98 protein-coding genes, 2 tRNA genes and 1 riboswitch (1 of these 101 running past the window's edge) are annotated in these 115,343 nt (G+C 59.2%); of the genes, 62 read left to right on the top strand and 38 right to left on the bottom strand.

Features of this window, described 5'->3' with window-relative positions; all coding sequences use genetic code 11:
• Positions 1-416, bottom strand: the 5' end (the start) of a protein-coding gene (locus V6P94_RS01025) for a dermonecrotic toxin domain-containing protein (protein ID WP_338648893.1). Its footprint begins 1,816 nt before the window's first position; only the first 416 of its 2,232 coding nucleotides appear in the window; it begins with the start codon at positions 414-416; its stop codon lies off the left edge, out of view.
• 270 nt (positions 417-686) lie between these two features.
• On the opposite strand from V6P94_RS01025, the gene V6P94_RS01020 reads away from it, so the two are divergent.
• The 7 genes from V6P94_RS01020 to V6P94_RS00990 all read left to right on the top strand — a co-directional run bounded on the left by V6P94_RS01020 (position 687) and on the right by V6P94_RS00990 (position 8,704).
• Positions 687-2,444 (top strand): carbamoyltransferase, encoded by a 1,758-nt coding sequence (locus tag V6P94_RS01020; protein ID WP_133076683.1) that lies wholly within the window; start codon positions 687-689, stop codon positions 2,442-2,444.
• Positions 2,428-3,558 carry a glycosyltransferase gene (locus V6P94_RS01015; protein WP_338648892.1) on the top strand — a complete coding sequence of 377 codons (1,131 nt, stop codon included), beginning with the start codon at positions 2,428-2,430 and terminating at the stop codon, positions 3,556-3,558. The genes V6P94_RS01020 and V6P94_RS01015 overlap by 17 nt, the downstream gene beginning before the upstream one ends.
• A complete protein-coding gene (locus V6P94_RS01010; RefSeq protein WP_133076681.1) occupies positions 3,558-4,454 on the top strand; it encodes an antimicrobial resistance protein Mig-14 in 897 nt (298 codons plus the stop codon). The genes V6P94_RS01015 and V6P94_RS01010 overlap by 1 nt, the downstream gene beginning before the upstream one ends.
• A gap of 142 nt (positions 4,455-4,596) precedes the next feature.
• Entirely contained in the window at positions 4,597-6,039 is a 1,443-nt protein-coding gene (locus V6P94_RS01005) for a PIG-L family deacetylase (protein ID WP_338648890.1), read from the top strand.
• On the top strand, positions 6,036-7,187 hold the full coding sequence (locus tag V6P94_RS01000) for a glycosyltransferase (RefSeq protein WP_338648889.1): 1,152 nt from the start codon (positions 6,036-6,038) through the stop codon (positions 7,185-7,187). Before V6P94_RS01005 ends, V6P94_RS01000 begins: the two co-directional genes overlap by 4 nt.
• Positions 7,184-8,068 (top strand): glycosyltransferase, encoded by an 885-nt coding sequence (locus V6P94_RS00995; RefSeq protein WP_338648888.1) that lies wholly within the window; start codon positions 7,184-7,186, stop codon positions 8,066-8,068. Before V6P94_RS01000 ends, V6P94_RS00995 begins: the two co-directional genes overlap by 4 nt.
• Positions 8,069-8,083: 15 nt before the next feature.
• Positions 8,084-8,704, top strand: a complete 621-nt coding sequence (locus V6P94_RS00990; protein ID WP_133076677.1) for a CatB-related O-acetyltransferase — start codon at positions 8,084-8,086, stop codon at positions 8,702-8,704.
• A gap of 68 nt (positions 8,705-8,772) precedes the next feature.
• On the opposite strand, the gene V6P94_RS00985 is transcribed toward V6P94_RS00990, so the two are convergent.
• On the bottom strand, positions 8,773-10,647 hold the full coding sequence (locus V6P94_RS00985) for an O-antigen ligase family protein (RefSeq protein ID WP_338648887.1): 1,875 nt from the start codon (positions 10,645-10,647) through the stop codon (positions 8,773-8,775).
• Between the two features lie 157 nt (positions 10,648-10,804).
• On the opposite strand from V6P94_RS00985, the gene msbA reads away from it, so the two are divergent.
• The gene (gene msbA, locus V6P94_RS00980; RefSeq protein WP_133076675.1) at positions 10,805-12,613 is read left to right on the top strand and encodes a lipid A export permease/ATP-binding protein MsbA; all 1,809 of its coding nucleotides are present in this window, start codon (positions 10,805-10,807) and stop codon (positions 12,611-12,613) included.
• 151 nt (positions 12,614-12,764) lie between these two features.
• The gene (hldE, locus tag V6P94_RS00975; RefSeq protein ID WP_133076674.1) at positions 12,765-14,186 is read left to right on the top strand and encodes a bifunctional D-glycero-beta-D-manno-heptose-7-phosphate kinase/D-glycero-beta-D-manno-heptose 1-phosphate adenylyltransferase HldE; all 1,422 of its coding nucleotides are present in this window, start codon (positions 12,765-12,767) and stop codon (positions 14,184-14,186) included.
• Between the two features lie 120 nt (positions 14,187-14,306).
• Here hldE and V6P94_RS00970 read toward each other — a convergent pair whose 3' ends face one another.
• The 4 genes from V6P94_RS00970 to V6P94_RS00955 all read right to left on the bottom strand — a co-directional run bounded on the left by V6P94_RS00970 (position 14,307) and on the right by V6P94_RS00955 (position 17,814).
• Entirely contained in the window at positions 14,307-15,263 is a 957-nt protein-coding gene (locus tag V6P94_RS00970; RefSeq protein WP_219262147.1) for a metal ABC transporter ATPase, read from the bottom strand.
• Positions 15,264-15,304: 41 nt separating this feature from the next.
• A complete protein-coding gene (locus V6P94_RS00965; RefSeq protein ID WP_219262146.1) occupies positions 15,305-16,117 on the bottom strand; it encodes an aldo/keto reductase in 813 nt (270 codons plus the stop codon).
• On the bottom strand, positions 16,114-17,289 hold the full coding sequence (locus tag V6P94_RS00960; RefSeq protein WP_338648886.1) for an FAD-dependent oxidoreductase: 1,176 nt from the start codon (positions 17,287-17,289) through the stop codon (positions 16,114-16,116). The genes V6P94_RS00965 and V6P94_RS00960 overlap by 4 nt, the downstream gene beginning before the upstream one ends.
• Positions 17,290-17,481: 192 nt before the next feature.
• Positions 17,482-17,814, bottom strand: a complete 333-nt coding sequence (locus tag V6P94_RS00955; RefSeq protein WP_016783272.1) for a multidrug efflux SMR transporter — start codon at positions 17,812-17,814, stop codon at positions 17,482-17,484.
• 145 nt (positions 17,815-17,959) lie between these two features.
• On the opposite strand from V6P94_RS00955, the gene waaA reads away from it, so the two are divergent.
• Positions 17,960-19,237 (top strand): lipid IV(A) 3-deoxy-D-manno-octulosonic acid transferase, encoded by a 1,278-nt coding sequence (gene waaA, locus V6P94_RS00950; protein WP_338648885.1) that lies wholly within the window; start codon positions 17,960-17,962, stop codon positions 19,235-19,237.
• 2 nt (positions 19,238-19,239) lie between these two features.
• Here the strand turns inward: waaA and V6P94_RS00945 are convergent, their stop codons facing one another.
• A complete protein-coding gene (locus V6P94_RS00945; RefSeq protein ID WP_338648884.1) occupies positions 19,240-23,919 on the bottom strand; it encodes a dermonecrotic toxin domain-containing protein in 4,680 nt (1,559 codons plus the stop codon).
• A gap of 121 nt (positions 23,920-24,040) precedes the next feature.
• Positions 24,041-25,477, bottom strand: a complete 1,437-nt coding sequence (locus V6P94_RS00940) for a TolC family outer membrane protein (protein ID WP_133076668.1) — start codon at positions 25,475-25,477, stop codon at positions 24,041-24,043.
• 172 nt (positions 25,478-25,649) lie between these two features.
• A riboswitch (TPP riboswitch) is annotated at positions 25,650-25,755 on the top strand.
• Between the two features lie 154 nt (positions 25,756-25,909).
• Here V6P94_RS00940 and thiC point away from each other — a divergent pair.
• Both thiC and cytX read left to right on the top strand, forming a co-directional pair.
• A complete protein-coding gene (gene thiC, locus V6P94_RS00935) occupies positions 25,910-27,799 on the top strand; it encodes a phosphomethylpyrimidine synthase ThiC (protein WP_326397242.1) in 1,890 nt (629 codons plus the stop codon).
• Between the two features lie 141 nt (positions 27,800-27,940).
• The gene (cytX, locus tag V6P94_RS00930; protein ID WP_133076666.1) at positions 27,941-29,212 is read left to right on the top strand and encodes a putative hydroxymethylpyrimidine transporter CytX; all 1,272 of its coding nucleotides are present in this window, start codon (positions 27,941-27,943) and stop codon (positions 29,210-29,212) included.
• A gap of 44 nt (positions 29,213-29,256) precedes the next feature.
• Here cytX and V6P94_RS00925 read toward each other — a convergent pair whose 3' ends face one another.
• Positions 29,257-30,003 carry an RsiV family protein gene (locus V6P94_RS00925; protein WP_219262142.1) on the bottom strand — a complete coding sequence of 249 codons (747 nt, stop codon included), beginning with the start codon at positions 30,001-30,003 and terminating at the stop codon, positions 29,257-29,259.
• A gap of 220 nt (positions 30,004-30,223) precedes the next feature.
• Between V6P94_RS00925 and V6P94_RS00920 the strand changes: the two genes are divergently transcribed.
• The 9 genes from V6P94_RS00920 to V6P94_RS00880 all read left to right on the top strand — a co-directional run bounded on the left by V6P94_RS00920 (position 30,224) and on the right by V6P94_RS00880 (position 39,450).
• Positions 30,224-30,841, top strand: a complete 618-nt coding sequence (locus V6P94_RS00920; RefSeq protein ID WP_133076664.1) for an NUDIX domain-containing protein — start codon at positions 30,224-30,226, stop codon at positions 30,839-30,841.
• Positions 30,832-31,284 carry a DUF1249 domain-containing protein gene (locus V6P94_RS00915; protein ID WP_133076663.1) on the top strand — a complete coding sequence of 151 codons (453 nt, stop codon included), beginning with the start codon at positions 30,832-30,834 and terminating at the stop codon, positions 31,282-31,284. The genes V6P94_RS00920 and V6P94_RS00915 overlap by 10 nt, the downstream gene beginning before the upstream one ends.
• A 32-nt stretch (positions 31,285-31,316) precedes the next feature.
• Entirely contained in the window at positions 31,317-32,132 is an 816-nt protein-coding gene (gene cpdA / locus V6P94_RS00910) for a 3',5'-cyclic-AMP phosphodiesterase (protein ID WP_133076662.1), read from the top strand.
• A gap of 95 nt (positions 32,133-32,227) precedes the next feature.
• Positions 32,228-32,836, top strand: a complete 609-nt coding sequence (locus V6P94_RS00905; RefSeq protein ID WP_133076661.1) for a YqiA/YcfP family alpha/beta fold hydrolase — start codon at positions 32,228-32,230, stop codon at positions 32,834-32,836.
• A 52-nt stretch (positions 32,837-32,888) separates the two neighbouring features.
• On the top strand, positions 32,889-34,793 hold the full coding sequence (gene parE / locus V6P94_RS00900; RefSeq protein ID WP_133076660.1) for a DNA topoisomerase IV subunit B: 1,905 nt from the start codon (positions 32,889-32,891) through the stop codon (positions 34,791-34,793).
• The gene (locus V6P94_RS00895; protein ID WP_133076659.1) at positions 34,793-35,773 is read left to right on the top strand and encodes an esterase-like activity of phytase family protein; all 981 of its coding nucleotides are present in this window, start codon (positions 34,793-34,795) and stop codon (positions 35,771-35,773) included. The genes parE and V6P94_RS00895 overlap by 1 nt, the downstream gene beginning before the upstream one ends.
• Positions 35,770-36,291, top strand: a complete 522-nt coding sequence (locus V6P94_RS00890) for a TIGR02281 family clan AA aspartic protease (protein ID WP_133076658.1) — start codon at positions 35,770-35,772, stop codon at positions 36,289-36,291. Before V6P94_RS00895 ends, V6P94_RS00890 begins: the two co-directional genes overlap by 4 nt.
• 11 nt (positions 36,292-36,302) lie before the next feature.
• Positions 36,303-38,567, top strand: coding sequence for a DNA topoisomerase IV subunit A (gene parC / locus V6P94_RS00885; protein ID WP_133076657.1), 2,265 nt, complete (start codon positions 36,303-36,305; stop codon positions 38,565-38,567).
• Between the two features lie 178 nt (positions 38,568-38,745).
• Entirely contained in the window at positions 38,746-39,450 is a 705-nt protein-coding gene (locus tag V6P94_RS00880) for a membrane integrity-associated transporter subunit PqiC (RefSeq protein ID WP_219262140.1), read from the top strand.
• A 68-nt stretch (positions 39,451-39,518) separates the two neighbouring features.
• Here V6P94_RS00880 and V6P94_RS00875 read toward each other — a convergent pair whose 3' ends face one another.
• Positions 39,519-41,069 carry an AhpA/YtjB family protein gene (locus tag V6P94_RS00875; protein WP_133076655.1) on the bottom strand — a complete coding sequence of 517 codons (1,551 nt, stop codon included), beginning with the start codon at positions 41,067-41,069 and terminating at the stop codon, positions 39,519-39,521.
• 132 nt (positions 41,070-41,201) lie between these two features.
• Between V6P94_RS00875 and serB the strand changes: the two genes are divergently transcribed.
• Positions 41,202-42,416: a phosphoserine phosphatase SerB gene (gene serB / locus V6P94_RS00870; protein ID WP_133076654.1), complete on the top strand. Its 1,215-nt coding sequence runs from the start codon at positions 41,202-41,204 to the stop codon at positions 42,414-42,416.
• 116 nt (positions 42,417-42,532) lie between these two features.
• Here the strand turns inward: serB and asd are convergent, their stop codons facing one another.
• Genes asd through V6P94_RS00855 form a run of 3 tightly spaced genes read right to left on the bottom strand, consistent with a single transcriptional unit; the run spans position 42,533 to position 45,798 of the window.
• The gene (gene asd / locus V6P94_RS00865; RefSeq protein ID WP_133076653.1) at positions 42,533-43,384 is read right to left on the bottom strand and encodes an archaetidylserine decarboxylase; all 852 of its coding nucleotides are present in this window, start codon (positions 43,382-43,384) and stop codon (positions 42,533-42,535) included.
• A 9-nt stretch (positions 43,385-43,393) separates the two neighbouring features.
• Positions 43,394-44,221, bottom strand: coding sequence for a rhodanese-like domain-containing protein (locus V6P94_RS00860; protein ID WP_133076652.1), 828 nt, complete (start codon positions 44,219-44,221; stop codon positions 43,394-43,396).
• A gap of 38 nt (positions 44,222-44,259) precedes the next feature.
• Positions 44,260-45,798, bottom strand: a complete 1,539-nt coding sequence (locus tag V6P94_RS00855) for an HDOD domain-containing protein (RefSeq protein ID WP_338648880.1) — start codon at positions 45,796-45,798, stop codon at positions 44,260-44,262.
• A 152-nt stretch (positions 45,799-45,950) separates the two neighbouring features.
• Here V6P94_RS00855 and motA point away from each other — a divergent pair, with 152 nt between their 5' ends.
• Both motA and motB read left to right on the top strand, forming a co-directional pair.
• Entirely contained in the window at positions 45,951-46,802 is an 852-nt protein-coding gene (motA, locus tag V6P94_RS00850; RefSeq protein ID WP_338648879.1) for a flagellar motor stator protein MotA, read from the top strand.
• Between the two features lie 3 nt (positions 46,803-46,805).
• Complete coding sequence (gene motB, locus V6P94_RS00845) at positions 46,806-47,786, top strand: flagellar motor protein MotB (RefSeq protein WP_326427498.1); 981 nt, start codon at positions 46,806-46,808, stop codon at positions 47,784-47,786.
• A gap of 114 nt (positions 47,787-47,900) precedes the next feature.
• Here the strand turns inward: motB and rsgA are convergent, their stop codons facing one another.
• Positions 47,901-48,932, bottom strand: a complete 1,032-nt coding sequence (gene rsgA / locus V6P94_RS00840; protein ID WP_019826259.1) for a small ribosomal subunit biogenesis GTPase RsgA — start codon at positions 48,930-48,932, stop codon at positions 47,901-47,903.
• Between the two features lie 106 nt (positions 48,933-49,038).
• Between rsgA and orn the strand changes: the two genes are divergently transcribed.
• Positions 49,039-49,581, top strand: coding sequence for an oligoribonuclease (orn, locus tag V6P94_RS00835; RefSeq protein WP_133076648.1), 543 nt, complete (start codon positions 49,039-49,041; stop codon positions 49,579-49,581).
• 146 nt (positions 49,582-49,727) lie between these two features.
• A complete protein-coding gene (locus tag V6P94_RS00830; protein WP_338648878.1) occupies positions 49,728-50,339 on the top strand; it encodes a trimeric intracellular cation channel family protein in 612 nt (203 codons plus the stop codon).
• A gap of 16 nt (positions 50,340-50,355) precedes the next feature.
• On the opposite strand, the gene queG is transcribed toward V6P94_RS00830, so the two are convergent.
• Positions 50,356-51,423 (bottom strand): tRNA epoxyqueuosine(34) reductase QueG, encoded by a 1,068-nt coding sequence (gene queG / locus V6P94_RS00825; RefSeq protein WP_326397250.1) that lies wholly within the window; start codon positions 51,421-51,423, stop codon positions 50,356-50,358.
• 62 nt (positions 51,424-51,485) lie between these two features.
• Between queG and V6P94_RS00820 the strand changes: the two genes are divergently transcribed.
• The 12 genes from V6P94_RS00820 (at position 51,486) to V6P94_RS00765 (ending at position 65,957) form a co-directional block, all read left to right on the top strand.
• Positions 51,486-52,346, top strand: coding sequence for an NAD(P)H-hydrate dehydratase (locus tag V6P94_RS00820; protein ID WP_219262133.1), 861 nt, complete (start codon positions 51,486-51,488; stop codon positions 52,344-52,346).
• Positions 52,334-52,804 (top strand): tRNA (adenosine(37)-N6)-threonylcarbamoyltransferase complex ATPase subunit type 1 TsaE, encoded by a 471-nt coding sequence (tsaE, locus tag V6P94_RS00815; RefSeq protein WP_048360336.1) that lies wholly within the window; start codon positions 52,334-52,336, stop codon positions 52,802-52,804. The genes V6P94_RS00820 and tsaE overlap by 13 nt, the downstream gene beginning before the upstream one ends.
• A 2-nt stretch (positions 52,805-52,806) precedes the next feature.
• Positions 52,807-54,228 (top strand): N-acetylmuramoyl-L-alanine amidase, encoded by a 1,422-nt coding sequence (locus V6P94_RS00810; protein WP_219262197.1) that lies wholly within the window; start codon positions 52,807-52,809, stop codon positions 54,226-54,228.
• A complete protein-coding gene (gene mutL / locus V6P94_RS00805; RefSeq protein WP_405046728.1) occupies positions 54,228-56,141 on the top strand; it encodes a DNA mismatch repair endonuclease MutL in 1,914 nt (637 codons plus the stop codon). The genes V6P94_RS00810 and mutL overlap by 1 nt, the downstream gene beginning before the upstream one ends.
• Positions 56,141-57,121, top strand: a complete 981-nt coding sequence (gene miaA / locus V6P94_RS00800; RefSeq protein WP_133076643.1) for a tRNA (adenosine(37)-N6)-dimethylallyltransferase MiaA — start codon at positions 56,141-56,143, stop codon at positions 57,119-57,121. Before mutL ends, miaA begins: the two co-directional genes overlap by 1 nt.
• Before the next feature lie 90 nt (positions 57,122-57,211).
• The gene (hfq, locus tag V6P94_RS00795) at positions 57,212-57,472 is read left to right on the top strand and encodes an RNA chaperone Hfq (RefSeq protein WP_016783304.1); all 261 of its coding nucleotides are present in this window, start codon (positions 57,212-57,214) and stop codon (positions 57,470-57,472) included.
• Between the two features lie 13 nt (positions 57,473-57,485).
• Positions 57,486-58,787, top strand: coding sequence for a ribosome rescue GTPase HflX (gene hflX / locus V6P94_RS00790; protein ID WP_133076642.1), 1,302 nt, complete (start codon positions 57,486-57,488; stop codon positions 58,785-58,787).
• 96 nt (positions 58,788-58,883) lie between these two features.
• Positions 58,884-60,065 carry an FtsH protease activity modulator HflK gene (gene hflK / locus V6P94_RS00785; RefSeq protein ID WP_133076641.1) on the top strand — a complete coding sequence of 394 codons (1,182 nt, stop codon included), beginning with the start codon at positions 58,884-58,886 and terminating at the stop codon, positions 60,063-60,065.
• On the top strand, positions 60,065-60,940 hold the full coding sequence (gene hflC / locus V6P94_RS00780; protein ID WP_133076640.1) for a protease modulator HflC: 876 nt from the start codon (positions 60,065-60,067) through the stop codon (positions 60,938-60,940). Before hflK ends, hflC begins: the two co-directional genes overlap by 1 nt.
• A 416-nt stretch (positions 60,941-61,356) precedes the next feature.
• A complete protein-coding gene (locus tag V6P94_RS00775; RefSeq protein WP_133076639.1) occupies positions 61,357-62,544 on the top strand; it encodes an ATP phosphoribosyltransferase regulatory subunit in 1,188 nt (395 codons plus the stop codon).
• A gap of 54 nt (positions 62,545-62,598) precedes the next feature.
• Positions 62,599-63,888: an adenylosuccinate synthase gene (locus V6P94_RS00770; RefSeq protein WP_019826237.1), complete on the top strand. Its 1,290-nt coding sequence runs from the start codon at positions 62,599-62,601 to the stop codon at positions 63,886-63,888.
• Between the two features lie 134 nt (positions 63,889-64,022).
• Positions 64,023-65,957, top strand: coding sequence for a methyl-accepting chemotaxis protein (locus V6P94_RS00765; RefSeq protein ID WP_338648874.1), 1,935 nt, complete (start codon positions 64,023-64,025; stop codon positions 65,955-65,957).
• 124 nt (positions 65,958-66,081) lie between these two features.
• On the opposite strand, the gene V6P94_RS00760 is transcribed toward V6P94_RS00765, so the two are convergent.
• From V6P94_RS00760 to V6P94_RS00720, 9 genes are all read right to left on the bottom strand, one after another.
• A complete protein-coding gene (locus V6P94_RS00760) occupies positions 66,082-67,635 on the bottom strand; it encodes an iron ABC transporter permease (protein WP_219262130.1) in 1,554 nt (517 codons plus the stop codon).
• Positions 67,635-68,657 (bottom strand): iron ABC transporter substrate-binding protein, encoded by a 1,023-nt coding sequence (locus V6P94_RS00755; RefSeq protein WP_133076636.1) that lies wholly within the window; start codon positions 68,655-68,657, stop codon positions 67,635-67,637. The genes V6P94_RS00760 and V6P94_RS00755 overlap by 1 nt, the downstream gene beginning before the upstream one ends.
• A gap of 234 nt (positions 68,658-68,891) precedes the next feature.
• Positions 68,892-69,989: a cytochrome c peroxidase gene (locus V6P94_RS00750; protein ID WP_133076635.1), complete on the bottom strand. Its 1,098-nt coding sequence runs from the start codon at positions 69,987-69,989 to the stop codon at positions 68,892-68,894.
• Positions 69,986-70,135, bottom strand: coding sequence for a hypothetical protein (locus V6P94_RS00745; RefSeq protein ID WP_338648870.1), 150 nt, complete (start codon positions 70,133-70,135; stop codon positions 69,986-69,988). The genes V6P94_RS00750 and V6P94_RS00745 overlap by 4 nt, the downstream gene beginning before the upstream one ends.
• Positions 70,136-70,138: 3 nt before the next feature.
• Positions 70,139-72,769 carry a TonB-dependent receptor gene (locus V6P94_RS00740; RefSeq protein WP_338648869.1) on the bottom strand — a complete coding sequence of 877 codons (2,631 nt, stop codon included), beginning with the start codon at positions 72,767-72,769 and terminating at the stop codon, positions 70,139-70,141.
• Between the two features lie 154 nt (positions 72,770-72,923).
• Positions 72,924-73,886, bottom strand: coding sequence for a FecR domain-containing protein (locus V6P94_RS00735; protein WP_326397259.1), 963 nt, complete (start codon positions 73,884-73,886; stop codon positions 72,924-72,926).
• Positions 73,879-74,385 carry a sigma-70 family RNA polymerase sigma factor gene (locus V6P94_RS00730; RefSeq protein WP_133076633.1) on the bottom strand — a complete coding sequence of 169 codons (507 nt, stop codon included), beginning with the start codon at positions 74,383-74,385 and terminating at the stop codon, positions 73,879-73,881. The genes V6P94_RS00735 and V6P94_RS00730 overlap by 8 nt, the downstream gene beginning before the upstream one ends.
• 192 nt (positions 74,386-74,577) lie before the next feature.
• A tRNA-Leu gene (locus V6P94_RS00725) sits at positions 74,578-74,664 on the bottom strand.
• Between the two features lie 175 nt (positions 74,665-74,839).
• Positions 74,840-74,926: transfer RNA gene (locus tag V6P94_RS00720), tRNA-Leu, on the bottom strand.
• Positions 74,927-75,150: 224 nt separating this feature from the next.
• On the opposite strand from V6P94_RS00720, the gene rnr reads away from it, so the two are divergent.
• From rnr to V6P94_RS00680, 8 genes are all read left to right on the top strand, one after another.
• On the top strand, positions 75,151-77,814 hold the full coding sequence (rnr, locus tag V6P94_RS00715) for a ribonuclease R (RefSeq protein WP_133076632.1): 2,664 nt from the start codon (positions 75,151-75,153) through the stop codon (positions 77,812-77,814).
• On the top strand, positions 77,811-78,578 hold the full coding sequence (gene rlmB / locus V6P94_RS00710; RefSeq protein WP_133076631.1) for a 23S rRNA (guanosine(2251)-2'-O)-methyltransferase RlmB: 768 nt from the start codon (positions 77,811-77,813) through the stop codon (positions 78,576-78,578). The genes rnr and rlmB overlap by 4 nt, the downstream gene beginning before the upstream one ends.
• Before the next feature lie 306 nt (positions 78,579-78,884).
• Positions 78,885-79,310: a 30S ribosomal protein S6 gene (rpsF, locus tag V6P94_RS00705; RefSeq protein WP_003439045.1), complete on the top strand. Its 426-nt coding sequence runs from the start codon at positions 78,885-78,887 to the stop codon at positions 79,308-79,310.
• Positions 79,311-79,338: 28 nt separating this feature from the next.
• Entirely contained in the window at positions 79,339-79,569 is a 231-nt protein-coding gene (gene rpsR / locus V6P94_RS00700) for a 30S ribosomal protein S18 (protein ID WP_003171373.1), read from the top strand.
• A gap of 36 nt (positions 79,570-79,605) precedes the next feature.
• The gene (locus V6P94_RS00695; protein ID WP_133076630.1) at positions 79,606-80,502 is read left to right on the top strand and encodes a hypothetical protein; all 897 of its coding nucleotides are present in this window, start codon (positions 79,606-79,608) and stop codon (positions 80,500-80,502) included.
• A gap of 19 nt (positions 80,503-80,521) precedes the next feature.
• The gene (gene rplI, locus V6P94_RS00690; protein ID WP_003439047.1) at positions 80,522-80,968 is read left to right on the top strand and encodes a 50S ribosomal protein L9; all 447 of its coding nucleotides are present in this window, start codon (positions 80,522-80,524) and stop codon (positions 80,966-80,968) included.
• A 120-nt stretch (positions 80,969-81,088) separates the two neighbouring features.
• A complete protein-coding gene (gene dnaB, locus V6P94_RS00685; RefSeq protein ID WP_095035110.1) occupies positions 81,089-82,483 on the top strand; it encodes a replicative DNA helicase in 1,395 nt (464 codons plus the stop codon).
• Positions 82,484-82,709: 226 nt separating this feature from the next.
• On the top strand, positions 82,710-85,016 hold the full coding sequence (locus V6P94_RS00680) for a YgiQ family radical SAM protein (protein ID WP_133076628.1): 2,307 nt from the start codon (positions 82,710-82,712) through the stop codon (positions 85,014-85,016).
• A 335-nt stretch (positions 85,017-85,351) separates the two neighbouring features.
• Here V6P94_RS00680 and V6P94_RS00675 read toward each other — a convergent pair whose 3' ends face one another.
• On the bottom strand, positions 85,352-85,552 hold the full coding sequence (locus V6P94_RS00675) for a hypothetical protein (protein ID WP_133076627.1): 201 nt from the start codon (positions 85,550-85,552) through the stop codon (positions 85,352-85,354).
• Between the two features lie 406 nt (positions 85,553-85,958).
• Between V6P94_RS00675 and azu the strand changes: the two genes are divergently transcribed.
• On the top strand, positions 85,959-86,405 hold the full coding sequence (gene azu, locus V6P94_RS00670) for an azurin (RefSeq protein WP_016783322.1): 447 nt from the start codon (positions 85,959-85,961) through the stop codon (positions 86,403-86,405).
• A gap of 58 nt (positions 86,406-86,463) precedes the next feature.
• Here the strand turns inward: azu and V6P94_RS00665 are convergent, their stop codons facing one another.
• The 4 genes from V6P94_RS00665 to V6P94_RS00650 all read right to left on the bottom strand — a co-directional run bounded on the left by V6P94_RS00665 (position 86,464) and on the right by V6P94_RS00650 (position 90,860).
• Positions 86,464-87,486, bottom strand: coding sequence for a 2-oxoadipate dioxygenase/decarboxylase family protein (locus tag V6P94_RS00665; protein ID WP_133076626.1), 1,023 nt, complete (start codon positions 87,484-87,486; stop codon positions 86,464-86,466).
• A gap of 207 nt (positions 87,487-87,693) precedes the next feature.
• Complete coding sequence (gene nadE, locus V6P94_RS00660; protein ID WP_133076624.1) at positions 87,694-88,521, bottom strand: ammonia-dependent NAD(+) synthetase; 828 nt, start codon at positions 88,519-88,521, stop codon at positions 87,694-87,696.
• 3 nt (positions 88,522-88,524) lie between these two features.
• Positions 88,525-89,739 (bottom strand): nicotinate phosphoribosyltransferase, encoded by a 1,215-nt coding sequence (pncB, locus tag V6P94_RS00655; RefSeq protein WP_133076623.1) that lies wholly within the window; start codon positions 89,737-89,739, stop codon positions 88,525-88,527.
• Positions 89,740-89,963: 224 nt separating this feature from the next.
• The gene (locus tag V6P94_RS00650) at positions 89,964-90,860 is read right to left on the bottom strand and encodes a LysR family transcriptional regulator (RefSeq protein WP_133076622.1); all 897 of its coding nucleotides are present in this window, start codon (positions 90,858-90,860) and stop codon (positions 89,964-89,966) included.
• A gap of 155 nt (positions 90,861-91,015) precedes the next feature.
• Here V6P94_RS00650 and V6P94_RS00645 point away from each other — a divergent pair, with 155 nt between their 5' ends.
• The 10 genes from V6P94_RS00645 (at position 91,016) to V6P94_RS00600 (ending at position 101,942) form a co-directional block, all read left to right on the top strand.
• Positions 91,016-92,506: an aldehyde dehydrogenase family protein gene (locus tag V6P94_RS00645; RefSeq protein ID WP_326397262.1), complete on the top strand. Its 1,491-nt coding sequence runs from the start codon at positions 91,016-91,018 to the stop codon at positions 92,504-92,506.
• Positions 92,507-92,680: 174 nt separating this feature from the next.
• Positions 92,681-93,964, top strand: a complete 1,284-nt coding sequence (locus V6P94_RS00640) for an FAD-binding oxidoreductase (RefSeq protein WP_338648868.1) — start codon at positions 92,681-92,683, stop codon at positions 93,962-93,964.
• 362 nt (positions 93,965-94,326) lie between these two features.
• Positions 94,327-95,463, top strand: coding sequence for a branched-chain amino acid ABC transporter substrate-binding protein (locus V6P94_RS00635; protein WP_088378334.1), 1,137 nt, complete (start codon positions 94,327-94,329; stop codon positions 95,461-95,463).
• A 1-nt stretch (position 95,464) separates the two neighbouring features.
• Entirely contained in the window at positions 95,465-95,620 is a 156-nt protein-coding gene (locus tag V6P94_RS00630; protein ID WP_219262120.1) for a hypothetical protein, read from the top strand.
• A gap of 9 nt (positions 95,621-95,629) precedes the next feature.
• Positions 95,630-96,544, top strand: a complete 915-nt coding sequence (locus V6P94_RS00625; RefSeq protein ID WP_048360308.1) for an ABC transporter permease subunit — start codon at positions 95,630-95,632, stop codon at positions 96,542-96,544.
• A 2-nt stretch (positions 96,545-96,546) separates the two neighbouring features.
• Positions 96,547-97,830: a high-affinity branched-chain amino acid ABC transporter permease LivM gene (gene livM / locus V6P94_RS00620; RefSeq protein ID WP_133076619.1), complete on the top strand. Its 1,284-nt coding sequence runs from the start codon at positions 96,547-96,549 to the stop codon at positions 97,828-97,830.
• Positions 97,827-98,717 (top strand): ABC transporter ATP-binding protein, encoded by an 891-nt coding sequence (locus V6P94_RS00615; RefSeq protein WP_133076618.1) that lies wholly within the window; start codon positions 97,827-97,829, stop codon positions 98,715-98,717. The genes livM and V6P94_RS00615 overlap by 4 nt, the downstream gene beginning before the upstream one ends.
• Complete coding sequence (locus V6P94_RS00610; RefSeq protein WP_019826195.1) at positions 98,714-99,430, top strand: ABC transporter ATP-binding protein; 717 nt, start codon at positions 98,714-98,716, stop codon at positions 99,428-99,430. The genes V6P94_RS00615 and V6P94_RS00610 overlap by 4 nt, the downstream gene beginning before the upstream one ends.
• A 768-nt stretch (positions 99,431-100,198) precedes the next feature.
• Positions 100,199-100,963, top strand: a complete 765-nt coding sequence (locus tag V6P94_RS00605; protein ID WP_219262119.1) for an SDR family oxidoreductase — start codon at positions 100,199-100,201, stop codon at positions 100,961-100,963.
• Between the two features lie 73 nt (positions 100,964-101,036).
• On the top strand, positions 101,037-101,942 hold the full coding sequence (locus V6P94_RS00600; protein WP_326427486.1) for a cation diffusion facilitator family transporter: 906 nt from the start codon (positions 101,037-101,039) through the stop codon (positions 101,940-101,942).
• A 30-nt stretch (positions 101,943-101,972) separates the two neighbouring features.
• On the opposite strand, the gene V6P94_RS00595 is transcribed toward V6P94_RS00600, so the two are convergent.
• The 6 genes from V6P94_RS00595 to V6P94_RS00570 form a co-directional block, all read right to left on the bottom strand.
• Entirely contained in the window at positions 101,973-103,109 is a 1,137-nt protein-coding gene (locus tag V6P94_RS00595) for an AGE family epimerase/isomerase (RefSeq protein WP_219262117.1), read from the bottom strand.
• A gap of 142 nt (positions 103,110-103,251) precedes the next feature.
• A complete protein-coding gene (gene ureG, locus V6P94_RS00590; RefSeq protein ID WP_133078726.1) occupies positions 103,252-103,860 on the bottom strand; it encodes an urease accessory protein UreG in 609 nt (202 codons plus the stop codon).
• Between the two features lie 9 nt (positions 103,861-103,869).
• A complete protein-coding gene (locus V6P94_RS00585) occupies positions 103,870-104,544 on the bottom strand; it encodes an urease accessory UreF family protein (RefSeq protein ID WP_133078727.1) in 675 nt (224 codons plus the stop codon).
• The gene (gene ureE / locus V6P94_RS00580; protein WP_133078728.1) at positions 104,541-105,041 is read right to left on the bottom strand and encodes an urease accessory protein UreE; all 501 of its coding nucleotides are present in this window, start codon (positions 105,039-105,041) and stop codon (positions 104,541-104,543) included. The genes V6P94_RS00585 and ureE overlap by 4 nt, the downstream gene beginning before the upstream one ends.
• A 161-nt stretch (positions 105,042-105,202) precedes the next feature.
• Positions 105,203-105,835 (bottom strand): TetR family transcriptional regulator, encoded by a 633-nt coding sequence (locus V6P94_RS00575; protein ID WP_046809184.1) that lies wholly within the window; start codon positions 105,833-105,835, stop codon positions 105,203-105,205.
• 180 nt (positions 105,836-106,015) lie between these two features.
• Complete coding sequence (locus V6P94_RS00570; RefSeq protein WP_338648865.1) at positions 106,016-106,288, bottom strand: hypothetical protein; 273 nt, start codon at positions 106,286-106,288, stop codon at positions 106,016-106,018.
• 254 nt (positions 106,289-106,542) lie between these two features.
• On the opposite strand from V6P94_RS00570, the gene V6P94_RS00565 reads away from it, so the two are divergent.
• Positions 106,543-108,609, top strand: coding sequence for an AsmA family protein (locus tag V6P94_RS00565; RefSeq protein ID WP_338648864.1), 2,067 nt, complete (start codon positions 106,543-106,545; stop codon positions 108,607-108,609).
• 117 nt (positions 108,610-108,726) lie between these two features.
• On the opposite strand, the gene V6P94_RS00560 is transcribed toward V6P94_RS00565, so the two are convergent.
• Positions 108,727-109,602 (bottom strand): DMT family transporter, encoded by an 876-nt coding sequence (locus tag V6P94_RS00560; RefSeq protein WP_338648863.1) that lies wholly within the window; start codon positions 109,600-109,602, stop codon positions 108,727-108,729.
• Positions 109,603-109,762: 160 nt separating this feature from the next.
• On the opposite strand from V6P94_RS00560, the gene V6P94_RS00555 reads away from it, so the two are divergent.
• Positions 109,763-110,044, top strand: coding sequence for a PsiF family protein (locus V6P94_RS00555; RefSeq protein ID WP_133078732.1), 282 nt, complete (start codon positions 109,763-109,765; stop codon positions 110,042-110,044).
• 187 nt (positions 110,045-110,231) lie between these two features.
• A complete protein-coding gene (locus tag V6P94_RS00550; RefSeq protein WP_133078733.1) occupies positions 110,232-111,242 on the top strand; it encodes an AI-2E family transporter in 1,011 nt (336 codons plus the stop codon).
• A 48-nt stretch (positions 111,243-111,290) separates the two neighbouring features.
• Here V6P94_RS00550 and V6P94_RS00545 read toward each other — a convergent pair whose 3' ends face one another.
• The gene (locus V6P94_RS00545) at positions 111,291-112,556 is read right to left on the bottom strand and encodes an Hsp70 family protein (protein WP_133078734.1); all 1,266 of its coding nucleotides are present in this window, start codon (positions 112,554-112,556) and stop codon (positions 111,291-111,293) included.
• A gap of 302 nt (positions 112,557-112,858) precedes the next feature.
• Here V6P94_RS00545 and cbpA point away from each other — a divergent pair, with 302 nt between their 5' ends.
• Together cbpA and V6P94_RS00535 are read left to right on the top strand one after the other, a co-directional pair.
• A complete protein-coding gene (gene cbpA, locus V6P94_RS00540; RefSeq protein ID WP_133078735.1) occupies positions 112,859-113,770 on the top strand; it encodes a curved DNA-binding protein in 912 nt (303 codons plus the stop codon).
• A gap of 2 nt (positions 113,771-113,772) precedes the next feature.
• Positions 113,773-114,078 (top strand): chaperone modulator CbpM, encoded by a 306-nt coding sequence (locus V6P94_RS00535; protein WP_133078736.1) that lies wholly within the window; start codon positions 113,773-113,775, stop codon positions 114,076-114,078.
• Between the two features lie 110 nt (positions 114,079-114,188).
• Here V6P94_RS00535 and V6P94_RS00530 read toward each other — a convergent pair whose 3' ends face one another.
• Positions 114,189-115,322 carry an ATP-binding protein gene (locus V6P94_RS00530; protein WP_133078737.1) on the bottom strand — a complete coding sequence of 378 codons (1,134 nt, stop codon included), beginning with the start codon at positions 115,320-115,322 and terminating at the stop codon, positions 114,189-114,191.
• Positions 115,323-115,343 lie beyond the last annotated feature (21 nt).

The raw sequence follows: 115,343 nt of genomic DNA, 5'->3' as shown, positions 1-115,343 counted from the left end.
GTTTGCCAGTAGTCACGGTGAGCATCCCTCACACACAGCTCAAGGCTGTGGGTGGTGAACTCGAGGTATTTTTCGAGTTGTGGCACGGTAATCTCTGCGACCAGATCTTGCTCGGCCAGGGTGTAGGCATGGTTGTAAACGCGGGCTGTATTTTGCACAAAGGTCGGCATCTGCCCGGTGAGGTGGCACTGCTCGATCAGCATGCTCAGGGTTTGGCTGTCGATAACGGGTGACTGGCACGGCTCGGCTGCCCGCTCGTAATTGAGGTAGAGGTAGTCGGTGCAGGCCTCTACGGGCAGTTGTGGGAAAAACATCCTTAATCGATGGTCTAACGAGAGTGCGAGATCCGGGAAAGTGTCAGAAAACTTTGTCCATTCGGCTTCGCAGCCTTTGAAGTGTTCCAGATGGGTGGGCATGCTGATTTCCTGTTGAGTGAAGCGTGCGGGTCGCACGTGACGGTGTGATCACAGGAAATCCCAACGGCGGGTGGGGGTGGGCTTACATATGTCTGGAGTGCCGTGTCTTTTACGAGCAGACCTGGCGCGGCTGGGCGTGGCAAATCGCGCTGGGTCATTTGCGGTGTCTTTACGCTATAATCCCGCTCTTTAGCTGTTTCTCGCCTGGCGAGGGGCACATTATTTGTTCAGGCGCCCGCCGCCTGCCTGCATTCCAAAGAGGCTAATCCAGTGGCATTGACGATTCTTGGCCTGTCCGGCGCCCTCAGCCATGATCCCTCCGCAGCCCTCTATATCGACGGCAAGCTGGTAGCGGCGGCTGAAGAAGAACGCTTCGTGCGTGATAAGCATGCAAAGAACCGCATGCCCTACGAATCCGCAAAATTTTGCCTTGAGCAGGCGGGTATCAAACCTTCCGACGTTGATGTGGTAGCGATCCCGTTCGCCCCGATCAGCTTGTTCGGCAAGGCGCGCTGGCACTACGCCAAGCGCTATTGGTACGCCCCGGACCGCGCCCTTGACGCGATCCTGATGGGCAACCGTCGCTACAAGCGCTATCGCAACAAGATCGTGTTCTGCCTTGAGCAACTGGGTTTTGACCCGAAGAAAATCAAGATTGAACCGGTTGAGCATCACCTGGCCCACGCTTCCAGCGCTTACCACTGCTCGGGTTTCAAAGAAAAAACCGCGATCCTGGGTATCGACGGTAAGGGTGAGTACGCCACGACGTTCTTCGGCTACGGCGAAAACGGCAAGATCACCAAGATCAAGGAATTCTTCGATCCTGACTCCCTGGGCGGCCTGTACGGCGCGATCACCGAGTTCCTCGGTTTCGAGATGCTGGACGGTGAATTCAAGGTCATGGGCATGGCGCCGTACGGCGACGCCAGCAAATACGATTTCTCGCGTCTGGCCTCGTTTGAAAACGGCGAGCTGGTGATCAACACCGAATACGCCAACGTGATCGGCCTGCGTCGCTACAAAGAAAAAGGCAAGGGGTTCTACTTCTCGCCAAAACTGATCGAGTGGCTGGGGCCAAAGCGCGAAGGCGATATCGCCGACGAGCCGTACATCCACTACGCGGCCAGCATGCAGGCGCTGTTTGAAAAACTGTCGCTGCAAATGATCGACCACTACCTGGGTGACATCCTCAAGGAGACCGGCAAGATGGCCTTTGCGGGCGGCTGCGCGTTGAACGTGAAGCTGAACCAGAAGATCATTGCCCGTCCTGAAGTCAAGGAGCTGTTCGTGCAGCCTGCGTCCGGCGATGCCGGTACGGCGGTGGGTGCGGCAGCCTACGTGTCCCATGCTCGCGGCGTGCCGGTCGAGAAGATGGAACACGTCTACCTAGGCCCTGCGTACAGCAACGAAGATGTGATCGCGGCCTGTGCCCGTCACCCTGGCAAACCTGCGTATCGCAAGATCGAAGGCACTCCGGAGAAGATCGCCAAGATCATGGTCGACGGCAACCCGGTGGCCTGGTTCCAGGGCCGCATGGAGTTCGGTCCGCGTGCATTGGGCGGCCGTTCGATCATCGGTTGCCCGAGCAGCGAAGGCGTGGCTGACCGTATCAACGAACAGATCAAGTTCCGCGAGCGCTGGAGGCCTTTCTGCCCGTCGATGCTCGACACCGTTGGTCCGCAGATGATCAAGGTCGATCATCCGGCACCGTTCATGACCTTCACCTTTGAAGTGTCGGACGAGTGGAAAACCCGCGTGCCAGAGGTTGTCCATGAAGATGGCACCTCCCGTGCCCAGGTGCTCAAGCGCGAATACAACCCGCGTTACTACGACATGATGAAGGCGCTCGAAGTGCTGACCGGTAACGGTGTGTCGCTGAACACGTCGCTCAACCGTCGTGGCGAGCCGATGGTCTGCTCGCCGACGGACGCGCTGAACATGTTCTTCGGTTCCGATCTGCAGTACCTGATCATGGAAGATATTTTGGTAGTTAAAGACGGCGCCGAGACTTATGAATCGCTCGACTGAGCGTCATGTGCTGCAGTTCTGCCACGGCTATGACGGACCGTTTCTGGACTGCGCACGCCAGTACGCCAGCCTGTTTTCCGGCACCGGGTACAAGGTCACCACGGTCTTTCTGACCGGGGCGGCCGACCCTGAAGTGGCTGCAGGCTGTGGCTCTGATGAAGTGCTGTTCATGGAGTTCAGCTCCAGGGCCATCCGTGGCCTGAAGCTGGGCGCCATCGCCAGGCTGCGCAAGATCGCAACTTCGCGCCCTTTCAGTTTTTGCATTGCCCACCGCTTCAAGCCGATTTACATCGCCTTGTTGGCCACCGGTTTGCCGGTGATCGGTGTGCATCATGCCTTTGGCGACTATAAGCGGCGCAGCCGAAAACTGTTCGCCCACCTGTTTCGCAAGCGCCTGAGCCTGCTCGGTGTTTCGGATGCTGTGCGCGACGACATGCGCCAGTGCCTGCCCAAGTGGCCGACCGGTCGAATCAACACGCTTTATAACCGCATCGATATCGATACCGTTCAAGCCGATCAATTGTCAGGCACTCCGGCGCGTGAAGCGTTGGGGCTGTCGGTCGATGGTTTTATTGTCGGCAACGTCGGTCGCCTGCATCCGGACAAGGACCAGGCCACGCTGATTCGCGGTTTTGCCACGGCGTTGCCCAATCTGCCTGCTGACAGTCAGTTGGTGATCATGGGCAAGGGCCGTCTGGAGCAGGATCTCAAAGAGCTGGCCAATGAACTCGGGGTCGGCGAGCAGGTGCTGTTTTTGGGTCAGGTGCCCGATGCACGGCGCTATTTCCGGGCGTTTGATGTGTTTGCGCTGAGCTCCGATCACGAACCGTTCGGCATGGTGCTGCTTGAGGCCATGGCCGCAGGCGTGCCGTTGCTGGCCACCGCGTGTGGCGGTGCTAAAGAAGTGGTCGAGGGTGTGGGTATTCTGTTTCCACTGGGCGATGCCGAACATCTGGCCCAGGGCCTGCAGCACCTGGCGCGACTCGATGACGAGCAGCGCCTGGCCTGTGCCGAGCTGATGCTGGAACGCTTGCATGAGCGCTTCAGCGATGAAGCAGTGCGCGATACCTTCTGGCGCCTGGCGCAAGTCACCGACCTGACTGCGGAGTCCTGATGCTCAATCGATTTCAAGGCTGGCGCGAGCGCGGCTGGAGCGTTGTGGATGCTGACACCTATGCCGGTGCCTGGCAGCGTTTTGGCGGCAGCGTGGCGACCCATCCGCTGGTGGTTGAGCGCCTGGCGCAGTTGGCGGGTATCCCGGTGCGGTATCTGGCCTGGGAGCAAGGCGGTGAACTGCAGGCGGCGATCCCGACCTGGGGGCGCGACCTTGCCTTGTCCAAGGATGTGCTCAAGCGTCACGGTAAAAAAGGCCTGTTCGATCTGGGCAATGCCGAACTGATCCTGCCCGCCGCTGCGGATGCTCAAGCGCCGTTGCGTCACCGCGGGCGTTATCTGTCACAGCTCAATGAAGGCCGCTTCAGCACCTTGAAGCCTCAGGCCGAGCAGTTGGCGATGGCCCGCACGCCCGAAGAATTGTCGAAAAAGTTTCGCTACAACCAGCGCCGCGAATTGCGTTTGCTGGAGGAGGCCGGCGGCGTTGTGCGCCCGGTTTCGGAGTTTTCCAGCGTTGAGCTGGCGAGCATCTATTGCGATTTGTTCCTGCGGCGCTGGGGTTTTGTCGCCACCGGTGCCGAACGCATGGCCGAAGTGATCGAGCTGTTGCGTGAACTGTTGATCGGTTCGGTGATTTTCCTCAATGATGCGCCGATTGCGATTCAGCTGGTGTACCGAGCCGAGTCCCCGGAGTGGATCAGCGTGGAGTACGTCAATGGTGGCGTCGATCCTCAGACCCGCGAATTCAGCCCTGGCAGCGTGTTGAGCTTTATCAATACCCAGTCAGCCTGGGAGCAGGCCCGCAGCGTCGACAAACCTTTGCGCTTTTCGTTTGGCCGGGCTGACCGTGAGTACAAAGAGCGTTGGTGTAACCCGGTGCCCGTGTTCAAGGTCTGAAACATACGCATACAAACCTTGTGGTAGCGGGCTTGCCCGCGATGGTATCACTGCGTTTTTTTGACATGCCGTAGTGCCTGCATCGCGAGCAGGCTCGCTCCCGCGGGAGTTCAATCACAAGAGCCAAGTCATGAGCCAGCCCATGAGTCGCAAACAACAGCTCCTCAAGCGCCACCGGCGCAACAAGCGCATTAGCCTGCTGATAGGCCTGCTGGTGCTGATTGCCAGCGGTGTGCTGTTGGCCTGGTGGCTGGTCCCGGTGTTGGCGGTGCTGGGCTGGGTAGCCCACGAAGCCTGGTTTGCCGATCACTTGTTCTATTCGGCCCAGGACGATTACCGGTACAACTTTGCTGCCGACGCTGAGCAACCGGCGGTACGCCTTGAGGGCGACAAGCTGAGGGTTGATCAGCCGCTGATACTGGATGGCGATGAAACCCTGATTCTGGCGATCACGATCAAAAGTGGCTGGCTGGGGCGGTTTTTTGATCCGTATGTACAACTGTCGGGCAGCGACTCTGCGGACAGGCAAACCTTCGAGCGTGGGGTCAATGGCCTGCGCTATCTGAATATCAGCGGTTGCGGCTCGGCCCTGGTCGATGGCGCACTGCATGTGCGCGGTCGTTTTTGCCGTGTCATGGGTCAGCCGCAGCTGTGGGTTTTTCGCCAGCCCGATTACCGCGATCAGCGTGTGATGGTGATCGCTCCCCATGCCGATGACGCCGAGCTTGCGGCTTTCGGGCTATACAGTCAGGCCAGGGAAGGCTGGATTGTGACCCTGACCGCCGGTGAAATCGAAGCCGGGCATTATCAGCAGATGGGGCTGGAACGCGCCGACGCAGCCCGACTCAAAGGCCGCTTGCGCGCCTGGGACAGCATGGTCGTGCCGCGTTGGGCCGGTGTGCCTGAAGACCGTTGCGCGCAGTTGGGGTATTTTTGCCTGCAATTGCCCGCCATGCAGGCGGCCCCTGATCAACCCGTGGCTTCGCGAGAGGCTGACTTGAGCGACATTCGCGTGTTCCGCCAATTCAACCCGTTCCCGCTGCCCGGTGATCTGGACGGCGCCCCGACCTGGCATAACCTGCTGGCTGACTTGCGGGCGTTGATCCTTCGCGCTCGCCCTGAAGTGATCGTGCTGCCGCACCCGGCAATCGACCCTCATCCTGATCATATCTGTGCCCACGCTGCCGTGATTGAAGCCCTTGAGGGTCTTGAATGGCAGCCGTCCACCGTGCTCGGCTACGCCAACCACCTGCATGACAACGATCGTTGGCCGATGGGCAACAGCGGTGATGGCATTGCCTTGCCGCCGGTGTTCGATGCCTCGCTCAGCCTGCGACCGTGCAGCCTGGCGCTGACCCTTGAACAGCAGCGCGACAAGGCGATGGCGCTGGGCATGATGCATGACCTGCAACCCCGGGCCGCGCTCAAGCGCAGGGTGCGGCGGTCGATACAGCAGCTCTTGGCAGGTAGAAAGCCATCGCCTTATGGCGAAAATGAATTCTTCCGTAAAGCGGTTCGGCGTCACGAACTGTTTTGGATAGTGAAAGAACATGATGCAACCGGGTTTCATCAGGGAGACTTATGAAGCGTTCCAAGGTTTTGCAATTGCAGCCCGATTACAACGTCAAATCCCATGACTTTGCCGATCTCGCCGAGCAGATCGTGCGCGCGCTCCCCCGAGAGCGCTACGAAATCACGGCGGCCTTTTTGCGTGGGCGTCCGGCCCCGGGCGAGCCGGTGAGCAAGGCGGATCACTCGGTGTATTTCGAGTTCAGCGACAAGTCGCTCAAGGGCATGCGCCTGCGCGCCATGTGGGCGTTGTACAAGTTCTGCCGTAAAGAACAGTTTGATGTGGTGATCTGCAACCGCTTCAAGCCCGTGAACATGATGCTGCAGCTCAACCGCTGGCTGAAAATTCCGCTGTGTGTGGGCATTTCCCACGGATTTGGTGAATACGACCGCTTCTATCGTCGCAGCCAGGCCAAGCGCCTGATCGACAAGGCATGGCGTTTTGTAGGCGTGTCACCTGCGGTCAAACAGTACCTGCTCGACTGCAAGTGCGGTTTCACCGAGCAAAATACTTACGCGATTACCAATGCCATCGACATCGAGCAAGCCGAAGCCTTGCAGCTGCCACGCCAGCAGGCACGTGAACAGCTCGGCCTGGATCAGGATGCACGGATGATTGGTGCTCTGGGACGTTTGGTGCCGATCAAGGGCCATCGTTTCTTGCTGCAAGCCTTCGCCACCTTGAAAGACAAATACCCGACAGCGCAGTTGGCAATCATTGGCGCCGGGCGTGAAGAGTCGCGCCTGCGCGAACAGATCGAGCAGTTGGGCCTCACTGGCCGTGCGCACCTGCTGGGTTTCCAGGAGAATGCATTGCAGTACGTGCGCGCCTTCGATATCTGGACCATGCCTTCGCTGGCAGAAGGCCTGGGGTTGGCGCTGCTTGAAGGCATGAGCGGGCATTTGCCTGTGATCGCAACCAATGTGCCGGCCATGTTGCCGCTGATTGAAGGCGCTGGCGGCCTGGCCGTGAAGCCCAGTGATGTGGCGACACTCACCGCCGCGCTGGATGAGTACCTGGCCTTGTCGGATCAGGCGCTGCAGGCCAAGGGTGAACAGGCGTATCGCTACTTGCAGGAGCACCACGACATTGAAGTGTTCCGTCAGCAGTATCTGGATTTGATCGACTCTGGCTTGAGCCAGGCACGCAAGGAACACCCATGACAGATTCGCAACCCTTGGTAACGGTGATCATCGCCTCCTATAACCACGGGCCTTATATCGAGCAGAGCATTCAGAGTGTTCTGGATCAGACCTATCCCAATATTGAGTTGCTGGTGGTTGATGACGGTTCACCCGATGACAGCGTCGAGCGCATTGAGCGCTTGCAGGCGGTGCATGGTTTCGACTTTCGGGTACAGCAGAATCAGGGCCTGACCAACACCCTGAATGGCGCGATTGCCCGTGCCAAGGGCAGCCTGATTGTGCCGTTCGGCTCCGATGACATCATGATGCCGGACCGCATTGCGGTGCAGGTCGCGTACATGGATGGCAAGCCCGAAGTGGGTATTTGCGCGGGTAATATCGAGTTGATCGATGCCGACGGCAACCTGTTCCCGGAGAATCGCCAGCGCCGTGACGTACCGTTCAGGCGTCTGGATTTTGATGACATGTTCCTTGAGCGCAAGCCTTATCCGCCAGCGCCAACCCTGATGATCCGCCGCGAAGCGCTGGACAAGGTGGGGGGCTTTGATCCGGCCATTCGCCTTGAAGATCTGTACATCGAGCTGAAAATTACCCACGCCGGGTACTTTATCGACGGCCTGAACGTGGTGATGGCGCGCTATCGCAAGCACGCCACCAACTCGTACAAGAACCATCGCTTCATGAACGACAGTATTTTGCGCATCTATGCGCTCTTCAGTGACCATCCGTTGTATGACGAGGTGCGTTACAAGTTTCTCAACTCCATGTTCCTGAAAACGGCCAACCGCAATCGTGCCCTGGCCCGTGAGTTGTTGGCACAGATTCCGTTCAGGCACTGGACGGGTAAAACCTGGCGTGGCTTGGGGCGGTTGTATTTTTCACCGCTGGAAAAAGACTGAGACGGGGAGTGCACCATGGGCTGGATTGAACGTTTTCGGGAGAAGCGCGCCAAGCGTGCAATCCGTAAATTACCGAAAATCGAGCGGGGCGTTGCCCGTTTCAAACAGTGCTATCCCGACTACGAAATGGGTCGTGGCAGCTATGGTCTGCCCTTGGTGCATGACTGGAAAGAAGGCTCGACCCTGCGCATCGGGGCTTTTTGCTCGATTGCCGAAGGGGTGAATATATTTTTGGGCGGGCACCATCGCGCCGACTGGGTAACAACGTATCCCTTTCCGGCGATGCTCAAGGCGGCGCAGCACATTACCGATTACAACGGCACCCGTGGCGATGTGGTGGTGGGCAGTGATGTGTGGCTGTGCTCCAACAGCACCGTGCTGTCGGGTGTCAGCATTGGCCACGGCGCCATTGTGGCGGCCGGTGCGTTGGTGACGCGTGATGTTGAACCGTATGCAGTCGTGGGTGGCAACCCGGCGAAGTTCCTGCGCTGGAGGTTCCCTGAGGAGCAGCGCCTGGCCTTGTTGCAAACTGCCTGGTGGGAATGGCCGGATGCCGATATCGAGCAAGCGGTCGGCCAGTTGTGCAGTGACAATATTGAAGGCTTCTTGACCTTGGCCCGTCAGCGTCAGGCCTGAGCACGATCAGCAGACAACGGCTGATCGTGGCCGTGGTCGGGAGCGCCCGAGGGCGCTCCGCTGATGTGTCAGGTTGCAGCGTGTGCCGTGCCCAGCTGTTTGATTTGCTGGCTCAGGCTGTTGACGGCCACCGGGTCGGCCAGGCTGGCGTAGCCGTCGAGTAGCGCCTGCAGTTGTTCTTCGAACAACCAGCGGCGATCTTCGGGGTAACGCTGCATGTGGCGCAGGTTGCGCTGGCGCAAGGCGATCCTGAGCGCTGAAGGGTAGAGGTGCATGTCGGCGATATCGATCAGGGCGAATTCGCCATCGTCCATCAGCAGCACATTGCCCAAATGTAGCGAGCGGAAGTAAATGCCCTTGTCGTGCAGTACCGCCAGGAACTTGCCGAATCGCTCCACCAGTGCCTGGCGAACCGCGGGCGACCCCATCGATTGCATGACCTGACGCAGGGTTTGGCCCGGCAGCGGCTGATACAGCACAGCCGTACTGCCATCCTTCAGTTGATACAGGTCCAGGATTTTCGGTGCGGCAATCCCCATGCCCTGCAAGCGCTCGCTGTTGACGGCAAAACGTTCGGAGTACGGGTTGAAACTGCCGGATGTATAGCAGCGACGCCCGCGGAACAGCTTGAGGAAGTTGCCGTTTTCCAGGCGCAGGACTTTGGGGCCCAGACCATCTTCTTCAATCACCTGCGCATGGGTCTGAAGGGTGTCGAACGCCGCCTGGGAAAGGTTGCGCACAGGTCGGTCGCGCAAAGTCTTGAGGCGCTGGTTGATGCTCAGAGCAGCAATCAGGGCCAGGGGAATCCACAGCAGGTACCAGTGTTCTTTCGGCCTTGGCAGTATGCCGCCGCCTTCGGTCAGGCCGGCACCAATGCCGTACACCAGCCAGGCAGACGCCAGGATGAACAGCGGTTGCACGCGATGGCGCCAGCTGCTGTAAAGCCCCCAGACCTGCATGAACAGCCAGGGCGTGAAGCCCAGAATGCCGGTGTAATACAGCACGCCGAGGGCGAAGTTGTGTGGTTCGCTTACGATGTAGCCGCCGGTGCCCGGCAGTTCCAGGCCCAGAGTAGCTTCGTAACCATAACCGATCCACGGGCGTTGTTCTATCAGCGCAAGCACCATGTTCCACAGATCAAGTCGAAATGAACTGCCACGGCTTATGAGCATTTCCCAGAACAGCGCGACCACCACTGCCCCTCCCACAACCAGCATGCTCATCAGCGCCAGTGAGCGGCGGTTCCAGCAGATAAAGCTCAGCCACACCATGGCCATTACGACTGCCACCAGAGGGGTTCTGGAGCCGGTGGCCAGCAGTGCTGCGAACATGATGGTAAAGGCTGGGATCGCGATAAACAGGATCTGCGGCCGTTTGCAGGTCATGCCCAGGGTGAGCCAGTAAATGCAAAAGAAGCCGAACGCGTGAGAGCTCAGCAGCGGGTTGTCGAAGGCGCCCGCACCGATCATCCGGTATTCCGGGACGACAAGGCTGATGGGAATGAACATGTACAGGTTATAGACAGTCGCGACCAAGGCAATCACAGCAGCGGCGAAGAACACCGGTTGCAGGCTTTCACTGCGGTATCGGGTCAGCAGCGCGCAGCCCCAGAACAGCATCAGCAGGTGCAAGGCCGGCTTGAGCGAACCCACGAAGTCTTCTTCGCCGTTGGTCCACATCAGGCTGGCCATCGCCCAGGCGGCAAACAACATGAAGCCGAGGACTATCGGGTCACGCAGAATCTCTTTCAGCTCTTTGGGCCGCAAGATGATCGCGATAAGGGTCGGAATACTGAACAGGCCGTAATACAACTTGTGATGAAGACTGCGTCCTGGCAGAAAATAAAGGTCGGATAGAAGCAATAAAAGACCGGCAGGTAGTAGCCACAGGCAGATGAAATCAAACACCCGCTGCTTTGAATAATTTAAGTAACTGAATTGCATGCTGAAAGGTTCATTCCAGGTTTTGGACGGCCATACTAGCGTACTGGCCCTGAAGTGTCGTTTTTACTGCCCTGGGAGGCTGGGGTTCAAGCGGCAGTCAGTACACCAGAGAAGCTGTGATAAAGTCAGCATCCTTTTTGACTAACCGCCGCGTGATATGACCGAATCCAGCCCCAGCACAAGCGAATCGAGCTTGAAGATATATCTGCGCCTGCTCAGCTATGTCCGGCCTTATGTCGGCCTTTTCCTGCTGAGTATCCTCGGGTTTCTTATTTTCGCTTCGACCCAGCCAATGCTTGGTTACATCCTCAAGTATTTCGTCGATGGCCTGTCCAATCCGGATGCAGTGCTGTTCCCCACTGTTCCCTATTTGCGTGATCTGCGCCTGTTGCAGGTCGTGCCGATACTGATCGTATTGATCGCCGCCTGGCAGGGCCTGGGTTCCTTCCTGGGTAACTACTTCCTGGCCAAGGTGTCTCTGGGCCTGGTGCATGACTTGCGGGTTCAGCTGTTCAATAACCTGCTGGTACTGCCCAATCGCTACTTTGACAAGCACAACTCGGGCCACCTGATCTCCCGTATCACCTTCAACGTGACCATGGTCACCGGCGCTGCCACCGATGCGATCAAGGTCGTCATCCGTGAAGGCATGACCGTTGTGTTCCTGTTTGGCTCGTTGCTGTGGATGAACTGGCGCCTGACGCTGGTGATGGTTGCGATCCTGCCGCTGATTGCCGTCATGGTGAGCACGGCCAGCAAAAAATTCCGCAAGCAAAGCAAGAAGATCCAGGTAGCGATGGGTGACGTGACGCACGTCGCCTCGGAAACTATTCAGGGTTATCGCGTTGTACGCAGTTTTGGCGGTGAAGCCTACGAGCAGAAGCGCTTTCTGGAAGCCAGTCAGAGCAACACTGACAAGCAACTGCGCATGACCCGTACCGGGGCGATTTACACCCCGATGCTGCAACTGGTCATCTACGTGGCCATGGGCGTCCTGATGTTCCTGGTGCTTTACCTGCGCGGCGACTCTTCGGCGGGCGACATGATTGCCTACATCACCCTGGCCGGTTTGTTGCCCAAGCCGATTCGCCAGCTGTCTGAAGTCAGCTCGACGATCCAGAAGGGTGTGGCCGGTGCTGAAAGCATCTTTGAACAACTGGACGAGCAGCCTGAAGTAGACACCGGCACTGTTGAGCGCGACCACGTCAGCGGTCGCCTTGAAGTGCGTAACCTGAACTTCACCTACCCGGACACCGATCGTCAGGTGCTCAAGGACGTGACCTTCACGGCCGAACCAGGGCAGATGGTGGCGCTTGTGGGGCGTTCCGGTAGCGGCAAGTCGACACTGGCGAACCTGATTCCGCGTTTCTATCACCACACGTCGGGCGAAATTCTGCTCGATGGTGTTGATATCGAGGACTACCGCCTGCTTAACCTGCGCCGTCATATTGCCCAGGTGACTCAGCATGTGACCCTGTTCAGCGACACCGTGGCCAACAACATTGCCTATGGCGATTTGGCGGGTGCACCCCGTGCCGATATCGAAAAAGCGGCGCGTGATGCCTACGCGATGGACTTTATCGAGCAATTGCCACAAGGCCTGGACACTCAGGTCGGCGAGAACGGCGTGCTGCTTTCCGGCGGTCAGCGCCAGCGTCTGGCCATTGCCCGGGCGTTGCTCAAGAATGCGCCATTGTTGATTCTGGATGAAGCCACCTCGGCGCTGGATACCGAGTCTGAGCGCCATATCCAGGCAGCACTCGACCACGTGATGAAAGGCCGTACCACGCTGGTGATCGCTCACCGCCTGACGACCATCGAGAAAGCCGATCTGATCCTGGTCATGGATCAGGGTCAAATTGTCGAGCGCGGCACCCATGCCGAGCTGATGGCGCAAAACGGCTACTACGCGCGCCTTCACTCGATGGGCCTTGATGCGCCTCAAACCTCGGGCGATATCGCCTAGCAGGGTGTCGCCGCTGCCGGAGCCTTCGGTAGCGGCGACACAACGCGTTCGCTATGCCTGATTCTCATTCGCTGCGATTAATACCGTGAACGGACCTGCGTTCACCCTGTGTTAATATCGCGCCCCTGTTCATTTTGTATGTGGGATCTCCATGAAGTTGTCCATGCCGCGATTCGATCAAGCCCCTGTCTTGGTGGTAGGCGATGTCATGCTCGACCGTTATTGGCATGGCGGGACCTCACGGATTTCGCCTGAGGCGCCGGTGCCGGTGGTCAAGGTCGAGCAAATCGAAGACCGCCCGGGCGGCGCTGCCAACGTTGCACTCAACATTGCCGCACTGGGTGCGCCTGCCTCATTGGTCGGTGTGACCGGCGACGATGAAGCCGCCGACAGCCTGGCCAATCGGCTTGAAGGCGCCGGTGTTCGTGCATTGTTCCAGCGAATCGCGCACCAGCCGACCATCGTCAAGCTACGGGTCATGAGCCGTCACCAGCAACTGCTGCGTATCGACTTCGAAGAACCGTTCGCCACTGACGCCCTGGCGTTGGGCGCCGAAGTTGAAAACCTGCTCGAAGGCATCAAGGTGCTGGTGCTGTCCGACTACGGCAAAGGCGCCCTGAAAAACCATCAGGTGCTGATCCAGGCTGCGCGGGCCAAAGGTATTCCGGTTCTGGCTGACCCCAAGGGCAAGGACTTCTCTATCTACCGTGGTGCAAGCCTGATCACGCCCAATCTCAGCGAGTTCGAAGCCATCGTCGGTGGCTGCACCGATGAGGCTGACCTGGTGGCCAAAGGCGCCAGGCTGATGGCTGATCTGGATCTGGGGGCCTTGCTGGTGACCCGTGGCGAGCATGGCATGACCTTGTTGCGTCCGGGCTTTGCAGCCATGCACTTGCCCGCTCGGGCACGTGAAGTGTTTGACGTTACAGGTGCTGGCGATACCGTTATTTCGACCCTGGCCGCCGCCATTGCTGCCGGTGAAGAACTGCCCCACGCCGTGGCGCTGGCCAATCTGGCGGCCGGTATTGTTGTCGGCAAGCTGGGTACGGCAGCCATCAGTGCGCCGGAACTGCGCCGGGCGATTCAGCGCTCCGAAGGTTCTGAGCGTGGTGTTCTGAGCCTAGATCAGCTGTTACAGGCCATCGAAGATGCACGGGCGCATAACGAGAAAATCGTCTTCACCAATGGTTGCTTCGACATCCTCCATGCCGGTCATGTGACCTACCTGGAGCAAGCGCGGGCCCAGGGCGATCGCCTGATCGTTGCGGTCAACGATGACGCTTCAGTGAGTCGCCTCAAAGGCCCTGGTCGCCCGATCAATAGCGTTGACCGGCGTATGGCCGTATTGGCGGGTTTGGGCGCGGTGGACTGGGTGATCAGCTTCCCTGAAGCGACTCCAGAGAACCTGCTGGCCCAGGTCAAGCCGGATGTACTGGTCAAGGGCGGTGATTACGGGATCGATCAAGTGGTCGGTGCCGATATCGTGGCGGCTTATGGCGGTACGGTCAAAGTGCTGGGGCTGGTTGAAAACAGCTCGACCACGGCGATTGTCGAGAAGATTCGCGGTCAGTAACGATCAAGCGAATGCAATGTGGGAGCGGGCTTGCTCGCGATAAGATCGCCCCGGTTTTTCTGAAGACCGCCTCGACTGTATCGCGAGCAAGGCCACTCCCACACGTGCATTGCTCCGGGTTTAAACCTTCTTCACGACCTTTCTGAATATCTGCCGCGCCCTGCCGGTCAGGCGCTTGAGCCTGGACTCCGGTGTCGGCGGGCTCAAGCCTTGCTGCTTGACCCAATCCTTCCAGTGAATCCGCTCGTCGTGTACCACCCAACCGTCCTGAGGCGCAAAGCTCTCGGCCAGACGCACGCCCCGGGTACTGGCAGGGTGCAATTGGTCTTTGGTGAGGGTGTACAGCTCGGCGCAGGGCTGGCCATCGGTCAGCGGGATCAAGTACAGGTCCGGGTGCTTGCGGTCCAGGCGCGCGACCAGTTGATCACCTTCCAGTCGCTCGTCGACATGAAACAGGCTCAGGGACTTGGCTTCCTTGGGGACCTCCAGGCGCAGGTCGTAAATCAGTTGCAGTGACGCCGTCGGTAAATGCACGTAGGCCCGTGGTCGTTCCAGCAGGGGCTGGCTGCCACAGCGCACGGGCCGCGCAGCTCCAGACAGTGGCGTCAGGCGAAAGGGCAGGGCTTCACGGTAATGCAGGGCGGCTGCATAGGGGGCCGGTAGCCACGTTTCGTTGAAGCGCCCGCTGAGCCAGCCTTCGGGGGTTTCCAGCAAGCACTCTTCGGCAATTTCCTGGATCGCCGTATGCAGGGGCAGGTTGACCTCATGGGCTGGCACATAGCCTGAAATCAGCTTGAGCACCACATCGCCCCGATCCTGCCTGCGCTGGCGCACCAACACCCAGTAGTCGCGGCCTTGCCAATGCAAGGTCAAGCGCACCGATACCCCAAGGTTTGCCAGTTCCAGGGAAAAGCGCTCGCTGTTGGCCACTTTCACCGGTCGGCGTTTTTGCAGGGTTTGCGTGAAGTTCAGCGGCATGCCGACGCTTTGATAGCTCAGCCCCTCAGGTGTGGCTTCGACATACAACGGCAGGGTTTTGAAGTCGCTGGGGTTCTTGCGGATCAGCATGCGCGGCATCTTGGCTCCTTCTTGCGTCGGGGTCGGCCACATCGCCAGCTTCAGGTTTTACGCAGTACCTGCGCAACCGTCGCCACGTTATGGGCCAGGTGCAGCGGATTGATGGTGCCGACAATAGCACTGGCAACTCCGTGATGGCCAAATACCAGTTCGAAGCTGGCGCGTACCGGATCAACCCCCGGGCTCAAGCAAACATGCCCGCTGGCCAATGCTTTTTTAACCAGAATGGCTTTGCCGTGGGCCGCGGCGAATTCGATAACAGGCAGCTCGGCCTGCTCATTGAGGTTATAGGTGACCATCGCGCAATCGCCTGTTTCCAGGGCCTTGAGCCCGCCTTCAACGGTTTTGCCCGACAGGCCGAAGCCGCGAATCTTGCCTTCGCGTTTCAGTTCTGCAAGGGTCTCGTAGACCTCGCACTCATTGAGAATCGCAAGGTCATTGCCGTCAGAGTGCACCAGGACCAGATCGATGAAATCCGTTTCCAAACGTTGCAGGCTGCGCTCCACCGAGCGCCGAGTATGAGCTGCACTGAAATCATGGCTCGACTGGCCGTTGACGAACTCTTCGCCCACTTTGCTGACAATCACCCAGTCCTGGCGCTGGCCGCGCAAAAGCGGGCCCAGGCGTTCTTCACTGCGGCCGTAGGCGGGCGCGGTGTCGATCAGGTTGATGCCCAGGTCACGGCTGAGCTTGAGCAGCATTCGCGCTTCGTCATCCCCCGGTATCTGAAAACCGCTGGGGTACTTGACCCCCTGGTCGCGGCCCAGCTTCACGGTGCCAAGGCCCAGTGGCGAGACCAGCAGGCCGGTACGGCCCAGCGGTCGATGAAGTTCGTGCAGGGTTGGCTGGCTCATGGCAACAGTTGCTCCCAGGCGGTCTTGCCCAGAGGCGGGCGCGGTAGCGCAGGCAGGGCCGGGGCATTGCCCGGCTTGATACCGTCGTTTTCCAGTGCCTGGATCACGCGATCCGAGAAGTCAGGTGCCAGTGCCAGCTTGGTAGGCCAACCCACCAGCAGGCGGCCTTGATCCGCCAGGTAGGCGTTGTCCGGGCGCACCAGGCCCGACTGCGCAGGCTCGGCGCGGTTGACCCGCAACGTGGCCCATTGCGCCTGGCTCAGATCGACCCACGGCAGCAAATTGCCCAGCTCTTTTTTGGCAACGGCGATTTGCTCGGCAGGTTCGCGGGCAACACCATCGGCTTCGGCGATGTCTCCGCCCAGGTACCATACCCATTCACCATCAGCGGCCGGGTGGGTGGTGACGGTAATGCGCGGCTTGGGGCCACCGCCCAGGCAATGGGCGTAGAGCGGTTTGAGGCTAGGACCCTTGACCAGCACCATGTGCAACGGACGCAGTTGCTGGGCTGGAACACTGATACCGGCACTGGCCAGTAGCTCGGCATTGCCTGCACCTGCGCTCAATACAATGCGCTGGGCATGAATGTCGCGTCCGTCGACCCGCAGGCCGATCAGCTCGTTGTTTTCAAACAGGGGTTCAATGGTCTGGCCGGCCAGCAGGCCGTCGCCCGCCAACTCGGCCAGACGCTCAATCAGGCTGGGAACATCGACCACCAGCTCCGCCAGACGATAGACCTTGCCCTTGAAGCGCGGGTCTTGCAGGGCGGGGGGCAATTGGTCGCCTTTGACTTGATCGACCCGGCCCCGTACGGCCTTGCTGGCAAAAAAGCTGGTGAGGTTGCCCGCCAGCGTGCCGGGTGACCACAGGTAATGGGCTTCGGAGAGCAGGCGCACGCCGCTCAGATCCAGTTCGCCATCACCGGCCAGGGCTTCACGCCAGCGCCGGGGCATATCGGCGATGGCTTCAGAGGCGCCGGTCAGGGCGCCGTGCAGCGCGTACTTGGCGCCGCCATGAATGATGCCCTGAGATTTCACGCTCTGACCGCCGCCCAGGCTTTCACGTTCGACCACAATCGTGGAAAACCCCTGACGTCGCAGGCGGGCATTGAGCCAGAGGCCGGCAACACCAGCGCCGACAATCAGCACGTCGGTGGAAATAACAAATGGCATGAGCGACCTCAGCGTTTAAAGACAAAGACCGCAAGTATACAGTCTGATCTTCAACCTGCCTTGACCTGTAAATACTCTATGGCAGACGCAACTTGCCTGGGTAGTCGCTGACGAGGAACGAAGGCTGCGAGCTCTTGATCTGGAAGAGCTCGCAGCCTTCGTTCCTCGTCAGCGACTACAGGGTGGGCTGTTTCAGTGCCCCGCAGTTTTCGAGAACAACTGGATCACCACCACCCCCAACACAATCAGGCCCATGCCGAGCATGGCAGGCACATCGAGCTTTTGACCGTAGATAAACAGTGCCGCGATGCTCACCATCACGATGCCCATGCCTGCCCACACGGCGTAAGCCACGCCTACCGGGATGGTGCGAACCACCAGGGTCAACATCCAGAACGCAGTGGCGTAGCCGGCAATCACCAGAACCAGAGGCAATGGCGTGCTGAAGCCCTTGATCGCTTTCATGGAGACGGTTGCAATCACTTCGGCGCAAATGGCGATGGCCAGATAGTAGTAGGCGTTCATGGTGGAGTCCTGAGTGTGGTGCGGGGCAATTTAACAGCTAGCCATTCTAGTAGTTGTGAAAGTGTGTAGTGCGTTCTGGTTGCGACAGGGCAAGGGCTATTCGGTGCCATCATCGTGAATACTTTTTCAAGTAAACTCCGTGCCCATGAATAGAACTCTCTACACCTTGCTGTTTCATCTGGGGCTGCCGCTGGTGGCGATTCGTTTGTGGCTGCGGGCGCGCAAGGCGCCAGCCTATGCCCGGCGCATTGGCGAACGTTTTGCCTTGAACCTGCCGGTCCTGCAGCCGGGCGGGATATGGGTACATGCGGTGTCTGTAGGCGAGAGCATTGCCGCTGCGCCCATGATTCGCGAGCTGCTCAAGCGTTATCCACAGTTGCCGATCACCGTGACCTGCATGACGCCGACCGGGTCCGAGCGGATCCAGGCGCTGTTCGCAAACGAGCCGCGTATTCAGCATTGTTACCTGCCCTACGATTTGCCGTGGGCGGCAGCGCGCTTTCTGGATCGGGTCAAGCCCAGGCTTGGCGTGATCATGGAAACCGAGTTGTGGCCCAACCATATCCACCAGTGCGCCAAGCGCGGAATCCCGGTGGCGCTGGCCAATGCCCGGTTGTCTGCGCATTCGGCCAAAGGCTATGCGCGGTTTGCGGGCCTGACCCGGCCCATGCTCGAAGAAATGAGCCTGATCGCCGTGCAGACCGAGGCGGAGGCTGAGCGTTTTCGGCTCCTGGGCGCGCGCCCTGAATGCGTTGAGGTCACCGGCTCGATCAAATTCGACGTGAGTATTGATCCTCAACTACTGGTCAAAGCCCGAGCGTTGCGTGAGCAATGGCAGGCGCAAGAGCGTCCGGTGTGGATTGCTGCCAGCACCCACGAGGGCGAAGACGAGATCGTGTTGTCGGCCCATCGTCAATTGCTCGCCAGTTACCCCAATGGGCTGCTGATATTGGTGCCGCGTCATCCTGAACGTTTCAATTCGGTATTCCAATTGTGCCAGCGCGAAGGGTTTGCCACCGTGCGCCGCTCAAGCGGTGAGCCGGTTGCGGCTCAAACCCAGGTGCTGCTGGGCGACACCATGGGTGAATTGCTGTTTTTGTATGCCCTGGCAGACAGCGCCTTTGTCGGTGGCAGCCTGGTGCCCAACGGCGGGCATAACCTGCTGGAACCGGCGGCGCTGGCCAAGCCCGTGCTGAGCGGGCCGCACCTGTTCAACTTCCTCGAAATTGCCGCCAAGCTGCGCGAAGCGGCAGCCCTGGAAGAGGTCGAGGATGCGCAAGGTCTGGCCCTCGCCGTGCAGCGCCTGTTTGAGTTGCCGCAAGACGCACAGCGCATGGCTGAGGCAGGCCTCAAAGTCATGCAGCTCAATCAGGGCGCCTTGCAGCGATTGCTCGACGGCCTGGCGCGCTTGATGGCGCGCTAAGCCTATTGGCCCACTGGCAGAAACCAGCGTTCTGCCAGTGCCCGGCCGATCTGGCCACGGTGGACGTTGACAATGGCTTGTCCGCTTTTTGCATTGGCCAGCTGCGACCAATAGCTGAGCGTGCGTTGTGCCTTGGTCTTCAAATGAGCCACGGTGTAGTCCTGCTTCGGGGTGTCGGCCTCGGCATAGTGAAAGTGGGCATACCACAGCGCCTCACCCTTACGGTCGTTGATTGCATACTCCTGGATAAAGTCCCTGCGCTCGCCCGTTAACTGGATGCGCCTGCCAAGACCGGCAATCTGGACCAGTTCCTGATCAATCAGGTACTGCAGGTTGCCGTGGGTCGGTGGCAGTTCCAGGCTCAACTGAATGCGCATGGCCTTGCCTTCACTCACCATCTGCTGCGCCGCATTGCGCATCCTGTTGACCAGGGTTTGATCGTCCTGCAGGCGAGCGTCGTCAGGCTGAGCTTGCAAGGCGACGTGCATTTCGGTGGCCAGTTTGTCGAGTTTTTGGGCCTCGTAGGTCAGCAGCTCTTCGACCTCCTGGGGGTGGCGGGACAGGGCCTTGTAGTTCCCGGCCTTGCGCAGATGACCTTCGAACTGGCTGAACAGCTTGCGCGCATCGCCCTTGATGACGTTGAGAGGCCGGGTGTGCGGTGCTGGTACGGGGTGATCGGCCTTGATCTCGACCCATTCGTCGCCATGCTGCAAGTAGGTCGAGAGCAGGTGTTTGTCGTAGTCGGAACGGACTTCAATGACCTCCTTGTGCCATTCGCTGTCGGCGGGTCTTAGCTCGCCAATCAACTTGCCTTTGCCTCGCACACTGATCATTTTTCTGGGTCGCACGCCCGCAGTCGAAGGTGTGCGTTTGCGTGGCTTCTTGGCTGGCGGTTGCGCCGGCGGCCTGATTTCGGCCGCCAGTTGGCGGGTGGCGTCCTGGTAAAGATCGGTGACCAGGGCAGATAGCTGGTTGAAGTATTCGAGGTTTAGTTCATCGCTGTAAACGATGCCAATTCCTTGCAAGGCATCCAGCGCCTGCCCGTAGCACTCCACCAGACTGCCCAGAATTTCGAGGCGCTTGCTGGTGTCGAACTCCAGGAGGTTGAGCTGGTTATGGGTGTTTACATGCTCTTTAAGCGGATCAATCGTGATGTCCAGAGTGCCCTCTACCATGCTGCCTGCCAAGGGCATGGAACTGGACAGTTTCAGGCAGTCCAGCTGAAAGCTTTTGAGACTCAGACTGGTGTGCGCGTCGGCGGGAATCTCCAGGGCCAGATTGCCGGCAACGGTGGCCCCGGCTTCGCTGAGGTTGAACAATTCTTCCAGGTAGTGGTTTCTTTGCTCGATGCGTTCGATGGTGGCCTGGTTGAGTGCCACCTGCTCATGCATGAACTGGGCGAAGCCTGCCCTATCGGTTTCTGCCGCCGCTTCCTGGCCGGGCCCCGGGGTGGTGAACTGCGCCCACTTTTGCATCAGTGCGCTCTGCTCGCCTGCCGAAATGGCCATGGAAAAACTGCGGTTGTCGAAGGACTTTTCGAGCAAGGACACCACGATGCTTTCGTGAAAGGGGATCTTGAGCTCAATGCGTTCCTGATTGCTGGCCAGCAATGCCTGGTAAGCGCTCAATTCGGCGTGCAGGGCTGTACTCAGTTTGTCACGCAGGCCGGCCAGTTGTTGCTCGGTGAAACGGGGGTCGGCGTTAGCGTTTTTCAGGGCCTTGTGAGTGATTTCAACGGCTCTTTGCAGAGGTATTTCCCGTGGGAAAAAATCTTTCAGATCATTGCCCAGCTGGGTTGTCCGCAGCGCCCTGTGTTGTTGAAAGGCGGCGATGCGCTTGGGCGGCATACCGCCCTGCAAGCGTAATCGCAGATCAAGCGACCAGTTGCCATGACGGTCTGATTGCAGGCTGGGGCCCGGGTGGCGGGGATCGGTGATGGACACGATGACCGCCGTTCCTTCGGGGTCGATATCGACGGCGTACAGGTTCTGGTCGATCAAGGCATGCCAGGTCCGGTCGATGTAATACAGTCCCTTGCGGGGGCCGTCGGGTTGTGCGGTCGGCAGCGCAGCGGGACGCGTCACCTTGAAGCCGGCCAGTCGTTCGCGCTGGCTGGGTGTCAGCTGATTGCGAGCATTGGCGAAGCTTAAATCCAGCACGGTGCTTTCTGCGTTGGGCAATTGGCCGGGCAGCGCCACGCTGCCGGAGATAACGCGAGGCGGCGCTGGCTCGGGCCAGACCTGCGGCACGCGCAGGGTTGTAAACGGGCGCATGGCTTGCGTCCGCAGCCCGGTGGGCAGTGTCGTGAGTACGCTGCGGGAACCGGGAGCCTGGTGAAGCAGCAACAGCCCGACGTTGAGCAGTATGTCGGCGGCGGCCTGCTCCCGGACGGTCGGGTCATTACTTGCGAGTGCAGGGATAGTCTGGCTGGCCAGGCCCATCAGGCCCAGCAACCCGCCCGTCAGCATCAGTGGCGCTGGCACTGCCGGCAGCATCAGCAGGCTGTTGAAAATCAGACCGCCACCCTCCAGCAGCGCGGCCCAGCGGCTTTCACTGTTGGTCACCGATTCTGCGTTGGCCTGTTCCACCAGAGCCCTGGCATTGCAGCCGTACAGGAACTGCATCAATTGGCCGTTGTGCAGGTATTGCAGCAACTCGTTGCTGATGCCGTCAACGGCGAGCAGCGCGGGCTTGGGCACTTCAATGGGGTCGTATTCGCTACCCAGGCCAAAACGTACAAAGTGGGGTTCCTTGAAACCTCCGTGGTCGTAGATCGGGCGGGCCCTGTCACTTAACCAGGTGATGACGCTGTTTTGCAGTTCCCCGGACTCGGCGATAGCGTCCAGCAAGGCGTCACGGGTGCTGAATTCCAGCAAGGAAGGGGCGTAGAGCGGGTGATACAGCACATGCGGGCCATGTTCAACGTTGGCGGGTTCAATGATGAACATGTTGTTGACGATGTCCGGCACCGCTTCGGGCTGTCGCACCAGCGCCAGGTGACGGATCACCACTGGCACGCCCTCGACCACGCGATCGGCGGCGCGGTTTTGCACCACCGCCGCGACATAACTGGCGCCCAGGGTGGTCATGGAGCCTTCTTGCTTGAGGCACAGTTCCAGGGCTTGGAGTGGCAGTTGCGCGCGCAGGTGCTCGGCGAACAGTTTTTCGCGCGCCTGGGCGTCGGGTGTGTTGCTCAGCAGCAAGCTTTCAAGGCGCTCGGGGTAGGCTTTGCCGATGTTGACCTGTTCAATCAGGCCGCCGCGTCGTGTGATGTAATCGGGCGTCAGCCACTGGGGAAGGTCCAGACCCAGATGGTGACGCACGCTCAGCGTGCCTTTGGGACGACCGATCAGGTTTTTCAGGGCCAGGTCGGTCAGGCTCATGGTCACGGGCTCCACGACACCCAAGGTGCCATAAGCCCCGGCGACTGTCAGAAAGGTCAGCTCGATTTCGTCGGGGTTCAACAGCTCGCTGATCGCGTGTACGGGCGTGTCCAGCTCAAATTGCAGTTGATCGGTCCGCATTTGTTGATGCAGCACATCGGCGGCGTACGCACGCAGCGTACTGATGTCGGACAGGTAGGTCCGGCCCTGGCTGGTTTTTTTCGCCGCGGCCAAGGCCAGGCTGTACTGGCGCAAGCGTGCCTGATCGGCAGCACTCGCGTTTTTCAGCCAGTCGGGCAAGTGTTGCTTGAGGGTTTCAAGGGTGTGCAGATTGGCTTGAGGGGCGGCGACAAAATAGCGGGAGGGCTCGGTGATATGCCTGTATACCGTGTCCAGCGCCTGCCAACCGACGCTGGAAGGCAGTTCAAGCAAGCCAATACTCTCCAGCTGCCGGTTAAGGAGGGCAGCGCTGGCGGCGTCGAATACATTGCCGTCGAGTTCATATTGTTCAAGACGGATTTCGTCAACGCTGAAGGACCGGCTGATCTTTCGGGCCCAGCCCCGGCCCAATGAATCCTGATTTCGATAGGTCAGGGTCTTGCCGTTGGCATTGCACACGAGTATGTGCTCCGGAGTCACCAGGACGATTCGTGAACTCATCCCGGAGCGGGTCACGCCTGCATTCACGAGCGTGGCTTTGAGCCAGTAAGCGTGAACAGCGTTTTGTGCGTGTTGACGGACACGCTCTTCAAGTTCGGGGGCGTTGATCACTTGGTTGATGGCCTCACGGGCTGTCTGAGGCAGGTCGGATTGCTGGAGGACGCCGATGCGCAGGGAGTCTTTCAGCACATCGCTGAGCCATTGCCAACGGCTGACGCCGGTATCCGCCGGCTCTGACCAAAAGTTGCTCAAAGCATTTTGCAGGCCAATGGGCAGGCGCCAGGTCAGCTCTTTGACCAGGCGCTCGATGACGCGCATATCCAGCTCGCCCTCTTCGGGCTTGAGCCAGTCGGGAGCGTCATCGGTCAGGTAGTAGGGTTGCGTGTTGATCGGGCTTAGATCCAGTTCGGCGCCTGTGCCCAGGTAATCCAGCACCTTGGGCACGAATGGCTGCAAGTCCCAGCCCCCTTGAGGCCGGGGGACGGCGAGGCGGGTGCGGGCCAGATCAATTTTGAGGGTGGGGTACTCTTGGGCAATGGCCGCCGCGAGCATTTGCCGGGTGACAGATTCAAGTGAGGGCGGGTTGGCGAATTGTTCCCGAACGGCGTTTTGTGCAGGGGCGAGGTGGGGCGTTGTCATAAGGGGGTTCCTTGAGAGTGCCAGAAGGTCACACGACCGGTGCCGTATTAACTTCTGGTGCTCACAAGGAGGGGTGGTAGCTGGATAGTTCTGTGAATCCCCCCCTGCGGGAGGGGCTGGCTCAATTGCCCGGTGAGCGCAAGTTGGCTTCGGCTGCTTTGGCCAGGTCGGGCGGCAGGAAGTCCTTGTCCGGGTTGTAGTCGGCCTTGAGGTAGCGCGACAGTGCGTCCAGGTCGCCAGGGTTCAAGGTTCCCGCTGCCTGCTTGAGGCGCAGGTTATCGAGGATGTAGTCATAACGGCTGTTGTTGTAGTCACGCACCGAGTTGTAGAGCTGGCGCTGGGCGTCAAGCACGTCGACGATGTTGCGCGTGCCCACCTGGTAGCCGATTTCCGTGGCTTCCAGTGCACTCTGGTTGGAGATGATCGACTGTTTGCGCGCCTGTACCTGCTCAACGTCGGTGTTCACCGCCCGGTGCAGGTTGCGGGTATTTTCGACCACCTGGCGACGCAAGGCTTCGCGCTGCTGTTCGGTCTGGTCCAGGCGCGAGTACGACTCACGCACTTGCGAGCTGGTCAGGCCGCCGCTGTAGATGGGGATGTTCAACTGCACGCCAATGCTGCGTTGCGACACGTCGCCGCCATAACGCTGGTTGAGGGCATTGGGGTTGCTCAAGCCAAAGGCGTCGTTGTCCCCGGTCTTGTACTGCGCGACGGCATCGAGGGTTGGCGCGTGGCCAGCCTTGCGCTGCTTGAGGGTTTCTTCGGCGGCATCGACCGCGTAATTGCTGGCCAGCAGGTTGAGGTTCTGCTGTGCGGCCGTGTCGACCCAGGACTTGGCGTCATTGGGCATCGGCGGCAGGATCGGCAAGGTGTGGCGCATGCCTTCAATCGCGTTGTACTGGCGGTTGGTCAGGGTGACCAGGGATTCAAAGGCGTCTTCTACCTGACGCTGAGCCAGCATCCGGTTGGCCCGTGCCGTGTCGTAACTGGCCTGGGATTGCAGCACGTCGGTCTTGTCCGACAGGCCCACGTCAAAGCGCTCCCGGGACTGGTCCAGTTGGCGCTTGAAGGCGGCTTCTTCGGCCTTGGTCGCGGCCAGCGTGTCCTGGGCGCGTAGCACCGAGAAATAGGCGTTGGCGCTCTGCAGGATCAAATTCTGCTCGGTGGCCGAGAGTTGCAGCGCGGCCTGCTCGTTGATCGATTCGGCGGCTTTCAACTGGAACCAGCGATCAATCCGGAAAATCGGTTGTGCCAGCGTGGCCTGGTACACCACGGCGCTGCGGGTGGTCGTCAGCGAAGGCTGGTCGATGGCGGTGCGCACATTACTCGACTCGGCGCCGCCGGACAGGTTGGGCAGCAAACCGGCGCGGGCCTGGGGCACCACTTCCTTTTGAGCCGCGTAATTGGCGCGGGCTGCAGCCAGGTCCGCGTTGTTGTCTACCGCTTCGTGGTAAACGCTGACCAACCCGTTTTGACTGGACAATGGGGCGGTTGTATCCAGAGCCATTGCGCTGGTCGCCCAAGACACGGCTATAGCCAGTGATAGTTTGCGCAGCATGAGCGATCCCTAGTTCAAGGTTGCGAAAAATAAGTGCCCGAGCCCGATTCGCGGTTTCAAGCCGTAGCGAGTGTAGTAGTGGTGGCACCTTGCAACAATGCCATTGTTACGCCTTTCATCACTGCATTAATTGTGGGATTGGCGTTCTGCCTCACTCTTGTCTAGACTGGCCGGGTTCTTGTCGGGGTGCCTTGCTATGAGGCTGAGATCGAATAATTTCGGATCCCGTTGAACCTGATCAGGTTAACGCCTGCGTAGGGAACAAGATTTCTCGTCTCCCGGCGAGTCCTCTTGAGTGCTGTCCGGGATCAATTGGTCAAAAAGTGATCAGTTGTTCGAGGCCGCCACTCAGCACCCAGTCCTTGGGTGCATCCGTACATTTTTCAGGTTCTCCCTCCGACAATCCGCCTGGATGCAGTCTGGAGAGCCGTGATGAGTACAAAACCAAAAAACGCGATCAACCTCAGTGATTCGGCCAAGGTCGATGAGCAGTCGGTCAAGCCGTTTACCCGCTCGCAAAAAGTCTACGTACAGGGTTCGCGCCCGGACATTCTGGTGCCGATGCGTGAAGTCAGCCTGGATATCACCCCCACCGATTTTGGCGGCGAAGTGAACGCCCCGGTATTGATCTACGACACCTCGGGTCCGTATACCGACCCGTCTGTGCAAATTGACGTGCGCAAAGGCCTGGGCGATGTGCGTTCGGCCTGGATCGATGACCGTGACGATACCGAGCGCCTGCCGGGCTTGAGTTCGAACTTCGGGCAAATGCGTCTGGAGGATGCAGAGCTGACCAAACTGCGTTTTGCCCACGTCAAAAACCCGCGTCGGGCCAAGGCCGGTGCCAACGTTACCCAGATGCACTATGCGCGTCAGGGCATCATCACCGCCGAGATGGAATACGTCGCCATCCGCGAAAACATGAAGCTGCAGGAAGCCCGGGCGGCAGGTCTGCTGGATCAGCAGCACCCTGGCCACAGCTTCGGCGCCAGCATCCCGAAAGAAATCACCGCTGAATTCGTGCGCGAAGAAATCGCCCGCGGTCGCGCCATCATCCCGGCCAACATCAACCACGTTGAGTTGGAGCCGATGATCATTGGCCGCAACTTCCTGGTGAAGATCAACGGCAACATCGGCAACAGTGCACTGGGCTCTTCGATTGAAGAAGAAGTGGCCAAACTGACCTGGGGCATTCGCTGGGGTTCGGACACGGTCATGGACCTGTCCACCGGCAAGCACATCCATGAAACCCGCGAGTGGATCATCCGCAACTCGCCGGTTCCGATCGGCACCGTGCCTATTTATCAGGCATTGGAGAAGGTCAACGGCGTGGCCGAGGACCTGACCTGGGAGCTGTTTCGCGACACCCTGATCGAACAGGCCGAGCAAGGCGTCGACTACTTCACCATCCACGCCGGCGTGCTGCTGCGCTACGTGCCGCTGACCGCCAAGCGTGTGACGGGCATTGTGTCCCGTGGCGGTTCGATCATGGCCAAGTGGTGTCTGGCGCACCACCAAGAGAACTTCCTCTACACCCATTTCGACGAAATCTGCGAAATCATGAAGGCCTACGACGTCAGCTTCTCGCTGGGCGACGGCCTGCGTCCGGGCTCGATTGCCGACGCCAACGACGCGGCCCAGTTCGGCGAACTGGAAACCCTGGGCGAGCTGACCAAGATTGCCTGGAAGCACGACGTGCAATGCATGATCGAAGGCCCCGGTCACGTGCCGATGCAGTTGATCAAGGAGAACATGGACAAGCAGCTGGAGTGCTGCGACGAAGCGCCGTTCTACACCCTCGGCCCGCTGACCACCGACATTGCACCGGGTTACGACCACATCACTTCGGGCATCGGTGCGGCCATGATCGGCTGGTTCGGTTGCGCCATGCTGTGCTACGTCACCCCCAAGGAACACTTGGGGTTGCCGAACAAGGATGACGTGAAGACCGGGATCATCACCTACAAGATTGCGGCCCACGCTGCCGACTTGGCCAAGGGCCATCCGGGTGCGCAGATCCGTGACAACGCCTTGAGCAAGGCACGCTTCGAGTTCCGTTGGGAAGACCAGTTCAACCTTGGTCTGGACCCGGACACCGCCCGCTCGTACCACGATGAAACCTTGCCCAAGGACTCGGCCAAGGTCGCGCATTTCTGCTCCATGTGCGGGCCGAAATTCTGCTCGATGAAAATCACCCAGGAAGTCCGTATCTACGCCGCCAACCAGCGCATCGATGCCATCGATGTAGATGTTGCGAAGGGCCTTGCCGAACAGGCCGAGCGCTTCAAGCAGGAAGGCAGCCAGCTGTACAAAAAAGTGTGATGTGAGCAGTTCCCTTGTGGGAGCGGGCTTGCTCGCGATGCAGACGTCACGGTCTTTGAGTGTAACCGTGTCGACTCTATCGCGAGCAAGCCCGCTCCCACAGGGCTTTCAGGCAACTCTCTATTTGTGAGATTCAACCCATTGAACACACCCAGTACCTACTCTCCCGACCTTGCTGTCCCTCAGGACCGGCGCGTATTCGGCGGTCGAGATCTGTTTTCCCTGTGGTTCTCCCTCGGCATAGGCCTGATGGTGTTGCAGACCGGCGCGTTGCTTGCGCCGGGGCTGGGCCTTTCGGGTTCATTGCTGGCGATTTTTCTCGGCACGCTGGTCGGCGTGTCGTTGTTGGCCTCGGTCGGTGTGATCGGCAGCGACACCGGGCTGTCGTCCATGGCCGCGCTGAAACTCAGCCTCGGCAGCCGCGGCGCCATGCTCCCGGCCGTGCTCAACGTGTTGCAACTGATCGGCTGGGGCTCGTTCGAAATCATTGTGATGCGCGATGCGGCCAGCCTGCTGGGTGCACGGGCCTTCAATGAAGGCAGCTGGTTGAGCAACCCCTTGATGTGGACGCTGTTTTTCGGCGCCCTGGCCACGCTGCTTGCGGTCAGCGGGCCTTTGACCTTTGTGCGCAAGGTCTTGCGCAAATGGGGCATCTGGCTGCTGCTGGCGGCTTGCATCTGGTTGACCTGGAATTTGTTCGCCAAGGCCGACCTGCCCGCATTGTGGGCACAAAAGGGCGATGGCTCACTGCCGTTTGCCGTGGGTTTTGACATTGCCATCGCCATGCCGCTGTCGTGGTTGCCGTTGATTGCGGATTATTCGCGCTTCGGCAAGCGCGCCAACAGTGTGTTTGGCGGTACGGCACTGGGCTTCTTTATTGGCAACTTCTGGCTGATGAGCCTGGGCGTGGCCTACACCCTGGCCTTTGCGCCGAGCGGTGAAGTCAATGCGCTGCTGTTGGCGCTGGCGGGGGCAGGCCTGGGAATTCCACTGCTGCTGATCTTGCTCGACGAGTCCGAAAACGCATTTGCCGATATTCACTCGGCGGCGGTGTCCGGCGGGATGTTGCTGCGTTTGAAAGTCGAGCATCTGGCCTTGGCTATCGGTGTGGTATGCACCTTGATCGCCTGCTTTTCGCCGCTGGCGCAGTACCAGAACTTCCTGCTGCTGATTGGCTCGGTGTTCGCGCCATTGTTCGGGGTGGTCCTGGTGGATCACTTTATCCTGCGCAAGCGCAGTGCCCGGGTCGCCCCGACCCTGATGCGCTGGACGACCTTGCTGGCATGGCTGGGCGGGGTGGTGACTTATCACCTGCTGGCGAACTTTATGCCTGATGTGGGCGCGACGTTGCCGGCGTTGCTGCTGGCGGGGTTGTTGCAGTGGGTGGCAGGGCGCTCAAAAGCGGTTGCATGATCTTGTGGGAGCGGGCTAGCCCGCTCCCACGGGAGATGGGGTGATTACCCGCGGCCCGGGAACCACTCGGGTTTCAGAATCCCGTTCAGGCGCGAGTACGGGATCTTCAGTTCAATATGACCTTCAGAGTACGGCGCAATGCTGTACACGTCGTATTTGAGGACCACGTTGTCCTTGAGTAATGCCACGTGCGGGGTTTTCTGGAACGGCCAGTTTTTGACGTATTCCGGGTCGCTGCTGTAATGGCTGTTGATCAACCAGTTGTTGTGGGCCACTTTTGCGGCCCCCCAAAAGGCTTGCTCCTGGCCCGGCAAGAGCATGTCCTGCAAGGTCACTTCTTTCTGCTCTTTACGCGAGTAGTTGATAAAGCCGCGCCCCGGCATGCCATGAGCGCCGCCGGTGTCCAGGTAGCTGGACAACTCGACAATCACCAGACCGTCATGCTCCTCGCGTACCTTGGCTTGCAAGTAGGTGCTGTTGCGGCTGTCGGCTGTGCGCAGGAAATGCTCGCGGTACGCGTTGAGCGATGGCGCCAGTTTGTCGTCGGGCGAGTTTACGGTCATCTTCAACAGGCGGTTTTCGATCAGCGCGTCGAGGTTGGGAGCATCGGCAAAGTGCAGGGTGTCGATATTCACCAGCGGGCAGTCCGGGCCAGTGCAGCCGGATTTGACCTGCTCCGAGGCGTCATTGGTAAACGCCAGCGGCTTTTGTGCCGAAGGTTGAAACACGCTTTGGCAAGCACCCAGGGTCAGGGCGATGCAAGTCATGGAGGCAAACTTTAAAAGCGACATGGTCGTCCTTCATCGTCGAAAGAAAGAGAAAATTATGGTGGTTCGACTGCCAGCATGGGCATCGGTTCGCCACTAAGCTTGATAGAGTCAATTAGAGTTGTTTTGCAGGCGATCCGTCTATCCCTGCGTCATAAAAGAGGCTGCATCCGCAGGTGCAGGCGCGTTAGGATGCGCGATGCCGAGGGCCACCCCGGTGAAATTCGCCAGTAAGGGGTTTGCAATGACTGACATCACCAAGGCCACGCCAAGTGCCGTTGAGATCGTAAAGCGCGAGAACGGTTATCAGGGTTTTTACAAACTGGACCGCGTGCACCTGCGTCACGAACTCTTTGCCGGTGGCATGAGCCGTGAGATCAGTCGTGAAGTGTTCGTGCGCCATGACGCGGTATGTGTGCTGCCGTATGACCCCCAGCGCGATGAAGTGGTGCTGATCGAGCAGTTCCGGGTCGGCGCCCTGGGCAAGACCCAAACGCCCTGGTTGATCGAGCTGGTGGCCGGGCTGATCGACAAGGCTGAAGTGCCCGAAGAAGTCGCTCACCGTGAAGGCGAAGAAGAGGCCGGTCTTGTGTTCTCGTCACTGTGGCCCATCACCCGCTATTTCCCTTCGCCGGGGGGCAGTACCGAGTTTGTTCACTTGTTTCTGGGGCGTTGCAGCACCTTGGGTGTGGGGGGCTTGCATGGGCTGGAAGAAGAGGCAGAAGATATTCGTGTAACGGTATGGGCGTACGAAGATGCGCTGCAAGCTGTACGTGATGGACGTATTTCCAATGCAGCGAGCATTATTGCCCTGCAATGGCTGGCGCTTAATCGCGCTGAAGTGAGGGGGTTATGGTCGTAAATGGGGTTCGCGATCGTTATCGAGTCGACCTGATCGGTTTGCAGGCTGCCTGCGAGGCCAACTATGCGCGCCTGATGCGTTTGTTGCCTGAAATGCGTGAGCAACCCGGCCCGCGCCGGATTGCCGTGACTCAGGGGGACCAGATGCTGGGCGTGCTGACGCTTGAGGTGATCCTCGATTGCCCGTACACCAGCACCCTGCGAATCCGTCAGGAACACAGCTTGCCGTGGTTGCCGGTGCCCGAGTTGCAGGTGCAGGTTTATCACGATGCGCGCATGGCTGAAGTCGTTGCTGCCGAGCACGCCCGGCGCTTTCGCAGCATCTACCCGTACCCCAACATCGCCATGCACCAGCCCGACGAAAAAGCCCAGCTCAATGTGTTTCTGGGTGAGTGGCTCAGCCATTGCCTGGCATGCGGGCATGAATACGCAGAAGTACGCTAGCCTTGAAATCAACACCCCCCGGGAGAGTCATCTTGCCGAATGTATCCACGCTGACCACCGAAGATGCGGTGCTGCTGGTGCAGCTGTCTGACAGCCATTTGTTTGCTGACGCAGACGGTTCCCTGCTCGGCCTCAAGACTGCGCAAAGCCTGCAGCAGGTGATCGATCTGGCTCGCGCCGAACAACCGCACATCGACGGCATTCTGGCCACGGGCGACTTGACCCAGGACGGCAGCGTCGAGGCCTATCAGCACTTTCGCAGGATGACGTCACCGCTGGGCGGCGTTGCCCGCTGGATCCCCGGCAATCATGACCAAATTGCGCAGATGCGCGAAGCGGCCGTGCAAAGCCGTCTGCTTGAGCCCGTGGTCGATATCGGCAATTGGCGCATTACGTTGCTCAACTCGGCAGTGCCCCATTCCACCCCCGGTTATCTGGAAGACGACCAGTTGCAACTGCTGGCGCAATCCTTGAGCGAAGCCCCCGAACGCCATCACCTGGTGTGCCTGCATCACCACCCGGTCTCGGTGGGTTGCCAATGGCTGGAGCCGATTGGTCTGCGCAATGCCAAGGATTTCTGGTCGGTCATGGACCGTTATCCACAAGCACGGGCGGTGCTCTGGGGGCATGTCCACCAGCCGTTCGATCAGCAACGCAACGGTGTCAGGTTGCTGGCATCGCCCTCGACCTGCATCCAGTTTGCTGTCGCCAGCCCGGACTTCAAGGTCAGCAACGAGGCCCCGGGCTATCGCTGGTTGCGCTTGCAGCCTGATGGCACGCTGCAAACCGGCGTGTCACGCCTGGCTGATTTCTCGTTCGAGCCGGATTACAGCGCCAACAATTACTGAAATATCTTGAAGCGAGTCATTGCCCCTGAGTCAGGCTAAACTGCGCGTCTTTCTTGATGCTGTGTTCAGCTTAATGTGTCTTCGGGGGTCATCGCATGTCGGGTTCCATCTTGTATATCCACGGGTTCAACAGTGCCCCCGAGTCCAAGAAGGCCACACAGTTGATCTCGGTGATGCAGCGCATGGGGCTTGCCGAGCAGCTGCGGGTGCCTGCCTTGCACCACCATCCGCGTGAGGCAATGGCCCAATTGCAGGCCGCAATCAGCCAGCTGGGCCGCCCATTGCTGGTAGGCAGCTCGCTCGGCGGCTACTATGCGACCTGGCTGGCCGAACAACATGGCCTCAAGGCCTTGCTGGTCAACCCGGCCGTCAGCCCGCATCGGATGTTCGACGGTTATCTGGGCACGCAGACCAACCACTACAGCGGCCAAACCTGGGAATTGACCCACGATCACGTCCAGGCCCTGGCCGAACTCGAAGTGGCAGCCCCCCAAGACCCGCAGCGGTATCAGGTGTGGTTGCAAACTGGCGATGAAACCCTGGACTACCGCTACGCTGAAAAGTACTACGCGGCGTGTACATTGCGTATTCAGGCGGGCGGTGACCACAGTTATCAAGGTTTTGCCCAGCAACTGCCTGATCTGTTGAATTTTGCAGGGATTGGCGCCGAACAGTTTCAAACCATCGACTTCGCGGCCCTCTGAGGCACCCGTCGAATGGCCCTTATTTTTCATTTACGACTAACGACGAGACCCTATGGCCACTCCCAGCGCTAGCTCTTATAACGCCGACGCCATCGAAGTCCTCTCGGGCCTCGACCCGGTGCGCAAACGCCCCGGCATGTACACCGACACCAGTCGGCCCAACCACCTGGCCCAGGAAGTCATCGACAACAGTGTCGACGAAGCCCTGGCCGGTCACGCCAAGTCGGTGCAAGTCATCCTGCACGCCGATCACTCGCTGGAAGTCAGCGATGACGGGCGCGGCATGCCTGTGGACATCCACCCTGAAGAGGGCGTGTCAGGTGTCGAGCTGATCCTTACCAAGCTCCACGCGGGTGGCAAGTTCTCCAACAAAAACTATCAGTTCTCCGGCGGCCTGCACGGCGTGGGGATTTCGGTGGTCAACGCGCTGTCGACACTGGTTCGGGTCAAGGTCAAGCGTGACGGCAACGAATACCAGATGACCTTCGCCGATGGCTATAAAGCGACCGATCTGGAAGTCATCGGTACGGTCGGCAAGCGCAACACCGGTACCAGCGTGTACTTCGCGCCGGACCCGAAGTACTTCGACTCGCCCAAGTTTTCGGTCAGCCGCCTCAAGCATGTGCTCAAGGCCAAGGCTGTACTGTGTCCGGGGCTGCTGGTCAGCTTTGAAGACAAAAACACCGGCGAAAAGGTCGAGTGGCATTACGAAGACGGTCTGCGCTCGTACCTGGTTGACGCGGTCAGCGAATTTGAACGCCTGCCCAATGAGCCGTTCTGCGGCAGCCTGGCCGGTAATAAAGAAGCCATCGACTGGGCTTTGCTGTGGCTGCCTGAGGGCGGTGACAGTGTTCAGGAAAGCTACGTCAACCTGATCCCCACGGCTCAAGGCGGTACTCACGTCAACGGTCTGCGTCAGGGCTTGCTCGATGCGATGCGCGAGTTCTGCGAGTTCCGCAGCCTGCTGCCGCGCGGCGTGAAGCTGGCGCCCGAAGACGTGTGGGAGCGCATTGCGTTCGTGCTGTCGATGAAAATGCAGGAGCCGCAGTTCTCGGGGCAGACCAAAGAGCGTCTGTCCTCCCGTGAAGCGGCGGCGTTTGTATCGGGCGTGATCAAGGATTCCTTCAGCCTGTGGCTCAATGCCAATCCCGAGCTGGGCATGCAACTGGCTGAGCTGGCAATCAACAATGCCGGGCGCAGGCTCAAGGCCAGCAAGAAGGTCGAGCGCAAGCGGATTACCCAGGGGCCGGCCTTGCCGGGCAAGCTGGCCGACTGCGCCGGGCAGGACCCGATGCGTTCTGAACTGTTTCTGGTGGAAGGTGACTCCGCAGGCGGCTCGGCCAAGCAGGCACGAGACAAGGAATTCCAGGCGATCCTGCCGTTGCGCGGCAAGATCCTCAACACCTGGGAAGTTGACGGCAGCGAAGTCCTGGCCAGTCAGGAAGTCCATAACATCGCCGTCGCGATCGGTGTCGATCCGGGCGCGGCTGACATGAGCCAATTGCGTTACGGCAAAATCTGCATCCTTGCCGACGCCGACTCCGACGGTCTGCACATCGCCACCTTGCTGTGCGCGTTGTTCGTTCAGCACTTCCGTCCGCTGGTGGACGCCGGTCACGTTTACGTGGCGATGCCGCCGTTGTACCGCATTGACCTGGGCAAGGAGATTTTCTACGCCCTGGACGAAGCCGAGCGTGATGGCATCCTTGACCGACTGGTCGCCGAGAAAAAACGCGGCAAGCCACAGGTCACGCGATTCAAGGGGCTGGGTGAGATGAACCCGCCGCAACTGCGCGAAACCACGATGGACCCAAACACCCGTCGCTTGGTGCAACTGACCCTTGAAGACTTCGCCGCCACGTCAGAGATGATGGACATGCTGCTGGCCAAGAAACGCGCCGGTGACCGCAAGACCTGGCTTGAATCCAAAGGCAACCTGGCGCAGGTGCTGACCTGATGCGCAGTGCCTTGCTGGGGCTGCTCTGGTTGGGTGCTGCGCCAGTAATGGCCAGCACCTGGCCAGAGTTGGTCATGCAGTCGGAGCATCCGGTAGAAGGCATGCGAGGTGGCAACCTGTCTGGCCTGGCCCTGTGCTCGGGTGAGTTGTGGGCGGTATCCGATCGTGATGACGATCAGATTTATCGTCTTGACCAGCGCTACCCCGAATGGAGCGCCGAGGCCCTGAACATCGATGTTCCGCCGCCGCCCGAAAGCGGTTTGCCGTGGGGTGTACGCATGATGGGTAAAGCCATCAGCCCGTTGCGCGGCGGCAATCTGGATTTTGAAGGCATCAGCTGCGACGACGCGGGCAACCGTTATGTGGTCAGTGAAGCCCATGCGGCGGTGTTGCAAGTTCCGCCGGCAGGCCCACCGGTGTGGCTCAAGATCGACCCTTCGCTGGTCCGTCAGGCCCGGGCCAGCGGCATGCTGCTGCATTTCAATGCGCTGTTTGAAGGTATCGCCGTCAACCCGCAGGGCAACCAGATATGGCTGGCGGCCGAGCGCGAGCGCCGCGGCTTGCTGACGATCCGCAAAAAGCAGAGTGTGTGGGACTGCGAAAACGGTTGCGTATTGATGAGTGAAGGGGGGCTTGAACAGGCGCCGCCACAACTCAAGGCCAAGGCGCAGCAAAAGGATTTTGCCGACCTGGCGCTGTTCGAAGGCAAGCTGTTCACCCTTGAACGCATGGCCTACCGCATTTGTCGTCGTACCCTGGACACAGGTGAAATCGAACGCTGCTGGTCGTTTGCCAACGATGCATTGACCGACAACCGGCTATACAACAGTGGCTATGGCAATACCGAGGCCTTGAGCCTGGATGCCCAAGGTGCCTGGATCGGCGTCGATAACGGCAACCATGTACGCGCCGATGGCGAAAAACGCCCCATTGTCTGGCGCTTTGCTGCCCCGCAAGGTGGCTGGAGTGCCAAGTCATGAGCGAGCAAGCGCCGGGTAAAGGTGTGGGTCGGGTCTTTATGATTGTGGCCTGGTGTGCCGGTTTGTATCTGGCCGCGCAGTTTTTCGGGCGCTGGGAACAGCGTCAGGAAAACCCCAACACCGAAGTCTCCTCGCAACAGGGCGAGGGTTATATCGAAGTCAAACTGCTCGGCAACGCCCAGGGTCATTTTGTTGCCAGCGGCCGGATCAACAACGTGCCGGTGGAATTTTTACTCGATACCGGCGCCACCGATGTGGCGGTGCCGATGGAGCTGGCCAGGCAACTGGCATTGCCCAAAGGTGTCCCGGTGACGCTGAACACTGCCAATGGTCGCACTCAGGGCTATCAGACCCGCATCGACCGCCTGCAACTGGGCGCCATTGTGCTGCGCGACGTGCGTGCAGTGGCTGCTCCAGGGCTCGAAGGCGAGCAAGTGCTGCTGGGCATGAGTGCGCTGAAAAAACTTGAATTTACCCAGCGCGGCGGCACCATGCTGCTGCGCCAGACAACGAATTGAATGAGGTCCGCATGAGCGACTCCCTTGATCTCAGCCTGGACGGCGTAGAACGCCGGTCACTGGCCGACTTCACCGAACAGGCCTACCTCAACTACTCCATGTACGTAATCATGGACCGGGCCTTGCCGCACATCGGCGACGGCCTCAAGCCCGTACAGCGGCGCATTGTGTACGCCATGAGCGAGTTGGGCCTGGACGCTGATTCCAAGCACAAGAAATCGGCGCGTACCGTCGGTGACGTACTCGGCAAGTTCCACCCCCACGGCGACTCGGCGTGCTACGAAGCAATGGTGTTGATGGCGCAGCCGTTCAGCTACCGCTACACCCTGGTCGACGGCCAGGGCAACTGGGGTGCGCCGGACGATCCCAAGTCGTTCGCGGCCATGCGTTATACCGAAGCGCGCTTGTCCCGTTATTCCGAAGTGCTGCTCAGCGAACTGGGCCAGGGCACGGCGGACTGGGTGCCCAACTTTGACGGGACCCTCGACGAACCTGCGGTTTTGCCTGCGCGCTTGCCCAATATCCTGCTCAATGGCACCACCGGCATTGCCGTGGGCATGGCCACTGACGTGCCACCGCACAACCTGCGTGAAGTTGCCAGCGCGTGCGTGCGCTTGCTCGATGAGCCCAAGGCCACGGTCGAGCAGCTGTGCGAGCACATCCAGGGCCCGGACTACCCGACCGAAGCTGAAATCATCACCCCCCGTGCCGACCTGCTGAAGATCTATCAGACCGGCCGTGGTTCGGTGCGCATGCGTGCCGTGTATCACATTGAAGACGGCGACATTGTGGTCACTGCGCTGCCCCATCAGGTATCGGGCGCCAAAGTATTGGAGCAGATCGCGGCCCTGATGCAGGCCAAGCCAACCAAGCTGGCAATGGTCACCGACCTGCGCGACGAGTCCGACCACGAAAACCCGTGCCGTATCGTGATCATTCCGCGCAATAACAAAGTCGATCTCGACGAGCTGATGCAGCACTTGTTCGCCGTGACCGAGCTTGAGTCCACGTTCCGGGTCAACATCAACATCATTGGTCTGGACGGCAAACCGCAACTGAAAAACCTGCGCGCCTTGCTGGTGGAATGGCTGGAATTCCGGGTCAATGTCGTACGCCGTCGCTTGCAGTTCCGCCTCGATAAAGTCGAGCGCCGCCTGCACCTGTTGGACGGATTGCTCACCGCCTACTTGAACCTCGATGAAGTGATTCACATCATCCGCACCGAGGAGCATCCCAAGGCCGAGCTGATTGCGCGCTTTGCCCTGAGCGAAATCCAGGCTGACTACATCCTCGACACGCGTCTGCGCCAATTGGCCCGCCTTGAAGAGATGAAGTTGCGCACCGAGCAGGATGCGTTGCGCAAAGAGCAAGCCAAGCTGAAAACCTTGCTGGGCAGCGAAACCAAGCTGAAAAAGCTGGTGCGTACCGAGTTGCTGGCCGATGCCGAAACCTATGGCGACGACCGTCGCTCGCCGATTGTGTCCCGTGCTGAAGCCAAGGCCCTGTCTGAAAACGAGTTGGTCCCGACTGAAGCCGTCACAGTTGTACTGTCGGAAAAAGGCTGGGTTCGTTGCGGCAAAGGCCATGACCTTGACGCAACCGGCCTGTCCTACAAGGCAGGGGATGGCTACAAGACAGCGGCCTCCGGACGCTCCAACCAGTTCGCGGTGTTTATCGACTCGACCGGGCGCAGTTACTCTGAGCCTGCTCACAAACTGCCCAATGCCCGTGGCCAGGGTGAGCCGTTGACCGGGCGCCTGACCCCGCCGCCGGGTGCGACGTTCGAGTGCGTGCTGTTGCCTGAAGACGATGCGCTGTACGTCATCGCGTCCGACGCCGGTTACGGTTTTGTGGTCAAGGGTGAAGACCTGCAAGCCAAGAACAAGGCCGGTAAAGCGCTGCTCAGCCTGCCTAAAGGGGCGCAAGTCATGCAGCCACGACCTGTGGCAGATCGCGAGCACAACTGGCTGGCGGCCGTGACCACGGAAGGTCGTCTGCTGATTTTCAAAGTCAGCGACTTGCCGCAACTGGGCAAAGGCAAAGGCAACAAGATCATCGGTATTCCCGGTGAGCGCGTGGCCAGTCGTGAAGAGTACGTGACCGACCTCGCCGTGCTGCCAGACAACGCCACGCTGGTATTGCAGGCGGGCAAGCGCACACTGTCACTCAAGGCTGACGACCTGGAGCACTACAAAGGCGAGCGCGGCCGTCGTGGCAATAAGCTGCCCCGTGGTTTCCAGCGTGTGGATGCCTTGTTGGTAGAAACGCCCAATTAAGGCTGTTTAGCGCCCCCGATCTGGGTTTTTACGCGCAGATCGGCGCGACAACGCTGGAGTCAGGTCCAATATTCGCGGATGATATGCCGCGTTTGCTGCACGGCTTATGGCAATGTGCTTGCGAACCTTTCGAGAATCACACTGTGGCTGGCCCTATGGCGGCCACCTGGATGGAATGATGAACGTTCTACGCCTTCCTTTAATTGCGTTGCTGACCGGTGTGCTGGGTCTGGCGGGGTGCACCACGCACCAGCCAGCGGCCTTGTACCAACTGGACAGCGGCGCCCCAGGCCAGCCCGCGCAAAGCGCCGGCATGGCCGTGGTACTTGGCCCGATCAGCGTGGCCGACTACCTGCAGCGTGAAACCCTGCTGCAACGTCAGCCCGATGGCAGTCTGAGTGCGGCCACTGATGGTCGATGGGCTGGCAGCCTGTCTTCGGATATCGATCAACTTCTGGTACGTCAACTGGCGTGGCGCCTGGACAGCCAGCGGGTTGTCCTGGCACCGGCTACGGCGGGCTTCAGCCCGGATGTGCAGGTGCTGTTGTCGATCACTCGCCTGGACTCGGGCAAGAACTTGCCTGCGGTGCTGGATGCGCAATGGCGCTTGATCGACCGTCGCGGTCAGGTGCGTGACAACCGCATTGTTCACCTGGAGCAGCCACACGGGGGCAGCACGGCGGATCAGGTCAAGGCTCAAGGTCAGTTGTTGCAACAGCTGAGCGAGCAATTGGCCGTGGCGCTCAAGCCACTGGCCAACCAGCCGCCGCTGGTTGAGATGCGCAAGCCCGAGACCAAGGCTGCACCGAAGCAGGGTGCGGAGAAACCTCGAATTCCGATGGCTTCACCGATCCGTACGGATATGGAAGTGTTTCGCTTCTGAGGCCGTAACCCGAAACAAAAAATCCCGCACATGTGCGGGATTTTTTTTGCCTCTACGGGAGCACGCCGTCAGCCACGATTCTCATGCATCCGCGCCAGTTGGCGCTCAAGCATGGATGGATAAGGCTCCATCAGGCGCTCGACGCAGCAGGCACCTTCAGGGCTGGCAATCGGGCGGATACGGGCGCGCTGACGGATCAGCGGGTCGTCGCTGATCTTGCGCTCCACCAGCAGCAAGTTGCGGCTGTGTTGCGACAGCGCCAGGGCGTCCTGTGCGACTTCAGTCAGTAGCAAGTCAATCTGGCTCATGCCGTTCAGTCCTTCGCCCAGCACCAGACCCAGTTGCAATTGCAGGGTGATGCCGCTGTCCGCGACTTCGATCTGCAAGGCGTGACCCAGGGCCCGCAGCAGTTCGCCGCAGCAAATGGCGTTGGTCAGGTAATCGTCGCCGCTGTCTTCGCTATGGAACAGCATCAGCGTGCTGCCATCGTTGAGCGTATGCAGCTCGCTTTGATACAGCGAAGCTGCCTGGTTCAGGCAATCGCGATAACGCTCCAGCAGTTCCATCAGGCGGGCGCGGGGCAGGCGACGCAGTTGTTCCTGTGCCCCCAGCTGCACCGCCAGTACGGCGCTTGGCTGTGGCGCAGCTGATACGACCTGTTTTGGCTTGGCCAGCGCAATCGGCGCAGCAGTGGCTGTGCTGGTGTCGCGCAAGTCAGCGAACGGGTCTTCGTCGTCGTTTTCGTCTTCTGCGGTGCTGACCAACTGCCGGGGAGCGGCTTTGGGAGCAGGCGCAGCAGGCGCTTCATCGAACGTCGGATCGCTCAGGTTGCGCACTTCGAAGGTCGGCTCGTTGTCTTCGGCTTCTTCGTAGTCGCTGTCGTCGTAGTCTTCTTCCGGTTCTGGCTCGGGTTCCGGCTCTGGCGCCGCAGGGGCGAGGCGGCTGTGAAGCTGGCGGGCCAGATCACCGATTTCATCCTGGCGCTGAATGGCCGGGGTGTAAGGATCGGGCTCGCGCAACCATACCCGCAATTGCAGCAGCGGCGTGGTGATGTGGCGTCCCAGTCGCAAGCTCAAGGCCAGGGCCAGGGCGAGCAGAATGGCGCTCAAAATGCCCATGCTCTGCAGGCTGATGGTCATCGGCTGCTCAAACTGGTGCATGTCCAGGCTGATGCGCAGATGCCCGGCGGTCACATCCTGAAAGGTGATCTTGGTCTGATACACGCCTTCGGTTTCGCCCAGCAAGCCGTTTTTGGGACGCTGGCCGGCTTCGGCGAGGATCCGGTTATCGACGCTGTAGATAGCTGCGTGGGCCACCAGCGGGTTTTTGGTCAGGTTGTTGAGCAGCACGTTGAGACTGAGGATGTCATTGGACACCAGCAGCTCGGTCGCCGAGGTGGCGGTTTGTGTGGTCAGGCTCTGACCCAGGGCATCTGCCTGCTCGTGCATGGCCTGCTTGAATTGCAGTCCCATCACCACGGCATAAATGACCAGCGCCAGGGCGACCAGGATCACGTTATGGCTGGCGATACGCAGAGCAATCGGAACGCGGCGATCACGCAGGGCCCGGAAGATCAACAGGAAGAAATTATCGGTTTTGACAGGCAATGGCCGGTTCACTGAGCGCGGCTCTTAGTCCGTTAAGTTGGTGCGCAGTATAGCGAGCAGCCTGAAGGCGGCAAAGCCTTGGCGGTGCCCGATGGTCACTGAAAGTGGGTAGAATGCGTTTTTTTTAGCGAATGGGGGTGTGCCTTGCGCGAAATCGTCCTGATAAACATCACAGGTGAGGACCGTCCGGGTCTCACTGCGGCCATTACTGGTGTATTGGCCAGCAATGGTGTGAATATTCTCGACATCGGTCAGGCCGCTATCCATGGCGTTTTGTCGTTGGGTTTTCTGGTGGAAATTCCACAAGCAGAGCTGGTTTCGGCGGTGCTCAAAGACCTGCAGCCATTGATCGCCCAAGAGGGGCTGCAACTGCGTTTTGACCCGATCAGCGAAGAGCATTACCAGCGCTGGGTCAATGAGCAAAGCCAGACCCGTCATGTGGTGACGCTGATGAGCCGCCAGGTGACTGCCCATGAGTTGCAGCGCGTGACATCGGTGATCAGCCAGCACGGTTTGAACATCGAACAGACTGATCGCTTGTCTGGCCGTGTACCGCTGGACGCCCCGACGCAGTTGAGCAAAAGTTGCATCGAACTGCGTGTGTGCGGCGAGCCTGCGGATATTGACGCGCTACGTGCCGATTTCTTCAACCTGGCCCAAGAGCTGGGTGTTGATATCGCGCTTCAGGAAGACACCCTGTTCCGCCGCAATCGCCGTCTGGCGGTGTTCGACATGGACTCGACCCTGATCGAAGCCGAAGTGATCGACGAGTTGGCCAAGGCTGCGGGCGTGGGTGACCAGGTGGCTGCAATCACCGAGCGCGCCATGGCCGGTGAGCTGGACTTCAAGGCCAGCTTCAAGGAGCGCATGGCGCTGCTCAAAGGTCTGGATGTGGGCGTGCTGGATGCCATCGGTGCCTCGCTGCGCCTGACCGAAGGCGCCGAAGTGCTGTTCGCGGAACTCAAGCGCTTGGGCTACAAGACCGCCATCCTGTCGGGCGGCTTCACGTATTTTGCCAAGCAGGTACAGGCGAAGCTGGGCATCGACTATGTGTTCGCCAACGAGCTGGAAGTGGTGGATGGCAAGGTGACCGGTGTTGCGGTTGAGCCGATTGTCGACGCACAGCGCAAGGCGGACTTGCTGCGTGAGCTGGCGCAAAAGGAAGGCTTGAGCCTGGAGCAGACCATTGCGGTCGGTGATGGTGCCAACGACTTGCCGATGCTGGCAATTGCCGGGCTGGGTGTGGCATTCCGCGCCAAGCCACTGGTTAAAAAATCGGCCAGACATGCCATTTCGACTCTGGGCCTGGATGGTGTGCTGTACCTGCTGGGCCAGCGCGACCGTAACAGCCAGGGCTAGTGAATACGTGTAGTCGCTGCCGCAGGCTGCGATAAGGCCCGCAGGGCCTTCGCTTTTAATACAAAAGCGGGGGCCGCTTTGCAGCCCATCGCAGCCTTCGGCAGCGACTACATTATTTACTCACCGATCTTCTGCCCCATCATCACCGGCGTTCCCGCCGCCAGGCCTTCAGCCCACTTCACTTGATCGGCACCGAACAGCACGATTGCAGTCGAACCCAGTTTGAAGCGACCCAGCTCGGCACCTTTTTCCAGGTGGATCGGCGCACGTGCAGCTTCGTCGTAGCGGAAGGTTTTCAGCTCGCGTTTAGGCGGCGTGACCAGGCCGGCAAATACGGTTTCAATCGACGCCACGATCATGGCACCCACCAAAATCACGGCCATCGGGCCGCGTTCGGTATCAAAGATGCACACTGCACGCTCGTTGCGGGCAAACAGCTCCGGCACGTTTTCGGCGGTAGTCTGGTTAACCGAGAACAGGCGGCCCGGCACGTAGATCATCTCGCGCAAGGTGCCTGCCAACGGCATGTGTACGCGGTGGTAATCCTTTGGCGACAGGTAGATGGTGGCAAAGTCGCCGCCCATGAACTGTGCTGCCACAGCGGCATCGCCACCCACCAGTTCCAGCACGCTGTAGCTGTGGCCTTTGGCCTGGAACACGCGACCATGTTCAATCGGGCCCAGTTGGCTGACAGCGCCATCGGCAGGGCTCAACACGGCGCCCGGAGTTTGATCCAGCGGGCGGGCGCCGTCTTTCAGGGCGCGGGTGAAGAAGGCATTGAAGTGCTCGTAGGCGGTAACGTCTTCAACCAGTGCCTGGGACATGTCCACTTGGTAACGCTTGGCGAACCAGGTTGTGAATGCATTCTTGAACCAGCGCACGCGGCACTCGGCAATGCAGCCGGCCAGGCGTGACAGCAGGTGATGCGGCAACAGGTACTGGCTGAGGAGAAACAAACGCGTTTTCATTCAAGGTCCTTAATTTTTTACAGGCAGCTCGACAGGGGTATCGGGATGGTTGCCCCATTCGCCCCAAGAGCCGGCGTAGCCTTTGACGCGCGGATAACCGAGCGATTTGGCAACGAGATAAGTAAAGCCAGAACGGTGGTGAGTCTGGCAGTGGGTAATCACTTCTTTGTCTGGCGTGATGCCCAGATCCTTGAGGATCTGCGCCATGTCAGTGCGGATACGCAGGTTGCGGGTTTTATCCATGCCTGCGGTCCATTCAAAATTCTTCGCGCCGGGGATATGCCCACCCTTGGCGGCGAGCACTTTTTCGCCCGTGTATTCGGCTTCGCTGCGCGCATCCCAGATCGCCAGATCCGGGGCGCCCAAACGGCTTTGCAGGTACTCGCGGGTTGCGGTGGGTTCATCGTGCAGAGTCAGTGCCACCGGGCCACCGGCTGCAGCGGGTACATCCTGGCTGACGGCGTAACCGTCACCTGTCCATGCGTGAATGCCGCCATCCAGATAGTGATAAGCCTTGTGTCCGATCACATCCAGCAGCCAGATGAAGCGCCCGGCCCAGCCGCCGCCTTCGTCGTCATACACGACGTAGACCGCATCGGGGTTGTGCCCCAACTCGCCGAACAACGCTTCGAGCGCCGCCTGGGTCGGCAGCAGGCCGGGCGCCGGTGGCAGCCCCAGTTGCGTGCGCTTCGGGTCGACGAAGCGAGCCCCCGGAATATGCCCGGCTTCGTAACGCGCGACGCTGGTCAAGTCGACCACGATCAGTTCGGGAGCGTTGAGCCGGGCGAACAGGTCGCTTGGTTCAATCACTAACGGCAAGCCAGAGAAGCCAGGCATGTGAAGCCTCCAGAGCAAAAAAGGGGGGGATTGTAGCGCTAGCGCCCGCGACTACTAAAGCTATTCAGGGCTTTCTCGATGCATTGGGCCGTTTTGCCGAATGCCTGCACGCTGGTTTCCGAAAAGGGTCCGCCGCCCTGGTCTGCCAGTACCAGCATGACCACGCGGCCGTTGTTGCTCAGAGAGCGTAACAGTAGATGCTCGCCAGGGAACAGGCTGCGCAGGCTGTAGGGTAAAACCGCGGATATGACGCCATTGTTCTCGGGTGTCAGGCGTACCTGAGCCGGTTGCGCCATCAAGCGCTGGAGTGCGGTGCTCTCGTTGATGGTGATGTTCAGGTCGAAGGCTGTCTTTGCCAGTCCGGCTATCTGATTCACGCTCAGGGCGGTTGAGGTCTTGTCGGGTGTCAGCAGCATCACTCGGCGCATGCCGCACGCCAGCAGGGCTTCGCGGGCGCAAGTGGTCAGGTGCATCGGGTTGCTGAATGCGCTGGGTTGCTCGAGCAATTGCCCGCAATGTCTGCGCCACGCCGCCAGCGCCTCGGCCGAGGGGGGCGGCGCGGCCAGCGAGCTGTGGCGGGTGCGGCGTGCATCCCATGGCCAGAGCAGCGCCTGGGCCGGGTGCCAGAGTTCTGGCATCGAGTGATAGCGCCCGCTGTTTACCGCGTGCTGGTGCACTTGCTGTTGTATGTCATCCAGCGGCATTTGCAGGTACAGGCTGGTGACGTACTGCCAGCGCAAGTTGTGCGGCGTGTCCCATGCCTGTTGCGCTGAAAGTGCCAGGCAGTTGGCCAGCAGCACGCTGTTGGCGGGCTGGTTGAACCAGCGGCGCAGCTCGGGATCGGCGTCCAGGTGCTGTTGCTGGCGCAGCGGATGATGAGTGTCGCGGGCAATGTGCAGCACCTTGACCAGCGTGCGGCGCTCGTCGGTGATGACCGTATAGCCCTGCATCACCCAGGCGGGCAATCGCCAGAGTTCGGCCAGCGTGCGGCAGATATCAAACAGCGGAACACCAAATAGCTCCAGCTCGACCTTTTTGGCGCATTCCCCTTGCTCGATCACCCGTCGCTCCCAGGCTTCAAGCAGCAGCGGGTGAGTGAGCGCCAACGCCCATAACGGCGACAGAAACAGCAGGCTGCTCCAGTAGATTTCTTGCCAGAGGCGCGCCAGGCGATTGCCGAACAGCCCGATTGCTTGTTGTGCGGCGTGCTGGCTGATGAGCTGGATTTGTCGATAGGCCATCGGGATGTCTTCGATCGCCAGTGCGGGTACGCGCTCGAGCAACACTTGGGTGCGCTTGAGGCCCAGGCGGTTGATGGCCACTTCAAGGCTTTCGGCAGGCTCGCTCAGGCTGCTCTGGACGTGTTGGTTGGCCTCGCGGATCAGCCTCAGTGCCAGCGCCGGACTGTCCTGCATGACCTCGGCAATTTCGCGTAATGAGCGGCGACTGTCGTTGATCGTCTTGAATACGCGCTCATGGCTGTTTTGCGGGATCGGCAAATCAACAGCGTCCAGGCGTGATACCCAGGCATCCAGAGTAGTGGGTGTTGATGTCGGTGCGCAGGTTTCGTTGGCCATTAGGGGAACGCGATCATCATCGATTGTGGAGGTCGAATGGATTTTCGGCTTTGCCGGCTATAGTCTGGCGCAGATTCGCCGATAAGGAGAAGAAGAGTTTTAGCTTCGCTGGAATATGACCTTGAACCCGACTCAGTAAGTACTTTTTATCTATGGCTAAAATTATCGGCATCATTGTCGTGTTCGCGAGTGTGCTTGGCGGATACGTGCTTTCTCACGGCAAAATCGGTGCGTTGATTCAGCCGTTCGAGGTTTTGATCATCGGTGGGGCGGCCTTTGGCGCGTTCCTGCAAGCCAACCCCGGCTACATGACCATGCACGTGATCAAAAAATCACTCAGCATGTTTGGATCACGCTTCTCCCACGCTTTTTATCTGGAAGTGCTGGGGCTGGTTTACGAGATTCTCAATAAAAGTCGCCGCGAAGGCATGATGGCCATCGAAAGCGATATTGAAGACGCGGCCGCCAGCCCGATCTTCTCCAAGTACCCCACTGTCCTTAAGGATGAGCGCATGACGGCGTTTATCTGCGATTACCTGCGCATCATGTCGTCGGGCAACATGGCGCCCCACGAGCTCGAAGGGCTGTTTGACATGGAGCTTTTCAACCTCAAGGAAGAGCTGGAGCATCCTTCCGATGCCGTGACCGGGATCGCCGACGGCATGCCCGGTTTCGGCATTGTGGCGGCGGTGCTGGGTATTGTCGTGACGATGGCCTCGCTGGGTGAGGGCGATCAGGCCGCAATCGGCATGCACGTTGGTGCCGCGCTGGTGGGGACGTTCTTCGGTATTTTGGCCGCCTATGGCTTCTTCGGTCCGCTGGCGACGTCCCTGGCCCACGATGCCAAGGAAGAAATCAACGTTTACGAGTCGATCAAGGCTTCCCTGGTGGCCTCGGCCTCGGGCATGCCGCCGTCGCTTGCCGTCGAGTTCGGTCGTAAAGTGCTGTACCCCAAGCATCGACCGAGCTTTTCCGAGCTTGAACAAGTGGTTCGCGGTCGCTGAGTTATGGAAAACAACCAGCCCATCATCATCAAGCGCGTAAAGCGCTACGCCGCAGGCCATCACGGTGGCGCCTGGAAAATTGCCTTTGCTGACTTCGCCACGGCGATGATGGCGTTCTTTTTGGTGATGTGGCTGATGACGGCCGCCACGCCAGAGCAAAAGATCGCCATTGGCGGCTACTTCAAAGACCCGATCGGTTTCAGCGAAAGCGGCACACCGTACATCATCGACCTGGGCGGCACGCCCGCGCTGGCGCCGGACAACACCCTCAATCCCGAAGAGAAACTGCAGCCTCAGCCCGACAAGATCAAAGTCGATGCCGATCAGGTTGAAAACATGGCGGAGCAGGTCGAGAAAGAACGTCTCGAACTGCTGCTTCAGGAGTTGCAGAACAAGGTCGAAGAAAACCCGCAACTGCGTAAATTCAAGGATCAGTTGCTGTTTGAAATCACTCCGGACGGTTTGCGGATCCAGATCATGGACGCCGAAAATCGCCCGATGTTTGATGTGGGCAGCGCGCGGCTAAAGCCTTACTTCGAAGATATTTTGCTGGCCATGGCCGACACGATCAAAGCGGTGCCGAACAAAGTCAGCATCAGCGGCCACACCGATGCCATGCCCTATGCGGGAGGTGGCGATTACGGCAACTGGGAATTGTCGGCCAACCGTGCCAATGCGGCCCGGCGTGCCTTGGTGGCGGGTAGCTACCCTGATGCGCAGATTGCGCGGGTGGTGGGGTATGCGTCGTCAGTGCTGTTCGACAAGGCCAACCCCTATAACCCGATCAACCGTCGAATTGACATCGTGGTGCTGACCAAAAAGGCCCAGCAGGCGATTGAAGGTGAGCAGGGTGTGGAGCCGGTTAAGGCCCAGGAGTTGCCCAAGGCTGCGATCGATCCGATCCAGTTGCCCGCCGACAAACAGCCACTGCCGATGCATGAAGAGCGCCAGAAGCTGAATCTGTTTGACGACAAGGCACCGTAACCTTGTAGTCGCTGCCGCAGGCTGCGATAAGGGCCGAAGGACCTTCGCTCTTGAAAAGCGCGACCCCTTCGGGCCCGATCGCAGCCTGCGGCAGCGACTACATCGTTACGTGGCTTAGTAGCTCGACTCGGGCAAGCTGGCAATGATCGAGCGATAGCTGTTCATGCGCTGCTGTTGAACGCGGCCATCTTCCAGGGCCATCAACAATGCACAGCCAGGCTCGCGGTCGTGTTTGCAGTCGCGGAAGCGGCAGGTGCCGATCAAGTCGTTGAACTCGATAAAGCCCGCCTCGACATCGGCCCGGCTCACGTGGCCCAGGCCGAACTCGCGGATACCCGGTGAGTCGATCAACTCGCCGCCACCCGGGAAGTGGAACAACCGCGCCGTGGTGGTGGTGTGCGTGCCCTGGCCCGAGACTTCCGACAGCGGCCCGACCCGCAGGTTGACCTCTGGCAGCAGGCTGTTGACCAAGGACGACTTGCCCACGCCCGACTGACCCACAAACACGCTGATATGGCCGTCCAGTTGCGCTTGCAACTGCTGCATGCCATCACCGTGGTGCGCCGACACTTCCAGCACCGGATAACCCAGCTGGCGATAAACCCCCAGCAACGCATTGAGCGCCGGTGAGTTTTGATCGTCGATCAAGTCAGCCTTGTTGAGCAGCAGCAACGGACGAATCCCCGCGTGCTCGGCGGCGACCAGGTAACGGTCGATGAGGTTGGCATGGGGCTCGGGCATGGGCGCGAACACAATCACGATCATGTCGACGTTGGCAGCGACCGGCTTGAGCTGACCACGGCTGTCCGGGCGGCACAGTTCGGTTTTACGCGGCAGTTGGGCGACGATGACGCCGATGCCCTGGTTGCCGGCGCGCCATACAACCGTGTCGCCGGTCACCAGTGCGGGCAGGTTTGCGCGCAGGTGGCAGCGGAACATCTGGCCTTTAAGCTCGCCTTCCTGGGCTTCGACTTCGACCTGCACACCAAAGTGCGCGATCACCAGGCCGAGTTGCTCGGGGCCTAAATCGCCGCCCTCAAGCGCTTCGACGGCACTGGATTCGCGTTTGGCGGCGCGGGCAGCGCGCTCGCCCTGGATCTTTTCGATGCGCCAATTCTGACGACGATTGAGCTGGCGTTTGGCCATGGGTGTTCCGTGTTGATAAAACGATAAGAAGGGTAAAACGCAGGCGAGTTTAGCACGAGGGCTGCACGCCTAAGCTAAACTGCGCAACCAAGCACTGGAGGCCATTATGCAAAACGCGCAGAACCTGATCTGGATCGACCTGGAAATGACCGGTCTGGACCCTGACAACGACGTCATTATCGAAATGGCCACCATCGTTACCGACAGCAACCTCAATACCCTGGCTGAAGGTCCGGTCATCGCCATCCACCACAGCGATGAAGTGCTGGCCCGCATGGACGAATGGAACACCCGCACCCACGGTGGCAGTGGCCTGACCCAGCGCGTCAAAGACAGCACCACCACCATGGCCGAAGCCGAGGCGCAAACCATCGCGTTTCTTGAACAGTGGGTACCCAAAGGCAAGTCGCCGATCTGCGGCAACAGCATCTGTCAGGATCGCCGCTTCCTGTACACCCACATGAAAGCGCTTGAAAGCTACTTCCACTACCGCAACCTGGACGTTTCGACGCTCAAGGAACTGGTCGCGCGCTGGGCACCTGAAGTGCGCGACAGCCTGGTGAAGAAAGGCACGCACCTTGCGCTGGACGACATTCGCGAGTCGATCGCCGAACTGCAGCACTACCGCAAGCATTTCATCAAATTCTGATCGTAACGTTGTAGTCGCTGCCGAAGGCTGCGAGCTGTTCAGATCTCAGGTTCGCAGCCTTCGGCAGCGACTACAAAGTTACGCCCCCTTTTGGTGCCAATGCCAACTGAGAGTAGACTGCGCGCCTTCTTGCAAGGATCGCTGCCATGTTGCTGATGCTCTATTTAGTTGCCATTACTGCCGAAGCCATGACCGGGGCGCTGTCTGCCGGGCGTCGGGGCATGGATTGGTTCGGCGTGGTGCTGATTGCCTGTGTCACGGCGCTAGGCGGCGGCTCGGTGCGCGACGTACTGTTGGGGCATTACCCGCTGACCTGGGTCAAACACCCGGAATACCTGGTCTTGACTACCTTTGCCGCGCTGGTGACGATCTTTATCGCGCCATTAATGCGCCATTTGCGCTCGCTGTTTTTGGTGCTCGATGCCCTGGGGCTGGTAGCGTTTACCCTGATTGGTTGCATGACTGCGCTGGAAATGGGCCAAGGCATGCTGGTGGCCTCGGTGAGCGGGGTCATCACCGGGGTATTTGGCGGCATCCTGCGGGATATCTTCTGCAACGACATCCCGCTGATCTTCCGTCGCGAGCTGTACGCCAGCGTATCGTTTGCCGCAGCCTGGTGTTTCTTGCTGTGTACCTGGCTCGAAATGCCCAGCGAGCAGGCTATTTTCGTGACCTTGTTCGGCGGGCTACTGCTGCGTTTGTTGGCGATCCGCTTTAACTGGGAAATGCCCAAGTTCGTTTACAACGACGAGCATTAAGCAATTGCGGGAGTGGTCAGGCGCGCTTGGCGTGTTGTGCCAGCGCCCACTCCACATGTTCCTGCACCAGCTCGGACGGGTAGTCGCGCCGCGCCTTCAAGGCTTCAAGCACCGGGATCGTCGACGGCGCATTGCCCAGCCCCACTGCCAGATTGCGCAGCCAGCGCTCGTACCCTGCCCGGCGCAGAGGGGAGCCCTCGGTGCTGCTCAGGAACGTGTCTTCATCCCACATAAACAGCTCGGCCAGCCCGGCGTTGTCCAGGTTGTGCCTTGGCTTGAAGTCGCCTTCTGCCGTAGTGCGGGCAAAACGGTTCCACGGACAGACAATCTGGCAATCATCACACCCGAACACCCGGTTGCCGATCATTGAGCGCAGCTCTTCGGGGATCGCGGTTTTCAGCTCGATGGTCAAGTACGAAATGCACTTGCGCGCATCCAGTACATAGGGTCCGACAAAGGCATTGGTGGGGCAAATGTCCAGGCAGGCAGTGCAGCGTCCGCAGTGCTCGGTCTCGTGGGGAGGGTCGACCGGCAGCGGCAAGTCGACAAACAACTCGCTCAGGAAGAAATAGCTGCCCGCCTTGCGATTGAGCACCAAAGTGTTTTTGCCGATCCAGCCCAGGCCAGCCTGCTGCGCAATGGCTTTTTCCAGGACCGGGGCGCTGTCGACAAAGGCGCGAAAGCCAAACGGGCCGATGTCCTTCTGGATGCGGTCGGCCAGTTGCTGCACGCGCTTGCGGATCAGCTTGTGGTAATCGCGACCCAGGGCGTAGCGCGACACGTAGGCTTTTTCAGGCTGGGCCAGCAGCTGCGCCATGTGGGTGTCGCCGGGCAGGTAGTCCATGCGCAGGGACACCACGCGCAATGTGCCGGGGACCAGTTCTTCGGGATGCGAACGCTTGCTGCCGTGGGCAGCCATGTAGTCCATGTCGCCGTGGTAGCCAGCATCGAGCCAGCGTTGCAGATGGTGTTCGTGTTCTCCAAGGTCGAGGCCGGCAATGGCGACTTGTTGAAAGCCCAGCTCGCGGCCCCATTCCTTGATGGACTGAGCGAGAGCGGGGAGGTCGGCAGTAATAGCAGGCATGAGGCAAGAGAAACCGGAGCTGAGATGCGTATAATTCTGCCAGACATCGGAGCCCGACACGTATGCCGCAGACCAAACACCTTTTAGCTGACCCCAAAGCCCTTTGCGCAGATAACCTGCCGCGACTGCCTGTGCGGGCCCCAAGCGCCCACAAAGGCCAGTTCGGCCATGTGCTGCTGGTGGGTGGGGATCGCGGGTTTGGCGGCTCGATTACCCTGAGTGCCCAGGCTGCACTACGCTGTGGCGCTGGCCTGGTATCACTGGCCACGCGTCCCGAGCACGTGGCGGCCGCTCTGGTGCAGGTGCCTGAAGTGATGACACTTGGCGTGTCGTCAGCCAATCAGTTGATGGGTGTGCTGGCGCAGGCTTCGGTGGTTGTGGTGGGCCCGGGTTTGGGGCAGGCCCCCTGGGGGCGTAGTCTGTTGTCGGCAGCTGCGCAGGCAAAAATGCCTCAGGTGTGGGATGCCGATGCGCTGAATCTGTTGTCCAACGCAGTCATTGGGCTGGCGTCCGGCTCGGTGATCACCCCGCACCCGGGCGAAGCCGCGCGGTTGCTGGGCATCAGTACCGGGCAAGTACAGGCAGATCGCCCGGCAGCGGCCCGAGCGCTGGTTAAAAAATATTCAGTGGTCTGCGTCCTTAAAGGAGCAGGCACTCTGGTTGCAGGGTTGGACGGTGAATTGGCCATTTGCAATCAGGGACACCCGGCCATGGCTACGGCCGGTTTGGGGGATGTGCTGGCAGGCGTGATTGGCGCGCTGCTGGCCCAGGGCATGAGCGCCTTCGATGCGGCGTGCCTGGCGGTGTGGCTGCATGCCCGCGCCGGAGAACAACAGGGACAATTGGGCCGTGGGCTGGCGGCCAGTGATTTGATTCCAGTCATTCGTCAGTTGTTGGAGGAACACGCACCGTGCACGAAATAACACTGCAACTGGACGATGAAGAGGCAATGACCGCCTTTGGCGCGCGCCTGGCGACCGTGACTCAAGGTCATGGCCTGATCTTTCTGGACGGTGATCTGGGGATGGGCAAGACCACCCTGTCACGAGGCTTGATTCGCGGCCTTGGGCACACCGGCTCGGTTAAAAGTCCGACCTTTACGTTGGTTGAGCCTTATGAAATTGGCGATATTCGCGCCTTTCATTTTGATCTGTACCGTCTGGTCGACCCTGAAGAGCTCGAATATATGGGGATTCGCGATTATTTCGACGAAGACGCCCTATGCTTGATTGAATGGCCCGATAAAGGTGCAGGCTTTTTGCCAAAGCCTGACCTGACCATTACCATTAGCCCGCACAACACCGGGCGTTTGCTGAAGCTGACGCCCCAAGGTTCACGTGGCGAGTCTTGGTGTGCCGCATTGGCACCGGAATACAAATAATGATGGGGTTTGGTATGCGCTTTCGCGCGTTAGTAAGTGTGGTGGGTGTGTTGCTCAGTGTCATGGCGGTCAACGCTTTGGCGGCGACACAGGTCAAAAGCGTACGTTTGTGGCGGGCGCCGGACAACACACGACTGGTTTTTGATCTGACCGGCCCGGTGCAGCACAGCGTGTTTACGCTGACAGCCCCTGACCGTCTGGTGATTGATATCAATGGTGCGACCCTGGCCGGCCCGTTGAATGTGCAAACCGCCAATACGCCTATTACCAGCATGCGTTCGGCGCAACGTACCCCCACGGATTTGCGCGTGGTGATCGACCTGAAAAAGGCGGTGACTCCGAAGAGCTTCGTGCTGGCGCCGAATGCCCAGTACGGCAACCGTCTGGTGGTTGACCTGTATGACCAGGGTGCCGACCTCTCTCCGAGCTTGCCTGCCACCAATGTGGCGACGGTGCCTGTGGTTCCGGTCACTCCGGCCCAGCCTGACGTCAAGTTGCCGCCGATTCCGAGCGGAAAACGCAGTGTGGTGGTCGTCATTGACGCCGGCCACGGCGGTGAAGACCCGGGGGCCTCGGGCTCTGCAGGCCAGCGGGAAAAAGACGTGGTGCTGGCAATTGCCAAAGAGCTGCAGCGCCAGATCAATGGCATGAAAGGCTTCAGGGCTGAGCTAACGCGCACCGGCGACTACTTTATTCCGTTGCGTGGCCGTACCGAAATCGCCCGCAAAAAGGGCGCCGACCTGTTTGTGTCGATCCACGCCGATGCCGCGCCGTCCAAGGCCGCCTTTGGTGCTTCGGTGTTTGCCTTGTCCGAGCGCGGTGCGACTTCCGAGACTGCGCGCTGGTTGGCAGACAGCGAAAACCGTTCTGACTTGATCGGCGGCGCGGGCAATGTGAGCCTTGACGATAAGGACCGCATGCTGGCGGGTGTATTGCTCGATTTGTCGATGACGGCTTCGCTGACGTCCAGCCTGAACGTGGGGCAAAAGGTCTTGAGCAACATCGGTCGGGTGACACCGCTGCACAAGCAGCGCGTGGAGCAGGCCGGGTTTATGGTGCTCAAGTCGCCGGATATTCCATCGATCCTCGTCGAAACCGGGTTTATCTCGAACTCCAACGAAGCTTCGAAACTGGCGTCGAGCAGCCACCAGCAAGCGCTGGCGCGTTCGATCAGCAGCGGCGTGCGTCAGTTCTTCCAGCAAAACCCGCCACCGGGCACGTATATCGCCTGGCTGCGTGACACGGGCAAAATTGCCCAGGGCGCCCGTGAACACACGGTCCGTCCCGGCGAAACACTGGCGATGATTGCCGTGCGATATCAAGTGGGTGTGGCGACGCTGCGTTCGAGCAACAGCCTGAAAACCGATGAGCTTAAAGTCGGCCAAAACCTGAACATTCCGGCCACCGCCCTGGCGGCTCAATAATGAGTGACGGCGTCTTGAACAGCAGCGCGCGGATTGAACTGCTCAGCCCGCGCCTGGCCAACCAGATTGCTGCTGGCGAAGTGGTTGAGCGTCCGGCATCGGTGATCAAAGAGTTGCTGGAAAACAGCCTCGACTCGGGCGCCAAGCGCATTGACGTGGATGTGGAGCAGGCCGGGATCAAGCTGCTACGGGTGCGTGACGATGGCAGCGGTATTTCCAGTGACGACTTGCCGCTGGCACTGGCGCGTCACGCCACGAGCAAGATTCGTGATCTTGAAGACCTTGAGCGGGTGATGAGCCTGGGTTTTCGCGGTGAGGCCCTGGCTTCCATCAGCTCTGTTGCCCGCCTGACCCTGACTTCGCGCACCCGTGGTGCCGATCAGGCCTGGCAGGTCGAGACTGAAGGCCGCGACATGGCACCCCGGGTGCAACCGGCGGCACATCCGGTCGGCACCTCGGTTGAAGTACGTGACCTGTTTTTCAATACCCCGGCGCGGCGAAAATTTCTTAAAACCGAAAAAACCGAGTTCGATCATCTGCAAGAAGTGATCAAGCGCCTGGCGCTGGCCCGGTTTGATGTGGCGTTCAATTTGCGACACAACGGTAAAACCATCCTCAATCTGCATGAAGCCCGGGACGATACTGCCCGCGCCCGACGTGTGGCGGCGGTGTGCGGCTCGGCGTTCCTGGAGCAGGCGCTACCGATCGAGATCGAGCGCAATGGCCTGCATTTGTGGGGCTGGGTGGGTCTGCCGACTTTCTCGCGCAGCCAGGCTGACTTGCAGTATTTCTATGTGAATGGCCGTGCGGTACGCGACAAGCTGGTGGCCCATGCGGTGCGCCAGGCTTATCGCGATGTGCTGTTCAACGGTCGTCATCCGACCTTTGTCCTGTTTTTTGAAGTCGACCCTTCGGTTGTCGACGTCAACGTCCACCCGACCAAGCACGAAGTGCGCTTCCGTGACGGGCGCATGGTGCATGACTTTTTGTATGGCACGTTGCATCGCGCCTTGGGTGATGTGCGTCCGGAAGACCAACTGGCCGCTCCTGCGCCTGTGCCCGGTGCTGAACGCCCTACGGGGCTCGACGCCGGTGAGTTTGGTCCGCAAGGTGAAATGCGTCTGGCAGCCAACGTACTGGAGCAGCCGCAAGCGGCGCCTGGTCAGCATGTCGCAGGCTCGGGTGCCGGTGCGGGTTATCAGTATCAGTACCGGCCGCAGTCTTCGGTGCCTTCAGTTCCTGTCGAAGAAGCGCGCAATGCCTATCGCGAGTTTTTCGCGCCATTGCCCGAGGCCAATGCTGCACCCTTGCCGGACGGGCAGGGCGATATCCCGCCGTTGGGCTTTGCGCTGGCGCAACTCAAGGGCATTTATATCCTTGCCGAAAACGCCCAGGGACTGGTGCTGGTGGATATGCACGCGGCCCACGAACGCATCATGTATGAGCGCCTGAAAATCGCCATGGCCAGCGAAGGCTTGAGTGGTCAGCCGCTGCTGGTGCCGGAATCGATTGCAGTCAGTCAGCGTGAAGCCGACTGTGCAGAAGAGCACGCCGAGTGGTTCCAGCGCCTGGGCTTTGAGCTGCAGCGCCTTGGCCCGGAAACCCTGGCTATCCGCCAGATCCCGGCCCTGCTCAAGCAGGCTGAGGCTCAGCGCCTGGTCCATGACGTACTGGCCGACCTGATGGAATACGGCACCAGTGACCGGATTCAGGCGCATCTCAATGAGCTGCTTGGCACCATGGCCTGCCACGGTGCGATCCGGGCCAATCGCCGTTTGGCGATCCCGGAAATGAACGGCCTGTTGCGTGACATGGAAAACACCGAGCGCAGTGGTCAGTGCAATCATGGTCGTCCCACCTGGACCCAAATGGGCCTGGACGACTTGGACAAACTCTTTTTGCGCGGTCGCTGATGACAGGTTCCAACGTTTTACCCCCGGCCATTTTTCTGATGGGGCCGACGGCTGCCGGCAAGACCGATCTGGCCATCGAGCTGACCAAGGTGCTGCCGTGCGAGCTGATCAGTGTCGATTCGGCACTGGTCTATCGCGGTATGGATATCGGTACGGCCAAGCCGGAGAAAGAAATTCTGGCTGCCCACCCTCATCAGTTGATCGATATTCTCGACCCGGCTGAGAGCTATTCGGCAGCTGATTTTCGCCGCGACGCACTCAAGGCAATGGCCGAAATCACCGCGCGCGGCAATATTCCGCTGCTGGTGGGCGGCACCATGCTGTATTACAAAGCACTGATCGACGGCCTGGCAGACATGCCCCCGGCCGATCCCGAGGTGCGTGCGCAGCTCGAAGAAGAGGCTCAACGCCTTGGCTGGCAAGCCTTGCACGACCAGCTGGCGGCCATCGACCCGGAGTCTGCAGCGCGGATTCACCCCAATGATCCTCAGCGTCTGACGCGGGCGTTGGAGGTTTATCGGGTCAGCGGCATGAGTGTGACGGCCCACCGGCAAAAACAATCTGAGCAAACGACTAAAGCAGCGGCTTCTGGGCACAGCCAATTGCCCTATACTGTCGCGAATCTGGCCATCGCTCCGGCGAACCGTCAGGTGCTGCATGAGCGAATTGCACTAAGATTCGGGCAGATGCTGGAACAGGGGTTCATTGACGAGGTCATAAGCCTGCGCCGTAGAAGTGACCTGCATGCCGGGTTGCCGTCTATACGTGCTGTAGGTTACCGCCAAGTCTGGGATTACCTGGACGGCAAGCTGACAGCGGCGCAGATGCAGGAGCGCGGCATCATTGCCACGCGCCAGCTGGCCAAGCGTCAGTTCACCTGGTTGCGCAGTTGGGACGACTTGCATTGGCTGGACAGTCTGGACTGCGACAATCTGCCACGAGCCTTGAAATACCTGGAATCGGTCTCCATATTGAGCTGAGTCTTGGCAAATGCCGTCTATCCTATGGATGTGGCGACAGCGGTCATCTAATTTTTGTTTCTATTTTTTATCCTTACAGGAGTGCGGCATATGTCAAAAGGGCATTCGCTACAAGACCCTTACTTGAATACTTTGCGTAAAGAGAAGGTTGGCGTTTCCATCTACCTGGTCAACGGGATCAAGCTGCAGGGGACCATCGAGTCTTTCGACCAGTTCGTGATTCTGCTGAAAAACACCGTCAGCCAAATGGTTTACAAACACGCAATTTCGACAGTCGTACCAGTACGTCCAATTCGTCTGCCTAGCGCAACTGAATCGGATCTGGCAGACGCTGAACCAGGTAACGCCTAAATAGGAGCATCCTTTGTTCTTTGAGCGCCACGGTGGTGGTGAGCGAGCAATCCTCGTTCACTTGGAAGGACAGGACCCTGAGGCGCGCGAAGATCCGCAGGAGTTCCAGGAGTTAGCTGTGTCGGCTGGCGCCGATACCGTCGCGTTTTTTAACGTGCCGCGTCATCGGCCATCGGCCAAATACCTGATTGGCAGTGGCAAGGTCGAGGAGTTGCGCGACCTGGTCAAGGCCGAGAAGGTAGACATCGTGATTTTCAATCACGTGCTCACGCCCAGTCAGGAACGTAACCTCGAACGAGTTTTCGAGTGTCGCGTGCTTGATCGTACCGGGCTGATTCTCGATATCTTCGCTCAACGCGCCCGTACCCATGAAGGTAAGCTGCAGGTCGAACTGGCCCAGCTTGACCACATGAGCACGCGTCTTGTGCGTGGCTGGACTCACCTTGAGCGTCAGGGTGGCGGCATTGGCATGCGCGGGCCGGGTGAAACCCAGCTCGAAACCGACCGCCGTCTGTTGCGTGTACGCATCAGCCAGATCAAAGCCCGCCTGAAAAAAGTCCGCAGTCAACGGGAGCAATCCCGTCGAGGCCGCCAGCGCGCCGATATTCCTACGGTGTCGCTGGTGGGCTATACCAACGCCGGAAAATCCACGCTGTTCAACAAGGTCACCGGCTCTGACGTATTCGCCGCTGACCAGTTGTTCGCCACGCTCGATCCGACCTTGCGCCGCCTTGATCTGGGCGATCTGGGGCCGATCGTACTGGCCGATACCGTGGGCTTCATTCGCCATCTTCCGCACAAGCTAGTTGAAGCTTTCCGGTCTACGCTCGAAGAGTCGAGCAATTCCGATTTGCTGCTGCATGTGATTGATGCGCACGAACCTGAGCGCATGGCTCAGATCGAGCAGGTGATGGTGGTGCTGGGCGAAATTGGTGCGCAGGACTTGCCGATTCTCGAGGTCTACAACAAAATCGATTTGCTTGAAGGTGTCGAGCCGCAGATCCAGCGTGATGCCGATGGCAAGCCGCAGCGGGTCTGGTTGTCGGCCCGTGATGGTCAAGGGTTGGAGTTGCTTGAACAGGCCATCGCCGAGTTGCTGGGCAATGATTTGTTTGTTGGCACCTTGCGCTTGCCGCAACGTTTTGCTCGACTGCGTGCACAGTTCTTCGAACTGGGGGTTGTGCAAAAGGAAGAGCATGACGATGAGGGCTCCAGTCTGTTGGACGTACGCCTGCCGCGAGCCGAGTTGAATCGCTTGGTCAGCCGCGAAGGGATGCAGCCGCTGGAATTCATCGAAGAACACACTTTGCAATAAAAGCCTCGCAAAGCGGCTGTGCCGCTGTGATAGGCATTCTGTAGCATTGGTCGGCGCGCCGTGGGCGCGTCTTTGCTTTATCAGATGGAGAGCGCTATGGCTTGGAATGAGCCGGGTGGCAACTCGAATAATCAAGATCCTTGGGGTGGCAAACGCCCTAATAATGGCGACCGCAAGGGACCACCAGATCTCGACGAGGCCTTCCGAAAGCTGCAGGAAAGCCTGAATGGGTTGTTCGGTGGTGGGAAAAAACGTACTGGCGGTAGCGGCAGTGATGGTGGTTCGAATGGCAAGGGCGCCGGTTACGGCCTGCTCGGCATCGGCCTTGTCGTACTGGCGGCTGCCTGGCTGTACAGCGCTGTTTATGTAGTCGATGAGCAGGAGCAAGCCGTCGTGCTGCGCCTGGGCAAGTACTACGACACCGTTGGGCCGGGTCTGAACATCTACTTCCCGCCGTTCGATAAAAAGTACATGGAGAACGTGACGCGTGAGCGTGCGTACACCAAGCAGGGTCAAATGCTGACTGAAGACGAGAACATCGTCGAAGTACCGCTGACCGTGCAGTACAAAATCAGCAACCTGCGTGATTTCGTGTTGAACGTTGATCAACCGGAAGTCAGCTTGCAACAGGCTACCGAAAGCGCCTTGCGTCACGTCGTGGGTTCCACGGCGATGGATCAGGTGTTGACCGAAGGTCGTGAGCAGATGGCTGTAGACATCAAGGAACGCTTGCAGCGCTTCCTGGATACCTACAAGACCGGTATCACCGTCACTCAGGTCAACGTACAAAACGCAGCGGCACCGCGTGAAGTACAGGAAGCCTTTGATGACGTGATCCGTGCCCGTGAAGACGAGCAGCGTGCCCGCAACCAGGCAGAAAGCTACGCCAATGGCGTGGTGCCGGAAGCGCGCGGTCAGGCCCAACGCATCATCGAAAACGCCAACGGCTATCGTGATGAAGTGATTTCTCGTGCCAAGGGTGAAGCCGACCGCTTTACCAAACTGGTTGCCGAGTATCGCAAGGCTCCGGATGTAACGCGTGATCGTCTGTACCTGGACACCATGCAGGATGTCTTCAGCAACACCAGCAAAGTACTCGTGACCGGCAACAAAAACGGCCAGAGCAACTTGCTGTACTTGCCATTGGACAAAATGATCGAAGGCCGTAATGGCAGCAACCCGGCAACGGGTTCGGCAGCTGCGGCGGGCAATAACGACTCGGCATCCCATGCCAAGTCGGAAATGCCGACACCACCGCGTACCAGGGAGAGTCGCTGATGAGCAATAAATCGCTGATCGCCCTTATTGTTGCCGTTGTCGTGGCGATTGTTGCCTGGAACAGCTTCTACATCGTTTCACAAACCGAACGTGCCGTTATGTTGCGCTTTGGCCGTGTGGTGCAGGACGATGTTCCGCCGGGTCTGCATGTGAAGATTCCTTACGTCAACCAGGTGCGCAAGTTTGATGGCCGCTTGATGACGCTGGACGCACCGACTCAGCGTTTTCTGACGCTGGAAAAGAAAGCAGTAATGGTTGATGCATTCGCCAAGTGGCGTGTGAAAGATGCGGGTCGCTTCTACGCTGCGACTTCGGGTCTTAAGCAGGTTGCTGACGAGCGCTTGTCGCGTCGTCTCGAATCGGGTCTGCGTGACCAGTTCGGTAAGCGCACGTTGCACGAAGTTGTGTCCGGTGAGCGCGATGCGCTGATGGCAGAACTGACTGCATCGCTGAACAAAATGGCTGAAAAAGAGCTGGGTATCGAAGTTCTCGATGTTCGGGTCAAGGCTATCGACCTACCGAAGGAAGTTAACCGCAGCGTGTTCGAGCGTATGAGCAGTGAGCGTGAGCGTGAAGCTCGTGAGCACCGCGCCAAGGGTAACGAGCTGGCAGAAGGCATTCGTGCTGACGCCGATCGTCAGGCCCGCGTACTCTTGGCTGAGGCTTATCGCCAGTCCGAAGAGTCACGCGGTGATGGTGATGCCCAGGCTGCTGCGATCTACTCCAAGGCGTATGGTCAGGATCAAGAGTTCTACAAGTTCTATCGCAGCCTGCGCGCTTACCGCGAAAGCTTTGCGAACAAGAGCGACGTACTGGTTCTGGACCCAAGCAGCGATTTCTTCCGCTACCTGGAAAAATCCAAGCCTGCACAGTAGTAAAAACGCTTGAAACCTGTGGGAGCGGGCTTGCTCGCGATGTAAACAACTCGGTATGTCTGCTAAATCGAGTTGATGCCATCGCAAGCAAGCCCGCTCCCACACTGTTTTCAGAAGGGTTGGCATGTTCATCACAGACCCTGCTTTCACTCCGCCGGGCGGTCAAATGGCCTCGCGGGGTGATCCTTTTAGAAAACGGGTGTATGATGCGGCAGCCGGGAAATTCCCGGCTTTTTTGCGTCTGCATGTTTGATTGACCGAATGGCTGTTACAGCATCGGTAGATTTTTCGAGGAATGTGCTGTGTAAGCCTGTCGCTTGGGCTTTTTTGCTGTGCGCGTTCAAGACGCAGCCACGTTCTGCTTTACTCAAGGCTCGCCTGCTGGCTGGCCGCCCGGATCATAGGGGAATGGCGTAATGGCAACGGTAGACCGCTGGCTCTTGCCAGATGGCATCGAAGAAGTACTTCCACCTGAGGCAGCCCGCATCGAAGTGGCGCGCCGTCAGGTGTTGGATCTGTTCCAGAGCTGGGGCTATGAGTTCGTCGTCACTCCGCATATCGAATACCTGGAGTCCCTGCTGACGGGGGCTGGCCAGGATCTCGACTTGCGTACCTTCAAGGTTATTGACCCGCAAACGGGTCGCCAGATGGGTTTTCGTGCCGACATCACGCCGCAAGTGGCGCGCATCGATGCGCATACCCTGCGTCGCGAAGGCCCAAGCCGTTTGTGCTACGCCGGTAGCGTGCTCCATGCGCAGCCGCGTGCGTTGTCATCCTCGCGCAGCCCGATCCAGTTGGGTGCCGAGTTGTATGGCGATGCGAGCCCTAGCAGCGACGTTGAAGTCATCAGCCTGATGCTGGCGATGCTGCAACTGGCCGATGTGCCGGATGTGCACATGGACCTGGGGCATGTTGGTATTTACCGTGGTCTGGCCCGTGCGGCCAACCTGTCGGTTGAAGTGGAACAACAATTGTTCGACGCCCTGCAACGCAAGGCGATCGACGAAGTAACGGCCTTGACCGAAGGTTTGCCGGCTGATTTGGCAGGCATGCTTCAGGCATTGGTTAGTTTGTGTGGCGGCCGCGACGTGCTGGTTGCTGCGCGTGAGCGTCTGGCAAAGGCTCCGGCCCCCGTGCTGGCTGCTCTGGATGACCTGGTGGCGATTGCCGAGGGGTTGTCCGTGCGTTTCCCGCAGTTGCCGCTGTATTTTGACCTGGGTGAGTTACGTGGTTATCACTACCACACAGGTGTGGTGTTTGCGGTCTTTGTACCGGGCGTTGGGGACTCCATCGCCCAGGGCGGTCGTTATGACGATATCGGTGCTGTTTTCGGACGTGCCCGTCCGGCTACCGGTTTCTCGACCGATCTGAAAACCCTGGTGACCCTGGGGCGTGCTGAAGTCGAGCTACCGTCTGGCGGTATCTGGATGCCTGACAGCACAGACGCGGCACTCTGGCAGCAGGTTTGCCAGCTTCGCAGTGAAGGTCAGCGTGTGGTTCAGGCGTTGCCTGGGCAACAGCAGGCTGGGGCCCATGAGGCAGACTGCGACCGCCAATTGATTCAGCAGAACGGCCTGTGGCAAGTAGTGCCGCTGGTTTCTTGAGTTTTCCTGCCGGCGGCTGCCGGCACCAAGTTTGCGCGAATGAGGACAAGTGTTATGGGTAAGAATGTCGTAGTCCTGGGCACCCAATGGGGTGATGAGGGCAAAGGCAAGATCGTTGATCTGCTGACCGAACATGCTGCCGCTGTAGTGCGTTACCAAGGTGGCCACAACGCTGGCCACACGCTGGTGATCGACGGCGAAAAAACCGTATTGCACCTGATTCCGTCGGGCGTGTTGCGCGAAGGCGTGCAATGCCTGATCGGCAACGGTGTCGTGGTTGCTCCCGATGCCCTGCTGCGTGAAATCATCAAGCTGGAAGAGAAAGGCGTACCGGTGCGCGAGCGCCTGCGTATCAGCCCGTCCTGCCCGCTGATCCTGTCCTTCCACGTTGCGCTGGACCAGGCGCGTGAAAAGGCCCGTGGCGAGCTGAAGATCGGTACTACCGGTCGCGGCATTGGCCCGGCTTACGAAGACAAGGTTGCTCGTCGTGGCCTGCGTGTTGGCGATCTGCTGAACATGCCGCGCTTTGAAGCCAAGCTGCGTGAACTGGTGGACTACCACAACTTCATGCTGGTGGGTTTCTACAAAGAGCCAGCCATCGATTTCGACAAGACCCTGGCCGAGTGCAAGGAATACGCCGAACTGCTCAAGCCGCTGATGCTGGACGTGACTGCCGAGCTGCATGACCTGCGTCGTGCTGGCAAAGACATCATGTTCGAAGGCGCCCAGGGTTCGCTGCTGGACATCGACCACGGTACCTATCCGTACGTGACCAGCTCCAACACCACTGCTGGCGGCGTTGCCACCGGTTCGGGCGTTGGCCCGATGTTCCTGGACTACATCCTGGGCATCACCAAGGCTTATACCACTCGCGTAGGTTCGGGTCCGTTCCCGACTGAGCTGTTCGACGACGTCGGCGCTCACCTGGCCAAGCAAGGTCACGAGTTCGGCGCTACCACCGGCCGTGCTCGTCGTTGTGGCTGGTTCGACGCCGTCATCCTGCGTCGCGCTATCGATGTGAACAGCATTTCGGGCATCTGCCTGACCAAGCTGGACGTACTCGACGGTCTGGAAACCATCAACATCTGCGTAGGCTACACAGACGCAAATGGTGTTGAAATTGCTCCGACCGATGCTGACAGCTACGTAGGCCTTCAGCCTGTGTACGAAGAAGTGCCGGGCTGGACTGAATCGACCGTGGGTGCCAAAACCCTGGAAGAGCTGCCAGAGAACGCACGTGCTTACATCAAGCGCGTTGAGGCACTGATCGGCGCGCCGATCGACATTATCTCGACTGGCCCGGACCGCAACGAAACCATCGTTTTGCGTCACCCGTTCGCTTAAGTCGCTGTCGATGTTAAACAAAAGGCCCTTCGGGGCCTTTTGTTGTTTCTGCCTGTTGTGCGGCACGACCCTTGCTGTGATAACCGTCAATAAGCGTGCTATCAAAATAATGGCACCTAAGTGGAGGGTTTTCTGTGTCTGCCGTTCTCTCACTGTTACAAAGCCGTCTGCTTCGGCCTGTATTCGTTACCCTGGGTATCGCTCTTTTGGTGCAAGTGCTGGTGGCTGTCGCACTGACGCGCAGCACGGTGACGGCCCTGGAGTCCGATCTGGACGCCCGTCTGGGGGCTGACAGTCAAAAGCTGACGGCCGAACTGGAGCAGGCTGGCCGTGAAGTCAAAAGCAGCCTTGAAGCGCTGTCTGCCAGTACCCGCCAGCGTCTCACCGCGGGCCTGGAACCGCGCTTGAAAGACGAGCAAATGCAACTCAAGCAAGCGCTGGAGAAGAACCTGCAGGATTCGGCCAACGACATGGCGCAATTGCTGGCCGCCGTGGCGCCCCGTGCCATCTGGGACAATGACGTGCCCACGCTGTCCGATTTCGCCCGTCGCGCTCAGCGCAATCCCAATGTGTTGTTCGTGGTGTATGACGACGCTACAGGTCAACATCTGACTCGATACCTCAATCGCGATATCCCGATCAACCAGACCCTCCTGGCCAAGGGCAAGGGGGAGCGGGCGCTGGATAAAGTTCTCGATGCGGCCCGTCACGATCCGTCGGTGTACTACCTCGAAGCGTCCATCAACCCGAATGGGGTCGAAATCGGCAAAGTACTGATGGGGGTTTCCACTGCCTCGGTTGAACAGGATCTGGCCGCACTCGATAAACGTTTTGCGACCCTGATCGTCAACAGCGAGCAGTTGGTCGGTGAGAGCCTGCAAGGCGCTGCCAGCGACAGTTCGGCGGCACTGGGGGCGCGGCTGGAGTCGGCGCAGGCTGCTGCGGCACAGATGCAGGCCAACACTGCGCAAACCGTGCGCGAGGCGGCTGACACTTTGCGCTGGCGCATTGGCCTGGGGCTGGCGGTTGTGGGCCTTGGGGTGTTGCTGTTGCTGGCCGTGGTGCTGGGGCGGCGTGTGGTCAACAAGTTGCTGTTGCTGATTGCGGCCCTGGATGATCTGGCCGCGGGCGAAGGTGATTTGACCAAGCGTGTGGGCCTGAACAGCAAGGATGAAATCGGCGACATGGCGGCGGCGGTCAATCGCTTTGTCGACAAGCTGCAGCCCATCGTGCGTGAAGCGGGGGATGTGGCGCAGCGCACCGGCATCGAGATCGGCGTGATGACCCTGCGCAACGCGGGCGCGGATGCTGCCGCGAAACTACAGCGTGATGAAGTCGCGCAAAGCCTGCACGCGCTGTCGACCATGGCGGATGCGGCGCAGTCCGAAAGCCAGGCAATGCAGGCTGCGCTCAAGCAGGTGGTCGATATCCGTCAGGCCACGGATGAAAACACTCGCACCTCGGCCAAGGTGGGCGGCCTGATCGAGGCGCTGGCAGGGCAGGTAGGCGAGGGCGCCAAGGTCATTGAGCGCCTGGCACAACAAAGCGAGCAGATCGAAGTCGTCCTGACGGTGATTCACGGCATTGCCGAGCAAACCAACTTGTTGGCACTTAACGCGGCCATCGAGGCGGCGCGGGCGGGTGAGACGGGGCGCGGTTTTGCGGTGGTGGCAGATGAGGTGCGGGCGCTGGCCAGCAAAACCCAAAGCTCCACAGGGGATATACAGGCTCATATCGTGGCATTGCAGCAGGGCGCGAAAGAGGCTGTTGCGGCGATTGGTCTGGCAGGGCGTCAGGCCAATGAGGGGTTGGCTGTGCTGCGTGGCAGCGTTCAGTTGCAGCAAACCGTACAGACCTCGGTCGAACAGGTGCACACGGCCATTGGCGAGGCCACCAAGGCGGCAGAGCATCAGGCACAAGGTGCGTATGCGGTGCGCGGGCGGGTTGAGGTGATCCATGCCCAGGCGGAGCGTGCGGCCGAGGCCGTGACCCAGACCACGGCCAGCGGCAAGGTGCTGGACGGGTTGGCGGCGCAGCTCAAGGCGAGCCTGGGGCAGTTCAGGGCGTAAAGAAGCGGGTCTGCCCCTGTGGGAGCGGGCTTGCTCGCGATGCAGGCAACGCGATGTATCTGCATGCCCCGTCGATGCCATCGCGGGCAAGCCCGCTCCCGCACGGGGTATGCTGGATCCGCTGTCAGCGGCTCAAATACATTCTCGTAGTGAGCAAGTACACCGGTAGCCCCGACACTAGAATCAACAACGCCGCATAAGGCGCCGCCGCTGCAAATTCTATATTCGAGGTATGGGACCAAACCTGCGTCGCCAAGGTGTTAAGCCCGGTGGGGCTCAGCAGCAAGGTGGCGGTCAGTTCCTTCATGGCATCCAGAAACACCAGGGCAAACGCTGCCCCCAGGGCCGGGAAGATGATCGGCAGCGTTACCCGGCAAAATGCCGAAAACGATGTGGCACCCAACGTGCGGGCCGCTTCTTCCAGTTGCGGTGCTGCCTTGTTCAGGGCTGTGCGGATCGGTGCCTGCGCCAACGGCAAAAACAGCAGGGCATAGGCAATCAGCAGCAACGCTGAAGTCTGGTACAGCGCCGGCACGAAGTGCAGGGCGAAGTACACCAGCGCCAGAGCAATGACCAGCCCCGGCAGGGCGTGCAGCAGGTACGGCAAACGTTCCGCCCAGATCGCCAGCGGGCCTTTGTAGCGCACCACCAGTAATCCAACCGGCACGGCCAGGACCAGGCACAGCGCTGCGCCGCCCAAAGCCAGTGACAGCGACGAGAGCAATGCCTCGCCAATCTCGGCCATCGGAAAAGCGGCCGAGCTGCCCTTGACCAGCCAGTACACCAGCATGCCCAGCGGGATGCCGCTGCCAACCACTGCCAGCGCCAGGCAATACAGTTGCCCCGGCACCGACCACTTGCCCAGGCGTACTTGTTCGGCGTGGCGGGCGGCGCCCTGGCCGATGCGAATATGGCGGCCCTTACCGCGTACTTTCAACTCCAGCCATAGCAGGCTCAGGCACATCACCAGCAGCACCGCAGACAGCATCGCCGCGTTGGCGTTGCTGAACTCCAGCTCGAACTGCTGATAAATCGCCGTCGTGAAAGTTTGCAGCCCAATGATCGACAGTGCGCCGAACTCCACCAGCATATGCAGGGCAATCAACAATGAACCGGCCAGCAGCGAGGGCCAGAGCAGTGGCAGGGTGATGTTGAAAAACACCCCCCAGCGGTTCTGCCCCAAGGTACGGGCCGACTCTTCCAGGGCCGGGTCAAGGTTGCGCAGGGTGGCCGCGACCGGCAGGAAAATCAGCGGGTACTTGGACAGGCTCATCACCAGGATCGCTCCGCCCAGGCCTTCAAAGCTGGCGCTCAGGGAGACCCAGGTAAAGCTGCTGACGAACGCCGGCACCGCAAACGGCAGGCACAGGATCACACCCCACAAGCGCCGTCCCGGCAGGTTGCTGCGTTCAAGCAGCCAGGCCAGGGACAGGCCGATCAGCGCGCACGTCACGGTGACGCCGACCATCAACATCAGGGTGTTGCGCATCAGGCCAAAAACGTATGGTCGCCACAACAGGTGCAGTGCTTCAGACCATCCGGCTTGCCAGGCCTTGGTGCCGACATACAGCAGCGGCAACAGGCTCAGGCCCACCAGTAGCAGGACGGGCAACAACAGCCAGATCGAAGGCTTTTTGCGGGTGGGCGTAAAGCGTGCAGGTTGGGCGCCAGACAGCATCAGAGCAGGCCTACATCACGTTCGAGGTCCAGCGCTTCTTCCGCGTTGCCCAGGTCGGCCGGGGTCACTTTTGGCGGTTGCAGCTCTTCAAATGGCTTAAGGCCGCGCTCGGACACCATGCCTTTGCGCATCGGGTATTCAGCGGTGGTGTTGGTGATGACGCGCTGGCCTTCTTCACTGGCCATGTAAGCCAGCAATTGCTGGGCTTCCTTGGGGTGTTTGCTGGCCTTCAGCACGCCAGCGCTGGACACGGTCACCAAACCGCCCGCATCGCCATCGGTGAAGTAATAAAGCTTGGAGTCCAGTTGGCCCTTCTCGCGCTGCAAGGCAAACCAGTAGTAGTTGTTGACCAGAACCGCGGCCACTTCACCGTTTTCTACTGCTTTGAGCGCCACCATGTTGTTGGTGTAGGTCTTGCCGAAAGCGCGCAGGCCGGTCAGCCATTCTTCGGCGGCTTCGCGTCCGTGCAGTTTGATGATTGCAACGGCCTGTTCCTGGAAAGCGCCGCTGGTGGGGACAAAGCCGATCTTGCCTTGCCATTGCGGATCGGCGAAATCCAGTACCGACTTGGGCAACTGGTCTTCACTGATCTTCTTCGGGTTGAACGCGACGACGCGGGTACGCGCAGTGACGCCGATCCAGGTGCCGTTGGCAGCTACATATTCCTTGGGCAGTGCTTGCAGCGTGCTGTCATCGGCCTTGGCCAGAAAGCCTTGCTCACCCAGGTTGTTCAGCGGCGGCGACTCTTCTGCGTAGAACACGTCCGCAGGCGAGCGGTCGCCTTCTTCCATGATCTGGCTGGCCAGCTGGTTGCTGCTGCCCTTGCGCACGTTGACGTGGATACCGGTCTTGGCCTCGAAGGCCTTGGCGAGGTTGTCGCCGACTTCCTTGTGTTGGCCGTTGTACAGCGTCAGCGACACAGGTTCGCCAGCGTGGGCGGGAGAGGTCAGTGCAAGACCAAGAATGGAGAGAGTCAGACCGCGCAGTAGGGATGTCGCAAGCCGGGTATTTCGGAGCATCATTCGCTGGGTTCCTCGCTTGGGTACTACAAAACTTGTAACAATAATAAACGATATTGTTTCTCAAGTGCGCTTGACCCAGCGTCCAATTGTGCCAGCGCGACGAAATGAGATGTTGGCGACCCGTTCTGCTTTTGTGGGAGCGGGCTTGCTCGCGATGGGTTCGCTGCCAGTTTTACGGGTAGGTAGCGTCGTCTGCATCGCGAACAAACCTGCTCCCACAAAGCAGGTTGCTGTCTACAGCGTGTCCAGAAAGCTGCGCAAGGCTCGCAGTTCGTCCTTATCCATGTTCAGCGCCTTGAGCCGGTCGCTTGTGCGCGGAAACAGCGGGTCATCGACCTGTTGCGCGTTTGGGCGCGGGCGGGGCATGCCCATGTTGTAGAACGCCAGGGTGCCTTCCATGTTCACGAACAGACCGTTGTGCATCCACGGCCCGGTTTTCATCAGCAGTCGCAACGACGGGGTGCGGAATGCGCCCACGTCCTCAGGTTTGCGCGTCACCTCGTAGCGCCCCAGGTCTTCGTATTTACGCCCGTAGTAACTCAGGCCGACGTTATGAAACTGCTCGTCGCTCAGGGCCGGGCCAAAATGACAGTTCATGCAGCGCGCCTTGGTGCGAAACAGGTGCAGGCCGTAGAGCTGCTCCTCGCTCATGCGTTGCGGGCGCCCGCGTAGCAGTTGTTCGAAGGGGGTATTGCGTGTGGCGCTCACCAGTGTGCGCTGAAAGGTGGCCAGGGCCTGGGCGGTTTGCTGCGTGGTGATCGGCCCCGGTCCGAAAACCTGTGCAAACTGCTCGCGGTAGGCGGTGTCGGTATTGAGTCGTTGCAGCAGTTGCGGGATGTCGAATGCCATTTCCACCGGATCGACGATGGGGTGCATGGCCTGTTGTTCGAGGTTGCCGCCTCGCCCGTCCCAGAACAGCGCCGTGCTGTAGCCGCTCATTACCAGGCTGGGAGCATTGCGCCGACCGCTCTGGCGGTCATGACCGAACGACACGCGGCGGCCATCGGCAAAGGCCATATCGGCCTCATGGCACGACGCGCAGGCAATCTGTCCGGAGCGCGACAACGTGGGGTCGTTGAACAGTTTTTTGCCCAGTGCGGCCTTGGGTTCGCTGAAGGGGTTTTCAGGAGGTGCGGGAGCGTGTGCAGGCAAGGCGGCCATTTCCTGCCAGTCCACATCGGTATCCACCTGGGGTGCGGGCCATTGGGCGACGGGCTGACGGTACTGTTGGGCGATGCACGCCTTGTAGTTGGCGGCCTGTTCATCGCAGGCGCTTGCATTCAGGGTCAGGCCGCTCAGGGTCAGGCCGACGAAGAGGGCTGCAGGTTTCAAAACGTGTACCCCACTTCGAGCATGAATTGACGGCCGACTTCATAGGTAGCCAGGCCGCTGGTCTCGGTGGCGCCGACGATCTTCTTGTCCAGCAGGTTGGTCACGTCGAGGTTGACGAACACCGTCTGTTCCTTCGCGGTGGGCATCTCCTAGGCCAGGCGGGTGTCCCAGGTCAGCGCTCCGGAAAAGGGTGTCTGTGCCCAGACATAAGCGTCCTTTCCCTCGTGCTGGACTTTCTTGCCCGTGGCGGCGATGCGGCGATAGCCATCGCGATAACGCAAGAAATTGCTCCAGGTGAGATGCAGTGGCTCGATTTCAGTGAGGGTGGTCAGGCGCGCAGTCCACGGGCGGTTGTAGTTGGCCGCTGGCATGTCGGAGTACTTCATGAACTTGCCGTCGTACTGGATGGTCGGGTCTTCGACGTAGGTGGCGCCAATATTGGCGGTATAGCTGGACAGTCCGGTGTTGTGGATTTTGCTCCAGTCCATGGCGAACTGCCCTGAAGTGCGGGTGCTGCCCAGGGTAAAGGCTTGCAGCGGGGTGATGGTCAGGGTGTAGATGTCGGCGTCGCTTTTGCCGCCGTTGTAGTAGGTGTAGTAGTTGGCTGCCAGGGTGGCCGTGTCATCGGAGGGCTCACCGATCTGCGAGCCCCAGGCGCGGCTGACTTGCTCCCGGCCCATGCGTTTTACGTATTTGACGGCGAACTCGGTGTTCCATTGCACATGGCTCAGGCCCAGGGTCAGTTCGTCATCGTAAGGTACTTTGAGCTGGTTGAATTTGCTGTCGTTGGCCACTCGCTTGGTCAGTACCCAGTCGGAGGTCTGGCTGGCACGGGTGTATTCGGTGCCCATGGCGGCGACGCCGTCACGCAGGCGGTAGGTGTACAGATTGCGTCCGTAGTAGCGGTTGGCGCCGCCGGTGATGCGGGTCAAGCTGTCGCCGAAGACGTCCAGTTCAATCGCCAGGCGCGGTGCCACGGTGGTCTGGTTCATGTAGTCATCACCGTCGATCCGCACGCCGGGCCTTACGGTCAGGCGTTTGTAGCGCATCTCGTCTTGCAGGTACAACGCCCAGGTGCGGGTGTCGAGGCTGGTTTTGCCCTGGCTCAGGGTTTTCTTTTTAGCGTACTGGCCGTCCCAGCCATCGGTGAGGGTGGTGCCCATCGAGCAGTAGGGGTCATTGCCCACGCAAGCGCTTGTGGCGGCGACGGTGTAGCTGTTGTATGGCGTGTTGCGCTCATAACTGGCGGTGTTTTGCGACAGTTCAAGGCCGGTTTGCAAGGCGTGGTTAACACCCAGCCAACTGAAGCTGTTCCAGTCGGCCTTGAGCTTGTAAGCCAGGCTTCTCTGGGTTTCTTCAATATCACCAAAACCGCCCTCGGTAGCCGCCCCTGAGGTGCTCCAGTTTTTGGTCGTGGAGGTGCGCCAGAAAACCATGTAGTCGCTGTCGGAGTAGCGGGAGGTGTTCAGTTTGCTCCAGCTCAGGTTTTGTTCTACTCGGGCCAGCGCAGCATTCCACACCAGCCGTGCGCTGAGGCTATCGCCGCCAGCCTCCATTTCGCGAGCGGAGAAGATTGCGCTGGGGCCAAATGTCTTGGCGGTTTCCGGGGCGTGGGTCAGGCTCACGTCCAGCTTCCAGTCCTCGTTGACCTGCCAGACAGCCTTGAGAAAGTAATTGTCGATGCGTCGGGTCTGTACTTCAGCCGCATTGGCCGTATCGGTCTGGTTGGACACCGCAAACACGCGGGTGGGCATGGTCGAGTCCTTGCGCGAAAAACTGCCCAGCAAACCGAAGTTGTCGCTCAAGTGCCCTTCGAGAGTGGCGCGGGTGATGATTTTTTTAAAGTCGGGTTGGCTGTTGTTGCCAAAGCCGGCCTCGAAATTGTCGAGGTCCGGGTCATCTTCATTCAGGTGATAGCGGGTCCATTCGGAGCGTGACATTTGTACCGAGAGCTTGCCGTGAAAGTCGGCCTTGGGGTCGCGGGTATTGGCCTGGACCACGCCGCCGTTAAAGCCGCCAAATTCCACGGGTACGTTGCTGTCGTAGACCTTGATGTCCTGGAGCAGATCGGTATCCAGTGCCAGCCCCTGACTGCGGCCCGGCATTTCATCGAAGTCATCGTTGGTGCCACCGGGGTCCAGATCGTTGTTCATGCTCATGCCGTCAACGATAAACAGGTTTTGCCAGGGCCTTGCGCCGTTGATGCTGATATCGGCAGGGGCAATTTCCCCCGGGGTCTTACTGCTCAGTTGGTTGTTATCGAACTGTACGTTGGGGTTGGTGCGCAGCAGGCTGGTGATATCGCCATTGCCTGAAGGCAGGCTTTCGATCATATGCCGGTCAATGACCTGTTCGCCTTGGAACACCGAGTCTATGGCCGTGATTGGCGTGCTTTTGATCTGCAGCACATCGTTTTCAGCAGGCGGCAGGATGGAGGCGCTGTCGGCGGAGGTGACCTCCCATTGCAGGCCGCTGCCGCGTAGCAGGCGGGCCAGGGCTTTCTCGGGGCTCATGCTGCCATCGACGGATGAACCGCTCAGGCCGGTGAGCAATGCACTTTCCGCGCTGACCTGCCAGCCCGACTGCTGGGAAAACGCAATCAGGGCGCTGGCCAATGGCTGGGCCGGGATCTGGAAATGCAACGGCAACTGCTGTTGTTTTGTTTGCACGTTGGACACAGGACTGGCGCCAATGGCCAGCGCAGGCAACCCAAGCAGCAGGGCCATGGACAGCGATCGGCAGCGCAGGAGGCTGACGCATTGCAAACGCAAAGAGGGCATGAAGTGACCTACGAAATGAAACGCCATAGTCACTAATGCGAATCTTTATCAGTGACGTTCGTAGGTAAAGACTCTTGGTGCCGCAGGATTTCCAGAAATAAATGAAAATAGTTTTAAAAGACTGCCGGAGTGAGGTGCAGCTGTTCTGAGATGACTAAGGCTTGGTCGAGACGATCAGGGTATACGGCACGCTGTCTTGCAGGCGCCCACCCAATGGGGCGATTGCGGCCTGCAATGCGCTTTTTGGATTGCGCAAGTTCAGGGCGGCGGTGATGCGGCGTTGGCCCAGTGCCTTGTCGGTCAGCACAATCAGGCCGGGCTGATAGCGGCGCAACTGCATGATCACGTCATCGATCGATTGATCAACAGCCACCAGCTGCCAGCGCCGCCACGGGGCGATTTGCTCCGGGGGCAATTGCGCGATGCGGGTGTGCTGATCGCTTGCAGTGAAGTGCAGTTGATCGCCCTGGCCCAGCAGGTGTGTGGACGAGGTCGAGGATTGCGGTGTTTGCACGACAACCGTCCCGCTCTCGACGCTGACATCGACGCCGTTGTCGCCCAGATTGACCGCAAACGCAGTGCCGGTCACGCGAACCCGCACGTCGCCGGCGTTTACGTAGAAGGCGCGGTTGGCATCGTGTGTCACCGAGAAAAAAGCCTGTCCGCGCACCAGCGTGATCTCTCGCTGCTCAGGGTTGAACTGCACGTCAGCGAGTGTATTGCTGTCCAGAAGCATCTGGCTGCCATCACTCAGCGCGATGGTGCGGTGTTCAGCGATTGGGCTGCGGTAGTCGGCTTGTATCGCTTGCCAGTCGGGGCCCCACATCAGCAGGGCGCTCGCGGCCACGGCAGCGCCGACCAGTGCGCGCTTGCGTCGGCTCAGGGGTGTGGGAGGGCGTAGAGTCACCGGCGCGGGCACTGCGGCAATCGGCGAACTCAAGGCTTCACCGCTCAAACGCCACACTTTCAGGGCCTTGCGATACGCCGCGTCATGTTCGGGAGCGCTGGCTCGCCAATGACTCAAGCGTTCGGCCAGTTCGTGGTCGTGGGGGTTCTCCTGGATCAGCAGCAGCCAGTCCAGTGCGGTTTCCCAGATCGGGTTCGGATTGTCAGTCATCACTCAGTTGTTCCGCGCAGTAGGTCAGGGCGTCGCGGACCAATTGGTGGGCCAGGCTCACGGAGATTCCAAGTTGTGTGCCGATTTGTTGAAACGTCAGGCCGTTCAGTCGATGCAGTACAAAGGCCTGTCGCGTACGCTCTGGCAGGCGCGACAGAGCATGTTGCAATTTGCGCAGTTCGTCCAGATGCAGGGCTTGCTGCTCGGGCGACGGGGTGCTGGAAATATGCTCGTCCAGTGATTCACTGCGTGTGGTGTGGCGGTTTTCCAGGGTTGCCCGGCGATTGAGGTCGAAGGCCAGGTTGCGCACGATGCGATAAAGGTAGCCGACCGGCTGCGTCAGCGGGATCAGGTTGTCCGCGCCTTGGCTGAAACGAAGCCAGGCTTCTTGAACCACGTCTTCTGCCTTGGCCCGACAGCCCACGATAGGTGCGGCGTAATCGACCAGGGCAAGGCGATGCGTGAGGTAGAGCTGTAGCCTGTCGTTGTTGTCGGGCACGAGAATCCGGGTGGGCGCGCTAGCGATCTGAAGGTGGCCGGATATTAATGCGGATGAGATGGATTATCAAATGCGACTTTGGAATCGCTGATAAAGAAACCTTGGGGGGAGGGTAAGCAATTTCGGAAACTAAAAAGCCCGCTTTCGCGGGCTTTTAGAGTGGTTATACAGCGTTAATCTGTAAACCTGAATTGGTGCCCAGAAGAAGACTCGAACTTCCACGACCTTGCGGTCACCAGCACCTGAAGCTGGCGTGTCTACCAATTTCACCATCTGGGCAGTATCAGCAACGTTGCCGCTGTTGATGTGGCGCACTATACGGAGAGCTTTTGAATCTGTAAACCCCTGTTTTAATTTTATTAAATCAGGGGCTTATGAATATCTGAAATGCAAAAACCCGCTTTCGCGGGTTTTTGTGTGAGGGCCAGAGTTGTACTACTCTGACTCTCTGAATTGGTGCCCAGAAGAAGACTCGAACTTCCACGACCTTGCGATCACCAGCACCTGAAGCTGGCGTGTCTACCAATTTCACCATCTGGGCAACATCTTCAACGTTGCCGTTGTCGATGGCGCGCACTATACGGATGACCCTTTGACCTGTAAAGCGTTGTGATTAAAAATATTGAAAATTTTTCGCGAACGGTTGGCTGGTAGCGTCAAAGCGCGTCATTAAGGACTATTAAGGCCCAGTGTGGCCCTGAAATTTCCCGTTTCAATACGCGTATGCCAAACTAACCCGCATATAGACAAGGTGAAAACTATCTAATGGCCGATTGGCAGACCCTCGATCCCGAGGCCGCACGTGAAGCGGAAAAATACGAAAACCCTATCCCTAGCCGCGAACTGATCCTTCAGCATCTGGCCGAGCGTGGCTCGCCTGCTGCTCGCGAACAGTTGGTGGAAGAGTTCGGTCTGACTACAGAAGACCAAATCGAGGCCTTGCGCCGTCGCCTGCGAGCGATGGAACGTGATGCCCAACTGATTTACACGCGCCGTGGCACTTATGCGCCGGTGGACAAGCTCGACCTGATTCTCGGCCGCATCAGTGGTCACCGCGATGGCTTCGGCTTCCTGATCCCGGATGATGGCAGTGACGATCTGTTCATGAGCCCGTCGCAAATGCGTCTGGTGTTCGATGGCGACCGTGCCCTGGCCCGTGTTTCGGGGCTGGACCGCCGTGGTCGTCGTGAAGGCGTGATCGTGGAAGTGGTCTCGCGTGCTCACGAAACCATCGTGGGTCGCTACTTCGAAGAAGGCGGCATTGGCTTCGTAGTGGCCGATAACCCGAAGATCCAGCAGGAAGTGCTGGTTACGCCGGGTCGCAACGCTGGCGCAAAAATTGGCCAGTTCGTCGAAGTGAAGATCACTCACTGGCCGACGCCGCGCTTCCAGCCGCAAGGTGATGTGCTTGAGGTCGTAGGAAACTACATGGCCCCAGGCATGGAAATCGATATTGCCCTGCGCACGTACGACATTCCCCACGTCTGGCCGGAAGCTGTCCTTAAGGAAGCGGCCCGGTTGAAGCCGGAAGTCGAAGAAAAAGACAAAGAGAAGCGCATCGATCTGCGTCATCTGCCATTCGTCACCATTGACGGCGAAGATGCCCGCGACTTCGATGATGCGGTTTTCTGTGAAGCCAAGCCTGGCAAGCTGCGCCTGTTCTCCGGTGGCTGGAAGTTATACGTGGCGATTGCCGACGTTTCCAGCTATGTGAAAATCGGCTCCGCTCTGGATGCCGAAGCGCAGGTTCGCGGTAACTCGGTGTACTTCCCTGAGCGCGTGATCCCGATGCTGCCTGAGCAGCTGTCCAATGGTCTGTGCTCCCTGAACCCGAAAGTCGACCGTTTGGCCATGGTTTGCGAGATGACCATCTCCAAAACCGGCGAAATGACTGATTATCAGTTCTATGAAGCGGTGATTCACTCCCAGGCACGTCTGACCTACAACAAGGTCAGCACCATCCTGGAACAGCCGAAAACCACTGAGGCCAAGCAACTGCGCAGCGAATACGCTGATGTCGTGCCGCACCTCAAGCAGCTTTACTCGCTGTACAAAGTGCTGCTGGCCGCTCGTCATACCCGTGGCGCGATTGATTTTGAAACGCAGGAAACCCGGATCATCTTCGGTACCGAGCGCAAAATCGCTGAAATTCGCCCAACCACCCGTAACGACGCGCACAAGCTGATTGAAGAATGCATGCTGGCAGCCAACGTGGCCACCGCTGAGTTCCTCAAGAAGCACGAAATTCCTGCGTTGTATCGCGTTCACGATGGTCCGCCACCGGAGCGTCTGGAAAAACTGCGCGCCTTCCTGGGTGAGCTGGGCCTGAGCCTGCACAAAGGCAAGGATGGTCCGTCGCCGAAGGACTACCAGGCGCTGCTTGAAACCATCAAGGATCGCCCGGATTTCCACCTGATCCAGACCGTGATGCTGCGCTCGTTGAGTCAGGCGGTGTACAGCGCTGATAACCAGGGCCACTTCGGCCTGAACTATGAAGCCTATACCCACTTCACTTCGCCGATTCGTCGCTATCCGGATCTGTTGACGCACCGTGCAATTCGCAGCGTGATCCATTCCAAAATGGACACCCCGCACGTTCGCCGTGCTGGCGCGATGACCATTCCGAAAGCGCGTATCTATCCGTACGACGAAGCGATTCTGGAGCAGCTCGGCGAGCAGTGCTCGATGAGCGAGCGCCGTGCTGACGAAGCTACGCGTGACGTGACCAACTGGCTCAAATGCGAGTTCATGAAGGATCGCGTCGGCGAGTCGTTCCCTGGTGTGGTGACGGCGGTGACCGGTTTTGGTCTGTTTGTGGAACTGACCGATATCTATGTCGAAGGTCTGGTTCACGTAACCGCCTTGCCGGGTGACTACTATCACTTCGACCCTGTGCATCACCGCCTGGCGGGCGAACGCACCGGTCGTAGCTTCCGCTTGGGCGACACCGTTGAAGTGCGGGTGATGCGCGTCGATCTCGACGAACGCAAGATCGACTTCGAAATGGCGGAAAAAACCCTCAGTGCACCGATTGGTCGTAAAAATCGCACCACTGATGCGCCCAAGGCCAAAAATGCCGGCAAGTCGGGCACCAAGGCCACTGAAAAGCCAGTCGAGCCAGCACCTGCTGCACGACGCAGCGCGCCAGCCAAGGCCGTGAAAAAGACGACTGACGACGCCTATCGCCCTGGTGATGCCGCCGCAAAAAACGCCGAGCTGCGCAAGAGTCGCGAATTGAAACAGGCGCTGTTGGCCGAAGCTAAAAGCGGCGGTCGGACATCGGAGCCGGGAAAGTCGGGTAGGGCAGCACCTGCTAAAGATGCAGGCAAGCCTTCAAAACCGAGTAAACATCGTAAAGGCCCGCCAAAATCGGGCGCCGCTCCTGCTGCCAAAAGCGGCGGGTCGCGCAAACCTAAGGCCAAGTCATGAGTCAGTTGGAAAAAATCTACGGCATCCACGCCGTAGAAGCGTTGCTTCGTCATCATCCCAAGCGCGTAAAGCAAGTGTGGTTGGCCGAGGGTCGTAGCGATCCGCGCGTTCAGACCCTGATCGCGCTGGCTGATGAAAGCCGGGTGCCGGTAGGTAATGCCGAACGTCGCGAGATGGACGTTTGGGTTGAGGGCGTACACCAGGGTGTTGTGGCTGATGTGAGCCCGAGTCAGGTGTGGGGCGAGGCCATGCTCAACGAATTGCTGGATCGCACCGAAGGTGCTCCGCTGATTCTGGTGCTGGACGGTGTGACCGATCCGCACAACCTGGGTGCTTGCCTGCGCACGGCGGATGCCGCCGGCGCCTTGGCGGTTATCGTGCCTAAGGACAAGTCTGCAACGTTGACCCCTACTGTGCGAAAAGTAGCCTGTGGTGCAGCGGAAGTGATTCCGTTGGTTGCAGTTACCAACCTTGCGGCCACGTTGAAGAAGCTTCAGCAGCGCGGTCTGTGGATCGTCGGTACTGCCGGCGAAGCCGAGCAGGAGCTGTACGAGCAAGACCTGACCGGGCCTACCATCCTGATCATGGGTGCCGAAGGCAAAGGCATGCGTCGCCTGACGCGTGAGCATTGCGATTACCTGGTACGCCTGCCGATGGCGGGCAGTGTCAGCAGCCTGAACGTTTCGGTAGCGACAGGCGTTTGCCTGTTCGAAGCCCTGCGTCAGCGCAGCGTCAAAGCCAAGTCCCCTGCGAAAAAGAAGTAACCGCAGACGGATTTAACGGTGGGAGCGGGCTTGCTCGCGATGCGTATCACGCGGTGTGTCAGGATGACCGCGTCGATGCCATCGCGACCAAGTCCGCTCCCATCGTTGTTTGAGGTGTTTGCAATGCAATATTGTTCAAATAATCACCAATTGCCTTGCGCCCCTGTTGTCCCTTCTCTACAATTGCGCCCCTTGCCGTCATGGCGGGCGCATATGTGCCTCTCTAGGCAAGACACACAAGTGTCATTCACTCCTTGTCTGACCGCTTTTTAGTTAGCGGCAGGCTACAACCCGTAAGGAGCATTCATGCGTCATTACGAAATCATCTTTTTGGTCCACCCGGATCAAAGCGAACAAGTCGGCGGCATGGTAGAGCGTTACACCAAGCTGATCGAAGAAGACGGCGGCAAAATCCACCGTCTGGAAGATTGGGGCCGTCGTCAACTGGCCTACGCAATCAACAATGTTCACAAGGCTCACTACGTGATGCTGAACGTTGAGTGCACTGGCAAAGCCCTGGCTGAGCTGGAAGACAACTTCCGTTACAACGATGCTGTGATCCGTAACCTGGTCATCCGTCGCGACGAAGCCGTAACTGGCCAGTCCGAGATGCTCAAGGCTGAAGAAAACCGCAGTGAGCGCCGTGAGCGTCGTGACCGTCCTGAGCATTCTGACAGCGCCGATGGCGATGACAGCGATAACAGCGACGCCAGCGATAACGCTGACGAGTAATCCACGGACCTTTTGAGGAGCCAATTACATGGCACGTTTCTTCCGTCGTCGTAAATTCTGCCGCTTCACAGCAGAAGAAGTGAAAGAGATCGATTACAAGGATCTCAACACTCTGAAAGCTTACGTATCCGAGACCGGCAAAATTGTTCCAAGCCGCATCACCGGTACTAAAGCTCGTTATCAGCGTCAGCTGGCCACCGCTATCAAGCGCGCCCGCTTCCTGGCCCTGCTGGCCTACACCGACAGCCACGGCCGCTGAGACCGGGCAGTCGACAAGTAGTAAAGGATTGAAAGCATGCGCGCCTTAGCTGAGTTCATCATGCGAGGCCGTGTGCAGGCCACGTTAATCGTGGCCGGATGTGCGGCATTGCCGTTCTTGTTCTGGTTGAGTGCTGCTGCAGGTAGTCTTGTGCTCCTGCGGCGCGGTCCGAGAGATGCCTTGAGCATCCTCTCATGGGCTTTACTGCCGGCCTTGGTCTGGTGGTTTCTCGGAGAGCCTCGCACCCTTATGGTGCTGCTTGGAACTCTGGGGTTGGCGTTGATGTTGCGCGCCGAACAGTCCTGGAACCGCGTGCTGCTGGTCAGCGTAGCGTTGGGTGTGGTGTATGGCGTGATCCTGGGTACGGTTTTCCGCGAACCCATTGGTGCGATGGCGCAGGAGTTGGAAAAACTTCTGCCGCAGGTCCTCAATGGTCTCTACGACAAGTTATCTGACGTAGAGCGAGCGCGCCTTGGAGCACTGATTGCACCCGTCCTCACCGGATTGATTGCAGCTTTGATGCAGGTCGTCAGCGTGCTTAGCCTGATGCTTGGGCGTTATTGGCAGGCGTTGTTGTACAATCCGGGCGGTTTTGCCAGCGAATTTCGCAGCATCCGCCTACCGCTGGGACCAGCGCTCGTATTGCTGGCGTGCATGCTTGTAGGGCCGAACTTCGGTCCTGAAATGGCCATGCTTACGCCGTTGTGCAGCGTAGCGCTGTTCTTCGCCGGGCTAGCCCTGATTCATGGGCTGGTGGCGCAAAAGCGACTGGCCAGGTTCTGGCTGGTGGGGTTGTACGTCACGCTGTTGCTGTTTATGCAGCTGATCTATCCGTTGCTCGTGGTTTTGGCCATTGTCGACAGCCTGATTGATTTTCGCGGACGTCTGGCACCGAAAAGTGCCGATAAAGACTCTGCGGACGGTGAAGGTTAAAAGTTAAGAGGATTTTCACATGCAACTGATCCTTCTGGAAAAAGTCGCGAACCTGGGCAACCTGGGCGACAAAGTAAATGTTAAGGCCGGTTACGGTCGTAACTACCTGCTGCCGTACGGCAAAGCTACCGCTGCAACCGCTGCCAACCTGGCTGCGTTTGAAGAGCGTCGTGCTGAGCTGGAACAAGCTGCTGCAGACAAGAAAGCTTCGGCTGAAACACGCGCTGCCCAACTGGCTGAGCTGGAAGTGACTATCACTGCCACCGCTGGCGACGAAGGCAAGCTGTTCGGTTCGATCGGCACTCACGACATCGCTGATGCACTGACCGCCTCCGGCGTTGAAGTTGCTAAAAGCGAAGTTCGTCTGCCGAACGGCACTATCCGCAACGTTGGCGAATTCGACGTGGCTGTGCACCTGCACGCCGAAGTTGAAGCAACCGTACGCGTTGTTGTGGTAGCTGCTTAAGCAGTCTTAACTGACTGGCACCTTGTGTGCCGGACGGTTAACATCGGGCACGATCCTGTTTACAGGTCGTGCCCTTTGTCTTTCTGCAGTTTCTGATTTTCATACTTATTCCAAGTGGCCATGAACGATATCTCCGCTCCTGAGCAATACGATCTACAAACCGCAGCCCTGAAGGTGCCTCCGCATTCCATCGAGGCCGAACAGGCTGTGCTCGGTGGTTTGATGCTGGATAACAACGCCTGGGAACGCGTGCTGGATCAGGTCTCGGACGGTGATTTCTATCGGCATGACCACCGCCTGATCTTCCGTGCCATCGCCAAGCTGGCGGACCAGAACTCCCCGATCGACGTCGTGACCCTTGCCGAGCAATTGGACAAGGAAGGTCAGACCTCGCAAGTTGGCGGTCTTGGTTATCTCGGAGAGCTGGCAAAAAACACGCCGTCGGTCGCCAACATCAAGGCCTATGCGCAGATCGTTCGCGAGCGCGCCACCTTGCGCCAGTTGATCGGCATCAGCACCGAGATCGCCGACAGTGCCTTCAACCCCGAAGGCCGTAATGCTGCCGAAATTCTCGACGAGGCCGAGCGCCAGATCTTTGCGATTGCCGAGGCCCGGCCAAAAACCGGCGGCCCGGTCAGCGTCAACGATCTGTTGACCAAAGCCATCGACCGTATCGACACGCTGTTCAATACCGACAACGCCATCACCGGCCTGTCCACTGGCTACACCGACCTGGACGGCATGACCAGCGGCCTGCAGCCTGCCGACTTGATCATCGTCGCGGGTCGTCCATCGATGGGTAAAACCACCTTTGCGATGAACCTCGTTGAAAACGCAGTGCTACGCAGCGAAAAAGCGGTACTGGTTTACTCCCTCGAGATGCCAGGCGAATCGCTGATCATGCGTATGCTGTCGTCCCTTGGGCGTATCGACCAGACCAAGGTCCGGGCCGGTCGCCTCGAAGACGACGATTGGCCGCGCCTGACTTCGGCGGTCAATCTGCTCAATGACCGCAAGCTGTTTATCGACGACACGGCGGGCATCAGCCCATCGGAAATGCGCGCCCGTACCCGACGACTGGTACGTGAGCACGGCGATATCGGCCTGATCATGATCGACTACCTGCAATTGATGCAGATCCCGGGTTCGGGCGGTGACAACCGTACCAACGAGATTTCCGAGATCTCGCGATCCCTCAAGGCGCTGGCCAAGGAATTCAACTGCCCGGTAGTGGCGTTGTCGCAGCTCAACCGTTCCCTTGAGCAACGGCCCAACAAGCGCCCGATCAACTCCGACTTGCGTGAATCCGGAGCCATCGAGCAGGACGCCGACGTCATCATGTTCGTGTACCGGGACGAGGTGTACCACCCCGAGACCGAGCACAAGGGCATTGCCGAGATCATCATCGGCAAGCAGCGTAACGGCCCTATCGGGACGACGCGCCTGGCGTTTATCGGCAAGTACACGCGCTTCGAAAACCTGGCGCCGGGCAGTTACAACTTCGACGACGATTAAACACCCGGCGCTTCTCTGTGGGAGCGGGCTTGCCCGCGATTTAAGCGGCTCGGTATCTCTGTCCAGCCGCAGCGATTCCATCGCGAGCAAGCCCGCTCCCACGGGTGAGTGATCAATTCCGACCATCGCCGTCGGAATTGATCACTTTTTGTGCTATATTCCGCGCCCGCGAATTTCTTAGTAAATGCCGCGCCCCCATTTTCTGTACTCAACACCGGTCATCGACATGCAAGCAGCCAAGCCTCTATTTGACTATCCGAAGTACTGGGCCGAATGTTTCGGCCCAGCACCATTCCTGCCAATGAGCAGGGAGGAGATGGATCAGCTTGGCTGGGATTCATGCGACATCATCATCGTGACCGGTGATGCCTATGTCGATCATCCCTCGTTCGGCATGGCCATCATTGGTCGACTGCTGGAGTCCCAGGGCTTTCGCGTGGGCATCATTGCCCAGCCGAACTGGCAGTCCAAAGACGATTTCATGAAGCTGGGCGAGCCCAACCTGTTCTTCGGCGTCGCTGCCGGCAACATGGACTCGATGATCAACCGTTACACCGCTGACAAAAAGATCCGTTCCGATGACGCCTACACCCCTGGTGGCATGGCTGGCAAACGTCCGGATCGCGCCAGCCTGGTGTACAGCCAGCGTTGTAAAGAAGCCTACAAGAATGTGCCGATTGTCCTCGGCGGCATCGAGGCTTCCCTGCGCCGTATCGCGCACTACGACTACTGGCAGGACCGTGTTCGCAACTCGATCCTGATCGACGCCTGCGCCGACATCCTGCTGTACGGCAACGCCGAGCGCGCCATTGTTGAAGTGGCCCAGCGTCTGTCCTATGGCCACAAGATTGAAGACATTACCGATGTGCGCGGCACCGCGTTCATTCGCCGCGATACGCCTAAAGACTGGTATGAAGTCGATTCAACGCGTATCGATCGTCCGGGCAAGGTCGACAAGATCATCAACCCGTACGTCAATACCCAGGACACCCAGGCCTGCGCGATCGAGCAGGAAAAAGGTCCGGTTGAAGACCCGAACGAAGCCAAGGTCGTACAGATCCTGGCCAGCCCGCGCATGACCCGCGACAAGACAGTCATCCGCTTGCCCTCGGTCGAGAAAGTGCGTGGCGATGCGGTGCTTTATGCTCACGCCAACCGCGTGTTGCACCTTGAAACCAACCCGGGTAACGCCCGTGCGCTGGTACAAAAGCACGGCGAAGTGGACGTGTGGTTCAACCCGCCACCGATCCCGATGACTACCGAAGAAATGGACTACGTGTTTGGCATGCCTTACGCACGTATTCCGCACCCTGCGTACGGCAAGGAAAAAATCCCTGCCTACGACATGATTCGTTTTTCGGTCAACATCATGCGTGGCTGCTTCGGCGGCTGTACCTTCTGCTCGATTACCGAGCACGAAGGCCGGATCATCCAGAACCGCTCCGAAGAGTCGATCATTCGTGAAATCGAAGAGATCCGCGACAAGGTGCCTGGCTTTACCGGTGTTATTTCCGACCTCGGCGGCCCGACGGCGAACATGTACCGCATCGCCTGCAAAACGCCGGAAATCGAATCCGCGTGCCGCAAGCCGTCTTGCGTGTTCCCGGGCATCTGCCCGAACCTGAACACTGACCACTCGTCGCTGATCCAGTTGTATCGCAGTGCCCGTGCCTTGCCGGGCGTGAAGAAGATCCTGATCGCATCGGGCTTGCGCTACGACCTGGCGGTTGAATCGCCGGAATACGTCAAAGAACTGGTCACCCACCACGTTGGTGGTTATCTGAAGATCGCCCCGGAACACACCGAGGAAGGTCCGCTCAACCAGATGATGAAGCCGGGTATTGGCAGCTATGACAAGTTCAAGCGCATGTTCGAGAAGTACACCAAGGAAGCCGGTAAAGAGCAGTACCTGATTCCGTACTTCATTGCTGCCCACCCGGGCACCAAAGACGAAGACATGATGAACCTGGCGATCTGGCTCAAGACCAACGGTTTCCGTGCCGACCAGGTCCAGGCGTTCTACCCGTCGCCGATGGCCACTGCCACCGCGATGTATCACTCGGGCAAGAACCCGCTGCGCAAGGTCACGTACAAGAGCGACTCGGTGACCATCGTCAAGAGCGAAGAGCAGCGCCGTCTGCACAAGGCGTTCTTGCGTTACCACGACCCGAAAGGCTGGCCGATGCTGCGTGAAGCGTTGACCCGTATGGGGCGCGCCGACCTGATCGGTTCGGGCAAGGATCAACTGATCCCGTTGCACCAGCCTGCGACTGACAGCTACCAGAGTGCGCGCCGCAAAAACTCGACGCCCGCTGGCAGCCACAAGGTTGCCGGGGAAAAGACCACCAAGATCCTGACCCAGCATACCGGCCTCCCGCCGCGTGCCAGCGATGGCGGCAACCCGTGGGACAAGCGTGAACAGGCCAAGGCCGCCGCATTCGCCCGTAACAAACAGGCTGCCAAAGAGCGTCACGAAGCAGCCAAGGGCGGAAAAAGCCAAAAGCCGACCCGCAAGCCGGTCGTGCCGCGCTAAACCTGATGCAAGCCCTGTAGTCGCTGCCGCAGGCTGCGATCGAGCCCGAAGGGGTCGCGCTTTTTCAAGAGCGAAGGTCCTTCGGCCCTTATCGCAACCTGCGGCGGCTACAGGGTAGCGCCATGCCAACGCCAACCTTCGGGCTGGCGTTGTGCATTCTGCGCGCTGAGAAGCCTGCCACGGGTTTGTAGGCTGTTCGCTGTCGCAGAGTAAGGGGATGAGGTTTGAAGCGTCTGAGAGGGCAGCAGGCTAACTGCGAGGATCAACAGCCGGGCTGCTGATCCTGATCACAGATCCTGTGGGCCGGGTTGTGGATAACCGGGCCTAGGTAGGGCTCAAGCGGTTGGAGCTTTATCTTCTGTAGCGCCGGTATCTTCTGCGGCGCCTTCATTTTCGGTGTCGACGTCCTGGTCCAGCTCGGTGTCTACGATGCCGCCTTCAGCCGCCGCTTTCTTGCGTGCAGCCTTTTCCTCTTTCTTCTGCTCTTTAGCCAAGTCTCTTTGACGCTTAGCGAAGTTATAGTTTGGTTTGGCCATGGGCGATCCTCTTGGGGTCGAAGGTGAGGTTAAGCGGCGCGTATTCTGCCCTGTATTAGTGCTTAGCCGTTAGCTGGGTTTTTGCAAGGTTGTACTTTGCGCTAAAAATACGACTCTACACCCACCCAAAAGCCTGTTGTGGATTAAATCTCGGACCAGAGGCGGTCATGGCCGCAAGCCCCACAGGCATACGTGGCGAGCAAACAGGTCATCAATGCAGGAAGTCCCATTACTTATTCCCCAATATTCAAAATGATGACCTAAGGTTATAGGCCTGAAGTCCATTTTGGGATGGATTCTCTCGATCGCGGCGATAGACCATGACGCAGATCATATGAATCGAGACAATTTTCAGGCAATCTGTATACAGATTTTAGTTTTTCATACCCTGCCTTGGAGATAGACCATGTTTGCCAAAGTTGTTGCGGTATCCCTTTTGACGCTGGCCAGCGGCCATTTGCTGGCGGCTGAGTGCGCTGTGACTGTCGATTCGACTGACCAAATGTCTTACAACACGAAAGAGATCGTCATCGACAAGTCCTGCAAGACGTTCACCGTTAACCTGACGCACTCCGGTAACTTGCCGAAAAACGTCATGGGCCATAACTGGGTCTTGAGCAAAAAGGCAGACATGCAGGCAGTTTCCACCGACGGTATTGCAGCCGGTCTGGATAAAAACTACCTCAAGGACGGTGACGAGCGCGTAATCGCCCACACCAAAGTGATCGGCGCTGGCGAGAAAGACTCCGTGACCTTCGACGTGGCCAAGCTCAAGGCGGGCGAAGAATATGAATTCTTCTGCACCTTCCCGGGCCACAACTCGATGATGAAAGGCGCTGTGGTTCTTAAATAAGACTCCGTGAGCCCACCAGCAGCCCTGACGTGCCATGCGCCGTCAGGGCTGTTTGCATTCAGGCCTTTGAGTCGGTCATCTTGAAAATGCCCTGGGCGTTGCTGCTGTCGAAGTTCAGGTCGATCCGGCCAGTGTCAGGGTCGACCTCGCGCTGGATAAATTCCACAAACGAGCCAGGCACTGCGTGCTCGCGGTAAACCCCTGTTGCATCGACCAGGCCGCGACTGACCGTACAGGCGCGATACGCGGTTTGCATCACTCGCCCCGAGGCCGACACTTCAATGCTGTCTTTCATGGGGCGTTGCAGGTCGCGTTGTTGAGCGACGCATGCTTGCAGATCCACAACCCGGTCGGTCAGGTGGTTGAAACTGTTGCCCTCAGTGGCAATCCAGGCCATTTCGGCACTTTCATTGAGCAGGCACTGGTAATCCCCTTCATGCACCACCCCATGCTGGCGACCGAATGCCTCATACAACGCCGGCAATAACGTGTGCGCTTCACTCAGGCTGCAATGACGGGTGAGACTAAGGCGTTTGAGGATGCTTTGGTGTTCGGCTTGCAGCGGATCGAGGCTTGCGCCGACCACCCGTGTAACGGCCTGTTGAAACGCCTCGCTGAAACGGCCGGGGTGCAGTTCCGAGACAAAGAACTGGGCGATGTCCTCGGGCAGGTCCATTTGTCTGTAGCCCCAGCCGGTCATGTTCAGTTTGGTCAGTGGATAAGTTCGCACGTCAGTAAAGCCTAGCGGCTCCAGCAAACGCGAAAATGCCTGACGACCACGGGGTAACTCTCCGTTTTCGGGCCAGTCCACCGTACGAATGGCTCCGTGGTCGAACACCACTTTGCGACCTTGCCGGGCCTGCTCTTCCACATAGCGTCGGCCATCCGGCACGGCCTCTACCAGCTTGTGCAGCAGGCACAGGTTCAGTGCTTCGGCAAGCCAGGCCCGATGCAGCGCCTGCTCATGCCAACTGAAGCGCAGCAGGCCTTCGGGCACCTCGACATGCTTGCGCAGCCAACCGGATGCCGATTGACCGAGCAAAGAATCGACAAGTGAGAACAAACCATCGAAAGAAGACATGGGGCAGGGCTCTGGCGACGAAATAGACGCTTATCAAAGCCTTTGAGTGCGGGAGCCACAAGCGAAAAAAAATGCGGGGTTCATTCCGTTTTTTCGTACTGCCTTTGATGAAACACGGTGGGAGCGGGCTTGCTCGCGATGCAGGCGCCGCGATTTGTCAGGCAAACCGAGGTGATCCTGTCGCGAGCAAGCCCGCTCCTACAGCGTTTAAGGTGCGAACGGCATCTCACGCTTGTGATGGGTTTTTTCGTACGTACTGCTGATGATCCTGAACGCCTCTTCGCTCACCGGTTGACCATGCAAAAAGGCATCGATCTCGGCATAGGTTACGCCGTGGGAGGCTTCATCAGGCTTGCCCGGCTCCAGGTCTTCAAGGTCGGCAGTCGGGACTTTTTCCACCAGCGATTCCGGGGCTCCAAAATGCCGGGCAATAGCCCGCACCTGATGCTTGACCAGCCCGCTGAGCGGCGCCAGATCGCAGGAGCCGTCACCGAATTTGGTGAAGAAACCCATCACCGCTTCCGCTGCATGGTCAGTGCCGATCACCAGCCCGCCCGTTGCGCCGGCGATGGTGTACTGCGCCACCATGCGCATCCGCGCCTTGGTATTGCCCAGCACAAAATCAACGGTGGCCGGGGGCTTGCCTTCAAAGGCCGTGACTTCAGCCGCCAGGGCCTTGACCGCAGGGCCGATGTTGACGGTCTGGCGCTCGTCCGGATTGATGAAGTCCACAGCCGCCGTGGCGTCGACTTCGTCGTGCTGCACGCCGTAAGGCAAGCGCACGGCAATGAATCGATAGGACGGGTCGCCAGTCTGCTCGCGCAACTGCTGGACTGCTCGTTGCGCCATCAGCCCTGCGGTCAGTGAATCGACCCCGCCGCTGATGCCCAGCACCAGGGTCTTGAGCCTGGCATTGTGCAGGCAGCACTGAATAAAAGTGATGCGTCGGGCGACCTCGGCCTCAAGGGCCGGGAGGTCTTTAAACGGCGGCTGGACCTTGAGGTCTTCAGCAATCTGACGCTGTACGGCCTGCATGATTCACTCCTTGGAAGATTGTTCAGGAACTTGGAAAACGTGGCGCAAATAGGCGGCGAAGTTTGGGTCCGAGCAATGGGTCTTGCCCGGCTCATCCGAGATCTTGGCCACTGGCGAGCCATTACAGGCGGTCATTTTAAGCACGATGCTCATCGGCTCAACACCCGCAATGTCGCAGGTCAGGTTGGTGCCGATACCGAAGCTGACGTTGATCCTGCCGCGCAGTGCCCGGAAAATCTCCAGCGCGCGGGGCAGGGTCAGGCTGTCGGAGAACACCAGGGTCTTGCTCATCGGATCAATGCCCAGCTTGTGGTAGTGGGCTATGCATTTTTCGGCCCATACCACCGGGTCGCCCGAGTCGTGGCGCAAGCCGTCGAACAGCTTGGCGAAGTACAGATCAAAATCTTTCAGAAAGGCATCGGTGGTGATGCAGTCCGTCAGGGCAATGCCCAGTAGCCCGCGGTACTCGCGCACCCAGCAATCGAGCGCTGCGCTTTGGCTGTCGATCAGCCGTGGGCCCAGTTGCTGATGGGCCATGATCCACTCGTGGGCCATGGTGCCCAGGGGCTTCATGCCCAGCTCGCGGGACAAGTTGACGTTGCTGGTACCAACAAAACGCCCGGGGAAGTCATGCTTGAGCACGTTGACGACTTCTTCCTGCACTCGGTATGAGAAACGTCGACGAGTACCGAAATCGGCGACCTGCAACTCGGACAATTCTTCGGTACTGGCGTTGGCCTGCAGCCAGTCGAACTTGCGATACAGCTGCTCGCGAGCCTGGGACAGCACGGTGCCTGCATAACGCGAGCGGTTACGGACTTCACTGACAATCGCCAGCATCGGCACTTCAAACAAAATCACATGCAGCCACGGCCCACGCAGGCGGATAACCAGCTCGCCGTTTTCGATGCCGGTGTGTACGTAGCGCATATTGAAGCGAAACAGGCCCAGAAAGCGTATGAAGTCGGGCTTCATAAACGTGATTCGCTCCAGGAACCCCAACTGGTCCTGAGTCATGCTCAGCTCGCCCAGACGCTCGATCTGGTGGCGAATTTCGTTGAGGTACGGGCGTAAATCCTCACTGTTGCGGCAGCGGAATTCCCATTCGACTTCAACGTTGGGGTAGTTGTGCAGCACCGCCTGCATCATGGTCAATTTGTAGAAGTCGGTGTCGAGCAGGTTCTGCACGATGCGATCGGCAAATACACTCTCGCTCATAGCGGCAATCTCCATGCTGCCCGTGCCTGATTGCCACGGTGTTCAGCTTTTTCAATGAATGGCGCTAGTGGCGCATATCCGCGGGCGGTTTTGCCAGCGGTTTTTAAGAATGAAGCGGCGTGGATCTCTGTAGTCGCTGCCGCAGGCTGCGATGGGTTGCGCAGCGACCCTGGTTTTTAAAGGGCTTGCAGCCCTTATCGCAGCCTGCGGCAGCGACTACAGGATTACGGGTCATTCAGTTGCTCCATCATCCAGCTCACAAACTCGCGCACCTTGGGCACGCCTGCCGAATGCTCAGGATACGCCAGGTAATACGAGTCGCGACTCGGCATCAGGTGCTGCCAGGCGATGACCAGTTTGCCGTCGGCCAATTCCTCTTCCACCAGAAATCTGGGTAGCAAGGCTACGCCACACCCTACTTGCGCCGCACGGATGCACATATAAAAGGTGTCAAAGCGCGGCCCGTGATAGCTGTGGTCGGTGCAAAAGCCCTGATGCTCAAACCATTCGTGCCAGGCCTGGGGCCGAGAGGCGTTCTGCAGCAGCACCATATCGGTCAGTTGGGTCGGATCGGTGAGGGCAGTGCTTGGCAGGCTCGCGGGCGCACACACGGCGACCAGTTCTTCACCAAACAGCTTCAGGCTTTCGGTGCCAGGCCGTGAGCCCTGGCCGAAATAAAACGCCAGATCGCTGCGCCCTTGAAGCAGGTCGTCGCCTTGCTGCTCGTTGCACAGGTCCAGATGGATGTGCGGATGGCGTATGCCCCAGCCCTTGAGTCGCGGTACCAGCCAGCGGGCACCAAAGGTTGATGGCGTCGAGACCCGCAAGACCTCCGTTTCGCCACCATAGGAGCGCAGGGTATGGGTCGACATTTCGATCTGGGTCAGGATTTTTCGGACTTCAACCAGATACAAATCACCTGCGGGCGTCAGTTGCAGACGGCGTCGCACCCGGCGAAACAGCAGGTGCTGCAGCAGCTCCTCCAACTGCGCGACCTGCTTGCTGACCGCGCTCTGGGTCAGGTTCAGTTCTTCGGCGGCGCGGGTGAAGCTCAGATGGCGCGTGACGGCCTCAAAACACTGCAAGGCCGTGATCGAAGGTAGATGGCGCTTGTTGAGCATGAAAGGCCCCTAATTCTTGTTGTCAGGCAAGGTTACCAACCCAGCATGAATTTTCGGAATGATATCTCGCTTAAAGGTCGTTTGTTGCCGTCATGGGACCCAGCTACAACTACTGGCCTGCGAATTATCTTTTTCACGTTCAAGGAGTGCCTTCAATGGTCGCTGCATTACTGGATCGTCTGGGTGTAAACCCCGCGCTGTATCAACAGGGCAATCAGCCGGTTTACACGCCGATTGATGGCAGCCAGATAGGTGCCGTTCACTGGGAAGGTGGTGCTGAAACCGAGCAGCACGTGACCCGCGCCGAGCACGCCTTCGAGGCCTGGCGCAAGGTGCCGGCCCCGCGCCGTGGTGAGCTGGTGCGCCAGTTCGGCGATTTGCTGCGTGAGTACAAGGCTGACCTCGGCGAGCTGGTGTCGTGGGAAGCGGGCAAAATCACCCAGGAAGGCCTGGGCGAAGTGCAGGAAATGATCGACATCTGCGACTTCGCCGTCGGCCTGTCGCGTCAGCTGTACGGTTTGACCATCGCCTCCGAGCGCCCGGGCCACCATATGCGTGAGTCCTGGCATCCGTTGGGTGTGGTTGGGGTGATCAGCGCATTCAACTTCCCGGTGGCCGTCTGGGCGTGGAATACCACGCTGGCGCTGGTGTGCGGCAACGCCGTGATCTGGAAGCCGTCCGAGAAAACCCCGCTCACCGCGCTGGCTTGCCAGGCGTTGTTTGATCGGGTCCTGAATTCATTTGCCGACGCCCCCAAGTACCTGGCCCAAGTGATTATCGGCGGTCGTGATGCGGGCCAGGCACTGGTTGAAGACCCGCGCGTAGCACTGATCAGCGCTACTGGCAGCACGCGCATGGGGCGTGAAGTGGCACCCGTAGTCGCAGCCCGCTTTGCCCGCAGCATTCTGGAGCTGGGCGGCAACAACGCAATGATCCTGGCCCCGAGCGCCGATCTGGACATGGCCGTACGCGCCATTTTGTTCAGCGCCGTCGGCACCGCCGGTCAACGTTGCACCAGCCTGCGCCGGCTGATCGCCCATGAATCGGTCAAGGAAGAAATCGTCACCCGGCTCAAGGCCGCCTATTCCAAAGTCCGTATCGGCCACCCGCTGCAAGGCAACCTGGTGGGCCCGCTGATCGACAAGCACAGCTTTGAAAGCATGCAGGACGCACTGGAACAGGCCTTGAGCGAAGGCGGGCGGGTGTTTGGGGGTGAGCGTCAGTTGGCTGGCCAGTATCCCGGCGCTTACTACGTGGCCCCGGCGATTGTTGAAATGCCGGAGCAGAGCGATGTGGTTTGCGACGAAACCTTCGCCCCGATTCTGTACGTCGTCGGTTACAGCGACTTTGCCGAGGCTTTGCGCTTGAACAACGCCGTGCCTCAGGGCCTGTCGTCATGCATTTTCACCACCGATGTGCGTGAAGCCGAGCAATTCATGTCGGCCACCGGCAGTGACTGCGGGATTGCCAACGTCAACATTGGCCCAAGCGGTGCGGAGATTGGCGGTGCCTTTGGTGGCGAGAAAGAAACCGGTGGCGGCCGGGAGTCGGGCTCGGATGCGTGGCGCGGCTACATGCGGCGCCAGACCAATACCGTCAATTACTCGCTGGAACTGCCGTTGGCGCAGGGGATTACCTTCGATTGAGGTAAGCCCTGAGTCACCTGTGGTGGGAGGATACGGTGGGAGCGGGCTTGCTCGCGATTGCATCGCTGCGGTCTGCCAGCCAGACCGGGTTGTCTGCATCGCGAGCAAGCCCGCTCCCACACCCGTTGCGCCCATGATTGCATCACCGTTAGGTTTCATTTCTGGAGCTTGGCAATGCCTTTACTCGAACAGTGTTTGTGGGAAAACCTCACCCCACAACGTCCCCAGGCGCCCGCTTTCAAGGGCGAACTGAATGTTGATGTGTGTGTGATTGGGGCTGGCATCACCGGACTGTCCGCCGCCATCCATTTGCTTGAACAAGGCAAAAGCGTCTGTGTACTCGAAGCTCATCGCACCGGGCACGGTGGTTCGGGGCGCAACGTGGGGCTGGTTAACGCCGGGATGTGGATCCCTCCGGATGATATCGAAGCCGGTTTCGGCGAAGCCGTGGGCAGTCAGCTCAATCGAATGCTCGGTGCTGCGCCCGCGCTGGTGTTCAGCCTGATCGACAAGTACCGGATCGACTGCCAACTGCGGCGCGAAGGCACGTTGCACATGGCCCATAACGCTCGGGGCGAAGCCGATCTGCGCAGCCGCGAAGCGCAATGGAAGCGTCGTGGAGCCCCGGTTGAACTGCTCACCGGGGCTGCTTGTGAAGCCGCTACCGGCACCCCGAAAATCGCCGCTGCCTTGCTCGACCGGCGCGCTGGGACACTCAACCCGATGGCTTACACCTCGGGCCTGGCCAAGGCTGCGAGTGATCTGGGCGGGCGTCTGTTTGACCATTCTCCAGTCACCGGGTTAGAGCGCCAGGGCACACGCTGGTCAGTACAGACGGCTCAGGGTGCGGTCAATGCTGAGCAGGTAGTCCTGGCGTCCAATGCCTACACCGAAGGCGAATGGACTGACCTGCGACATAACTTTTTCCCTGGTTATTACTATCAAGTCGCCTCCAAACCGCTGACCGATGCAACCGCTGAACGCATCCTGCCCGGCGGCCAGGGCTCGTGGGACACCCGCCAGGTATTGAGCAGCATCCGCCGCGATGCTGACGGCCGCTTATTGTTGGGCAGCCTGGGTAATGGCAATCAAAAGCCTGCGTGGTTTCTCAAAGCCTGGGCCGACCGGGTTCAACAGCATTACTTTCCGTACCTCAAGGGCGTGGAGTGGGAGTGCACCTGGACCGGGTGTATCGCGTTTACTCCCGATCACCTGATGCGTTTATTCGAGCCCGCGCCCGGTTTGGTGGCAGTCACGGGTTACAACGGCCGTGGCGTGACCACGGGCAGCGTGGTGGGAAAAGCGTTTGCCGACTACCTGTGCAATGGCGATGCGAAGGCCTTGCCGATTCCTTTTGCGCCGATGCGGCCGCTCTCTGGAACGGGGTTGCGCAGCTGTTTGTACGAAGCGGGTTTCTCGCTGTATCACGCGGGCCAATGTTTGAGAATTGTGATCTGACGGGTTTTTTTTCGGACGGCACAACGTTTCGCCGCGTAGCAGCTAGCCTTTAGTGGTGCGGCCTGTAGCAGTCATGCACCGAGAGTGTGCAGTTCGGTGACGCAAGTGGTTACAGGTCGGTTGCACAATGCAGGGCAACCCGGTTGCAACGTTAGTCGTGAATGGTTGCGCCTGCAAAAACTTAACGGTTTCACCTTCCTCGGTTTAGACGGTTGCACGCCCAATGAAAATGGGCTCGAAACAGTCGATAAAACAACAAAAGAACGACTTTTCCAAGAATAAAAAGCCAATGGCACGCGGCTTGCTCTGAGCTTTAAGTGAAGTCGAAGTGCCATCTAATAAAACCTCAGGAGCACCACCTCATGTCGCAGACGTTCTACAAAAAAGGTTTTCTGGCCCTCGCCGTGGCAGCAGCGCTGGGTGTCTCTTCGTTTGTTCAGGCGGATCTTAAAATCGGTGTGGCGGGCCCCATGACGGGTGCTAACGCGGCATTTGGCGAGCAGTACATGAAGGGTGCGCAGGCGGCTGCGGATGCAATCAACAAGGCGGGCGGGATCAACGGCGAGAAGATCAAGCTGGTTGCCGGCGACGATGCCTGCGAACCCAAGCAGGCCGTGGCCGTGGCCAACCGCCTGGTCGATCAGGACAAAGTGATCGGTGTGGTCGGTCACTTCTGCTCCTCGAATACGATTCCTGCTTCCGAGGTGTATGCCGATGCGGGTGTGATCATGATCACCCCAGGCTCGACCAACCCGCAGGTCACTGAGCGCGGGCTGGATGCGGTGTTCCGTATGTGCGGACGAGATGACCAGCAAGGCATCGTTGCAGGCGACTACATTGTCGACGTGCTCAAGGGCAAGAAAGTAGCGGTCATCAACGACAAGGACACCTACGGTAAAGGTCTGGCCGATGCCACCAGTGCACAGCTGACCAAGCGCGGCGTGAAACCCATCCTGGAAGAAGGCCTGACCCGGGGTGAAAAAGACTTCAGCGCGCTGGTCACAAAAATCCGCGGCGCCGGTGCCGATGTCGTGTACTTCGGCGGTCTGCATCCAGAAGCCGGTCCTCTGGTCCGCCAACTGCGTGAAGCGGGTCTCAAGGATGTGAAATTCATGTCGGACGATGGCATCGTGACCGACGAACTGGTGGCCACTGCCGGTGGCCCGCAGTATGTCGATGGCGTGTACATGACCTTCGGCGCCGACCCGCGCCTGCTCCCGGACAGCAAGGCGGTCGTTGAAGAGTTCCGCAAAGCGGGTACCGAGCCTGAAGGCTACACCCTGTACGCCTACGCTTCGATCCAGGCCCTGGCTGACGCCTTCAATGGCGCCAAATCCAACAAAGGCGAAGACGCCGCCAAGTGGCTCAAGGCCAACCCGGTTAAAACCGTGATGGGTGAAAAAAACTGGGACGGTAAAGGCGACCTGAAAGTCTCTGACTACGTGGTTTATCAGTGGGACAAAGACGGCAAATATCACCAGCTGGAAAAACAGAAGTGAGATGAATCACTCGCCTGATGTCCGCTTCGGCGGGCATCAGGCGGGAATGTATCTGCACCACCTGTCTTCTTTTCCAGGAGTCGCACACACCCTGCCACCCAAGCTGTCCTCTGACGGCGTGGATGGCTTGCGTCTGCGCAAAGGCTCCAGTGCGTGAGATTGCGTTATGGATGGTATTTTCCTACAGCAACTGCTGAACGGCCTGACCCTCGGGTCTGTGTACGGCCTGATCGCCATCGGCTACACAATGGTCTACGGCATCATCGGCATGATCAACTTCGCCCACGGCGAGGTGTACATGATCTCTGCTTACCTCGCGGCGATCAGTCTGGCTCTGTTGGCATACTTCGGTATTGAATCCTTCCCGCTACTGATGTTGGGTACCTTGATTTTCACCGTTGTGGTGACTGGCGTGTATGGCTGGGTCATCGAACGCGTGGCTTACAAACCTCTGCGAAACTCCACACGGCTGGCGCCGCTGATCAGCGCCATCGGTATTTCCCTGATCCTGCAAAACTACGTGCAAATTGCCCAGGGTTCACGCCAGCAAGGGGTTCCAACCCTGCTGAGCGGCTCCTGGCGCGTGGACATTGGCACCGGTTTTGTACAACTCACCTACACCAAAGTCTTCATTCTGATCGCGGCCTTCGTGGGGATGGGCCTGCTGACCTACATCATCAAGTACACCAAGCTGGGCCGCATGTGCCGCGCCACCCAGCAAGACCGCAAGATGGCATCGATCCTGGGGATTAACACCGACCGGGTGATTTCCTACGTGTTTGTGATCGGTGCTGCCATGGCCGCTCTGGCCGGTGTGCTGATCACCATGAACTACGGCACGTTCGACTTTTATGCCGGCTTCATTATCGGCATCAAGGCCTTTACCGCTGCCGTGCTCGGCGGGATTGGATCATTGCCTGGCGCCATGCTCGGCGGGATCATCCTGGGTATTTCCGAGTCACTTTTTGCCGGGTTGGTTAACTCGGATTACAAGGACGTGTTCAGTTTCTCACTGCTGGTGCTGATTCTGATTTTCCGTCCCCAAGGCCTGCTGGGTCGTCCTCTCGTGGCGAAGGTGTAAGTATGTCTGCAGCCATTAACAAACCGATTGATATCAAAAAAAGCGTTATCGATTCGATCCTTGCCGGGTTGATTTCATTGATTGTGTTCGGGCCGATCGTGGGGGTTGTGCTCGACGGCTATAGCTTTAACCTGCAGCCAGCGCGTGTTGGCTGGCTGGTGGCGATTGTGATGGTGGGGCGGTTTGTCCTGAGCCTGTTCCTGCAAACGTCCAAGGGTTTGAAGATCCTTCAGAGCTTTGAGTCCAGCGGTTCTGGCGTGCACGTGCTGCCACCCGATTACAAATCGCGGCTGCGCTGGATCGTGCCACTGCTGATCGTGATTGCCATCGTGTTCCCGTTTTTTGCCAACAAGTACATCCTGACCGTGGTCATCCTCGGCCTGATCTACGTGCTGCTCGGCCTTGGGCTGAACATCGTGGTCGGGTTGGCGGGCTTGCTTGATCTGGGGTACGTGGCCTTCTACGCCATCGGTGCTTATGGCCTGGCGCTGGGTTATCAGTACCTTGGGCTGGGCTTCTGGTCGGTGCTGCCGCTGGCGGCCATTGCGGCGGCGATGGCGGGGTGCATTCTCGGGTTTCCGGTATTGCGAATGCATGGGGATTACTTGGCCATCGTGACCCTGGGTTTTGGTGAAATCATTCGCCTGATCCTCAATAATTGGCTGTCGTTTACCGGTGGGCCCAACGGTATGCCGGTGCCTTCACCGACGTTTCTCGGGCTGGAGTTTGGCCGCGTAGCCAAAGAGGGCGGGGTGCCGTTCCACCAGTTTTTCGGCCTGGACTACAACCCCAATATCAAATTCCTGTTTATCTACATCGTGCTGTTTCTGGTGGTGCTGCTGGTGCTGTACATCAAGCACCGCCTGACTCGCATGCCGATTGGCCGCGCCTGGGAAGCGCTGCGCGAAGACGAAATCGCCTGTCGCTCCATGGGCCTGAACCACGTGCTGGTCAAACTCTCGGCGTTCACCATCGGTGCTTCCACTGCAGGTCTTGCCGGGGTGTTCTTTGCCAGTTATCAGGGTTTTGTAAACCCGTCCTCGTTTACCTTTTTCGAGTCGGCACTGATCCTCGCCATTGTGGTGCTCGGCGGCATGGGCTCGACGGTGGGCGTGGTGATCGCTGCGTTCGTGCTGACCGTGGCACCTGAACTGCTGCGCAGCTTTGCCGAATACCGGGTGCTGCTGTTTGGTGTATTGATGGTGTTGATGATGATCTGGCGACCGCGGGGCCTGATCCGCATCAGCCGTGTCGGGGTCACACCACGCAAGGGGGTTGCGCCATGAACGAACCCACTCTGAATGACGACGTTGTGCTCTCGGTCGATAAACTGATGATGCACTTTGGCGGGATCAAGGCCCTGAGCGATGTCAGCCTCAAGGTCAAGCGCAACTCGATCTTTGCCCTGATTGGCCCCAACGGTGCCGGTAAAACCACCGTGTTCAACTGCCTGACCGGGTTCTACAAGGCCAGTGGCGGCAAGATCGAACTCAATGCCCGAGGCACACGCACCAACGTCATCAAGTTGTTGGGCGAGCCGTTCAAGTTGACTGACTTCGTATCGCCCAAGGCGTTCGCCAGTCGTCTGTACTACAAAATGTTCGGTGGTACTCATCTGGTCAACCGCTCAGGTCTGGCCCGCACCTTTCAGAACATTCGCCTGTTCAAGGAAATGTCGGTGCTGGAAAACCTGCTGGTGGCCCAGCACATGTGGGTCAACCGCAGCATGCTCGCCGGTATCCTCAACACCAAGGGCTATCGCAAGGCCGAAAGCGATGCGCTGGACCACGCGTTCTACTGGCTGGAGGTGGTCGATCTGGTGGACTGCGCCAACCGCTTGGCTGGCGAGTTGTCCTACGGTCAGCAGCGGCGGTTGGAGATTGCGCGGGCCATGTGTACCCGCCCGCAAATCATCTGTCTCGATGAACCGGCGGCTGGCCTCAACCCGCAGGAAACCGAAGCGTTGAGCGCAATGATTCGCCTGTTGCGCGACGAACACGACCTGACCGTGGTGCTGATCGAGCACGACATGGGCATGGTCATGAGTATTTCCGATCACATCGTGGTGCTCGACCACGGGAACGTGATTGCCGAGGGCGGGCCTGATGCTATTCGTAACGACCCGAAAGTGATTGCTGCCTACCTCGGCGCAGACGAAGAGGAGCTGATATGACGAGCACGATCCTCGAACTCAAGGAACTGGACGTTCACTACGGGCCGATCCAGGCGTTGAAAAAAGTGTCGATGCATATTGAAGAGGGCGAGACCGTGAGCCTGATCGGCTCCAACGGCGCGGGCAAATCCACGCTGCTGATGTCGATTTTTGGTCAGCCCCGTGCCAGCGGCGGGCAAATCATCTACCAGGGCGTGGACATCACTCACAAGTCCTCGCACTACATTGCCTCCAACGGCATCGCCCAGTCGCCCGAAGGCCGTCGCGTGTTTCCGGACATGTCTGTGGAAGAAAACCTGCTGATGGGCACCATCCCCATTGGCGACAAGCATGCCGACGAAGACATGCAGCGCATGTTCGAGTTGTTTCCCAGGCTCAAGGAGCGGCGTAACCAGCGGGCCATGACCATGTCGGGCGGCGAGCAGCAAATGCTTGCGATCGCCCGGGCACTGATGAGCCGTCCCAAGTTGTTATTACTGGATGAGCCCAGCCTGGGGTTGGCGCCCATCGTGGTGAAACAGATTTTTGCCACCCTGCGCGAACTGGCCACAACGGGTATGACCATCTTCCTGGTCGAGCAGAACGCCAACCACGCCCTGCGGTTGTCCGATCGCGCCTATGTAATGGTCAACGGTGAAATCCGCCTGACCGGCACCGGCAAGGAGCTGCTGAGTAATGAAGAAGTGCGCAATGCGTACTTGGGCGGGCACTAGCCGAAAGACATGACCCCGTAGTCGCAGCCTTCGTTCCTCGGCAGCGACTACGGGGGGTGAGAGTGTCTCTTTGTCAGACAATTTCCTTCCCGTACAACCCCCGCCCCAAATTGTGGAAAACAATATTTCAACTCTGTGAAACCGCGACATAAAGCCGCTGTAATCCCCTGTTTTGTCATCATTTTGACTTGTCCCCGTTTGCTGTGGAGGTGGCTGTGGGTAACGTGGGAGTAGTTGGCTGTAGGCCTTTATTTACAAGGCCTGTAGAGATGTGGTTGTTTTTTGATCAGTGCTTTTTGCCTGGCTCCCCAGGTGATTTGTCAACAGGTTTGTTTGGTCATAAAGAGCGACCGGAAATAATGACTAACCTGTGGATAAGTCTGTGGTTAAACTCTGGAAAGAATGCGCTAGGCGGTATAATTACTGGCCTCTGGCTATCTGCAGGGTTTCCCTGGGTTGCACCTTTTTGGGGCGCCTGCATGTGGGGCGTGTCCAGGTCAAGTCAAAAACACCTTTTCCTGTGCTCTATCCCTTGTGGACTGTGGCTTTGAGTATTTTCGACTTACACCCAAAGACTGTGGACGGGCCTGTGGATAAGGTGAGTGCATATGGCTCCAGCCCTTATGCACAGTGGCTTACCGGCGACTGATCGTTTTTTGTACAGCTTCGACCTGAATGCGCGATGGGTTGCCGCTGAACGTCAGCCGGGGCATTCTGCTCAACGTCCAATTCAACGGCGGCCGATGCCCGCCAGCCAAGGAGAACACGATGACTTCCACCCTGTTTATTACGGGCGCGACTTCCGGATTTGGTGAGGCGTGTGCGCGCAAGTTTGCACAAGCAGGCTGGAAACTGGTGCTGACGGGTCGGCGCGAAGATCGATTGAAAGCCCTGTGCGAAGAGTTGTCCAAGCAGACCGAGGTCCACGGCCTGGTGGTGGACGTGCGTGACCGTGTCGCGATGGAAGCCGCGATTGCCGATCTGCCGCCTTCGTTCAGCAAGTTGCGCGGGCTGATCAACAATGCGGGCCTGGCCCTGGGCACCGACCCGGCGCCCAAGTGTGACCTCGACGACTGGGAAACCATGGTCGACACCAACATCAAGGGCCTGCTCTACACCACCCGCCTGCTGCTGCCACGACTGATCGCCTACGGCCGCGGTGCCGGGATCGTCAACCTGGGTTCCATCGCCGGCAGCTACCCGTACCCTGGCAGCCACGTGTATGGCGGCACCAAGGCCTTCGTCAAACAGTTCTCCCTGAACCTGCGTTGCGACTTGCAGGGCACGGGTGTGCGGGTCAGCAACGTAGAGCCAGGCCTGTGCGAGAGCGAGTTCTCCATGGTGCGCTTCGGTGGCGACAAGGAACGTTACGATGCGACCTACCAGGGTGCTGAGCCGATTCAGCCCCAGGACATCGCCGAGACCATTTTCTGGGTGCTCAACACCCCGGCCCACATCAACATCAACCGCCTTGAGCTGATGCCCGTCACGCAGTCCTGGAGCGGTTTTGCGATCGAGCGCCACGCCAAGTAGTAAACTCACGCCTGGCAGCCCACCTGCGACCTCCTGAGGGGGTCGCATTCAATCGGGCTGAAAAGGAGTTTTTGTGAGTAACCGTGGTGAGCAGAAACTGCTCAAACAATCGACTGTATTAATGTTCGCGGTGGCCATTGCGGGCATTGCGACGGGTTTTATTTCGGGTTCTGAATCCATCATGTTCGATGGATTCTTCTCTTTGATCGCCACCTTTATCAAAGTACTGATGCTGATTACGGCGCAGCTGATCGCCAAGGAAAGCAACCAGCGTTTCCAGTTCGGCTTCTGGCACCTGGAGCCCATGGTGCTGCTGATCGAAGGCAGCTTCCTCTTGTTGATTGCGATCTATGCCTTTCTGAACGGTGTGTTCGGCATCATCAATGGCGGGCGCGACATCGAGCTGGGGATGGTGATTGTCTACGCAGCGGTGTTTACCGTGATCGAATTTGCGTACTACTTCTGGGTGCGGCGTAAAAACCGCAAGCTCAAGTCCACCCTGATCCAGTTCGACAACATCAGCTGGCTGGTGGACGCCATGCTGTCGGTGGGGCTGTTGATAAGTTTCGTCACGGCGCTGGTGCTCAAGCAGCAGGGTTATGCACAGTGGGCGGCCTACGTTGACCCGGCGATCCTGATTTTGCTGGCCCTGAGCATGCTGGCCCCGGCGTTCAAGATCCTCAAGCCGGCCTTGCGTGACGTCCTGGGGATAGCCCCGGACAGACTCGACGACAAGGTACGCGACGTGCTCGAAGACATGTCGGCACGCCATGGGTTTGAAGGCTACAAAACCTACGTGCAGAAGCATGGACGGGCGCGGTTTATCGAGATTCATATTGTGCTGCCAGCGGGTTATCCACTGACCAGCGTGAAGACACTCGATGCGTTGCGCGAAGAAATATCCGAACTACTGGGGGCTGCTGACAGTGCCCGCTGGCTGACCATCAGCTTTACCGGGGATCGCAAGTGGATTGCGTAACCCAAGGCCAGCGACTTTTTGTGGAAGGCGTCAGTTATTAAAGTACTGCGCCAACCCGCTGTAGCACGTCGCCAGGTGATACGGCGTGGTCGACGGCATGTCTTCGCGGCTGACATTCCCTGCGCCATCCCGGCATTCGTACCAGCCACCGGCATGTAAAAAGTGCTGTTGCAGCGCCAGCAACTGGCGTTGCAGACGTGGCTGGCTGTCGGAGCGCAAGGTCAAGGCGCGCAGGTATTCGGCTTGCGCCCAGATGCGCTGGGTGCCATCACGCAGGCTGCCATCGGGGGCCAGCATGCCGCATACCGCACCGCTCTGCGGGTCGACGCCCACCTGCTCGGCAAAGCCGAAAGCACGATCCAGTGACCCGTGCAGCGGTGTCTGGCGCAGCAGTGGTGAAGACTGCAGCAAAAAGAACCACTCAAACTGATGGCCCGGCTCAAACCAGTTATCCACAGCCCCGCGCGGTTTTTCGAGCATGACGTTATGCACAGGCTCGATAAAGCGCTGCTGCATGGCATCGGCCAGTGCGAGCAGTGCGCCATGCACGGGAGCATCGTCGCGCACCGACAGGGTGGCCAGAAAGGCTTCAGCCAAGTGCATCAACGGGTTTTGCAGGGGGCCGGTGTTCAGTGAAGTCCAGTCGCGATCCAGGCTGGCTTCGTACAGGCCGTTGCCATCACTGAAGCGTTCGGCCACCACCTCCAGCGCCCCATTGAGCGCCGACTCCACCAGCGGCTCGCGCACTTTGGCCCAGTAATGGGCGCACGCGAAGATGATAAAGGCGTGGGTGTAGAGGTCTTTGCGTTGATCCAGCGGCGCGCCGTCAGGGTCGATGCTGTAGAACCAGCCACCGTGTTCGGCGTCGTGAAAATGCTGGTGCAGCGAGCGGAACAGCGCCGCGGCGCGCTCAGTGGCGTCGGGGAAAGCCGGGTCATCGATCAGGCTGGCGAACAGGTACAGTTGCCGCGCACAGGCCATGGCGCGATAGCGCTGGGGTGGCAGCGGCCGATGTTCAGGGCTGAGTGCCTCGTAGGGCAGCGCCAGTTCGGCATTCCAGCCGGGGCCTTGCCAGAGCGGCACAATGACCTGGCGAAAATGCTGCTGAACGGCCGCAAACGTGGCGGTCAGTTCTAGCGGGAAGTCGGAGCTGGCTACATCAGGCATCGGCGGGCGTCGTCACGGCTGGGGCGTTTGCGCGACATGATACACCGTGATTCCCTGGATGATCTCAACTCTGAATACGCGAGTGTAAATGTGGGAGCGGGCTTGCTCGCGATGCCATCGCGAGCAAGCCCGCTCCCACGGGTCAAACCAATAAACCCTGACGCTCGATAAACGCCACGATGGCATCCAGGCCAAGCCCGGTCTTTTGGTTGCTGAACACAAACGGCTTTTCGCCGCGCATGCGCCGCGTGTCGCTGTCCATCAGTTCCAGCGAGGCGCCCACCAGTGGCGCCAGGTCGATCTTGTTGATCACCAGCAAGTCGGATTTACAGATCCCCGGTCCCCCCTTGCGTGGCAATTTGTCCCCGGCGGACACGTCGATCACGTAGATCGTCAGGTCGGACAGTTCCGGGCTGAAGGTGGCCGACAAGTTATCCCCACCCGATTCCACCAGAATCAGGTCCAGCCCCGGAAAACGGCGGTTCAACTGATCCACGGCTTCCAGGTTGATCGACGCATCTTCACGAATCGCCGTGTGCGGGCAGCCACCGGTTTCAACCCCGATAATGCGCTCCGGGGCCAGCGCCTCATTGCGCACCAGAAAGTCGGCATCTTCACGGGTATAGATATCGTTGGTGACGACGGCCAGGTTGTACTTATCGCGCAACGCCAGGCACAGGGCCAGGGTGAGTGCGGTTTTGCCGGAGCCCACCGGGCCACCGATGCCAACACGCAAAGGCTGTGTGTTCATTACATTCTCCTAGGAACGAAACAGGCGGCTGTACTGGCGCTCGTGGGCCATGCTCGCCAACGACAGGCCGAAAGCGGCGCTGCCCAAGTGGGATGAGTCGAGGGTGCTGGCGTGTTGCTGTGCCTGTTGCAGGGCGGGCGACAACTCACTGGTCATGCGTTGGGCCGCTTGCTGGCCCAGTGGCAGGGTTTTCATCAGTACCGCCAGTTGGTTTTCCAGCCAGCTCCAGAGCCAAGCGGCCAGCGCGTCTGAAGGACTGATGCTCCAGGCGCGTGCAGCCAATGCCCAGCCAAGCGCCAGATGTGGCTCACGCTGTTGTGCGAGAAACAACCGTGCGGGCTCGTCCAGTTCCGGCAAACCGGTGAGCAACTGTTGCAAGGAATAGCCCATTTGCCGGCTTTCCTGATGCAGTTCGCGGGTTTCACGGCTGGCGCGCTGTTCATCGCACAGCCGCTGCAAGGTGTTCCAGTCCTGGTCGGCCGCCGCCTGGCAATGGGCGAGCAGCAACGGCGCTTCGAAGCGGGCCAGATTGAGCAGCAATTGATCGCTGATCCAGCGCGCGGCCGTCACAGGATCAGTGACACGGCCATTCTCGACGGCCATTTCCAGCCCTTGGGAATAGCTGTAGCCACCGATGGGCAGTTGCGGGCTGGCCAAGCGCAACAGCGCCCAGGCCGGATTCACAGGCGAACGCCAAATTGATGCAGGCGCGGCGCGTAGTTGAAGTCTTCTTCACCCGCACGGGAGTGATGATGGCCGCCGCCATAGGCGCCGTGTTCCGGTTGAAATGGCGCTTCAATGGCCTCGGTGTGTGCACCCAATTGCTCCAGCATGGCCTTGAGCACATAGTCATCGAGCAGGCGCAACCAGCCATCACCCACTTGCAGGGCAACATGGCGGTTGCCCAGGTGATAAGCCGCACGGGTCAGTTCAAAGGCATCGCGGCAGGTGACATGCAGCAGTTTTTCCGGGCTGGCGCACACGCGTACGATTCGTCCGTCCTGGGCCTGGAGAAATTCGCCGTCATTCAAGGGCGCCTGGCCGCGGTCAAGGAACAGTCCCACGTCTTCGCCACTGCTGCTGAAACAGCGCAGGCGGCTTTTGCTCCGGGCTTCGAAGTTGAGGTGTAGCTCGGCGCTCCACACGGGGTGGGGCTGGATTCTGCGATGAATCACCAACATCGGAAGGCATCCTGCAATTGACATTACCCAAGCCAGAGCAAGGGGCTTGCCAACCCGGGTGACGGGTGCAAATACAGGCCCAAAAAGGGTGCAGGACGATGAGGGTGTTCCAAACGGGTGCGCAGGGGGTGCGAAGGCGCACCAACACAGTGCGCCAACGATTACTCCGTGCTGCCCAAACCTTTCCAGTGCTTGAGCCCGATAAAGATAAATCGCAGCTGCTGGCTGATTTTGGCCTGGGGTTGCAGGTGATCGGGCAGGGTGTCAGCAGGCGGATCAATCACGTCGGGCAGGGCGGCAAACACGCTTTTGACCACCAGATCGGCGATCACGGTCAGGCCGGCATGGTCCAGGTGCTGCAACTTGGGCTTGGAGCCAAGATCTGCTGCCAGGTCCGACGTGATGTCTTCACGCAGTGCGCCAATGGCCTGGCGAACCGGTTGGGAACCGCCGTACTGCTCGCGGGCCAAAAACAGAAACTGCGAGCGATTGGCCTCTACCACGTCGAGAAAGATGCGCACCGACGCGTTGATCACGCCGCCCATGAACAGTTCGTTGTGGCGCACCAGGCGAATGGTTTCGCGAAAGGTCTGGCCGACTTCACTGACCAGTGCCAGGCCCAGCTGGTCCATGTCGCTGAAGTGACGATAAAAACCGGTAGGCACGATGCCCGCCGTTTTTGCGACTTCGCGCAGGCTCAGGCTGCCAAAGCCGCGACCCGATTCCATCAAGTGGCGGGCAGCATCCATCAGCGCAAGGCGGGTTTGTTGCTTCTGTTCGGCGCGGGGCAGCATCGGGGCTGGTATTCCAGACAAGTACAGCGGCGCACTCTAGCAAATCGGCTTTGATGGCGTCGAACGGTGTGCTGCACAAAGTGTGGGGGCGGGCTCGCTCGCGATGCAGGCGGCGTGTTCTATCGGGCTATCGACGGGGATGCTGTTGCGAGCAGGCCCGCTCCCACACAAACAGATGACTCAGCTTGCACGTTGATTGCGCTCGGCCAGACGATCAGCGCCACCTTCGGCGACAAACTGATTGCTTGGGGTGTGATCGTAGCCATCTTCAGCGACGCGATTTTGCTGATCCAGGGTACGTTGCGCGCCATCTTCAGCCACCGGGTTGAGGGGTTGGCTCAACGTGCTCGATGCAGGTTGTACCATTGGGGTTGGCTCGTCGTCGGCTGGCAGGGCAAAAGCGTTGACGGCGAAAAGTGAAAGGGTAAGGCCAAGCAGTAATGGGCGTTTCATGGTGTGTGCTCCGTAGCAGTGCAACTAAGTAGGTGTTGTGGCAATGCTACGCTTGGCTACCGGATATCAAAGTTCATACGGGCAATGGTGATAATCGACAGAATTGATTGTTCAGGTTCGGGGGCTCTAGCCTGAGGCTTCCGAGGTTTTTTACACGAAAGTCGTACCGGGGTTAAACCTTCAGACGTCTTTGCCAGTCGTACATTCAGAGGCGTCGTAACTGGGACGTTGAGTCGAATTCAAGGAGCCGCGACATGACGCGCACCCGTAAAACCCTTGCCTGGACAGGCGGTATTCTCGTGCTGTTGGTGGCCGTGCTGGTGGTGATTCTCGCTACCTTCGACTGGAACCGCATCAAGCCGACCCTCAACACCAAAGTGTCCGAAATCCTTCATCGCCCGTTTGCCATCAACGGTGATCTGGCCGTGCGCTGGCAGCGTGAAGAGGACGAGGGCGGGTGGCGCGCCTGGGTGCCCTGGCCCCATGTGATTGCCCAAGACCTGACCCTTGGCAATCCTGAATGGTCGAAAACGGCGCAAATGGCCAGCCTCAAGAAAGTCGAGCTGCGCCTGTCGCCGCTGGCACTGCTGACCCAAACGGTGGATATCCCGCGCATCAACCTGACCGAGCCCAGCGCCAACCTTGAGCGTCTGGCCGATGGCCGGGCGAACTGGAACTTCACGTTCGACCCCAAGGACCCGAACGCCGAGCCGTCAGCGTGGACCGTTGATATAGGCGCCATCGGCTTCGACAAGGGCCACGTGACGTTAAATGACCAAACCCTCAAAGCCCGACTGGATGTGCTGATCGATCCACTGGGCAAACCTGTCCCCTTCAGGGAAATCGTCGGCGAAGCGGACGCGAAAAAGGCCCTGGAGAAAGGTGGCCAGGCGCAAGACTATGCCTTCGCCCTCAAGGTCAAAGGCCAGTACCACGACCAGAAACTCAACGGTACGGGCAAGATTGGCGGCCTGCTGGCCTTGCAGGACGCGACCAGGCCTTTCCCGCTGCAAGCCCAGGTCAGCATTGCCGATACACAGGTAGCGCTGGCCGGGACCTTGACCGATCCGCTGAATCTGGGAGCGCTGAACCTGCGCCTGAAGCTGGCCGGTACCAGCCTGAGCAACCTCTATCCGTTGACCGGCGTGACCTTGCCGGATTCACCGCCGTACTCGACCGACGGGCATTTGATCGCCCAATTGCGTGACCCCGGTGGAGCCACCTTCAGCTATGAAAACTTCAACGGCAAAATCGGTAGCAGTGATATTCACGGCGACCTGAAATACGTGGCCAGCCAGCCGCGGCCGAAGCTGTCTGGCAAGCTGGTGTCCAACCAACTGCTGATGGCTGACCTGGCTCCTTTGATCGGCGCCGACTCCAACACCCAGCAAAAGGCCCGGGGCGGTGAAAGCAAGCAGCCAGCGGGTAAAGTGCTGCCGGTCGAAGAATTTCGCACCGAGCGCTGGCGCGACATGGACGCCGACGTTGAACTCACCGGCAAGCGCATCGTGCAGAGCGCCGAGTTGCCGTTTACCGACCTGTTCACCCATCTGGTACTCAATGACGGCGAGCTGAGCCTTGAGCCGCTGCGCTTTGGCGTGGCGGGCGGCAAGCTGGATGCGCAGATCCGCCTCAATGGTCGTGCGACGCCGTTGAAAGGCAGCGCCAAATTGACGGCGCGCAACTTCAAGCTCAAGCAGCTGTTTCCCACGTTTGAACCGATGAAGACCAGCTTCGGTGAACTCAATGGCGATGCCACGATTGCCGGGACCGGCAACTCGGTGGCCAAGTTGTTGGGTACTGCCAATGGTGATTTGAAAATGATCATCAATGATGGCGCCATCAGTCGCAGCCTGATGGAGATAGCTGGCTTGAACGTGGGCAACTACGTGGTGGGCAAGATTTTTGGCGACGAAGACGTCAAAATCAACTGCGCGGCAGCGGGCTTCGGGATCAAGAGCGGTCTGGCCAGCTCCCGGCTGTTTGTGTTCGATACCGAGAACGCGATTATCTACATCGACGGTACGGTCAACTTCGCCACCGAGCAGCTCGACTTGAAAATCACCCCTGAGTCCAAGGGCCTGCGCTTGTTTTCGCTGCGTTCACCGCTGTATGTGCGCGGTACCTTCGCCAACCCCTCGGCGGGCGTGCAAGCCGTACCGTTGCTGTTGCGCGGTGCCGGCATGGTGGCGCTGGGCGTGATTGCAGGCCCGGCGGCAGGGTTGCTGGCATTGGTTGCGCCAAGTGGCGGCGAACCCAACCAGTGCGCGCCACTGCTGCAGCAAATGCAGCAGGGCAAAGTGCCGAAAACGGTGAAATAAGCCCTGCTGAACGGATCTAGCCGCTGCCACCGCAAGGCCTTTGCCTTGAATGCCAAAGAGGGCCGCTGCGCTGCCCATCGCAGCCTGCGGCAGCGGCCACAGGTTGAGACAGAGCGATCAGGCTTTGCGAAGTGGCGTAGTCCACCGTTCCGACAGAATCACACCGCCCAGGGTCAGTGCGCCGCCAATCAGGTGGTAGGCATGCAATTGCTCTTTCAACACCACGGCAGCAATCAGTGCCGTAATCAACGGCAACAGATTGAAAAACAGCGTGGTGCGACTCGGGCCCAGGGTGGCGACGGCTTTCATCCAGGCCAAGGGCGCGATCATCGACGCCAGCACACAGGCGTAGAGCACCAGTCCCATGTTGTGAACGGACGGGCCGACCTTGGGGGAGGCCAGGTACAGCGGGAACAGCACCACAATCGCCACGAGCACCTGCATGTACAGCATCTGCAGTGGCGGCAGGCGCAGCTGCCATTTTTTCAGCAGCGTGCTGTAAATCGCGTAGGCCAGGGTGGCGACCAGCATCATCGCGTCGCCCAGGTTCAGGCCATGATCGAGCAAGGCCGCGAGACTGCCGCTCGACACCACCACCAGTACCCCGACAAACGAGACAATGGCGCCCACCAATGCTCCGGCCGTCAGGCGCTGGCCCAGGCTGATGATCGACATCGCAAGCACCATCAATGGCATCAGCGACAGGATAATGCCCATATTGGTGGCTGAGGTCCGGGCTGCCGCGTAGTAGGCCAGGCTTTGGTAAATCGCCATGCCAAGCACGCCGAGGACGAAGATCTTGCCCAGGTTCGCACGGATGACAGGCCAGTTGGCCATGACCGGTTTGAGCATAAAGGGCGTGAACAGCAGGCCGGCCAGCAGCCAGCGGTAAAAGCCGATTTCGGAGGGGAAGATTGCGCCCACTGCCAACTTGTTAATCACGGTATTGCCGGCCCAGATAAAAATGGCCAGTAGCGGGTAAGCGTATTGCATCAGGACAACCACACGATTAATAAGCGGCGATTATCCACTGTCAGCCAGCAAGTCGCGATGTTTGAGCGCCAGAGGGTGCAACGGATAACGATGTAACAGAGTTTGTCTACACTTCAGTGAATTGCGCTGCCACTTGGCGCGTCAACAAGGAGAAAACTCCATGAAGATGTTGCGTGTTCCTCTGCTGCTGATCGGTCTGCTGCTGTGCTCCCAGGGTTTTGCGGCCACTGCCCAGCAGAACAAAATGACCACCTGTAACGCTGACGCCAGTGCCAAAGCCCTCAAGGGTGATGAGCGCAAAGCCTTTATGAGCACCTGCCTCAAAGCCAAACCGGCCACGCAGCAAGACAAAATGAAAACCTGCAACGCCACCGCCGGTACCCAGGACCTCAAGGGCGATGCGCGCAAAGCCTTCATGAGTGATTGCCTGAAGAAAAAATAAAGCCTGCCTGTGTAGCCGCTGAGGAGCGGAGCGAGGCTGCGATCGAGGACTGCATTTACGACGACTACGTCGCCGGTCGCAGCCTCGCTCCGCTCCTCAGCGGCTACAAGGGGTGTGTAAATTCTAGTGCTCCCCGCCGAAGGCTGGCAGACTGCCTTTCCTTTCACGCTGTCAGTTTTGAGGCTGTATGCCATCGTTTTCTCAGCGTCACATCGTGTTGGCCAGCTACATCATCATTGCTGGCGGCTTGCTACTGGTCTTTCCGTTGCGTTTGTTGCCCAGCCTGCTGGCAGGGTTGTTGGTGTTCGAACTGGTCAACATGCTCACCCCCCAACTGCAGCGCCTGATTGCCGGGCGTCGTGCGCGGTGGCTGGCAGTGGCGTTGCTGGGCACGCTGATTGTCAGTGTGCTGGCGCTGATTTTTGCCGGAGCCATCAGCTTTTTGCTGCATGAAGCCGAAAACCCTGGGGCATCACTCAACAAATTCATGGCCGTGGTTGACCGGGCTCGGGGTCAATTGCCGCCGTTTCTGGACAGTTACCTGCCTGCCAGCGCTGCCGAGTTTCGGATTGCCATCGGGCAGTGGATGAACAAGCACCTCAGCGATCTGCAACTGGTGGGCAAAGACGCGGCACACATGTTCGTGACCCTGCTGATCGGCATGGTGCTGGGGGCCATCATGGCCTTGCAGACCATTCCCGATATCAGCCGTCGCAAGCCGCTGTCTGCCGCGCTGTTCGAGCGTCTGCACCTGCTGGTACAGGCGTTTCGCAATATTGTGTTCGCGCAGATCAAGATTGCGCTGCTCAACACCGCGTTTACCGGAGTCTTTCTGGCCGTGATCCTGCCGCTGCTTGGCGTTCACTTGCCGCTGACCAAAACCCTGATCGTGCTGACTTTCCTGCTGGGCTTGCTGCCGGTGATCGGCAACCTGATCTCCAACACGCTGATCACCATAGTCGGCTTGTCGCTGTCGATCTGGGTGGCGGTGGGTGCGTTGGGCTACCTGATCGTTATCCACAAGCTGGAGTACTTTCTCAACGCCAGAATTGTGGGCGGGCAGATCAGCGCCAAATCGTGGGAATTGCTGCTGGCGATGCTGGTATTCGAGGCCGCCTTCGGCCTGCCGGGTGTGGTAGCCGGGCCGATTTACTATGCGTACCTGAAGAGTGAGTTGAAGCAGGTGGGGCTGGTTTAACAGCTCACCCTGACCCTCTCCCGGTGGGAGAGGGTTGGGGTGAGGGTATTAGCCGTAACGCTTTTTAGCTTCAATCGCCAAACCGCTGCCGATGCTGCCGAAGATGTTGCCTTCAACGTGTCGGGCATTGGGCAGCATGGCTGCTACGCTCTGGCGCAATGCCGGAATGCCGCTCGAACCCCCGGTGAAGAACACTGTATCCACCTGCTCGACACCCACGCCTGCACTGGTGAGCAGGTTGGTCACGCTGTTGCGGATGCGCTCCAGCTGATTGTCGATGGCGGCTTCGAACATCCCGCGGCTCAAGTCCACGCTCAGCCCCGCTTCAACCCGATCCAGCGGCAAGTGACGGCTGTCGTTGTGGGTCAACTGGATCTTGGTTTCTTCGATTTCCATCGCCAGCCAGTGACCGGCACGCTGCTCGATCAGCTTGAACAGACGGTCGATGCCACCGGTGTCCTCAATGTCGTAGCGCATGCTGCCCAGGGCCAACTGGGATTTTTGCGAGTACACCGAGTTGATGGTGTGCCAGGTCGCCAGGTTCATGTGGTGGCTGGTGGGCATGTAGGCCCCGCTTTTCATGCGGCTGCCGTAGCCGAACAGCGGCATCACGCCTTGCAGGCTCAGTTGTTTGTCGAAGTCGGTCCCGCCCACGTGCACACCGCCGGTGGCGAGGATATCGTCCTGGCGGTTGTCCATGCCACGACGCTCGGGCGACAGACGCACCAGGGAGAAGTCGGAGGTACCGCCACCGATGTCGACGATCAGTACCAGCTCTTCGCGTTCGATAGTGGACTCATAGTCGAATGCCGCCGCGATCGGTTCGTACTGGAAGGACACTTCCTTGAACCCGATGGCACGGGCCACGTCGGTCAGGGTGTTTTCGGCTTCCTGGTCGGCCAGGGGATCGTCATCGACGAAAAAAACCGGGCGTCCCAGCACCACTTCTTCAAATTCTCGACCGGCGGTCGCTTCGGCGCGTTTTTTAAGCTGAGCGATAAACAGCCCCAGCAAGTCCTTGAACGGCATCGCCGTGCCCAGAACGCTGGTGTCGTGCTTGATCAGCTTGGAGCCCAGCAGGCTCTTGAGCGAGCGCATCAGGCGGCCTTCGTAGCCTTCCAGGTACTCATGCAGCGCCAGACGGCCATACACCGGGCGGCGTTCTTCAATATTGAAGAACACCACTGAGGGCAGGGTGATCTTGTCGTCCTCCAGCGCGATGAGGGTTTCCACGCCTGGGCGAAGCCAGCCGACGGTGGAGTTGGACGTGCCGAAGTCGATACCGCAGGCACGTGCTGGAGAGGCGCTTTTCATGTCTTTCATGTTCCGGTTAAAAAACGGCCGCGCAGTGTATGTCAGACCGCTGAAGAATCGAAGGGCGACGATTCGCTAATTCGTAGGTTTTAATCCACTTGAAAGACTATCCTTCACCCCCAAACTTCCAGACATTGGCTTGGTAGTTGTCAGGCGATTGAGTGAAGCCCGTAGGCTGCCGATAAACTTTTGCAGCGGCGTTCCGTCACATGATTGAGACCGGTCAATCGACAGGCCGGTCAGCCAGAGCATTCTGGGTGACCTGGAACGGCGCGATATTGATAACGGATGGTGATCCTTACATGGACTTCAAAGACTATTACAAGATCCTGGGTGTCGAGCCCACGGCTGACGACAAGGCGATCAAGACCGCCTATCGCAAGCTGGCGCGCAAATATCACCCGGATGTCAGCAAGGAAAAGGACGCCGAGAGCAAGTTCAAGGACGTCAACGAAGCGTATGAAGCACTGAAAAGTGCCGAAAAACGCGCGGAATACGATGAGATTCGTCAGTACGGCCAGCATGGCCAGCCCTTCCAGGGGCCGCCGGGCTGGCAGGGTCATTCCAGTGGTGGTTTCGAGAACAACGGCGATTTTTCAGACTTTTTCAGCTCGATCTTCGGTTCGCGCGGTAATGGATTTGGTGGGCAATCGGGCCGCAGTGCGGGCCGTCGCGGGCAGGATGTAGAAATGGAATTGCCGATTTTTCTTGAAGAAACCCTGTCTGGTGAGTCGAAGCAGATCAGCTTCCAGATCGGCGATACCAGCAAGACCCTGAGCGTGAAAATTCCTGCCGGTGTGACCGACGGCGAACGCATCCGCCTTAAAGGGCAGGGCGCGCCGGGCATGGGCGGCGGAGCAAACGGTGATCTGTACCTGATCATCCGTTTTGCGCCGCACCCTAAATTCGATGTCGAAGGCCACGACCTGGTCATCACGGTGCCATTGGCCCCGTGGGAAGCTGCGCTGGGCACCAAGGTGGCGATACCGACCCTGACCAGCAAGGTGATGATGACCATTCGCCCTGACAGCCAGAGCGGTCAGCGCTTGCGCATCAAGGGCCACGGCCTGGCGGACAAGAAAGGCCAGCGCGGTGATTTGTATGCCCAATTGAAAGTGGTCATGCCCAAACAGACCGACGAGGCCACCAAAGCACTGTGGCAAGAACTCGCCGACAAAGCTGCATTTGACCCGAGAGAACAATGGAGTAACTGATCATGAGCAGCACCCTGATCGTTCAGCTGGACATGGAAAGGTTCTGCGAAGAGGCCAATATCCCGGCCACTTACGTGATAGAGATTGTCGAACACGGAATTATCGAACCTCAGGGCCGCACGCCTGACGTGTGGCGTTTTGAAGACTACGAATTGGTCATCGCCAGGCGTGCGGCCAAGCTGCGTGATGATCTGCACATAGAGTGGGAAGGCGTCGCCCTGGCGCTGGACCTGCTCGAAGAAGTGCAGCAGTTGCGGGCCGAAAACCAGCGGCTCAAGCAGCAGTTGGGGCGCTTTGTGACGCAATAGAAGCATGCCCACAGGCTTTGTGGGCGCTGGCTTGCCTGCGATGCAGACGACGCGGTCTGACGGCACATCGCGGTGATGCCATCGCGAGCAAGCCCGCTCCCACAGATGGCTCAGGCGTTTCTAGGCAACACCACGGTAAACGTCGTGCCCTCGGCTTCGGTCGAGGTCACGTCGATGCTGCCCTTATGGGCGTCCACCACTTCCTTGATGATAAACAGGCCAAGCCCCAGGCTGGTCGACGTGCCCGGCTGGGTGATGTCTTCGCTCGGGCTGCGTACCAGCGGGTCGAACAGGGTGGCAATGGCGTCCTGGGCAATGGGCAGGCCAAGGTTGTGGACGCGCAAGGTCACGTCGCTCGCGTCCCCGCTCAGGCTCAACGTCACCTGGCCTTTGCGGGCACCGTGCTGCAGCGCATTGCCGATCAGGTTCTGAAGCAGCTGCCCCAGCCTGCGCGGATCCCAATGGCCTTGCACATCGCCTTCAACCTGCAGCCTCGGGGCGCGGTCGGGTTGCCCGGCACAGGCTTCGTCCAGCGCTGCCTGGCAGGCGACGGCCAAATCCATGGCCTTGGGTTCAATCGGCAGGTTGCTGCCCAGGCGGCTGCGCACAAACTCCAGCAGGTCATTGACCATCGTCCCCATATGGCGGGCACCATTCTTGATGGCCAGCACATAATTCAACGCATCGGCGTCGAGCCGGGCTTTGCGTTCCAGCATTTCAGTGGACATGCTCACCGCCTGCAGCGGTGCGCGCAGGTCATGGCCGAGGATGGCGAGGAAGATATCCCGCGAGCGGTTTACCTGTTCGGCGTAGGCCGCCGTTGACTCGGCCAGGGCCTGATCGATGGCCTCGTTGAAACGGATCATGTCCTGCATGTGCGAGAGGGCCGGGGCGTCGATGCTGGCGACCCACAGGCGGATCACGCAGGCGCGCAAATGGCGGAACTCCGAGGTCATCTGTACCAGATCAAACCCCACGGTATGGCGCAGTTCGCCATGGCTGGCGGCGGCTTCATCCAGGGCGGGGCTGGTCTCGGGGCCTTCGCCCTCGGCCTTGGCCTGCTGCTCGCTGGCCGTTTGTGCAGTGTTCATGTCCCGGGATGCGGCCAGCAGGATCTCCTTGGCATGGTCGCGCAACGCCAGGCTGGTCATGGAGTCGGCAGCCGGTGTGATGGTTTCGGCAAATTGCTCCCATTCATCGACGATACGATCAACATTGTGAACGATGAATTCAGATAGGCGCATGGCCACAAACCTTGCTGCAAG

Source organism: Pseudomonas sp. ML2-2023-3 (genome assembly GCF_037055275.1).
Taxonomy (GTDB): Bacteria; Pseudomonadota; Gammaproteobacteria; order Pseudomonadales; family Pseudomonadaceae; genus Aquipseudomonas.
Note: the sequence above shows the minus strand (reverse complement) of the source record. Positions and strands in the feature narration are given on the sequence as shown.

Excerpts from the sequence above, each read along its gene's own strand:
- rnr (WP_133076632.1), top strand. The coding sequence starts at position 75,151 with ATGGCCGATTGGCAGACCCTCGATCCCGAGGCCGCACGTGAAGCGGAA.
- V6P94_RS00760 (WP_219262130.1), bottom strand. The coding sequence starts at position 67,635 with ATGCTGTCTGGCGCCCAACCTGCACGCTTTACGCCCACCCGCAAAAAG.
- miaA (WP_133076643.1), top strand. The coding sequence starts at position 56,141 with ATGACAGGTTCCAACGTTTTACCCCCGGCCATTTTTCTGATGGGGCCG.
- V6P94_RS00555 (WP_133078732.1), top strand. The coding sequence starts at position 109,763 with ATGAAGATGTTGCGTGTTCCTCTGCTGCTGATCGGTCTGCTGCTGTGC.
- V6P94_RS00650 (WP_133076622.1), bottom strand. The coding sequence starts at position 90,860 with ATGCTCAACAAGCGCCATCTACCTTCGATCACGGCCTTGCAGTGTTTT.
- livM (WP_133076619.1), top strand. The coding sequence starts at position 96,547 with ATGTCTGCAGCCATTAACAAACCGATTGATATCAAAAAAAGCGTTATC.
- V6P94_RS00820 (WP_219262133.1), top strand. The coding sequence starts at position 51,486 with ATGCCGCAGACCAAACACCTTTTAGCTGACCCCAAAGCCCTTTGCGCA.
- V6P94_RS00880 (WP_219262140.1), top strand. The coding sequence starts at position 38,746 with ATGAACGTTCTACGCCTTCCTTTAATTGCGTTGCTGACCGGTGTGCTG.
- V6P94_RS00970 (WP_219262147.1), bottom strand. The coding sequence starts at position 15,263 with ATGCCGCGCATGCTGATCCGCAAGAACCCCAGCGACTTCAAAACCCTG.
- ureG (WP_133078726.1), bottom strand. The coding sequence starts at position 103,860 with ATGAACACACAGCCTTTGCGTGTTGGCATCGGTGGCCCGGTGGGCTCC.
- V6P94_RS00745 (WP_338648870.1), bottom strand. The coding sequence starts at position 70,135 with ATGCCCACCGCGAAGGAACAGACGGTGTTCGTCAACCTCGACGTGACC.
- queG (WP_326397250.1), bottom strand. The coding sequence starts at position 51,423 with ATGCCTGCTATTACTGCCGACCTCCCCGCTCTCGCTCAGTCCATCAAG.
- msbA (WP_133076675.1), top strand. The coding sequence starts at position 10,805 with ATGACCGAATCCAGCCCCAGCACAAGCGAATCGAGCTTGAAGATATAT.
- waaA (WP_338648885.1), top strand. The coding sequence starts at position 17,960 with ATGAATAGAACTCTCTACACCTTGCTGTTTCATCTGGGGCTGCCGCTG.
- V6P94_RS00570 (WP_338648865.1), bottom strand. The coding sequence starts at position 106,288 with ATGAAACGCCCATTACTGCTTGGCCTTACCCTTTCACTTTTCGCCGTC.
- V6P94_RS00630 (WP_219262120.1), top strand. The coding sequence starts at position 95,465 with ATGAATCACTCGCCTGATGTCCGCTTCGGCGGGCATCAGGCGGGAATG.
- hflK (WP_133076641.1), top strand. The coding sequence starts at position 58,884 with ATGGCTTGGAATGAGCCGGGTGGCAACTCGAATAATCAAGATCCTTGG.
- hldE (WP_133076674.1), top strand. The coding sequence starts at position 12,765 with ATGAAGTTGTCCATGCCGCGATTCGATCAAGCCCCTGTCTTGGTGGTA.
- V6P94_RS00990 (WP_133076677.1), top strand. The coding sequence starts at position 8,084 with ATGGGCTGGATTGAACGTTTTCGGGAGAAGCGCGCCAAGCGTGCAATC.
- V6P94_RS00610 (WP_019826195.1), top strand. The coding sequence starts at position 98,714 with ATGACGAGCACGATCCTCGAACTCAAGGAACTGGACGTTCACTACGGG.
- parC (WP_133076657.1), top strand. The coding sequence starts at position 36,303 with ATGAGCGACTCCCTTGATCTCAGCCTGGACGGCGTAGAACGCCGGTCA.
- rpsF (WP_003439045.1), top strand. The coding sequence starts at position 78,885 with ATGCGTCATTACGAAATCATCTTTTTGGTCCACCCGGATCAAAGCGAA.
- V6P94_RS00920 (WP_133076664.1), top strand. The coding sequence starts at position 30,224 with ATGACTGACATCACCAAGGCCACGCCAAGTGCCGTTGAGATCGTAAAG.
- pncB (WP_133076623.1), bottom strand. The coding sequence starts at position 89,739 with ATGAGCGAGAGTGTATTTGCCGATCGCATCGTGCAGAACCTGCTCGAC.
- V6P94_RS00560 (WP_338648863.1), bottom strand. The coding sequence starts at position 109,602 with ATGCAATACGCTTACCCGCTACTGGCCATTTTTATCTGGGCCGGCAAT.
- V6P94_RS00635 (WP_088378334.1), top strand. The coding sequence starts at position 94,327 with ATGTCGCAGACGTTCTACAAAAAAGGTTTTCTGGCCCTCGCCGTGGCA.
- V6P94_RS00960 (WP_338648886.1), bottom strand. The coding sequence starts at position 17,289 with ATGCCATTTGTTATTTCCACCGACGTGCTGATTGTCGGCGCTGGTGTT.
- V6P94_RS01000 (WP_338648889.1), top strand. The coding sequence starts at position 6,036 with ATGAAGCGTTCCAAGGTTTTGCAATTGCAGCCCGATTACAACGTCAAA.
- V6P94_RS00645 (WP_326397262.1), top strand. The coding sequence starts at position 91,016 with ATGGTCGCTGCATTACTGGATCGTCTGGGTGTAAACCCCGCGCTGTAT.
- V6P94_RS00855 (WP_338648880.1), bottom strand. The coding sequence starts at position 45,798 with ATGGCCAACGAAACCTGCGCACCGACATCAACACCCACTACTCTGGAT.
- V6P94_RS00640 (WP_338648868.1), top strand. The coding sequence starts at position 92,681 with ATGCCTTTACTCGAACAGTGTTTGTGGGAAAACCTCACCCCACAACGT.
- V6P94_RS00810 (WP_219262197.1), top strand. The coding sequence starts at position 52,807 with ATGGGGTTTGGTATGCGCTTTCGCGCGTTAGTAAGTGTGGTGGGTGTG.
- V6P94_RS00740 (WP_338648869.1), bottom strand. The coding sequence starts at position 72,769 with ATGCCCTCTTTGCGTTTGCAATGCGTCAGCCTCCTGCGCTGCCGATCG.
- V6P94_RS00595 (WP_219262117.1), bottom strand. The coding sequence starts at position 103,109 with ATGCCTGATGTAGCCAGCTCCGACTTCCCGCTAGAACTGACCGCCACG.
- V6P94_RS00550 (WP_133078733.1), top strand. The coding sequence starts at position 110,232 with ATGCCATCGTTTTCTCAGCGTCACATCGTGTTGGCCAGCTACATCATC.
- V6P94_RS00565 (WP_338648864.1), top strand. The coding sequence starts at position 106,543 with ATGACGCGCACCCGTAAAACCCTTGCCTGGACAGGCGGTATTCTCGTG.
- dnaB (WP_095035110.1), top strand. The coding sequence starts at position 81,089 with ATGAACGATATCTCCGCTCCTGAGCAATACGATCTACAAACCGCAGCC.
- parE (WP_133076660.1), top strand. The coding sequence starts at position 32,889 with ATGGCCACTCCCAGCGCTAGCTCTTATAACGCCGACGCCATCGAAGTC.
- V6P94_RS00665 (WP_133076626.1), bottom strand. The coding sequence starts at position 87,486 with ATGTCTTCTTTCGATGGTTTGTTCTCACTTGTCGATTCTTTGCTCGGT.
- V6P94_RS00675 (WP_133076627.1), bottom strand. The coding sequence starts at position 85,552 with ATGGCCAAACCAAACTATAACTTCGCTAAGCGTCAAAGAGACTTGGCT.
- V6P94_RS00735 (WP_326397259.1), bottom strand. The coding sequence starts at position 73,886 with ATGACTGACAATCCGAACCCGATCTGGGAAACCGCACTGGACTGGCTG.
- V6P94_RS00545 (WP_133078734.1), bottom strand. The coding sequence starts at position 112,556 with ATGAAAAGCGCCTCTCCAGCACGTGCCTGCGGTATCGACTTCGGCACG.
- V6P94_RS00755 (WP_133076636.1), bottom strand. The coding sequence starts at position 68,657 with ATGATGCTCCGAAATACCCGGCTTGCGACATCCCTACTGCGCGGTCTG.
- orn (WP_133076648.1), top strand. The coding sequence starts at position 49,039 with ATGCAAAACGCGCAGAACCTGATCTGGATCGACCTGGAAATGACCGGT.
- motA (WP_338648879.1), top strand. The coding sequence starts at position 45,951 with ATGGCTAAAATTATCGGCATCATTGTCGTGTTCGCGAGTGTGCTTGGC.
- azu (WP_016783322.1), top strand. The coding sequence starts at position 85,959 with ATGTTTGCCAAAGTTGTTGCGGTATCCCTTTTGACGCTGGCCAGCGGC.
- V6P94_RS00940 (WP_133076668.1), bottom strand. The coding sequence starts at position 25,477 with ATGCTGCGCAAACTATCACTGGCTATAGCCGTGTCTTGGGCGACCAGC.
- thiC (WP_326397242.1), top strand. The coding sequence starts at position 25,910 with ATGAGTACAAAACCAAAAAACGCGATCAACCTCAGTGATTCGGCCAAG.
- V6P94_RS00625 (WP_048360308.1), top strand. The coding sequence starts at position 95,630 with ATGGATGGTATTTTCCTACAGCAACTGCTGAACGGCCTGACCCTCGGG.
- V6P94_RS00775 (WP_133076639.1), top strand. The coding sequence starts at position 61,357 with ATGGCAACGGTAGACCGCTGGCTCTTGCCAGATGGCATCGAAGAAGTA.
- V6P94_RS00905 (WP_133076661.1), top strand. The coding sequence starts at position 32,228 with ATGTCGGGTTCCATCTTGTATATCCACGGGTTCAACAGTGCCCCCGAG.
- V6P94_RS00955 (WP_016783272.1), bottom strand. The coding sequence starts at position 17,814 with ATGAACGCCTACTACTATCTGGCCATCGCCATTTGCGCCGAAGTGATT.
- V6P94_RS00925 (WP_219262142.1), bottom strand. The coding sequence starts at position 30,003 with ATGTCGCTTTTAAAGTTTGCCTCCATGACTTGCATCGCCCTGACCCTG.
- rsgA (WP_019826259.1), bottom strand. The coding sequence starts at position 48,932 with ATGGCCAAACGCCAGCTCAATCGTCGTCAGAATTGGCGCATCGAAAAG.
- V6P94_RS00615 (WP_133076618.1), top strand. The coding sequence starts at position 97,827 with ATGAACGAACCCACTCTGAATGACGACGTTGTGCTCTCGGTCGATAAA.
- V6P94_RS00695 (WP_133076630.1), top strand. The coding sequence starts at position 79,606 with ATGCGCGCCTTAGCTGAGTTCATCATGCGAGGCCGTGTGCAGGCCACG.
- V6P94_RS00915 (WP_133076663.1), top strand. The coding sequence starts at position 30,832 with ATGGTCGTAAATGGGGTTCGCGATCGTTATCGAGTCGACCTGATCGGT.
- V6P94_RS00895 (WP_133076659.1), top strand. The coding sequence starts at position 34,793 with ATGCGCAGTGCCTTGCTGGGGCTGCTCTGGTTGGGTGCTGCGCCAGTA.
- V6P94_RS00770 (WP_019826237.1), top strand. The coding sequence starts at position 62,599 with ATGGGTAAGAATGTCGTAGTCCTGGGCACCCAATGGGGTGATGAGGGC.
- cbpA (WP_133078735.1), top strand. The coding sequence starts at position 112,859 with ATGGACTTCAAAGACTATTACAAGATCCTGGGTGTCGAGCCCACGGCT.
- V6P94_RS01005 (WP_338648890.1), top strand. The coding sequence starts at position 4,597 with ATGAGTCGCAAACAACAGCTCCTCAAGCGCCACCGGCGCAACAAGCGC.
- V6P94_RS00530 (WP_133078737.1), bottom strand. The coding sequence starts at position 115,322 with ATGCGCCTATCTGAATTCATCGTTCACAATGTTGATCGTATCGTCGAT.
- V6P94_RS00965 (WP_219262146.1), bottom strand. The coding sequence starts at position 16,117 with ATGAGCCAGCCAACCCTGCACGAACTTCATCGACCGCTGGGCCGTACC.
- V6P94_RS00985 (WP_338648887.1), bottom strand. The coding sequence starts at position 10,647 with ATGCAATTCAGTTACTTAAATTATTCAAAGCAGCGGGTGTTTGATTTC.
- hflC (WP_133076640.1), top strand. The coding sequence starts at position 60,065 with ATGAGCAATAAATCGCTGATCGCCCTTATTGTTGCCGTTGTCGTGGCG.
- V6P94_RS00830 (WP_338648878.1), top strand. The coding sequence starts at position 49,728 with ATGTTGCTGATGCTCTATTTAGTTGCCATTACTGCCGAAGCCATGACC.
- V6P94_RS01015 (WP_338648892.1), top strand. The coding sequence starts at position 2,428 with ATGAATCGCTCGACTGAGCGTCATGTGCTGCAGTTCTGCCACGGCTAT.
- V6P94_RS00890 (WP_133076658.1), top strand. The coding sequence starts at position 35,770 with ATGAGCGAGCAAGCGCCGGGTAAAGGTGTGGGTCGGGTCTTTATGATT.
- rplI (WP_003439047.1), top strand. The coding sequence starts at position 80,522 with ATGCAACTGATCCTTCTGGAAAAAGTCGCGAACCTGGGCAACCTGGGC.
- ureE (WP_133078728.1), bottom strand. The coding sequence starts at position 105,041 with ATGTTGGTGATTCATCGCAGAATCCAGCCCCACCCCGTGTGGAGCGCC.
- V6P94_RS00860 (WP_133076652.1), bottom strand. The coding sequence starts at position 44,221 with ATGCCTGGCTTCTCTGGCTTGCCGTTAGTGATTGAACCAAGCGACCTG.
- V6P94_RS00535 (WP_133078736.1), top strand. The coding sequence starts at position 113,773 with ATGAGCAGCACCCTGATCGTTCAGCTGGACATGGAAAGGTTCTGCGAA.
- nadE (WP_133076624.1), bottom strand. The coding sequence starts at position 88,521 with ATGCAGGCCGTACAGCGTCAGATTGCTGAAGACCTCAAGGTCCAGCCG.
- hfq (WP_016783304.1), top strand. The coding sequence starts at position 57,212 with ATGTCAAAAGGGCATTCGCTACAAGACCCTTACTTGAATACTTTGCGT.
- asd (WP_133076653.1), bottom strand. The coding sequence starts at position 43,384 with ATGAAAACGCGTTTGTTTCTCCTCAGCCAGTACCTGTTGCCGCATCAC.
- rlmB (WP_133076631.1), top strand. The coding sequence starts at position 77,811 with ATGAGTCAGTTGGAAAAAATCTACGGCATCCACGCCGTAGAAGCGTTG.
- V6P94_RS00995 (WP_338648888.1), top strand. The coding sequence starts at position 7,184 with ATGACAGATTCGCAACCCTTGGTAACGGTGATCATCGCCTCCTATAAC.
- V6P94_RS00680 (WP_133076628.1), top strand. The coding sequence starts at position 82,710 with ATGCAAGCAGCCAAGCCTCTATTTGACTATCCGAAGTACTGGGCCGAA.
- V6P94_RS01010 (WP_133076681.1), top strand. The coding sequence starts at position 3,558 with ATGCTCAATCGATTTCAAGGCTGGCGCGAGCGCGGCTGGAGCGTTGTG.
- rpsR (WP_003171373.1), top strand. The coding sequence starts at position 79,339 with ATGGCACGTTTCTTCCGTCGTCGTAAATTCTGCCGCTTCACAGCAGAA.
- mutL (WP_405046728.1), top strand. The coding sequence starts at position 54,228 with ATGAGTGACGGCGTCTTGAACAGCAGCGCGCGGATTGAACTGCTCAGC.
- motB (WP_326427498.1), top strand. The coding sequence starts at position 46,806 with ATGGAAAACAACCAGCCCATCATCATCAAGCGCGTAAAGCGCTACGCC.
- V6P94_RS00605 (WP_219262119.1), top strand. The coding sequence starts at position 100,199 with ATGACTTCCACCCTGTTTATTACGGGCGCGACTTCCGGATTTGGTGAG.
- V6P94_RS00945 (WP_338648884.1), bottom strand. The coding sequence starts at position 23,919 with ATGACAACGCCCCACCTCGCCCCTGCACAAAACGCCGTTCGGGAACAA.
- V6P94_RS00575 (WP_046809184.1), bottom strand. The coding sequence starts at position 105,835 with ATGCTGCCCCGCGCCGAACAGAAGCAACAAACCCGCCTTGCGCTGATG.